We start from the raw sequence: 101,323 nt of genomic DNA on the forward strand, positions 1-101,323 counted from the left end.
GTCTGTTTCGAAGAACAGGCACCGGTCACGGGCATTGCACGCGCGGGCGACGGCTATGAGATCACGACGCCGCGCGGCACGGTCCGTGCGAAGCGTATCGTCATCGCGGCGGGCGGTTGGGCGTCGCAACTGGGCCGGATGCTGGGCGCGGACATCCCGGTCAAGGGCGCACCGTTGCAGATGGTGGTGACCGAACGCACGGCGCCGGTTCTGCCCTGCCTCGTGGCCCATGCCGACCGGCACCTGACCATGAAACAGACCCGCGCCGGCACCGTCCTGATCGGTGGCGCCTGGACGGCCGAAACCGGGCCGGGCGGCCAGTCGCGCGTTCTGCCCGAAAGCCTTGAGGGCAACCTTTGGGTGGCGGCGCGCACGGTTCCCGCGGTCGGCGGCCTGCGCGTTCTGCGCAGTTGGGCCGCGATGAACATCGACATTGACGGCGCGCCGCTGATCGGCCCTTTGCCGGGTCATCCCGGCGTCACGGTCGCCGCCACCGCCAACGGTTACACCCTTGGCCCGCTGATGGGCCGCGAAGTGGCGCAGGCCGCTCTCAACGGCACCATGCGGCAGGACATCGCCGCATTCACCTTCGAACGTTTCAATTGATGAAAGGCACAGAATGACCAAACTGAAGATCAAGGCCGGCCCCTATACCTTTGACGCCGTCCTGGAAGAGGAGGCCGCGCCGCAGACCTGCGCCGCCTTCCGCAAGCTGCTCCCCTATAAAAGCCAGGTGGTGCATGTCCGCTGGAGCGGCGAGGGCGTCTGGATTCCGCTGGGCGAGCATGACTTCGGCGTCGGCTATGAAAACCACACGTCGCACCCGGCACCGGGCCATATCATCCTGTACCCCGGCGGCATCTCTGAGACCGAGATCCTGCTGGCCTATGGCGGTGTCGATTTCTCTTCCAAGATGGGCCAGCTTGCGGGCAACCACTTCATCACCCTCACCAGCGGGCATGAGAACCTGATGAAACTTGGCAATCTGACCCTTTGGGAAGGGGCGCAGGACGTCACGTTCGAACTGGCGCCCGACGCCTGAAGCAGGACAGGCGGCCCGGTCGGGCCCGGGGTTTCGGAAATCCCGGGTCCGGCCGGGGACACCCGCGCGGGACGGTCTTAACCCGGTGGCAAGGGAGAGGCGCGGAGGCCGGTCAGTTTCCGTGCAGGCGCGCGGCATGCAGGGCTGTGCGGTCCAGCTTTGCCGGACCTGCGGTATCCGGTTAGAATACCGTCGATGTCCGGACGTGCGCCGCCTGGCCGAACCGGATTTACCGATGCCTGCCGCCGGGGCACCGCAAACAGAGACCCCGGGGCCCGTCACCGGCTTTCACGGGCGAACATAGTTGGAATAATGATGTCATGACGAAACAGCCGCCTTCCTCGGACCTCGCGGTGCCGCAGCGTCGGGGCACGTTGGCGGATCAGGCTTACGCCGCGATCTCGACGATGATCGAACAGCGCGACCTTTCCGCCGGAAGCGTGATCGTGGAGCAGCAGATTGCCGACCTGCTGGGTATCTCACGCACCCCCTTGCGCCACGCCCTGCAGCGACTGGAATCGCAGGGCGTGCTTGTGAAGTCGGCCAACCGGTCCTTCCAGGTGCGCAAGGTCGAGTTGCGGGAATACCTGCAAAGCCTGAAGGTCAGGGAGCTTCTGGAAGCCGAGGCCGCGGCGCTGTGCGTGAACCGGGTCGATCCGGCGGCCATCGCACGGGCGCGTCAGACGTTGCACACCGTGAAAGAGCAGCAGCCCTACGACATGCTGGCCCATTGGCGGTCGGATGACGAAGTGCACGGGCTGGTGATCGAGAACTGCGGCAACCGCGTCATGGCCGACATGCTCCATGCCCTGCGCGCCAGCACCAAGATGTTCGAGATCGACCGCCTTGCGGAACGACTGGAGCCCGACACCCGCCAGCACGAGGCCATCCTAGACGCGCTGGAAGCCCGCGATGCCCGGCTTGCGCACGAGGCGATGGCCGGCCACATCCGGTCCCTGCTTCAGTTTGCGATCGAGACGGTGTCATGATCTCCTTTGCCTAGGATCCGACCCTGAACAGCGCTGCAGGGGTCTCGCCGGTCATGCGCCGAAGCGCCTCGCGCGTCAGGCCGCAGCTTTCCAGCAGCAAGAGGAACTCTCGCAGCCCTTCGACCGGCGGCGGCAGGAGGAACACGCCGCAATCCCCCGAAAGCACCACCTTGTCCACCGGGGCGGACCGGATGAGGGCGACCATTTCGGGCGCGCTGACCGGGGGCACGGTGTTGCGGGCGGCGTCCACATGGGTCAGCCCGGTCTGGGTGGCGTGGCTGGCGAAGAAGAACGAAAATTCCACATGCGCGCCCATCCCGGCCAGTTCGGCCACGGTCGCGGCGTCATAGTGGCTGGCAGGCACGAGGAGACGGGTGACACCACGGGCGCGCGCCGCGTCGACCATGCGCAGCGCCTCTGCCGCGCTCAGGTGGCCGGTGTTCAGCACCACGTCGGCCTCGGCCACCAGGTCGAGGATCTCGGGCAGCGGGTCGGGCAGAGGGCCGCTCTCGGGGATGGCGAGGCAGCGCGCGATGTGGTCCTCGGACCGGTTTTCCAATCGCGCAATGTGGCGGGTGTGATGGGTGGGCAGCGAGATGAAGCGCGCCCCATCGCCCGGCGCGCCATAGCCCAGCTTCAGCGCGACGCGCACGGCCTCGGCACTGATGCCGCCGGCGGGGGGTTCCATGATCAGCCCGCCGAAGACCTCGACGCCCAGGTGCCCCAACTGGCGATTGGCCAGCGCGGCAAGGCCCGAGGTATTGGCGAAATTGTCCATCAGGCCAATGGCGCGCATGCCGGCGGCGGCGGCCATGCGGGTGGCCTCGAACACGTCAATCGAGCGGTGGTTGATATGCGGGCAGGCATGCACATGCCCGTCCACCGCGCCGACCAGCAGGTCAGCGCCGGGCAGCCGGGAAGGCAGATTTGCGGGCAGCCCCTCAGTGGCGCAGGATTTTTCCGACGAAGTCACGGGTTCTCTCCTTTTCGGGGGCATCGAAGATCTGCGCGGGCGAGCCGAGCTCGACCACCTTGCCGTCGGCCATGAAGGCGACGCGGGCGCTGATTTCGCGGATGAAGCCCATCTCGTGGCTGACGATCAGCATGGTCATGCCGTCTTCGGCCAGGCCCCGGATGGTATCGAGCACCTCGCTGACCAGCTCGGGGTCGAGCGCGGCGGTCACCTCGTCCAGCAGGAGGATTTCGGGCTTCAGGCACAGGCCGCGCGCGATGGCGACCCGCTGCTGCTGGCCGCCCGAAAGCTGGTCGGGGTAGCTGTTTATCTTGTCGGCCAGCCCGACCTTGGCCAGAAGATGCTCGGCTTCGGGGCGAACATCCCTGGGCTTGCGGCCGCGCACCTTGGTGGGCGCGATCATCACGTTTTCCAGCACGGTCAGGTTCTGAAACAGGTTGTATTGCTGGAACACGATGGCGGCGCGGTCGCGCAACCGCCGGATCTCGGCGGGCTTGTCGAAGTTGATCGGCTCGCCGCCCACGCGGACCTGGCCCGCCTCGGGTTTGAGCAGCCCGGTCAGCACCCGCAGGATCGTGCTCTTGCCCGATCCGGAGGGGCCGATCAGGCCGACGGTTTCACCTGAGCCGACCGAGATGTCGATCCCGTCGAGCACCCGCAGTTTTCCATAGGCGGCGCTGATGTTATCGAGTTCGAGATGAGCCAAGTTTTTTCTCCAGTTTCGCGCCGAGGCGGGACAGGGGGTAGGACAGCATGAAATAGGCGACGAGGATCACCCCAAAGGACACGCCCGCGGAAAAGCCGCGGTTGTTGAAGACCTTGCCGACATAGGTGAGCTCGATCACCCCGATCTGCGAGGCCAGCGCACTGTCCTTGATGAAGAGGATGAAGAAACCGAAGGCCGGCGGCAGGATCACCGTCCAGGCCTGCGGCAGCACCACGTAGCGGATGGTCTGCAGCAGCGTGAAGTTCATCGTCTCGGCGGCGTGCCACTGGTTGGGATGCACCGATTGCAGCCCGGCGCGCACGATCTCTGCCAAAAAGGCGGTGCCGATCAGCACGACGGTCACGCAGCCCACCGTGAAGGTCGAGACATCGAGCCCGCTGAACTGGAAGATGAAGAAACACAGCATCAGCGTGACAAGGAAGGGCACGCGGCGGAAGAATTCGGTGAAGACCAGCGCCAGCGCCCGCAGGGGCAGGGTGAGCGGCCCGGTCGTCAGCCGCGCCACGGCCAGCGCGGTGCCGAAGAGCCCGCCAAGGATGCAGCCCAGGGCCGACAGCGCGAAGGTGGTCGCCATGCCCTTGAGCAGGAAGATGACGTTGTAATAGGTGAGAAGATCGGCCAGTTCGCTCATCACACCACCCTCATTTTTGCGCGGAAGGCAAAGCGGCCGAACAGCGCCAGAAGCACCGAGGCGGCCAGCGTGACCACCACGTAGATCACCGCCACGATCGAAAAGACCTCGAGCGAGCGGAAGGTTTCGCTGTTGATGTTGAAGGCCCGGCCGGTCAGTTCCTCGACCCCGAAGATCGCGGCCATCGAGGTGCCAAGCGTCATCAGGATGTAGTGGTTCGACAGCGGCGGAAACAGCACCTTGGCCACGTGCGGCAGGATCACGTAGCGGATCTGCTGCCAGCGGGAAAAGCCCAGCACCTCGGCGGCTTCCATCTCGCTCTGGCGGCGGCTTTCGAAACCGGCGCGCTGGATCTCGGTCAGGTAGGCGCCCGCGTTCAGCGTCATTCCCAGCAGCACCGCCATGTAGGAGCTCAGGAAGATGCCCATGTCGGGCAGGGCGAAATAAAGGAAGTAGATCTGCACCAGCTGCGGCGTGTTGACGAAGAACACCACGTAGGCGTTGACCCCGTGCCGCATCCAGCCGCTGCCGAATGTCTTGACCGCGGCGCAGGCGGTGCCGATCAGCATGCCACCGCAAAAGGCGAGAAAGGCGATCTGCAGGCTGAGCCAGGCGCCTTTCAGAAGATAGGGGACGTATGGCCAGACCTGGCCGTACTGGAAAGTATAGTCCATCGATTACCCGTATGTGGCGGTCCGAAGGCAAGGCCCCCGCGGCACAGCCGGCGGGGACCCTGATGGCGCTGGGGGAGAGAGGGTCAGAACCAGGGCGACATGTCGACGTCGCGGATCATCGGGCGTTCGAACCACTTGACCCAGAGATCGTCGACCACGCCGTCGCGGTGCAGTTCGAAGATCGCCACGTTCAGCCAGTCTTTCAGGCCGGTGCTGTTCTTGGCGACGCCGAGCGCGCAATAGTAGATGTCGACCGGGGTCTCGACGACCTTCCAGGCGACGTCATGCTTGTTCATGTGTTCGCCGACGAAATCCACCACGTCGAGCATCGCGTCGCCGCGGCCCTGGGCCAGCGCGCGGATCACGTCCGGGTAGTTGTCGAGCAGCAGGACCTCGGCCTCGGGCAGGTTTTCCTCGATGAACTTCACCGGGGTGGAGCCGCGCACCTGCACCATCGTCACGTCGGAGGTGTTCAGCTCTTTCCAGTCGCTATAGCCCTTGTCCTCGGTCGTGAGCACGCCGAAGACCTCGGTATGCACCGGCAGGGTGAAGTCGATCACCTTGGCGCGTTCCGGGTTGCGGGTCATGGCGCCCATGACGATGTCGATCTTGCCGCTGGCGACGAAGGGGATGCGGTCGGGCGAGCCGACCTGCACGACTTCAAGCTCGACGCCCAGCATGTCGGCGAGTTTCTGCGAGAAATCGACGTCGAAGCCGGCGATCTGGTTGGTTTCGTCATAGATGCCCAGCGGCGGCAGGGTCGGGTTCACACCGACCTTGAGGGTGCCGGAGGACAGGATTTCATCCAGCGACCGGGCCTCTGCCGCACCGGGCAGCAGCATGGATGCGGAGAGCAGTGCGCCCACCCCGGCGACCATCGCGCGCTTGAAAAAAGTCATCATGTGTCTGTGTTCCCTGTTTTCGGTTGACGGCGCGGTAAACTCTATTGTTCACCCTGCACTCAATCTGTATACAAAACCCATACAAGTAAACAACCTTCTTGAGACAGCCAGGGGCGGGCGCTTCCAAAGATGATCGAAAATGAGGCAATCCAGTTGGTCGTGGATGGAAAACCAGTCGATTGCGTGCCCGGCCAGACGGTGGCGGGGGCGCTTCTGGCGCAGGGCATCTACGCTTTCCGCGCCTCTCCGGGCGCGGGCACACCGCGCGGGCCCTTTTGCATGATGGGCGCCTGCCAGGAATGCGCGATCGAGATCGACGGGGTGGTGCGCCGCGCCTGCCAGACGCCGGTGGCGCCGGGCATGGTGTTGCGCCTGCGCGGCGCGGGGGCGGCGGAATGAGCGGCTCGCATGACGTGATCGTCGTCGGCGCGGGTCCGGCGGGTGGCGAGGCGGCTCTGGCGGCTTCGGGCGCGGGGCTGCGGGTGGCCCTGATCGACGAGGGCCCGGCGCCGGGCGGCCAGGTCTGGCGCGCGCCGCGCACCGCACAGGCGCAGGCGGCCGCCGCGCGCGATCCCGATGGCCGGCAGGGCGGGGCGTTGCGAAAGCGGCTGCGGGACGCGTCGGTCACCCTTCTGGCCGGGGCCGAGGTCTGGGATGCCGAACCCGGCTTCGTGGTGCAGTGTCTTGCGGCGACGGGAAACCACGCGTTGCAGGCGCCGCGCCTGATCCTGGCCACCGGCGCGATGGAGCGCGTGCTGCCCTTTCCGGGCTGGACCACGCCCGGTGTCTTCGGCCTGGCCGCGGCGACCGCGATCATGAAGTCGGAAAAGACCCTGCCGGGCAAGGAGATCGTGATCGCCGGCCAGGGGCCGCTTCTGATCGCCGTTGCCGTCAAGGCGCTTGAGCTGGGTCTGCGTCCGCGCGCGATTGTCGACCGGGCGGGCCCGCGCGACTGGCTGCGCGCGGCGCCGGCCTTTGCCGCCATGCCCTCGATGCTGGCGCGTGGCGCGCGGTGGATGGCGCGGCTGAAGGCGGCAGGCGTTCCGATCCTGCGGCAGAGCGCGGTGGTGTCGGCGGGGGGCTGTTCGGCGCTCGACGGGGTCACGGTGCGGCATCTGCCCAGCGGCAGGGAAACCGAAATCGCCGCAGATACATTATACATCGGCAACGGGCTGACCCCGGCGGACGAACTGCACCGCCTTCTCGGCGCCGCGCAAACCCGTGACCGGCTGCGGGGTGGGTGCCGGACCGAGGTCGACGCCGATCAGCGGACGTCGGTGCCGGGGCTCTACGCGGCGGGCGACGGGGCGGGGGTGCATGGGGCATTGCCCTCGGTCTTCCAGGGGCAGATCGCCGGGCTTGCGGCCGCGCGCGATCACGGCGCCCTGGATGCCGATGCCTTCGCGGCCCGATCCCGCCCGGCGCGGCGCCGCCTGGCGCGCGCGCTGCGCTTTGCCGATGCCTCTTGCAGGCTGATGACCTTCCCCGAGGACGACCTGGCAGAGATGCCGCCGGACTGCGTCGTTTGCCGTTGCGAGGACGTGCGGCGGTCGGACATCGAGGCGGCGATGGCCAGTGGCGCGGCCGACATGAACCAGCTCAAGCATTTCACGCGTCTCGGCATGGGACCTTGCCAGGGCCGGATGTGCGGGCTGAACGCCGCCGGGCTCCTGGCGCCGGAGGGGGACTTGCGCTTTACCCCGCGCGCGCCCGTGCGTCCGGTCAGCATGGACCGGCTGATTGGCGAGTTCGACTATTCCGACATCCCCGTTCCGAAGCCCGCGCCGCTATGACCCGGACTGATTACGATCTTGCCGTCATCGGTGGTGGCATCCAGGGCGCGAGCGTGGCGCTTTTTGCGGCGCGCGAAGGCATGCGCGTGGTGCTGTTCGACAAAGGTGCGCTGGCGCGGCAGGCCTCGGGGACGAATGCCGGCACGCTGACGATGCAGATGACCCGCGCGGCGCTGATCCCCTATGCGCTGAAGGCGCACGAGATGTGGGTGAACGCGCCGCAGTGGCTGGGCCATGACGTGGGGGTGGTGGCCTGTGACGGGCTGTCGCTGGCCTTTACCGAGGCCGAGGAAGAGATCCTGTCGCAACGCGCCGAGGCACGCAGCGCGGCGGGTGCGCCGATCCGGCTGGTCTCGTCCCGGGAGGCCGCGCGGATAGAGCCGGGCGTGAACCCGGGCATCCGCATGGCCAGCCATTGCTCTGTCGACGGCTACGCCAATGCCTACCTGACCGGGCTGGCCTATCGCCGTGCGCTGGTCGAAGCGGGGGTCGAGCTGCGCGAATACACGCCCGTCTCCGGGCTTGGTTCGTCCGGGCGCGGCTATGACATCCGCACCGAGGGGGGCGGTGTCACGGCCCGCCAGGTGGTCCTGGCCGGCGGTGTCTGGATCGAGCCGATGCTGAAGTGGCTGGGGATCGACCTGCCGATCAAGACGCTGATCAACCAGCTGGCGGTGACCGAACGCGCGGCGCCGGTGATGCGCACGGTGCTGGGGATTGCCAGCGGGCTGTTGTCGCTCAAGCAATATCCGCATGGCACGGTGGTGATCGGCGGCGGCTGGCAGGGGGAAGGCGACCGCGACAGCGGCACCCATCGCGCCACTGCCGCCAGCGCCGTGGGCAATGCGCGTCTTGCGGTGCATGCCATCCCGTCGCTGCGGCGCAGTCGCATTGTCCGCATCTGGACCGGCTTCGAGGCCGAAACCGCCGATGCGCTGCCCGCCGTCGGCCCGGTGCCGGGCCATCCCGGCGCCTGGGTGATCGGCTCGGTCCACTCGGGCTATACCAGCGCGCCCTACATGGCCCGGTGCCTGACCCAGGCCATCCTGGGCCGCCCGCCCGAGATGCCCCTTTTCCCGATCGACCGGCTTCTGCCCGGCCATGGTTCCCATTAACGAAAGAGATCGCACGTGAAAGAATCCGCAGCACCGCTCGATGAACCCCGCCTGACAGGCATTCACGCGGCCACCCTTTGCCCGCTGACCCGCGACGGCGCCGTGTCGGAGGCCGAACTGGCCGCCCACGCGGGGCGCATCGCGCGCGCCGAGGGAATTTGCGGGCTGCTGATCAACGGCCATGCGGGCGAGGGCGGGATGATGGCGCTGGACGAGCGGCGGCGCGTGACCGAGGTGGTGCGCGAGGCGGTGCCCGACGCCAGTTTCCTGACCGTGGGCGTGACCTCGGAATCCACCGCCGCCGCCACGCGCGAGGCCGAGGATGCCGCCCGTGCCGGTGCCGATGCGGTGCTGGTGTTTCCGCCCAATCACTGGGCGATGGGCGCGGATCCGGGCATGATCGTCGACCATCACCGCGCCGTGGCACAGGCCTGCGGCCTGCCGGTCGTGCTGTACAAGGCGCCGTTGGGCTGGGGCCGCCTGTCCTATGACGTCGACCTGCTGGCGCGGCTGTGCCAGATCGAGGCCGTCGCCGGGATCAAGGAAGGCGCCTGGGAGGTCGCGGCCTACGAAGAGCTGCGGCGGCGGATCAAGGCCGAGCGCCCCGGCGTGTCGGTCATGGCCTCGGGCGATGAACACCTGTTCGCCTGCTACCAGATCGGCACCGACGGAAGCCAGGTGTCGCTCGCGGCCATCGCGCCAGAGCTTGTCACCGGGCTCTTCGCGGCCTGCAATGCCGGAGACTGGGCCAGGGCGCGGGAGCTGCACGAGGCGATCTATCCACTGTCGCGCGAAATCTACCGCCGCGCGCCGGCCTACCTGGCCAATGCCCGGCTGAAGGCCTGCCTGCACCTGCAGGGCCATATCGCAAGCGACCGGATGAAACGTCCGATGCGGGAACTGACCCCCGAGGAAACCGACCGCCTGCGTGCGGTTCTCAACATCGAATGTGAAAGAGCACAGGCATGAGACAGACTTTCGGCGAGACCCGCTCTGCATTTGCGGCCAAACATGCGCTCATCAGCCATGACAGCCATGAACAGGTGACATTGCCGCATTGGCCCGGCTGTGCGCTGGTTCACCTGATCACCCCGGCGCTCGGGGCCGAGTTCACCTTTTTCCTCGTGCGCGCGGCCGAGGACACCGAGATCGCCGCGCCGGCCGCCGGGGTCGAGCGGTTCGTGTTGCAGCGCGAGGGTCAGGTGACAGTGACGATCAGGGGCGAGGATGCCGCCCGCTTGTCGGAGGAGGGATATGCGTTCCTTCCCGCCGGCTGCGACCACGTGCTGGGCCTTGCCCATGGCGCGGCGGCGCTGGTGCTGGAACGGCACTACCGGCCGCTGGACGGCGCGGCGCTGCCCGTGCCCGTGGTCTCGGCGATCCCCGAGGTCGCGGTGCAGCCGCTGAAGGGCGACGAGCGGCTGATGCTGCAGAAACTGCTGCCTGACGCGCCGGGTTTCGACATGGAAATCAACGTGATGGACTTTGCCCCCGGGGCCGGCCTGCCTTACGTCGAGACCCATTTCATGGAGCACGGCCTGATGCTGCTGGACGGTGGCGGGGTCTACCGACTTGAAGATGCGTGGTATCCGGTGGCCGCCGGCGATGCCATCTGGATGGGCCCCTTCTGCCCGCAGTGGTTCGGCGCCATCGGCCGGGGCAATGCCCGTTACCTGATCTACAAGAACTGGAACCGCGATCCCCTGGGGTGACGCTCAGGTGAACTGCTCCAGCGAATAGGAGATCATGCTGGAGATATGGGCATCGACCGCGCGTCGGGCCCATTCCGGGTCTTCCGCGTCCAGCGCATCAAGGATTTCAAGGTGCTGGGCGTGGTCCGCCTCGACCCGCTGGCGGATATCGGTGACCTCGAACAGGCGGGTGGTGACGCGCAGCCGCTCGATCACGCCGAACATCACCTGGTTGCCCGAGTGATAGCCGAACAGCCGGTGCAGCTTGTCGTCGCAATTCCAGTGCGCGCGCGTGTGCTCGCCCAGGTCATTGTTGTCGTGCAGGGCCTCGATCTCCTGGCGTATCGCGGCAAGCTCGGCCTTGGGCACGCGCGTCGCGGCGAGCGCCCCGGCCTCGGGTTCGATGATGCGCCGCATCTTCAGGCTTTGCATGTACTCGGTGAAATCCACCTGGCGCACCATGAAGGAGCGCCCGGCGTTCTTTTGCAGCATGCCTTCGCCTTCCAGCCGCAGCAGCGCCTCGCGCAGCGGGGTGCGCGACACGCCCAGCGTTTCGGCCAGGCGTTCCTCGGTGATCACCTGCCCGCCGGTCAGGTCGCGGTTGCGGATCATCTCGTTCAGGCGCAGGCGCACCTGTTCGGACAGGGCGCTGTTGCGCTTGCGCAGCGGAAGCTGCGTCGCCTCGGCGATTTCCCGGCTCATGCCGTCTTCCCGCGCGCCGGCAGAGGGCGGGCGTGTTCAGCGAGAGAGATATTGACCGTCACCGAGCTCTCCTTCCAGTACGTCATCCCGGACCATGACCTTGCCGCGCAGCACAACGGTGGTGGGCCAGCCCGTCAGGGTCATGCCTTCATAAGGCGAATAATCGGCGCCGTCATGCAGGCCGTCGTGGGTCACGGTCCGGGTCAGGTCGGGATCCCAGATGGCAATGTCGGCATCCGAACCGACCGCGATGGTACCCTTCCGGGGAAAAAGACCATAGGTCTTGGCGTGGTTCGTCGCGGTCAGGGCCACGAATTGCTGCAGATTGATGCGGCCCTTGCCGACGCCCTCGGAAAACAGGATCGGCAGCCGCGTCTCGACCCCGGGGATGCCGTTGGGGATATAGCGGAAGTTCTTCGCCCCCTTCGGGTTCATCTTGCCGTCGGTGCCCTCGTACCGGAACGGGCAGTGGTCGGACGAGAACAGGTCGAACGTGCCGTCGGTCAGACCCTCCCAGCAGGCGGCCTGCTCTTCGGTATTGCGCGGCGGAGGCGAGCAGACGAACTTGGCGCCCTCCCAGTCCATGCCGTCGAGGTCATCCTCGGTCAGCACAAGGTACTGCGGACAGGTCTCGGCCGTCACCTTCATGCCCCTTGCGCGGGCGCGGCGGATCTCTTCGGTGGCGGCGGCATTGGACACGTGCACGATCACGATCGGCAGATCGACGATCTCGGCCAGCGAGAGGGCGCGATGCGTTGCCTCGCGTTCCACCGGGATCGGGCGGGTGGAGGCATGGGCGCGGGGGCGGATATCGCCATTGGCCTCGTGCCGCTCGACAAGGAAGCGGATTGCATCCTCGTTCTCGCAGTGGATCATCATCGTCGCGCCGTGTTCGCGGGCCACGTCGAAGGTGGCCAGCAGCTCGGCATCGTTGAGGCGCAGGTTCTCGTAGGTCATGAAGACCTTGATCGAGGTGTAGCCATCCTTGATCGCCGCCGGCAATTCCTGGCCCAGGACGCCGGGGCTGGGATTGGCGACGATCAGGTGAAAGGCGACATCGGTATAAAGCTGGTTCTCGGCCAGCCCGTGATACCAGTTGATCGCGCTGCGCAGGTCGCCGTCGCGCTCCTGAAGGCAGAAGGGCATGATCGTCGTGTTGCCGCCGAAGAGCGCCGAGCGGGTGCCGCTTTCGAAGTCGTCGGCCATGGCGATGCCATCACCCGAGGGTTGGGAGATATGCACGTGGCTGTCGATCCCGCCGGGCAGGACCAGGCGGCCCGAGACGTCGATCACCTCGGTGGCCTCGCCGTCAAGCGTGCTGTCGATGGCGACGATCTTGCCGTCCTTGATGCCAACATCGGCCTGTCGGCTTTCGGTTTCGGTCACGACGGTGCCGGATTTCAGGAGTAGGTCAAACTGCATGGATAGGGCCTCGGATCATGTGTCCCGCTATATATACCATCAATAGACAGCCCGTATACAATTGACGTGCTGTTTTTTGCGGGTCGCAGACAGAAATGGGCGAAACCTGCGCAAAGCGGGTCGCTGTTGAGTTCCGCCGGGACGTGACGTCGGGCCTGATCGCGCTTTGGGGATGGTCCTCGTCGCGGTGTCCACGTCATTCCGACAGCGTTTCGCAGGCCTCGGCAAGGCTCATGAACCGGTGTGCGTTCCGGCTCTCTGCCCGGAGCTGCTTCGATGAAGCTGTTGCCAGTCGGCTTGCCCGGCCGCGAGAAGTCCAGCCTGAAGTTGTTGGGGCAGCCCCATAGGTCCAGGTCGCGGGAGATGAATTCGCGGCCGTTGTCGACACGGTTCGACTGCTGCCACCGCTCTTTAGGGGGCTGTCCTCTGCCGGGTATGGGCCCCGGCGATAGAATGCGTATGCATTGTTGCAAGACTTCATGGCTCTCTGGCGGTGAACACCTCCCTGTGCGCCGCATCTGTCAAGGTAGCAAGATGCCAATATATATAATGTAAATATGGTTTCAGCCGTTCCAGGCGGCCCGGCGGACGAGATGTGCTTGACACGCTCGCGGGTGCTCCATGATATTGCATGCGTAGTCTTAGGCCAGGGAGCAATAACCATGAGTCGGATCCAGCTGGGCATCTTCATGCCGACAACATCGGGGAGCCTGATTATCTCCAAGGGGAGCCCGCCGCAGAGCGCGCCGACCTGGGAGCTGAACCGCAAGGTCGCGCAGATGGCGGATGACGGTGGCATGGATTTCCTGCTGGCGCAGGTCAAATGGCGTGGCTACGGCGGCGAGACCGGTCACTGGGACAGTGCTCTCGAAGCGTTCACGCTGATGTCCGCGGTCGGTGCCGTCACGAAAGATATCAAGGTCATTGCTTCGGTCGCGGTGCGGACGATGCCGCCTGCGGTTCTGGCCAAGATGGCGGCAACGGCCTACGACATCTGTGGCGATCGCTTCATCGTCAATGTGGTCGCAGGCTGGAACAAGTTCGAGTACGCCCAGATGGGGCTGTGGAGCGACGACGACTTCTTCCTCAATCGCTACGAATATGCCGACGAATACCTGACGATCCTGAAGCGTCTCTGGACCGAGGACCGGGTCGATTTTGACGGGAAATACTTCAAGCTGGAAGATTGCGTCTCGGATCCCAAGCCCTCCCAGCTCCCCGAGATCGTATGCGCGGGCCAGTCGCCCGGCGCGCTGGATTTCGTTTCGCGTCAGGCGGATTACTCGTTCATCGGCCGAATGAACGATACGGCCGAGCAGCTGGGCGAGGTTGCGGGAAAGATCTCGGCGCTTGCGGCCGAACACGACCGCAGCGTGAAATCGCTGACGCTTCTGACGGTGATCACGGCGCCGACGGACGAAGAGGCGATGGCCAAGAAGCAGGGCTTCCTGGACAATCGGGACGAGGACGCGATCAACGAATGGCTGCGCGTTTCGGGTTTCGACAAGAACCGCCAAGATTATCAGGAGCTGCCGCCCGAGGTCACGACCTTCATGTCGGTGCCCTATATCGTCGGGTCGTACCAGACCATTGCGGACCACCTGGACGCGTTGGCGGCCAACGGCGTTGCCGGTGTCTGCCTGTCCTTCCCGGATTTTGAGAGCGACACGCCCGAGTTCATTGAAAACGTGATGCCTCTCATCAAGAGCCGCCAATAACCGGGTGTCCCCTTGTGCGCACGGGCCTTGGCCCCTGCGCCAGGTCGTAGCTTCCGGTCCGTCCGGACCCGGACGTAAGGGCCTGGCCGGCGCAGGTCCGAGGGGGTGCGCAAAGGCGTGTCCATCTGCGGCAGCCGGTCCTTCCCATGGCCGCCGCAGCCGTCCAAAAACAGCTTGAATGCGCATGCATTAAGTGCCAGATTTCACCCCGACCGTAAATCGCCGACCCTTGGGTGCGGCTCAACTTCAGACGTCATGGCGGTTCGAAAATTCCCGTCGTGAAGCGAGACATCTGCAATGACAGACAAAACCGAGCCGCAGACGCTCTATGAGAAAGTTTGGGCGGACCATGTCGTTAAAACATACGACAACGGGACGGATCTTCTCTATGTGGACCGCCACCTTGTTCAGGAGGTGTCGAGCCCTCAGGCCTTCAAGGGTCTGAAGCAGGCGGGACGCCCTATGCACAGGCCGGATGCCCATATTTCAGTCGCCGATCACGCGGTGCCGACCCAGGGCCGGGGCCATCCGTTGCGCGAGGGGCTGGCGGCTTCGCAGGTTGCGCGGCTCTACGAGAATGCCCGGGAATACGGTGTCCCTTACATCCCGATGCAGGATCGCCGGCACGGGATCGTGCATGTCATCGGCCCCGAGCTCGCGTTCACCTTGCCCGGCGTCGTGCTGGTCTGCGGAGACAGCCACACCTGCACCCATGGCGCCTTCGGTGCCATCGCCTTCGGGATCGGGGCGAGTGAATGTGAATGCGTATTCGCCACCCAGGTTCTGCGCCAGCAGCGCCAGAAGACGATGCGGATCCGGCTTGAAGGCGTTCGCCCCGAAGGCGTCGAGGTCAAGGACATGATCCTCGCCGTGATCGCCGAAATCGGTATCGGCGGCGGCGTGGGCCACGCGATCGAATATGCGGGGTCGGCGGTGCGGGACCTGAGCATGGAACAGCGCATGACGCTCTGCAACATGTCGATCGAGGCGGGCAGCCGGATCGGAATGGTCGCGCCGGACGAAAAGACATTCGCCTATCTCGAAGGGCGCCCGCTCGCGCCCAAGGGGGCGGACTGGGAGGCGGCGCTTGACTACTGGCGCAGCCTGCCAAGCGATCCGGACGCGGTCTTTGACCGCGAGGTCGTGATCGATGTCTCGACGCTGTCGCCATTCGTGTCCTGGGGCACCACGCCCGAGGAATGCGCGCCGATTGCCGGAACCGTGCCGGACCCCTCCGACGTCGAGGACGAGGGTCGCCGGGCGCGCATGCAGCGCAGCGTCGAATACATGGGGCTGACGCCGGGCATGGCGCTGTCCGATCTGACAGTAGACCGGGTGTTCATCGGCTCCTGCACCAACGGCCGGATCGAGGATCTTCGCCAGGCCGCCGAGGTCGTGGCGGGGCGCAAGGTCAGCCCCGGCATCGACGCGATGGTCGTGCCGGGTTCGGCCGCCGTGCGTGCGCAGGCCGAGTCCGAGGGGCTGGACAAGATCTTTGTCGAAGCGGGCTTCAGCTGGCGGGCGTCGGGTTGTTCGATGTGTGTCGGCATGAACGACGACCGTCTGACGCCGGGCCAGCGCTGCGCCTCGACCTCGAACCGCAACTTCGAGGGGCGCCAGGGCATCGGCGGCCGGACCCACCTGATGAGCCCGCCAATGGCCGCTGCGGCCGCGATCGCCGGACATCTTGTCGATGTGCGGTCGCTGAAGAAGGGAGCCGTCGAATGAAGCCCTTTGATACCGTCACCAGCGTCGCGGCCTGGATCGACGAGGACGCGATCGACACCGACATCATCTTTCCCGCGCGGTTCCTGCTGCTTCTCGACAAGGAGGGGCTTGGCAAGCACGCCTTCCACGAGCGTCGCAACGACCCGCGGCAATCCACGCCCTTCATCCTGGACCGGCCCCCTTATGACAAGGCAGAGATCCTGGTCGCGGCCCAGGACTTCGGCACCGGATCGAGCCGCGAGCAGGCCGTGTGGGCGCTGGCGGACTTCGGGCTGCGCTGCGTCATCGCCGAGAGCTTTGGCGAGATCTTCTTTGCCAACTGCTTCAAGAACGGGGTGCTGCCGGTGCGGCTGTCGCCCGATGACATCGCAGTCGTCCGCGAGGCTGCTCAGCGCGAGGAGCTGGTCACGATCGACCTGCCCACGCAGGAGGTCCGGCTGGCCTCGGGGGTCGTCATCGGATTTGAGATCGAGCCGTACCGAAAGGATGCCCTGCTGAACGGGCTCGACGAGATCGGGTCGATCCAGCGCGACGACGGCGCGGATATCGCGGCCTTTGAAGAGAAACAGAAACGCCGTGCGCCCTGGCTGTACTACAGCGAAGAGCAACTGGCGCATTTCAACGACCTGGGTGAGGAGATTCTCGGTGAGCCAACCGGAAAATCTGGATGACAACTACAAGCGTGCCTATGACAACCGGATCGGTTTCGGTGAGCGCCCGGCGCTTCTGCTGATCGATTTCGTCCAGGCCTACTTCGAGCGCGACTGCCCGCTTTATGCAGGCGTGGAAGACGCGCTTGCCTCGGCGCTTCGGCTGCAGGCGGTTGCGCGCGAAACCGGTGTGCCGGTGATCTACACCAACGTGGTCTATCGCCCCGGCGGTATCGACGGAGGCCGCTTCTTCCAGAAGGTGAAGGTTCTGGAGAATTTCGTCGAGGGCAGCCCGATGGGCGCCTGGCCCGAGGGGCTGGAGGTCGGCGACGACGAGCTCGTGATCTCCAAGCAATATCCCAGCGCGTTCTTCGGCACGTCCCTGGGGTCGACCCTGACCGCAATGGGGATCGACACGCTGATACACACCGGGCTGTCGACAAGCGGCTGCGTGCGCGCCACCTGCGTCGACAGCTGTTCGCATGGCTTTATCCCGATCATCGTGCGTGACGCGGTCGGAGATCGCCATCCGGATCCGCACAACGCCAACCTCTTCGACATGGACGCCAAGTACGGCGATGTCGTGAGCGAGGCCGAGGTCATCGCATACATGAAGAACAGACAAGGGCAGAATTAATGACCAAACCATCCCTTCTGCAGGCGCTGCGCGCCGGAGAATTCGTTGTGGCGCCCGGCGTGCACGACATGATCGCCGCCTCCGTCTTCAACACGTCCAAGCTGAAGTTCGCCTATGCTTCGGGCTACTGGATGACGGCCTCGGCCTATGCGCTGCCCGATGCCGGCATCGTCACCTACACCCAGATGGTTGACCGTGTTCGCACGCTGTGCCGGCATATCGACGGTTCGGTCATCGCCGATGCCGATACCGGCTTCGGCGGGTTGCTGAACGTGCATCATACGGTCAAGGGCTACGAGGAGGCCGGCGTCACCGGCATCCAGATCGAGGACCAGGAATTCCCCAAGAAATGCGGCCACACGCCGTTCAAGAGGGTGGTCCCGGTCGAAGACATGGTCAACAAGATCAAGGTGGCCTGCGAGGCACGCACCAACCCCGATATGGCCGTGATCGCGCGGACCGATGCCCGGCAATCCGAAGGGTTCGAAGGCGCGATCAAGCGCATGCAGGCCTATTCCGAGGCCGGGGCCGATGTGCTTTTCGTCGAGGCACTGACCAGTGACGACGAGATGCGCGAGGCGTGCCGGGTCCTGGACAAGCCCACCATGGCGAACATGGCCGATGGCGGCCTGACACCGATCCGCACCGCGAGCGAGCTGCGGGAGCTGGGGTATTCCATGGCGATCTATCCCTCTGCAACCGGGCTTGCCGCCGCGCAGGCCGCGCGCAAAGTTTACACTGCGCTGGAGACGAACGGCTCTTCGGCCTCGCCTGATCTGGACCTGTTCTCGTTCAAGGAGTTCAACACCCTGATCGGCTTCGAAGAGGTCTGGGATTTCGAGCGTAAGTGGGCCTCGGCCGAGACGCCCGAGGGTTCGGGACCCGCAGAATGACCCGCATTGCCTGTGTCGGGGCCGGGTTGGTCGGATCGGCCTGGGCCTTCGTCTTCGCGCGCGGCGGCTGCGATGTCGCGATCTACGACGCGCGCGGCGAAGCCGCCCGGGATCAGACCCAGGCCCTGCTGGAACGTACGACGCGGATGACAGGCGCCGATCCGGCGCTGATCGACCGGGTCCGCTTTGTCGATACGCTCGCCGAGGCACTGGACGGCGCCGTCCATGTGCAGGAATCCATCAAGGAGGACGTCGCGGTCAAGCGCGGCGTCTTCCGCGAAATGGATGCGCTTGCCGGGCCCGAGACGGTTCTGGCGTCCTCGACATCGGCGATCATGGGGTCGAGTTTTCTCGACATTCCCGGCGCCGCGCGGGCTCTTGTGGCGCATCCGGTGAACCCGCCGTCGCTGATCCCCCTGGTCGAACTGTGCCCGACGCCGTCAACGGCACCGGAAACCGTGGCCCGGACCAGGGGCCTGATGGAAGGCCTGGGCATGAAGCCCGTGGAACTCACGCGCGAGATCGACGGGTTTCTGCTGAACCGGCTGCAATACACGCTGGTCGCCGAGGCGATGCACCTGGTGGGCGAGGGTTATTGCAGTGCGGCCGATATCGACCGTGTGCTGACCGACGGGCTGGCGCTGCGCTGGTCCACGCTTGGTCCCTTCGCGGTCGCGCATCTGAACGCGGCCGGAGGATTCGCCGATTTCGTCGCGCACCTGGGCGGCATGATGCGCCAGATGGGCCAGTCGGCGCGGACCGATTACGACTGGACACAGGAGATGGTCGACCGGATCCATGACGACATCTCTGCAGGTATTCCGGTTGAGAAGTTGTCGGCCTGGCAGGCCTGGCGCGACGAGAATATCCTGGAAACGCGGCGGGTTCAGGCAATGGCGGACGATCGCCGCCCCTAAGTTGGCCCGCCCCCAGCCATCCTTTGCGTTTTGAATCTATGCATTCCTATGCAGGAAAATCAAAGGCGTAGATTCAAACGCATACCCACCAAAATATAAGTAAAATGGCCTCTTGCGTCGAGAAGGACAACGAACTTATAGTCCTCTTGCATGCGCATTCACGCTCGAATTCCAACACAAGGCAAAGCACATGAGACTAGGAGTTGATGTCGGCGGGACGTTCACCGACCTCGTATTGCACGATGAATCAAACGGCCGGGTGGTGCAGGCCAAGACGCCGTCAACGCCCGAGGACCAGTCGATCGGTGTCGCGAACGGGGTCAAGCTGATCTGCGAAAAGGCCGGCGTGGATCCGAAAGACATCTCTCTCATCCTGCACGGCACCACGGTTGCGACCAACGCCGTGCTTGAAGGCAAGGGGGCCCGGGTCGGGCTGCTGGTGTCGGAAGGATTCGAATACACGCTTCACCTGGCCAAGTCCTGGACGCCCGGACCGTTGTTCGGATGGATCGTGATGGACAAGCCGGAACCGCTGGCCTCCCTCAAGGACACGCGCGGAATCCCGGAACGCATGAACGCTCGGGGTGAGATCGTCACGCCGCTGGACCGCGAGAAGGCCACCGCGCTGATCGACGATCTGTGCAGCTCGGGGATCGAGGCTCTGACCATCTCGCTGATGCATGCCTATGCCAATCCCGAACACGAGCGTGCCCTGGCCGAGATCGTCAAGGAGCGTTACCCGGACATCCCCGTGTCGCTGTCGTCGGACATCCTCCCCGAGTTCCGCGAATACGATCGCGCCATCACCACGGTGATGAACGATTACGTCCGCCCGATCATGAAACGCTACCTGTCGCGGATCGAAGAGCGGCTGGCGAGCGAGGGCCTGTCGTCGCGCCTGCATATCGTCCGTTCCGATGGCGGTCTGATGAGCGCCAACGCAGCGTCGGAACGCCCGGTGCACACGGTGCTTTCGGGCCCGGCCGGCGGCGTAACGTCGACAGTGATGATTGCCCGGCGGACCGGGATCCGGAACCTGCTGGCCTTCGACATGGGCGGCACATCGACCGACGTGTCGGTGATCCTCGACGGCGAGCCGACGATCTCGCGCTCGACCGAGGTCGGATCCTTCCCGGCGAAAGTGCCGACGCTCGACGTGCGTTCGGTCGGGGCCGGCGGCGGCTCGATCGCGGATGTGTCCGAACTGACGAACTCTCTCCGTGTCGGCCCGCGCAGTGCCGGCGCACGCCCGGGTCCGGTCTCCTACGGTCGCGGCGGTACAGAGCCGGCGGTGAGCGACGCCAACGTCGTGCTGGGCTATCTGCCGCCCGTCCTGCTGGGCGGCGACATGAAGCTGGACGTCGACGGTGCCCGCGAGGCGGTGGGCCGTGTCGGCGCACAGTTGGACCTTGGCCCCGAAGAGGCGGCGCAGGGCATTCTCGACATCGCCAACGAGGTGATGCTGGGGGCGCTGCGGGTCATCACCGTGCAGCGCGGCTATGACCCGCGCGACTTCGGCATCGTGGCCTTCGGTGGCGCGGGTCCGCTGCATGCCAACGCGATGGCCGAACTGCTGGGCTGCTACCCGGTGGTCGTGCCGACCAACCCGGGTGTCCTGTCGGCCCTGGGCTTTCTCGAGGCCGAGTTCAAGAACGAGTTCGTGCAGACCTTCATCCGCTCGACCAAGGGCATGGATGCCGACATGGTCTGGACGCGCTTCGCCGAGCTTCAGGACAAGGCGGTCGAGTGGCTCGACGCCGAAGAAGTCCCGACCGGTGATCGCACGATCCGCTATTCGCTGGACCTGCGTTACGAACAGCAGGGCTTCGAGGTCACGGTAGAGATCGACAAGGCCACGGTCGAGGCGCGCGGCGGGCTCGAAGGCGTGATCGAACGCTTCAACGAGCTGCACGAACAACTCTACGGTGTGCGCTTCCATGTTCCGGTCGAACTGGTCGCCCTGCGCGTCGTTGCCACCGGCGCGACCATGCCCGTCAAGGAATCCATAGCGGCGGTCGAAGGTTCGGATCTCGCCGATGCGCTGATCGAGACGCGGCCGTCGTTCTTCAAGGGCGAATGGGTCGATACACCCAACTACGATCGGGCCAAGATTCCGCCGGGCGTCAAGGTGCCCGGGCCCGCCATCATCCGGCAGTACGACACCACGACCGTCCTGCTCCCCGACCACTACGCCGAGCTGGAGCCCCACGGCAACCTGCTGATCTGGCCGAATTCGAAGGATGCCTGACATGAGCACTGTTGACCCGATCACGCTCGATATCATCGAGAACGCATTGAAGAACGCCCGGTTCGAGATGGACGGCGTCGTTGTCCGGATCTCGCTTTCGCCGGTGATCCGCGAACAGCACGACGAGTTCCCGATGATCTGCAATCATCGTGGCCAGATGATCGTGGGCCAGTTCGGCTCCTACATCCCGGCCATCGTCGAGCAGTTCGACGGCGATCTGAACGAAGGGGACATCTTCGTCTGGAACGACCCCTATGCCTGCAAGGGCTCGATCTCGCACAACAATGACTGGTGCGTGATGATGCCGATCTTCCACGAAGGCGTGCTGGTCGGCTTCTCGTCGATCTTCGGCCACATGGTCGACGTGGGCGGCAAGGTCCCGGGCTCCATGCCCTTTGACGCGCGGACGATCTGGGAAGAGGGGCTGCGCGTGCCGCCGGTGCGCATCTACGACAAGGGCGTGCTGAACGAGGGCGTCCTGGCGATCATGCTCAACAACAGCCGGACCCCGGACATGAACCGGGCCGACCTGATGGCGCTGATCGCGGGCTGCAAGACCGCGGCCAAGCGGGTGGGTGAGCTGTGTGACCGGTTCGGTCGCGAGACCTACATGGCGGCGACGGACATGCTGCTGGACCGCACGCGCGACGCCATGAAGGTGCTGATTTCCAAGTACATCTCGGAAGAGCCGGTGTCCTTCACCGACTATGTCGACGACGACGGCGTCGGCAACGGCCCCTTCAAGATGACCCTGTCGATCTACATGAAGGACGGCAAGGCGGTGTTCGACTGGACCGGCACCGACGACCAGGCGGAAGGGCCGATCAACTTCCATATCCACGAAGGGCTCTGCAAGCTGTTCTTCGGGGTCTACATGATCATGGCCTTCGATCCGGACATCCTGTTCAACGAAGGCTTCTACGATCTCTTCGAGATCATCCTGCCCGAAGGCAGCCTGTTGAACCCCAAGTTCCCGGCAGCGCTGTCGAACCGTCTGAACACGCACACCCGGTTCTTCGACTGCCAGGCCGGCGCGCTGGGTCAGCGGGCGCCGCACCTGTCGATGGCGGCAGGCTATGGCACCAGCCCGCACTTCATCTTCACCGGCCACGACAGTGAAGGGAAGTACTTCCAGCTGATGGAGCTGCTCTTCGGCGGCGTTCCCGGGCGTCCGCGCGGCGACGGGCTTGACGGTCATGCCTGGTGGCCTCTCTTCTCGGCGACACCGATCGAGTATATCGAGAACTACTACCCGGTTCAGGTCGACAGCTATCGTCCGGTCAAGGACAGCGGCGGTCCCGGTCTGCACCGCGGCGGCGCGGGGATCGAGAAGGTCTATCGCGTGCTCGAATCCGGGAAGATCTCGATCCATGACGACCGCGAGGTCGTGCCGCCCTGGGGCATCAACGGGGGTCTCTTCGGCGGGACCTCGGCGAAGTGGATCGTGCGGCAGACGACCGGCGAGAAAGAACGGATTCCGTCCAAGATCGACAATCTCGAGGTCGAGGCCGGCGACGTGATCATTTTCCGCACCGCCGGGTCCGGCGGCTGGGGCGATCCGTACGAACGCCCGGCCGAAGAGGTCGCACGCGATGTGCGCTATGATCTCGTCTCGCCGGAAAAGGCGCTCGAAGGGTATGGCGTTGTGCTGGGTGATGACCTGTCGCTCGATGTCGCCGCGACCGAAAAGCTGCGCGCCGAGCGCCGGGCGGAACGGGGCGAGCCTGAGCCGTTCAACTTCGGTTTCACGCCGCAAAGCGCCTGACGCGCGAACCGCAGTGTAGAAAAGCAAAGACCCGAAGCGTGCTTCGGGTCTTTTGTCGAGAACGTCAGTGTCGAGGTCCGGTTATTCGGATTTGGCAGGTGGTATCGTGTTCCGCCATACGAGGTGGCCCCCGATCGGCAGGTCACTGGCGATATCGACGCTGGAATCCGGATTCTCCAGATTCAGAAGGTCGAGGGTCGCGCGGACCATGCGATTGATCGGCTGGCGCACCGTTGTCAGGCGATAGGGCAGGCGGGCGCCTTCGGGGATGTCGTCGAACCCGGCCACCATGACGTCTTCCGGAACCCTCAGGCCGTATTCGATCCGGAGCACGTCCATCGCGCCCATCGCCATGATGTCGTTGATGCCGAAGATCGCGTCGGGGGGCGTGGCGTCGTTGGCCATCATCGCCTTGGCCGCCTCGACCCCGCCTTCATAACTTGATCCGCCTTCGTAGGAGTTGATCGCGCTTCGCGGAATACCGGCGTCGAGAAGCCTGTCGACGAAGCCGGTCGCGCGGTCGGCGCTGGTGGTCCCCTTCGGGTCGCCGGTGATCATCGCAAAGGTCCGGGCGCCGGCGGCCAGGAACGCCTCGGCAATCTGGCGACCGCCTGCGGGATTGTCGCAGCGAACGCCGAATGCTCCGGTGTTGGGGATGTAACGGTTGAACAGAACGACCGGAATCCCGCGGTCGTGGCACATGCCGACCATGCGGGTCGACAACTGGGCAGAGGTCAGGATCACGCCGTCGACCTGGTAGGGCAACAGCTGCATGATGGCATCGTCGGTGTGCATGTCTTCGGTCAGCGTGAACACCAGCATGTGCCGGTTGAGCGCTTGCAATTCGCGCCCGAAGGTCTGAAGCACGTGGGTATAGAACGGGTTGTTCAGATCCCCGAGGATAATCGCGACGATGTTGGACCGATGCGTCGTCAGGCTGCTCGCAATCGAATTGGGAACGTAGTTGAGCTTCCGTGCTGCATCCAGCACCTTTTCGCGTGTCTCGGCGGCAATGCTCGATCCTGGCTTGAATGCCCGCGAAACGGCAGATTGCGATACACCCGCCAACGCGGCAACATCAAAGGATGTGGTGCGTATGGAGCCCTCTCGTATCTTGTTCTTTCTGGGCAAACGCCAAGTTCCTTCTCGCTGCTAATTCGGTCTCGTATTCAGGCTCTTCATAGGCCAGTAGGTCTTCGCCGCAATTGCAAGAATTTTATTGGCCGGAGCTTGGCGAAGACTATGCAATGCACCATCCGCCATCGACTGGAAACACCACGCCGGTCGTGAACGTTGCGTCGCCGCTCATCAGGAACAGGGCGGCATTCGCCGACTCGCGCGCCGTGCCGAAGCGCCCCATGGCATGGCGCTGCTTTGCGGCCTCGACGGCAGTGCCGGGTTTGCCCCGGAACGACCGTGTCATCATCGGGGTATCGGTTGCGCCCGGGGCAATCGCGTTGACGCGAATGCCTTCGGCCGCGTGGTCCAGGGCGAGGCTGCGGCACAACGTGTTGATCGCGCCCTTCGATGCGGCATAGGCCGGGCAGTCGCGTGCGCCGGCAATCGAAAGCTGGGACGAGCACAGCACGATCGATCCGCCTTTCTGCCGGAGCGCGGGCAGGAACGCGGCGATGGTCCGCACGGTGCCGAGCACGTTGACGTCGAACACCCTTTGCCAGCCAACGATGTTGAGCGTGTCGATGCGACCACCCATCTCGATACCGGCAAAGGCGGCCAGGCCGTCGATCCCGTCGGGCACCCGCCGGGCCGCCTCGGCCAGGCGTTCCTCGCTGCAGACATCCACGCTGACACATTCGGCCCCGGCCGGCATGCCGTTCGCAAATGTCACGTCAAGCGCGAGAACCTGCGCGCCCTCTTCGCAAAGCTGGCAGGTCGTGGCGTAACCGATGCCACTTCCGGCACCGGTCACGACGAAGGTCTGCCCTTCGAACCTGTTCGAGCTCAAAACGGGTTCTCCTGCAGCCAGGCGACATATTCCGCAAGGCCGTCGCGGAACGCGATCTGCGGTTGCCAGCCCAGTTCGCGTCCTGCGCGCGAGACATCCATCGGCGCCTGTACATCCGTTCCGGGCATCAGCCCCGGGCCGACCTCGACACTGACCCCCGGGACCAGGTCCGAAACCATCTGGACGATGTCGCGCACCGTGAAGGTTTCCTGGCCGTTCACGTTGTAGACAGCCGAGGGCAGGGGGTCAGCCTCGAGTGTCGCGATGATTGCATCCACCACGTCACGCACATGGACGAACTGCAGTATGTGGTCGCCGCCCTCGGGGATGGCGTAGGGAATACCCTTTGCGGTGCGCACGGTCGGCTGCAGGATCGCATCCGTCACGCGGCCAGGCCCGTAGACCCAGCCGATCCGAAGCGCCGCGGCGCTCAATCGGTATTGCCCGGCGTAGGACTGAAGCAGCAGGTCGGTCGCCGCCTTGCTTGTGCCATAGGCGTTGCTGGCGCCGAGCGGCGTGGATTCGTCCGCCAGCGGGACGTCGACCGTCGGGCCATAGGCCGATACCGACGACAGCCCGACGAAGCGGCGCAGCCCGAAGGAATGTCCCAGCGACAGCAGGGCAGACGTGCCGGTGATGTTGATGTCGAGCACCTCGGCCGGGTTGTCCTCGAGCAGCATCGGCCCCGAGATCCCCCCGCAATGGATGATGCTGTTGCTGCGGGCCACAAGCGGCGCATGGCGCAGGGTATCCCGGATATCCGCCGCGTGGAATTCGTAACCCGGATCTTCGGACGGGGCCGCGACATCGGTGCCGATGACAGTGTAGCCACGCTGGATCAGGGCGGGGGTGAGGTGGCGGCCGATGAACCCGGCCGCCCCAGTCACGTAGACTGTTTCCTTAGTGTCGGTCATGGCCTTACCCAAGGTCGGTTTCTTCGCGCCCGCGGGCAAATTGCGACACGGTCACCGCCAGGATCAGCGCGCAGCCGTTGAAGGCGCTCGTCACCCACAGCGGGATCCCCAGCATGGTCAGCCCGGTGATGCCCGTGGCCAGGAAATAGACCGAGATGACCGCACCCCAGGGGTTGAACCGTCCAGGTATGATCGCCGTCGCGCCCAGGAAGGCAGCGGCGAAGGCCGGCAGCAGGAAGTTCAGCCCCGAGAACGGATCGGCCGCGCCCAGCAGGCCCGCATAGATCACCCCGCCAAACGAAGACAGGAAGGCCGAGGCGACGAGGCAGCCGATCCGAACCCGGCCGACATCGATCCCCGAGAGCCGCGCCACTTCGCGCCCGCGTCCCACGAACAGGATGCGGCGGCCCAGGGGCGTGTATTCAAACACGAGCCAGATCACGATGGCCACGAGGATCACGTAGTAGAAAGCGTAGGAGATCCCGAAAAGGCGCCCGCGACCGACCATGTCGATCAGGGTCGGAGAGATGCCCCCGATCGTCGACGAATTCGTCATCCACTGCACCAGGCCGGTGATGACCGAGGTGGTGCCAAGCGTCACCACCAGCGAGGGGATGCGCACGAAGACGATGAAGAAGGCGTTGACAAGCCCGACGACAACCCCGGCGGCGAGCGCGGCCAGGACTGCCAGGAAAAGCGGCACGTCGTTGACGGCGTTCAGCACCCCGATCGTGACCGCCGAGAGCGTGAGCGTGGCGCCGACCGAAAGATCGTAGTCGCCGGCGGTCAGCGGTATGACCAGGGCCAGCGCGAGGATCGCGCCCGGGGCTTGGGTGGCGAAGAGGATCGAGAAGTTCGTCCAGGTGAAGAAGATGCCGGGAAGCACCAGCGCGAAGATGCCGATGATCAGGATCCAGACGAACACCAGACCGAACCGCTCGATGAAGTTCAGAAAGTTGAACGGCTTTCGGCTTTTGGTTTCACGCGACATCGAGAGTGGTGTGTCCATAGCAGGCCTCGGCAATGTTGTCTTTTGAGATGTGGCTGCCCGTCAGTTCGTCGACGATGCGACCACGGGCAAAGATGAGAACGCGGGTGCAGAGATCCGCGAGTTGTTCGGCGTCCGAGCTGGCCACGATGACCGAAGCCCCGTTCTTTGCGGCATTGCGGATCACGCCATAGACCTGCTGACGGGTGCCCACGTCGACGCCCTGCGTCGGCTCGTCGAGCATCAGCAGTTCGGGATCGCGGATCATCCATTTGGCCAGCAGCACCTTCTGGGCATTGCCGCCGCTGAGCTGCCCCAGCCTGAGGGAGGGATCGTTCGGCCGGACCTCGTATTCGCTGGAAAGGTCGCTCGCCCGCCGGCGCATTGCGCCCCGGTTCAGGCCCAGCTTTCCGAGAAAACGCTCCATGTCGAGCAGAAGCATGTTTTCCGCGATCGTCAGGGTCGGCACGCCGCTGGCCTTGGGCCGGTCCGACGGCAGAAGCGCCATCTTGCGCGCGACCGCCTCCTTGGGCGTGATGGTGCTCAGGTCATATGACCTGCCATCCAGCTCCAGCTTGCCGGTCGATGAGGTGCGGGCGCCGAATACGAGGTAGGGCACCTTTTCATAGCCCGAGCCCAGCAGTCCGGTCATGCCGAGGATTTCGCCCTCGGCGACCTCGAATTCCGGCACCTCGAGCTCTGGTTCCCTTATTCCGGTCACCCGGGCCTTGACCTTGCGGCCGGCGGCGACCGGCGCTTCGGTGACGCTGCGCGCCACGCGGCGGCCGATGATGCCCTCGACGAAATCGTCATGGGTTGAGTCCTTCGTCACCAGCGTGCCGCTGACCTCGCCATCCCGCAGGATGGTCGCGCGGTCGGTGATCTCGCGCACCTCGTCGATGTCGTGCGAAATGAAGATGACGCTGTCGCCATGATCCACCACCTGGCGCACCAGCTGGAACAGCCGGTCGACACCTTCCTTGGGCAGGAACGGGGTCGGTTCATCGAGGATCAGCAGCCCGCGGCCGCCAGTCTCGGCGTCGGAGCGGCGCAGATCTTCGGACGCGCGCATGATGGCCAGCAGCGCCTGGTCGGTCTGGCTGAGTGTGCCGGTGCGCGCGGACAGGTCGAAATGCATGCCGAACCGGTCGAAGGTGGCCTGCGCCGCGCGCCGTTCGGCGCGCCAGTCGATGATCGCCTTGCGCTCGGTCACAGAGGCGACCCGCATGTTTTCCAGCACGGTCAGCGTGGGAACCAGGCCAAGGTGCTGGTGCACGAAGGCCATCTGGAACTCGCGAAAGGCGCCGGGGCGCATCGGAAGCGGGAGCTTTCGGCCAAAGACCGAGATTTCGCCGCCGGGATCGGGCGGGTGAAAGCCTGCCAGCACCTTCACGAAGGTGGATTTGCCGCAGCCGTTCTGGCCCAACAATCCGTGGACCTCGCCTGGCGCGACCTCGAAATCAATTCCTTTGAGGGCGCGAGCGCCCCCAAAGGTCTTTGCAATTCCAGAGACCTGCAGTGCGGGTACTGTCGTCGCATTGCTCATGGTTTCTTGCCTATTGTTTCCTGACCTCGGGGAGATTTCGGTCAATCCATCATCCAGGTCTTATGAAAGCCCTTCACGTATTCGTCGCCGTAGCCCTTGTTCGGTTCGGCGGGAACACCAGCGGTTTCGATGTTGGATTCGTCAAAGAGGTAGTAAGGCACACCGATGTCTTCCGGCATGGGCAGGCCGGCGAGATTGCGCATGTAGCCGTCGATGGTGGCGCGCGCGATCCAGTCGAGGCTTTCGCCGATGTCCATCTCGACCTTGCCTTCGCGGATGAAGTCCAGAACGAAGGGCGTGCCGTTCGAGGTGGCGACCTTCACCGTCTCGCTCTTGCCGGTCAGCTCGATTGCGGGAACGACGAACTGGCTCATGGAATCGTAGATCGGGATCACGTAGTTGGCGGTCGGCTTCGAGATCAGCGCAGACTGGACGGACGGCTGGATCTTGGTGCCCCATTCGGTGATGCCGACGTTGATCTCCTGAAGGATCTCGCACTTCGGGCAGTTCTCGCTCAGCGCGTCGCGGATGCCCTGCACCAGCGGCGCTGTCGGCGGGACCTCGTCCGATTTGACCACGATGGCGCGTGCATCACCGCCGGTCTTGTAGATCATCCAGTTGCCCAGGATGTAACCCTGACCGTAAAAGCTGACCGGAAGGTCACCGGCAAGGTGCTCGCTCGCGGGCTGCGACGGGTCGTAGAAATGCGACGTGAAGACCTTGACGCCGGCTTCCTTGGCGGCCTGCAGCTGAGGCTCGACCACAGCCGGGTTCACGCCCGAGATCAGGTCCACGATGTCGAAATCGTTGGCGATGGCATACTCGATGCCCTGCACCCACTGGTTCGGCTGGCCCTGGTTTTCCCATTCCCGGACTTCCAGCCCGATCTCCTTGCCGACTTCAATCTCGCGCCGGATGATCCCCTTGAGGAACTGGTTGGCGCTGGTGTTCGGGATCGAGAGCATCTTCTTGCCCTCGGCGACCTTGCGGATGTCGAAGGGTTCGCCGGCCGGCTCGTAGACCGGCAGGGCGCGGTGGCTCTCGATGATTTCGGTTGCGCGTGCCAGGCCGTCCGCAGCTTCGTCCGCAAAAGCGATGCCCGTGCTGGCTCCGACGAGAAGGGCTGCAGCAGAGGCTTGGCAGATTGTCCGGGTGAGTGTCATTGATTTCCCCTGTTGGTTGCTCGGGCGTCCCAGCCCGCTACTACGCGACGCATGCGTATGCATCAGACGATTCCCGGGATGGCGCTGCTTGTCAACACTTGTTGGGCCTTAACGATCGGGTGCTGATCCGCGTTCGTGGGCGAATGCACCGTTGTTCATCGGGTCATCGGTCTGTTCTCCTGGACGCATATTCAAATGATGCGCGTCGGCCGGGCAGGTCCGAGTTCTGAACGCTCTTGACCCCGTTTTCCTTAAGCAGAGATGCATTTTGCTGTCCTGAATCCGCCGTGCGGCACGGGCCGTGGCACCCAGGCGTCCGGGGCGAAACGGCAAGTATTGATGCAGCCTGAGAAAATTGAACCGGGTCGGCGCCGGATCTTGTCAGGATGGATTGACAGATTTTTAAAGGCTCCGCTATGCATACGCTTGCATGAACTTTTCCCGCATGTGAGCCGCCGCTTGCATGCGGGGCACCCGGTTCGCGGCGTTCTGATGCCGGGCCAGGGGCGTTATCTGGCAAGAGAAGGGTATCACCGTGAAAATCGACCGCACCAAACCGGAGTTCGATCTCGAAACTGCCGTCATCGTGGTAGGGGCAGGCGCCGCAGGGCTGACCGCCGCGCTCGCCGCACGGGATGCCGGCGCCGAGGTCCTTCTGCTGGAGCGCGACCCGGTGGCGCGCGGAAGCACCTGCATGAGCCAGGGCTTCGTTTGCGCGGCCGGCACCAGTTTGCAGGCCGAGCGCGATATCGAGGACGATGCGGACCGCTTCTACGAGGATATCATGGCGCGCACCCGCGGGCAGGCCGATCCGGTCCTGGCGCGTGCCGTGGCAGAGAATTCGGGCCGGGCCATCGACTGGCTGAAGGATCGGCACGGCATTCCGTTTGTCATGAACATTTCCTGGGCCGGGTTCTTCGGGCATTCGGTGAACCGGATGCACGGTGTCCCCTCGAAGCGCGGCGAGGAACTGCACGGCGCCCTGATGCGGGCCGCCGAGGAAGCCGGTGTCGATGTCATCACCGGTGCGCATGTCGATCTGCTGTATGCCGATGCCGACGACCGGGTCACCGGTGTCCGTGTTCAGCGGACCGACGGCTCGGTCGAGAAGGTGGGCTGCGACGCGCTGGTCCTGGCGACCTGCGGTTTCGGCGCCAACGAGGAGATGGTGAAGGAATTCATCCCGTCCTTCGGCACGGCCTCATACTACAAGTATTTCGGCCACGAAGGGAACGAGGGTGAAGGCATCCAGTGGGGCCGCGAACTGGGTGGCGCGCTTGGCAGCATGGATGCGTTCCAGGGCTATGGCGCGCTTGCCGGGGCTTACGGGATCATCGTCAACTACGATATCCTGATGCGCGGCGGGATTACCGTGAACACCGAGGGCAAGCGGTTTTCGAACGAAAACCTCGATATCTCGGCACAATCGCTGAACGTGTTGCGCCAGCCCGACGGCATCGCCTGGATCATCTTCGACGACGCGCGCCGCGAGCTGGTACAGGACCTGCCCGAGTTCCAGGACCTGACCAAGCTTGGCGCCTTCAAGACGGCCGCCACGGTCGAAGAGCTTGCCGAGGTGATCAAGGTCCCGGCCGGGGCGCTTCGCGAAACCCTGGACGAAAGCCGCCGGTTGGCCGCGGGCGAGGGCAGCTGTCCCTTCGGCCGGGATTTCACCCTGAACCCGCCCCTGTCCGAAGGGCCGTTCCACGCGATCCAGACCACCGGCGCATTGTTCCACACCCAGGGCGGCCTGAAGGTCGACGGCCGGGCGCAGGTCTTGCGGGAAGACGGGACCGTCCTGCCCAATCTTTTCGCCAGTGGCGGAACCGCCGAGAGCATCTCGGGCAATCACTGTGACGGCTACCTGCCGGCGGCCGGCCTTTGCATGGCGGTGACGCTCGGCATGCTGGCCGGGGACGCGGCCGCGAAGCTCAACGAGGACTGAACCATGGATCATACTGGCAAAAGCGTCCTCGTCACTGGCGGGGCAAGCGGCATCGGCCTGGGCATCGTGAACCGTTTCCTCGACGAGGGCGCGCGTGTCGCGGTGCTGGATCTTGACACCTGCCACATCGAGGGCGCCGAAGACCGGCTGCTTGGCCTCACCGGCGATGCGGCGGACGAGGCGACCGTCGACAAGGCGGTGGCGGACACGGTCGGTGCCTTCGGGCGGCTCGACGTGATGGTCTGCAATGCCGGGGTGATTTCCATCAACCCGGTGGTCGGCATGGAGTTCGGCGAGTGGAAGCGGGTGACCGAGATCAACCTGCACAGCGTCTTTCTCGGATCCCGTGCCGCGGCCCGGCAGATGATGGCACAGGGCACCGGCGGCGTGATCGTCAATGCGGCCTCGGGCGCGGCACGGCGCGGCGCGGCGAACCTGGCGCATTACTGCGCGTCCAAGGCGGCCATCGTGTCGCTCACGCAGACGCTGTCGATCGAACTCGCGCCCCACGGCATTCGGGTGAACAGCTACACGCCGGGCCATATCGAGACGCCGTTCTGGGACGACATCGCCGCGGGCTTTGCCCGGGTGTCCGGCCAGACGCCGGAGCAGGTGATCGACGGCTTCCGGGCCAGCGTTCCGGCCGGGCGCTTCGGCACCCCCGAGGATGTGGCCGCGGCCGTGTCGTGGCTGGCCTCGGACGATGCCTCCTATGTCAGTGGGCAGGCCATCGCAATGAACGGGGCCGAGCTGCCCTTCTGATGACGGAGTGCCCCTCATGCAGGAGTTCGATTTCATAATCATCGGCGCGGGATCGGCCGGCTGCGTGCTGGCCAACCGCCTGTCGGAAGACAGCCGCAACCGCGTCCTGTTGATCGAGGCAGGCGGGTCCGACCGCAACCCGGTCTTCACCATCCCCCTGATGGCCGGTGCCGCCTATTTCTGGAAGCCCAGCAACTGGCATTACGAGACAGCGCCGCAGCCCTACATGGACAACCGTTCGGTCAAATGGCCACGCGGCAAGGTGCTGGGCGGCTGTTCGACAATCAACGGCATGATGTACATGCGCGGCACGCGCGCCGATTACGACCATTGGCGCCAGCTTGGCCTGCCCGGCTGGAGCTATGACGACGTGCTGCCCTACTTCAAGCGCGCCGAGAGCAATCCCGAACGCGAGGGAGACCCTTTTCACGGTCAGGACGGGCCGCTCCACGTGGAGAAGGCCCGTGCCGACAACCCGCTATACAAGGCCTTTCTCTCCGCAGGTGCGGCCGAGGGGATGCCGGTGAACCAGGATTTCAACGGGGCCCGGCAAGAGGGGCTTGGGGTCTACGACTTCAACGTGAAAAACGGACGCCGGGTCAGCAGCGCGACCGCCTACCTGGATCCGGTGCGGACCAGGCCGAACCTGGAGATCCGGACCCATACCCACGTGACCGCGATCCGCATGGAAAATGGCCGCGCCGTGGGGCTGGACCTGGAGCGGGGCGGGGCGAAGCAGCAGGTGAATGCGCGGCGCGAGATCATCCTCAGCGCCGGGGCGATCAATTCGCCGAAGCTGCTGCAGCTTTCGGGGATTGGCGATTCCCAGCGGTTGAAGGCGCTTGGGATCGTGCCGCGCGTACATCTGCCCGAGGTTGGGCAGAACCTGCAGGATCACCTGGGCGTCTACCTGAAATACGCCGCCAGCCAGAAGATCACCCTTTTCGGGTTGTTCCGCCCCGACCGCTTCGTTTCGGCGATGGCGCGGGCCTGGCTCTTTGGTAAAGGCCCGGCGACGGCGGTGCCTCTCGAGGCCGGCGGGTTCCTGAAGACACGGCCCGAGCTGGACGAGCCCGACATCCACATGACCTTCGTGCCGGGGCTGAACCTGGAAACCACGCGGGCGGGCCAGGGCGGACATGGCTACCTGATCAGCTTCTACCAGCTTCGGCCCGACAGCCGCGGAGAGGTGCATGTGACCAGCGCCGATCCGATGGCCAAGCCGACGATGGATCCGGCCTATCTGAAGGAAGACAGCGATCGACGGGTGATGCGTGATGGGGCCCGACTTGCGCACCGCATCGGCGAGAACGCTGCGATGGCGCCCTATTGCTCGCACAGGATTTCGCCGACAGAGACCGACATGATGGATGACGCGACGATCGATGCCTGGGTCCGTCAGTCGGGCAACACCACCTTCCACCCCACGGGCACCTGCCGCATGGGCGGCGATGACGGCGCGGTGGTGGATGCCGAGCTTAAGCTGCGCGGGGTCGATGGCATCCGGGTGGTCGATGCCTCGGTCATGCCGATGATCGTCAGCGGCAACACGTCGGCGCCGACGATGATGATCGCGGAAAAGGCGTCCGACATGATACTGGGCCGGCCGGCGCTGGCCGGCTGAGGCCGGGGCCCGCCCACGACGGGGGCGGGCGCCAGCCTTCAGACGCGTGCCGCCGGAGCGATCCTGCGGCGGCCCCTCAACGGGCGGCCTCAAGGACCATTTCCGCCCCTTTCGAGCCGATGGCCATCGAAATCGCGTTGAGGTTCCCCGAAGGGATCTGCGGGATGATCGAGCTGTCGATGACCCTCAGCCCTTCGATTCCCCGGACACGCAGCTGCGGGTCGACCACCGCCATGTCGTCCACGCCCATCTTGCAGGTGCCGCAGGTGTGGTAGACGTGGTTCGAGGTCGCGCGGATGTAGCGTTCGAGCTCTTCGTCCGTGACCTGGTCGGAGCCGGGGGCGAATTCACCGATCACGTAGGGCGCGAAGGCGCGCGTGGCCAGGGCGCGCCGGGCGATGCGCAGGCCTTCGGCGAGGATCCTGACGTCCTCCGGATCTCCCAGCATGTTCATCTGGATCACCGGCGGCGCAAGCGGGTCGCCCGAACGCAGCTTCAGCCAGCCGCGGCTGCGGCTGCGGTTGACGTTGGGCTGCAGCGTGACCGCCGGACGGTCGAGCATCTGGATGCCGGCTGCGCTCACGTTGAAGGCGAAGGCGCCGAAGTGGAACTGGATGTCGGGCTCTTCCAGGTCGGGCCGCGAGCGGACGAAGGCGACGGCGGATTGCAGGTAGCTCGCCGGGCCTGACATCGTGGTTGCAAAGCGCAGCCCGTGCCGGATCCGTCCCCAAAGGTTGTCGTCCATGTTCGTGGTGCGCTGGTTGACCAGGGCCTTGAGGTGGACGGCCGCGTGATCCTGCAGGTTGCGCCCGACGCCGGGCAGATCATGGATCACGTCGATCCCGTGTTCGGTGATATCGTCGGCGGGCCCGATCCCCGACAGCATCAGCAGCTTCGGCGAGTTGATGGCGCTGGCCGCGACGATGACCTCGCCGGCCGCGCGGGCCTCGTGGACCTTGCCGTTCAGGGTATACCGGACACCGGTGGCGCGGCGGCCCTCCATCAGCAGGCGTTCGACGATGGCGCCGGTCTCGACCTTCAGGTTCGGGCGCTTCATCGCCGGGCGAAGGAAGCCGCGCGCCGCCGAGAACCGCCAGCCGAGGTGCTGGTTGGCATGGGCGATAGAGGCGCCTTCGGAAGGCTCGCCGTTGTAGCCCGGGTTTTTGGGGTATCCGATTTCGGCCATCGCCTCGACGAAGACATGCGACAGTTTCGGAGCGCCGCGCAACTGGCCGATCGTCACCGGACCGGAGGTGCCATAGACATCCGTGCTGCCGTCCCGGTTGGTTTCGATGCTGCGGAAATGGCCGAGCATCGTGTCATAGTCCCAGCCGGTGTTGCCCATCTGGGCCCAGCCGTCGTAATCGCCCCTGTTGCCGCGCACGTAGATGATGCCGTTGATCGAGCTTGACCCGCCCAGCACCTTCCCGCGCGAGACCATGTCGACCCGGTCCTCCCGCGACGGATCGGGTTCGGACAGGAACATCCAGTCCGATTTGGGATTTCCGATGCAGGCGGGGCAGAGCGAGGCCACCTTGTAGCGCAGGTGGCGGTCCGAGCCGCCTGCCTCGAGCAGCAGAACCTTGTGTTTGCCCGAGGTGGTCAGTCGCTCTGCGAGGACCGATCCTGACGAGCCCGAGCCGATGATGATGTAATCCCAGTTCATCCAGGTATTCCTTGATTGAATTTCGGGGCGCGCGCTGTTTGTTGCAATCCGACGCCCGGCCGAGCGGGACCTGTGCGCGCCCCAGGTCAGTGTGCTGCGGCCGGCGCCGACGTGGATCAGCCGCAGGGTCGGGGTGACCTGCTCATCGACCGGACAGCCGTCGGGCAGACCACGTCGCTGGCGCGGGCGTTCCTCTTGGTGTCGACGGTCCTGGGCATGGTTCGGGGTCTTCGGGCTTTGCCTGTCAAAGATCGGGGCCGGCCTGTACCCGCCAGCATCGGACCTGCCGGCCGTATTCGTCACGCGACAGCTGCTGCGGTTCGGCCTTGCAGCGATCAAGCCGGTAGGAGCAGCGGCCATAGAGAAAACAGCCCTTCGGAAGATCGATCGGGCTGGGGATCTCACCTGCGAGCCGGTCCTCGTTTTCCCGGTCGACCCGTCTGTTGTGCGGATCGGGTGCCAGATGCGAGGCGATCAGCGCGCGGGTATACGGGTGCCGCGGATTCTCGAAGAGCTCGGCCGTGGCGCCGACCTCGACGATCTGACCAAGATACATCACCGCAACCCGGTCGCAGACCTGGCTGACAGTGGTCAGATCGTGGGAGATGAAGAGGAAGGACAGGCCCAGCTCGGATTGCAGCCGCCGCAGCAGCGCGATCAGGCTGTCGCGTGACGAGGGCGCCAGCACGGATGTGGGCTCATCCAGGATCACGAATTCGGGGTTGGTCGCCAGCGACCGGGCGATGTTGACCCGCTGCAGCGCGCCCGCGCCCAGATCGCCGGGGCGCATCTTCAGCATCGACGGATCCAGCTCCACCAGCCCCATCAGTTCGCGCACACGTTCCGCGCGCGCCTTCCGGTCGAGATCGCCATGGACCTTCAGCGGCTCCATCAGGATGTTTTCGACCGTCCAGCGGGCGTCGACGCTGTCATAGGGATCCTGCAGCACGATCTGCATCCGGGACCGGGTCGCCTTCAGCGCCGCGCCGGTCTTCAGCTGCACGTCGTCACCCTTGAAAAAGATCCGCCCCTCGCTCGCCTCGAGCAGGCGGATGATCAGCCGGCCGACCGTCGACTTGCCCGAGCCGCTTTCGCCCACCAGGCCAATCGCTTCGCCCGGGCGGATCGAGAAATCGACACCGTTGACCGCATGGACGCTCTTGTCGGTGCCGGCGATCGGGAAATTCTTGGTAAGCCCGTGCACATCGAGCAGCGGCGCGTCGGCCTGATCGGTGTTTGCCGGGGCGTCCGAGCGGGCCGGGACGTGGTCAGCGCTCTTGCGTTTGCGCGCAAAATAGGCACGCGTGTCGTCCTGATCCACGATCCGTCCGTTTTCAAGCACCACCACTCGGTCGCAGTAATTGGCGATGATCCCGTCTTCCTGGGTGACCAGGAGGACAGAGGATCCGGTCGTGCGGACCGTCTTCCAGAGCTGGTCCAGGAACTGCGCTTGGATGGTGACGTCCAGCCCGCTGGTTGGCTCGTCCGCGACCAGCAGTCCGGGCATGGAGCTGAGCGCCATGGCAATCAGCACGCGCTGCGCCATGCCGCCCGAGAGCTCATGCGCGAAGGAGGCGAGGCGCCGCTCGGGGTCGTTGATGCCGACGAGCTCCAGCATCTCGATGGCCCGCGACCGGGCCGCATCGGCCGAGCCCGTGTTATGGGCGCGCCAGGCGTTTCCGATCTGCGATCCGACCGGAATCATCGGGTGCAGCGATGACCGCGGGTTCTGAACGATCAGCCCGATCTCTTTTCCGCGCATGTCGCGCAAGGCGGGTTGAGGCAGTTTCAGCAGGTCGCGACCGCCCAGAATGACCTCGCCCGAGGTGATCTGCCCCATGGGTTTTGTCAGCCCCAGCATGGCGTAGGCGGCCACGGATTTGCCACTGCCGCTTTCGCCAAGAAGGCCCACGATCTCGCCCTTGCGGACATCGAGGCTGATGCTGTCGATGGCCCGTTTCTGTCCGAATGACACGGTCAAATCACGGACTGAAAGAAGATCGGATTCGGTGGCGATTGAAGCGGCCAGAGCGGTCATGGGCATTACCTACTTATCCCCGGAAGCGAGATTCGCCCGGATTGATGACAACGTATTCATAAGAAGGGAAGTGATGATTCACATCAAGCTTGGAAACAGAAACCGACAAAAGATTGCCAGAAGACGCACGAAATGAATAGTTTTTCGGCGTTCATGATGCTGAAGCGCGAAATTATTTTTCTTGACAGGTGGGCGGACTCGGAAAAGCATTGCATGCGTATGCGTTGCATATCCACTTGGAGGTATAAACAATGAGGGCTTTCATGTTCCCCCCAAATCTGCGCCAGACACTCGCCCGAACCGGGAGCGCGATCGCGCTTACCGCGGGTGCGATCCTGTCGACCGTTTCCCCGACTGCAGCCGCCGAAGGCGACACGCTGCTTTTCCTTGCCGAAGACGTTCCGTCGGGCCTCGATATCGACGGCCCGTCCATTGCGATCCCGACCACTCAGCTGGGCATGGTCCAGCTGCTGGAGCCCCTGATCGCCTACGAGTATTTCGACGAGCCCAATGAGGATGGTGTCCTCATGCCGGACTTCACCAAGCCGGTCGGACGCCTTCTGGAAAGCTGGGACTACGATCCCGAGACCCTGGTGTGGACCCTGCATCTGCGTAAGGGCGTGCTTAGCTGCGCGGGCAACGAATTTACCGCCGACGACATGATGTACACCTATGCCCGCGCGCTCAACGTGGGCAGTGCGGTGCCAAACGCCTGGTTCCTGCTCAACATGTCAGGGGTGAAGGGGTTCACCCAGGAGGTCTTCAGCCCCGACGAGGACGTGGCCAAAGAGGCCCGCATCCTGGGTGACGGGATCCGCAAGATCGACGATTACACGATCGAGGTCGAGCAGGTGGAAGCCAACCCGCTGCTTCTGGTCAACATGGCGGTGACCATCTCGCAGGGGGTGCTCGATTCCAAGGTGATGGAAGAAAACGCCACCGAAGACGATCCCTGGGCCTACGACTACGCCAACAACGTGAACCTGCCGTCCTTCGGGCCCTATTGCCTCGAAAGCTGGACCAAGAACGACGAGATCCGCTTCAAGGCCAATCCGAACTATTATCGCGGCGTGGCGCCGATCGAGACGGCGATCATCAAGAAGGTTCCGCAGGGCGGCAACCGGATCTCGATCCTGCGCAGCGGCCAGGCCCAGCTGATCCAGGGCATGACCCCGAACCAGTACGACAGCCTGCGCAAGATGCCGGGCATCAAGGTTTCGGGTGTGACCGGCAACGAAGGGCTCTTCGGGGTCATGAACTTCGCGACCCCGCCGTTCGACAACATCAAGCTGCGTCAGGCCATCGCCTATGCCATGCCCTACGAGCGGATCATCAACGTCGGCTACAGCGGTCAGGCCAAGCAGTGGGAAAGCGTCATCCCCGAGACCTATCCGGGCTACACGCCCTACGAGCCGGGCTATTCCTATGACCCTGAAAAGGCCAAGGAACTTCTGGCCGAGGCTGGCTATCCGAACGGTGAGGGGCTCGAAGAGTTCGCCGAACAGTTCAAGCTGACCTACGTTGCCGAGAAGGAGACGACGCTGGGCCCCGTGGTCAACCAGATCCGGACCGCCCTGAACGAGATCGGCATTCCCGTGACGCTCGATCCGATCCCGCAGACCCAGTACGGCGACCGCCAGATCGTGAAGAAGGACCTCGCCTTCGGTCTCAATGACCAGGAGAAGCCGATCGGCGTGGACGCGGGTTATGCGATGCAACTGTTCTTCGTCTCGGCCGAGGCGGGCGGTCTGAACAACATGATGAACTACAAGAACCCCGAGCTGGACGAACAATGGTCCGTGGCCCGTGTCGAAGGCGACATGGACAAGCGCGAGGAAATCCTGAGCGACATGCAGACCACGCTGATGGAAGATGTCGCCTGGCTGCCCATCGTGACGTTCAAGACCCAATGGGCGCATTCGGACAAGCTGAGCGGGCTCAGCTGGAACCCGTCGAATTCGCTGCTGCTCTACGATCTGCACTACTGAAGATCCCCGGCGGAACCGCACTCCCGCGGTTCCGCCCCATTCGGGAGACCATCATGATCCGAAGGTTCGTATTGAAGCGCCTGCTGACCGGAGCGCTCCAGATGCTTGGCCTGACCCTGGCCGTTTTCTTCCTCGTGCGGATGCTGCCCGCCGACCCGGTGTCGCGCCTGGTCGGTCTGAACGCCTCGCCCGAAGCCTATAAACAGGCACAGCGCAGTCTCGGGCTCGACGAGCCGGTGATGACGCAGTTGCTGAATTACCTCGGGATCGGCTCGGACTCCGGTCTGCTGCAGGGCGATCTCGATGTCTCATGGGTGACCAACGCGCCCGTTCTTGCCGAGATCGGCGCCTCTTTGCCCATCACGCTCGAGCTTCTGACCTACAGTTTCGCGGTGACGCTGCTTTTTGCAGTGCCCGTGGGCGTGGCCAGTGCCGCAAATCCGGGCAAGGCGGTCGACAAGTTCGTGTTCTTCTACGGGCTCTTCGGCGGCTCGCAGCCCGAGTTCTGGTGGGGTTTGCTGTTCGTGCTGATCTTTTTCGCCAACCTCGGCATCGCACCCGCGCCCCTGGGCATGATCAGCCCGCTTCTGCAGGCACCGCCGAGAGTGACCGGTTTCTACACGCTCGACGCGCTGATTGCCGGCGATTTCAGGGCGTTCTTCGACATCCTGCATCACCTCATGCTGCCGGTGCTCACCATGGTCTTCGTGCTCTCGGGCCCTGTCATCAAGATGGTGCGCCAAAGCATGATCCGGGCCCAGGCGTCTGACTTCGTGCTCTATGCCAACGCGGCGGGCCTCAGGCGCAAGACCGTGACCCGCTACGCGATGCGGGCGGCCATCGCACCGACGATCACGCTGGTCGGCATCCTCTATGGCGTCATGCTGGGCGGAGCCGTGCTGGTCGAGAGCGTCTTCTCGCTGGGCGGGATCGGGCAATATGCCGTCCGTTCGGTGCTTGCCTTCGATTATCCGTCGATCCAGGGCATCGTGCTGGTGATCACGGCGATTTCGCTGCTGATCTACCTCCTGCTCGACATCCTCTATGCCATCATTGATCCGAGGGTCGTCTACACATGAGCCTTCTCGACACCTCCCCGGCTGGCGCCGCGCCGCTGCCCCGCAAGGAGCGCCGGACCGCGTCCGCGCTGCTGATCTTCGCCATCATCTTTGCAGGCGGGTCCCTGATCCTGGCCTGTTTCGGCGAGATGATCGTCCCCTTCGACCCGGTCGACAGCGCCTTCATTCCGAACATGCCGCCGCCGCCGCTGCGCGACTGGCCGGGCCTGCTCTGGGTCGCGATCACCAGCACCTCGCCCGAACCGATCCACTGGTTCGGGACCGACAGTTCGGGCTTCGATGTCTTCTCGCGGGTGCTCTGCGCGCCCCGGATCGACCTGACCATCGCGCTCGCGGCGAACTTCCTCGCGATGCTGATCGGCATTCCGTTCGGTCTTGTGGCGGGCTATTTCACCAACCCCGCGACAGAGTTCATGATGCGCGTCTCGGACGTCATCCAGTCCTTCCCGGTCTTCATCTCGGCAATGATCCTCGTGGCCCTTGGCGGGCAATCGGCGATCAATGTCATCATGGCGCTGTCGCTGCTCTACGCTCCGATCTACGTGCGCCTGACCCGGTCCGAGGCGATGGCCCAGAAGAGCCGCGGCATGGTCGAAGCCTCGCGCGCCATCGGTCAGAGCGAGCTGCGGATCGCGCTGCAACATGTGCTGCCCAATTCGATCGGACCGTCTCTGGTGCAAAGCTCGGTCACCATCGGTTTCGCCATCCTGCTGACCGCGGGCCTGTCCTTCGTCGGCGCGGGCGTGCGTCCGCCGGACCCGGAATGGGGTCTGATGATCTCGACCGGGGCCAATGACATCGTGCTCGGCCAATGGTGGACCTCGGTCTTCCCCGGAGTCGCGATCTCGCTGACCGTGTTCTCCTTCGCTGTCATTGGCGACGCGCTGCAGCGCCGCTATGATCGCTGATTTTCCTCAAGATTTCCCAAGACAGAAAGCCAAAGACAAATGCGTATCATCGTTCTGTTCAACCTCCGCCCCGAGGTGAGTGCCGCCGATTACGAGGCATGGGCCAGGACCACGGATATTCCCGTGGTCAATGACCTGCCCTCTATCGAGGCGTTCAGCGTTCACAAGGCGACGGGGGTTCTGGGGTCGGATGCGACCCCGCCCTACGAATATGTAGAGATCGTGGATGTGGCCGACATGGACGGGTTCGGCCGGGACGTTTCGACCGAGACCATGAAAAAGATCGCGGCCGAGTTCCAGGCGCTGGCGGACAATCCGATCTTCGTGACCACCACCAGCCTGTGATCGAATTCCGGCGCGGTCCCCGAGGGCCGCGCCGGCAGAAGGCTCAGTTGGCGAAGCCCGGAAGCCAGAGAAAGACCGACGGGAACAGCAGAACCAGCAGCGCCACGGTGAACTGGATCAGCACAAGCGGCATCACCTCACCGACAATCTCACCCACCTTCAGGCCCGAGATACCGGACGCGACGAAAAGCAGGGTGCCCACCGGTGGCGTCAGCATGCCCACGATCAGCGTCAGGATGAAGACCAGCGCGAAATGCAGCGAGTCGATCCCGTAGCTTGCCGCGATGGGCGAAAAGATCGGCACCAGCATGACATAGGCGGCCGTCGATTCCATGAACATCCCAACCCCGATCAGCGTCACGAAGATCATCAGAAGGAAGATCTGGGGATCATCGGTGAGGGACTGAAGCAGCGCGCTCAGTTGGCGCGGCAGCATGTCGATCGAGAAGACGAAGGTCACGGTGGCGGCGGCGGCGATGATGATCGTCACGATGCCGGTGGTCATCCCCGCGCTCAGCAGGGCCGCCGGGAAGTCCGACAGCTTCAGCTCGCGCGTGTAGAACAGCCCGATGAGGCTGGCCATGACCACGGCGATGGCGCCGCCCTCGGTCGCGGTGAAGACGCCGCCGATGATCCCGCCGATGACCACGATCGGCACCAGCAGCACGGGCAGGGCGCGCAGCCCCTCGCGGCAGATGTTGGCCAGACGGATCGGCTCTCCGGTCAGCGGATAGCCACGCCAGTAGCAGGCCAGCCCGACGTAGATGGCCATGCCGCCGGCGATCAGGAAGGCCGGAAGCACCCCGCCGAGGAAAAGCTCGGGGATCGACACGCCGGGGCCGGCGATCGAGGCATAGACGATCATCGCCGTGCTGGGCGGCAGGATCGGCCCGAGGTTGCCGCAGGCGGCAATCAGGGCGGCGCCGAAGGGGCGGCTGTAGCGTTCGCTGAGCGGCTTCATCAGGGCCGAGCCCAGGGCCGCCGCATCGGCGACGGCCGTGCCCGACACCGAAGCCAGGCCAAGGCCCGAGGCGATGGTCACATGCCCCAGCCCGCCATGCACCCGCCCGACCAGCGTATTGGCCGCGCGGATGGCCAGGTTGACCATCCCGGCCCGCACCATGAGCTCCCCCGCGAGCATGAAGAACGGGATCGCCAGCAGCGGGAAGGAGTTGATGGCGAACATCATCTTGGAGGCGAGGATCTCGACCGGCAACCCGGAGATGGTGAAGCCGACAAGCCCGGACAGGCCGAAGGCGAAGGCCAGCGGGACGCCGAGCAGGCAGGCCGCGAAGAACACGATGGCAATGATCAGGCTCATGAATGCCCCTCGTCAAAATCCACGACACGCTCGGTCCGCACGCCGCGCCGGAATTCGGCGGCCAGGTGCAGCAGAGCATGCGCGGCCCCAATCGCCACGGGCACGAAGAACCATGACATCGAAAGAGGCATGCTGAGCATGGCCTCGGAGGTGCGCTGCCGGATGCAGACGATCGCGCTGACCAGCAGGACCGCCATGAAGACGGCCACCACGATCAGCACCGCCCGGTACACAAGCATGCGCGGTCCGGGCGGCAGCTTCTGTTCCAGCCCGGTGATGGCAACGTGCATGCCCCGGCCAATGGCCAGGGGCATGACGAGGAAGGTCGTCCAGATGAACATCAGCCGGCTCAGCTCGTTCACCATCATGATCGAACGGTGAAAGCCGTAGCGTGCCACCACGTCTGCCGCGACGGACAGGACGATGATGGCAACGCAGACCGTGATCAGGACCTGGAGGACCCGGTCAATAGCGTTGATTGCAGGCGCCATGGATCATTGCGCTGCCTTGACGGCTTCAACGAAGGCGGTCACGCGGTCCGCTCCCAGCGTCTCGCCGATCAGCTCATAGACCGGCTGGGTCGCTGTCTGGAAGGCGGCGCGCTGCTCGGGCGTCAGCTCGGTGATTTCCATCCCGGCGGCACGCAGCGCTTCGAGGTTCTCGGCGTCCTCGGTGGCGGCAAGGCGGCGCTGTTCCAGCGTGGCCAGGCGCCCGGCCTCGCGGATCGCTTCCTGGTCCTCGGGCGAGAAGCTGTCCATCATCCGCTTGCTCACGGCAAAGACCAGGATGTCGAAGAAATGGCCGCTGTCGGTCAGGTATTTCTGGTTCGCGTCATAAAGCTGGAAGGTGTTGATCACCGAATAGGGGTTCTCCTGCCCGTCGATCACGCCCTGGCGCAGCGCCGCGAATGTTTCCGACCAGTCGATGGCGATGGGGCTCACGCCCAGCTCTTCGAAGGTGGCGATATGCACCGGATTCTTCTGCAGACGGATCTTGAGCCCGGCCAGGTCCTCGGGCGTCTCGATCGGTCGGACCGAGTTGGTCAGGTTGCGGAAACCCAGCTCCATGAAGCCGAGAACCTCGAGCCCCTTGTCGAGAAACTGTGCCTTCAGCTCATCGCCGAAGGGGCCGTCGAGCACGGCAAAGGCCTTTTCGCGGCTCTCGAAAACAAAGGGCAGGTTGGTCACGCCAAGATCAGGCACCTGCGCGTTGAAGAAGGCGGAGGAGACATAGACACCGAAGTTGATCCCGCTCTGCGCCTGGTTGATCATCTCGGTCGCCTGGCCAAGTTCGCTGTTCGCGAAAATCTCGACCGTGTGATCGGTGTTGGCCTCGACCTCGTCCTTGAAGACGCTTGCCAGCGCGCGCGAGCTTGAATGCGGGTCACCGAAGCCCGAGGCGAGCCGCAGCTCGTCCGCCTGGGCGGCCAGCGTGGTCGTGCCCAGCAGGGCAATCGTTGCCGCCAGTCTTCCAAATCGGGTCCATGTGGTCATGAGAGTTTCCTTTCAGGTGATTTGTGACTACGTACGCATGTCTACATGCGGGCCTGTCAATGTCTGCGCGTGTAAATCCACGCAAAGGGCGTATCTGGTGCCCAAACTAGATAAATTTAGTTGAACTATGCGGCGGTGAGGCCGGTTGGCGGCATGCACGCCTTGTCCGAAAACCTGCATGCATGCCTATTCACTTTGTTGGCGCCTAGCTTGCTACCAGCAGACGCGCGATCTCGGAGACATCGTCAAGATCGTGCAGTCGGTCGACCGTCTCGATCAGGGTTTCGCCCGCAGCCTCCGACATGCCGTCCGCGCGCGCCCAGCAGCGGCGGAATTTGGCGAGGTTCTCTTCGGCTGACAACGGATTGGTGTAGTGGCCATAGACCGACTCCACGACGACCTCGTGCACCGCGCCCGATTTCAGCGCGACCCGAATGGTCTGCGGCGCCATGGCGCTGTGGCTGGGGTTGTCGTTCTGGATGACCGTGACATTGCGCGCGATCTCATGGGTCAGCGGGTGGGTGAGCATCTCGGCCCCGAGAAACTGTTCGACGTCGACCTGCCCATGGACAAGATACGAGCCGGCGACGAAACCCAGGCAAAGTTTCGCGTAGTTCGGCGCCGGATCGGGAATGATCGGCCGGCCGACCAGCCGCTTGACCAGCTGTGGCACCCAGCAGGTGATTTCGGCCACGTCCTCGGCGGTGAACCCATGCTCGCCCTGAAGTCGCATCAGCCCGTCGACCACGCCGTGGGTCAGCCGGCCGGAGGGGAAGGGCTTGTGTGACATGCGCTCGATCTGGAACGCCTCGTCCAGCTCGTTCAGCCCGTGGCGGATATCCAGCCCGCCGCGTTCGAACAGGGTAAAGAACCCGTATTGCCCGGTGAAAATGTCGGATGGCCCGAGGATCCCGTGCCTTGCGAAATCGCACGACGCGATTGCAGCGCGGGCGTTGAAACCGACCTGCATGCCCAGCAGCGGCGAGCCCTCCACGTGCGGTTGCAGCGTACCGCAGGCCTGGCCGTATTGGTTGCCCATGGTGCGGATCAGCGTGTCGGTGTCGAAGCCTTCCAGCTTGGCCAGCGCCGCCGCAGCACCCATGCCCCCTGCGGTTGCCGGACGGAAGAAGCTGATCGGGCCGGTTGCCGACTTGCCCAGGAACAGCGAGATGTCGACCCCCAGGACGACCGCCGTGATGAAATCCTTCCCGGTGACGGGATTGCCCGCCGCGGCCCGCCGCTCGGCATAGGCCATCACCGCCGAGAGGATCGTCGCGAAGGGGTGCAGAACGGCCTCCTCGCTGACGCAGTCGTATTCCAGGCTGTGGATCTGGTAGCCGTTGACGAAGGCGGCGGCGAGGGCGGGCAGTTTCTGGCCGCTGACCCAGACCGTGGCATCGTCGCCGTGCCCCCAGCTTTGGGCGACCTTGATGATCTGGTCCAGCTTGTAGCCGTTGCACCCCGCGACCCCGACGCCGAACGTGTCGAGAAGGAAGGTCTTGGCCTTGGACACCGAAAGGTCCGGAAGATCATCGAAGCCAGTTTCGACGACCCGCTCGGCCAGCCAGGGGAGGGGGTTTTGTTCGCGTGTCACGTTCGTGCCGTCCTTATTCGTGCGTCCGACCGGGCGCGAGGCCGCGTGCAGCTGCGCGCGGTCGGATTCGGATATCTTGAATTCGTTGCATCCCTATGCATCGTGAAGTTCAGGCGATCTTGAACGCAAAGTCAACTTGCCTGACATCATATAATAATAGAAAACTTTGGGTGCTGAAACTTGCGACACGTACAGGTTTCGGATGTCATGTGAATTCGCATTCATTACGAATTCAGCTTGGAGGTGCTTGCTGTGGCCGCTTTCTTCTTGTCGACCCCGGGCGCTTTGGAATGCACGTGAGGGCAGATTTCCGACCCCGCCCGGCACGGATCGTTTCAGGTTTATTCGCGACAGAGCGACTGCATGCCTGAGGGAAAAATGGTCGTTTCCGGCAAATGGGCCTCTGCCGGTGTCCTGACCCGGCCTTGCGTGGCTTGCAAAATTTTCGGTGATACGTGAAATAAATTCGTGCAAAAACATGCCAACGACCCAGAGATGCGGGATCCTGGATGAAGAAAGTGACCGCCAAGGATGTTGCCGACGCCTGCGGGTTTTCCACCGCGGCCGTCTCGCGCGCCTTCCGGAAAGGCAGCCCGATCTCGGACGCGATGCGCGAGACGATTCTGCGCACGTCGCGCGAGATGGGCTATGTCTCTCCGTCGGCCCGTTCGGTCGCCGCGATGACAACCGGGACGATCACGCTTGTCACCGGCAGCCTGGAAAATCCCTTCTACCCGTTGGTCGCCTCTGCCTTGTCGCAAGAAATCCAGGCCAGGGGGCGCCGCATGATCCTGCATGCCGCACCGCCGGGCAGCGATGTGGACAGCCTTCTGGGACAGGTGCTGGACCTGAAGTCGGACGCCACCATCGTGACGTCCAGCCTGATGTCCTCGCGCATTGCCAAGGCCTGTCGGGACCACGCCATGCCCGTGGTGCTGTTCAACCGCGTGCAGCCTGACCTTGGGATGACGGCGGTCACCTGCGACAATTATGGCGGCGGGCGGTTGGTTGCGCAGCGGTTCGCCGCAACCGGGCGCACCCGGATCGCGATGATCGGAGGCCGCGCCGACACGTCGACCCAGCTTGAACGCGCGCGCGGCTTTCGCGATGCGCTTGAAGAAGCGGGGCTGGACCTGCGCCATCATGTGACCGGCAGTTACCGCTATGCCCCCGCATTCGAGGCGATGTCGGAGCTTCTTGCCGTTCCCGGAGATATTGATGCGGTCTTCTGCGTTAACGACATCATGGCGCTTGCGGCTGTTGATGCGGCGCGCGCAAGGGGGGTTCGCATTCCCGATGACGTGGCGGTGATCGGCTTTGACGATATCCCCATGGCGGCCTGGCCCTCCTATGATCTGACGACCGTGCGCCAGCCGCTGAACCGCATGGTCAACGAGACGCTCGACCTGATCGACACGCTGCTCCGCGACAAGGGCAGCAAGGGCGCCATCCGGATCATGCCGGTGCGCCTGATCGAACGCGGCTCAGCGTGAAGAAATTTCAGTCAGCCCGGCAGATCTTGCATCCGGACGCCGCGCCTCCTTACAGCTTGGCAAACCAGTCATCGGAGGAAATTTCATGACCGTTACCTACCTGAAGTCCGGCAAGCCCGCCGGCGAACGCTCCGAGGACGACGCGAAGGTCCGTGCCACTGTCGACGCGACGCTGCGGGATATCGAAACCCGTGGCGATGCCGCCGTCCGCGATCTGTCCGAACGGTTCGACAATTACTCGCCGCCCGCTTTCCGGCTCAGCGCCTCCGAGATCGAGGCGATCATGTCGCGTGTCAGCGAACGGGACATGCAAGACATCGTCTTCGCTCAGGAGCAGGTCCGCAATTTCGCGCAGGCGCAACGCGACTCGATGCTGGACATCGAGGTCGAAACCCTTCCCGGGGTCGTGCTGGGCCACAAGAACATTCCCGTCCAGTCGGTCGGGTGTTACGTGCCGGGCGGGAAATTCCCCATGGTCGCCTCGGCGCACATGTCGGTTGCCACCGCCTCGGTCGCCGGTGTGCCGCGCATCGTCGCCGCCACCCCGCCGTTCAAGGGCGAGCCGAACCCTGCCGTGATCGCAGCGATGCACCTGGGCGGCGCGCATGAGATTTACGTTCTGGGCGGCATCCAGGCCGTCGGCGCCATGGCCATCGGCACGGAAACCATCGATCCGGTGGACATGCTGGTCGGCCCGGGCAACGCCTTCGTGGCCGAGGCCAAGCGCCAGCTGTATGGCCGTGTCGGCATCGACCTGTTCGCCGGCCCGACCGAGACCATGGTCATCGCCGACGACACCGTCGATGCGGAACTCTGCGCGACCGACCTGCTCGGGCAGGCCGAGCATGGTTACAATTCTCCCGCGGTTCTGCTGACCAACAGCCGGAAGCTGGCCGAGGACACGCTGGCCGAGATCGACCGGCTGCTGGCCATCCTGCCGACTGCCGACACCGCAAGCGTAAGCTGGCGCGATTATGGCGAGGTGATCCTGTGCGATGACCACGACGAGATGCTGGCCGTGGCCAATGACATCGCCAGCGAACATGTGCAGGTCATGACCGACCGGGACGACTGGTACCTTGAGAACATGCACAGCTATGGCGCGCTGTTCCTGGGGCCCCGCACCAATGTCGCGAATGGCGACAAGGTGATCGGGACGAACCACACCCTGCCCACCAAGAAGGCCGGGCGTTACACCGGCGGGCTCTGGGTCGGAAAGTTCCTGAAAACGCACAGCTATCAGCGTGTGACCACCGACGAGGCCGCAGCACAGATCGGGGCCTATGGATCCCGCCTGTGCATGCTTGAAGGTTTCGTGGGCCATGCCGAACAATGCAACGTCCGGGTGCGCCGCTATGGCAAGCGCAACATCCCCTACGGCGCGGCGGCGGAATGATCGGCGCGCCCGACTTCCGGCTTGACGGCAAACGCGCCCTGGTCACGGGTGCGGGGCGCGGCATCGGCCGCGCCATCGCCGAAGCCTATGCGGCCTCCGGGGCAGAGGTGACCCTGCTGGCACGGACCGGCGCCGAGATCGAAGAGGTCGCGGCGGATCTTCGCGCCGCGGGGTTCAGCGCCAGCGCCATCGCTGCCGACATCACCGATGTCGCGGGGTTCGAGGCGCTGGTGTCGGACCAGCCGGCCTTCGATATCCTGGTCAACAATGCCGGCACCAACCGTCCCAAACCACTGAGCGACGTCACCGAAGACGATTACGACGCGGTCATGGGGCTGAACCTGCGCTCGACGGTCTTCGCGACCAGGGCCGTCACCGCGCGGATGATCTCGGAGGGTAAGGCCGGGTCGGTCATCAACATGTCCTCTCAGATGGGTCATGTCGGCGCGGCCAACCGCACGCTTTACTGCGCGTCCAAATGGGCGCTTGAAGGCTTTACCAAGGCCCTGTCGGTGGAGCTTGGCCCGCATCGCATTCGCGTCAACACGATCTGCCCGACCTTCGTCGAGACCCCGCTGACGAAACCGTTCTTCGAGGACGAGAGCTTTCGCGCCTCGGTCCTGAACAAGATCAAGCTGGGGCGGATCGGCCAGGTCGAGGATATCACCGGCGCGGCGGTCTACCTGGCCTCGGATGCCTCGTCGCTGATGACCGGCAGCGCCGTCATGCTGGATGGCGGCTGGACCGCCGACTGACACGGCAGGCTGGCCCGACAAGGACAAGGGTCCCGTCGGGCCGGCCGTGCCACCCGATGGCCGGGCATGGCAAGGTCAGGACACCATCTGCGTCAACCGCGCCAGTGTCTCGGGGCGCAGGTCGACCCCGGTGCCGCCCGGGGGGCGTGACCGGGCCATCGTTTCCGCGACGCTGACGGCGGTGGCGAAGGGATTGACCACCGCGCGCGTGCATTCCCGCGCGACATCCGCCGCGATCGGAGACATACAGGTACAGCCGAGGATAAGGTACTCCGCCCCGTCCTCGGCCTCGGCATGCCGGCACGAGGCAACGATGCGGGCAAAGGTGTCGGGATCTCCGGATTGCATCCGGGATATGAAGGCGTCTGGACGGGTGTCGGCCTGCAGGATGTCCTCTTCCATCACGTTTCGGATGCTGGCCAGGTTCGCGGCGACGCCGTGCAGGCGCACGTTGTTTTCATGGATGAAGTTGGTCGATCCCGGCCAGACCGTCACGATCGAGAACCGCGTGCCAAGCAGCCTGCCGAAGGTCAGCGCGGCTTCGCCCGCGCCGATGACGGGAATGTCGAGCGTCTCGCGCAGGACAGCCACCGCGTAATCGGCCGTGCTCACGCAGACGATCGCGTCGCAGCCGTCCCGCGCGGCGCGCAGCCCGGCTTCCAGGTAATTGACCTGCTGCATGGCCAGTTCCACCGGCGTATGCGCGAAGATCGCGGCGGTCACGGGGTACATCTCAAGCTGTGTATCCGGGTGAACCACCGCCGCCAGTTCGGGCGGGACATGACCGGGCCGGTCCGCGGCGGTGCCGAGCAGTCCGATTTTCATGAGGCCAGACCTTCGTCAGGGGCGCAGGCAAGGTCGAGCAGCCGCACGCCGCCGCGCCTGGACAGCCGATGGGCGACGAAGGCGGCATGCAGCCGCGCGATATCCATCCCGGCGACACGATCCTCCGCCCTGGCGGCGCAGAGCTCCTCCTGCCGGATCTCGTACCACAGCGCCATGAGATCGGCGCCGTCCCAGCGTTCCGGAAGGGGCGGATCCTCGGGCGTCCATCCATGCGCGGGCACAGGGACGGGCACCGGAGCAGGCTCTGCGGTCAGGCGCGGAAGCCGCGCGGCCAGCGCCCCGGTCAGCCGCGCCGCCTGACCAAGCCCGAGAAGGCCGGCCTCCGGCAGGCCCAGATGATCGAGCAGCGCGGCGATTGCGGCGGAGGTCGCGCCCAGCGGATCGCTGTCGCCTGACGCCTCGGTCAGGCCGCAGCCGGGCAGTTCGGGAACCAGCACGGGCCGGTGCACGGCCTGACGCCGCGCCACGTCCGCCGCGGTCAGGCCGGAGCCGGGGAGCGGGTGCAGCAGAACGAGCGGCTGACCCTTGGCGCCGCGATCGTGGAACCGGAAGAACTGGTTGCCGGGCGCGACCTGAAGCGCGCCGTCGCGCCGGATTTCGGCGGGCGGCGGGGCAGGGGTCCGCGCCGCGCCGGGCAGGCTCTGCATAAGGTCGGCCACGCGGTCGAGCCAGTCGGACTGTGCCGCGGGGCAGGAGGCGATGCTGTCGCCCGGCCGCGCCGGCGGCAGCCGGTCGAGGTGCCCGTGCAGCAGGTCCGAGGTCCGCGCGAAGACATGGCAGGGCACGGTCAGCGCCGCGTAGACCTCGGCGGCGCTAAACCGGAAAGACGCGGCATAGGCGGTGGCGTAATGCGGCCCGGCCCGCAGGAAATCGTCGAACACCGCGCGGTGCTTGTCCAGCGGCGTGGGGGCGGGCAGGGCTGCCGCCTGACCGCGCAGGTACCAGGGGAAGAACCCGTACTGATCGCGCACCCGGGACCAGAGCCGCGCCACGTGCGAGCCATCCCACGCAGGCTCGAACGGCACGAGATACGAGGTCTCGTAATCCTCGCGCTCGCGAGGGGTGAACACCGGATAGCCGTCAAGAACGAGCCCCGACACAAGGTCCGGCCGCCTTTGGCCAAGTGCCGCGGCGATGGTGGAGCCGGTATGGGTGCCGTAGACCCGCAGGCCGGTGAGCCCGAGCAGATCGAACGCCGCGGCAATGGCATCGGCGAAATCGTCGATCTCGGGGAAGCGCAGGGGCAGCGGGTCCGAAAGACCATAGCCGGGCGTGTCGATGGCGAAGACCGTGAAGCTTCGTGCCAGGTGCGATGCAAGCGGATCGAGCACATGGGTGCTGCGCGGGGATTCATGCAGCAGCACCACCGGTGGACCTTCACCGTAGCGTCTGTAATGGAGGCATTGGCCGCCCGGGCTGACGATATGGCTTTGGGAACTGGGGTGATGCATGCCGGTGCCTCCCGCTGTTGGCCCGACCATGAAAGGCGCCACCTTGCCATGGGTAAAGCGATGATTGCTGACCTGTGACTTAGGAAATCTAAGGTCGGGTCCCGGCAGCGGCCACATGGGGCACCGGGCAAGGTACCTCGCCTTAGAAAAGCTAACTCATTGCCAAGATTTCGTCTGTTGAGCGGTCGGGTCCTGCCCGCCACGCTTCATGGAAACGCAATCCGGAGGACGGAACTTGGTCCAGGCGATCGACATCATCTGCAATCTTTTCACCCCCACCGAAGTTGAGAACGACCAGACCGGGCTGGACGACACCTTCAAGGCCCAGGTCCGCATGGCCAGGGCCGACTGGGGCGGCGTCGAGATGGACGACTACATCCGGCGCATGGACGAGGCAGGAATCGAACGCTCTTTCCTGGCCGCTGTGCGCTGTGGCGACATGAACATCAAGGGCTCTTACGAGATCTCTTACGAAAGGGTGGCCGAGGTCTGTGCGAAATACCCCGACCGCTTCAGCGGTCTGGCGGGGCTTGACCCGACGCGGGGCATGCAGGGGCTGCGCGATCTGGACATGGCCGTGAAGGACTATGGCTTCATCGGGGCGCATTTCTATCCGCACTGGTTCGGCCTCGCCCCGGATCACGCCAAGTGGTACCCCTATTACGCCAAGTGCTGCGAGCTCGACATCCCGGTGATGCTGCAGGTCGGGCACAACCTGGTCTATTCGCGCGAGCGGCGCCTGCCGTCGGTCGGACGGCCCATCGCGCTGGACCAGGTCGCCATCGATTTCCCGGATCTCGCGATCATCGGCATCCATATCGGCGTGCCCTGGACCGACGAGATGATCTCGATGGCGTGGAAACATGCCAATATCTACATCGGCGTCGACGCCTATGCGCCCAAGCACTGGCCACCGCAGATCGTGCATTACCTCAACACCTATGGCCGCGGGAAGGTGCTGTTCGGCACCGACTGGCCGGTGATCGACCCGATCCGGGGCGTGTCCGAGATCGCGGCGATGGGCCTCCGGCCCGAGTCGCACGAGGCGCTGATGCGGGATACGGCCGTGTCGCTCTTCAAGCTGGATGCCGGCTGACCATGCCCTACGAAGACCCCTTCATGACATCGGACCAGGCCGAGATCCTGCGCTCGATCGACCGCTGCATGGCGCGTCACCTCCCGCCCGAGGCGGTGCGGAAGCACGACATGGAGCACAGCTTTCCCGAGGGGCTTCTCAAGGCCTTCGGCGAGCTCGGGATCCTCGGCCTGCCATTCCCGGAAGACCACGGCGGGCTGGCGCAGGACTGGACCACCGTGTCGCTGGTGCAGGAGCGGCTGGGCTATCACGCGGCGATCGCCGCGGCGCTGTATTCGATCACGGTGGATTTCGGCGGCATGACCCTGATGACCGCCGGGACCGGGGCGCAGAAAGAGAGGCTGCTGCCGGGGCTGGTGGCGGGCGATCTGCAATTCGCGCTGGCCCTGACCGAACCGCAGGCGGGAACCGATGCGGCGGCGCTGACGACGAAGGCCACGCGCACCGAAACCGGCTGGCGCGTCAGCGGGCGCAAGATCTGGATCAGCCTGGCCGACACCGCCGATTATCTTGTCACGCCCTGCCGGACCGAACCGGGCAGCACCGGCAAGCGCGGCATCACCATGCTGATGATCCCGCGCCAAAGCGACGGGATCGCGATGACCGTGATCCCGAAGCTGGGGACCCACGCGATGGTCTCCTACGAGGTGACCTTCGATGACGTCGAGGTGGGGCAAGAGGCTTTGATCGGCACCGAGGGCGATGGCTTTCGCGTGCTGATGTCAACCCTGCAGTACAGCCGGGCCGGCCAGGCGGCCAATGCTCTGGGTCAGGCGCAGGCCGCAATCGACCTGGGACGATCCCACGCGATCGAGCGGCGGCAGTTCGGCCAGAGGCTGGCCGATTTCCAGGTGCTGCGGCACCGGCTCGTCGACATGCAGATGCGGGTCGATCAGGCGCGGCTGACGCTCTATGACCTGGCGCGGCGGATCTCGGAAGGGCATCCCTGCCGCAAGGAATCCGCGACGACAAAGGTCCTCGCCTCCGAGGCGCTGCAATACGTGACGCATCACGGCATGCAGATCATGGCCAGCGCGGGCTATGCGGCGGAAAGCGACATGAACCGATACTGGCGGGACGGACGGCTGCTGAGCTTCGGCGAAGGCGCCAACGAAATGCTGCGCGACCTGATCGCGCGAGAGATGGACCTATGATTTCCCAGAACCTGGCAGACTACATCGAACAGAACGCCCGCCGGCGCGGAGATCGCGTCGCGTTGCGCGACCAGGACGGCGAGATGCGCTATGCCGCGCTCGGCCCGGCCATGATCAGCACCGCCGGCTGGCTGCAGCATCATGGTGTCGCGCGCGGACAGGTCGTGGGCATCGCGATGCGGGATGGTATCGACTACGTCGTGGCGATGCTCGCCATCATCCGGGCGGGCGCCATTCTTCTGCCGATGGATCCGCGCTGGACCTCGACCGAAAAGGAAAACGTCGCGCGCGCCTTCTCGGCCGCCTTCGTCGTGACCGACGCGCCCGAAACCTGCCAGATCACGGCCACGCATGTGCTGACCTTCGATCCCGCAGCGATGACGGCGGCGCATCCGTTCACGCCCCCGGCGAATTTCTCGGCCGACGAGCCGTTGCTGATGTCGCTCTCGTCCGGCACCACTGGCATGCCCAAGGGCCCGCGGATCACCCACCGGCAGATGATGCTGCGGCATTACTCGGAATGGGTGTCTCTCGGATTCCATCAGGACGACGTGAACCTTTGCGCGACGCCGCTCTATTTCGGCGGTGGGCGCGGGTTCACCCTGTCCTACCTCATGGGCGGTGCCACGGTCGTCTTCTGTCCGCCGCCCTACCGGCCCGAGATGGTCGCCGAGCTGATCCGCACCCAGGGCGTGACCTCGTCCTTCCTGGTGCCGACGCTGCTGCGCCGCATCCGGGAGGCGCCGGAGGAGATCCGCGAGGCGGTCCAGTCGTTGCGCCTGCTGATCTGCTCGGGCTCGGCGCTGCATCCGGACGAACGGGCCGACCTGCTGGAGAACGTCAACGGCACGATCGTGAACTTCTACGCCTCGACCGAAGGCGGTGGGGTGTCGATCCTCTATCCCGGCGAACTCGGCGAGGTGGCGCGGTCGGTGGGTCGGCCGATCCTCGGCTCTGAACTGTCGATCACCGACAACGACGGCCAGCCGCTCGGGGCCGGCGAAATCGGCCATATCCGTCAGCGGGCGCCCTGGCATCCGGACGGCTTCTACCGCAATCCCGAGGAAACGGCCCGCTATTTCCAGGACGGCTGGTACTTGCCCGGCGATCTCGGGTATCTCGATGAACAGGGGTACCTGTTCATCACCGGCCGGTCGAAGGACATGATCATCCGCGGCGGCGTGAACATCTATCCCAACGAGATCGAGGCGACGCTGATCGCCCATCCCCATGTGAGCGATGCGGCCGTCGTCGGTGTGCCCTCGGCGCAATTCGGCGAAGAGGTCGCGGCCTTTGTCGTACCGGCGGTGACCGGGCTGGACCTGGCCGCGCTGGCCGATCACTGCCGCGCGGGTCTGGCCGCCTACAAGGTGCCGACCCGCTTCGAGGTTCTGGACGAGTTGCCGCGCAATTCCGGCGGAAAGGTCATCAAACCGGACCTGGTCCGGCGCCTTCAGGAGGTCCCCGAACCGGGGGCCTGAGGGTCGCCGCGCGGAAAAGGTATGACAGCGCGCCCCCGGCAAGCCGGTTGCGCAGAAGAGCAAATAAACCAAGCAACAGGGATAAATGACATGAAACGTACATTCACCTGCCTGGCGGCGGCGCTCATCTCGACAGCGATTGGCGGCGCGGCTGCGGCCCAGGAATTCGCGCGGATCGGCGGCGGCCTGGCCGGCACCTACCCGCTGTTCTCGGCCAAGCTCTCGGAGCTGATCAACAACAACATCGACGGCGTGCGCGCCTCGGTCGTTCCCTCGGACAGCGAACAGGCCCAGGCCATGCTGCAGATGGGCGAGATGGAGTTCAACATCGCCTATACCTGGCTGGTCAAGAAGATCGCCGACGGCAATGGCGGCTATGGCGTCGATACGCCGGATGTGCGCCACATCATCACGCTTTACGGCTCGACCCTGCAGCCGATCGCCCGGCCCGACACGATCGAAAGCCTGGCCGAGCTGAAGGACACCCCGCTGCGGGTCTGGACCGGGCCCGAGGCGCAGTTCTTCTATCAGATCGTCGAGCCGGTGTTGCAGGCCCATGGCATGGAAGTCGCGGATATCCGCGAGGCCGGCGGCGTGACCGAGACGGTCGATTACGGCGGCGAGATGCAGGCCTTCCAGGACGGGCGGCTGGATGTCGGCTTTTTCTCGGGCGGCGTGCCCTATGGTCTGCTGCAGCAGATCGAACGCGCACCGGGCTTCGAGCTGGTCGGCATGACGCCCGAGGCGATGGACAAGCTGAGCGAGATCCTTCCGGGCATCACCGGCTACACGATCCCCGCCGGCACATACGAGGGGCAGGACGAGGACGAGATCGTGCCGTTCTACGTCAACCAGCTGGTGACCAACGTCAACGTGTCGGACGATCTGGTCTACGAGGTCACCAAGCTGATGTATGAGAACTATGCCGAGTTCCACGGCCTCTTCCCCGGCTCGGAAGAGATCGACGACAAGGATCCGCTGGCCAACAACGAGGTGCCGCTGCATCCCGGTGCCGAACGCTTCTACCGTGAAGTCGGCGTCATAGAATAAAGCCCGCAGGTCCCGCGGCGGCGTCCTGCCCGCCGCGGGCCGATACAAGACGAGCCGAAGGAAGCAGACCATGTCCTCCATGTCATCCACCGAGGTTCTGCTCGGACACCCATCCGCGCCCGCGGTGGACCGGGCCTTTCACTGGCTCGTCGCGGTCGTCTGCACCTTCTACGTCTTCATCCACCTCTACCTGGGCTTCTATGGCTCGCCCGACAGCCAGTTGCTGAACGCGCTGCATGTCAACTCGGCGCTGGCCATCGTGTTCATGACCCGGCCCGCCGTTGCGCGCGGGAATGCGATCTACGTGCCGCTGCGCTTCGTCGATGCGCTGGCGGTGCTGGGCTGTCTGTGGTGCGCGGCCTATTTCCTGATCGAGATCGACAGCTGGTCGATGCGGACGCTGGTGTTCCGGCCGATCGACTATTTCACCTCGATCCTCTTCGTCGTGCTGATCCTCGAGGCCTGCCGCAGGGCGGTGGGTCTCGTGCTGGTCGTGATCTGCGTGGTGCTGATGCTCTACGCGATGAATTCGGACCATTTCGGCGGCATGTTCTACGGCGCGCCGGTGACGCCGACGCGCCTGCTGCAGACGGTGTTCCTGGGCAGCGCCGGGATCTTCGGCGTCGCGGTGTCGGTGATGACGCAATACGTGGTGCTGTTCATTCTCTTCGGCGTACTGCTGAACGCGGTCGGCGGCGGGCGTTTTTTCACCCGCATGGCATTCGCGCTTTTCGGGCACCGGAGGGGCGGGCCGGCCAAGGCGGCGGTCGTGTCCTCGGCGATGCTCGGCACGATATCGGGAAGCGCGATCGGCAACGTGGTCACCACCGGCATCTTCACGATCCCGCTGATGATCCGCCTCGGCTATCGCCGGGCCTTCGCGGGGGGCGTTGAATCGGCGGCCTCGAACGCGGGCATGATCAGCCCGCCGATCATGGGCGCTGTTGCCTTCATCATGGCCGACATCATGGGCGTGTCGTACCTGTCCATCATCGCCGCCGCGGCCATTCCGGCGGCTCTCTACTACGCCGTGATGTTCGTCACCGTCGATCTCGAGGCGCGCAGACTCGGCCTCGCGCCGCTGCCGCGCACCAAGATTCCGCCCGCCTGGCCGATGCTGAAGCGCGAGGGCTACTTTCTGCTGCCGCTGGTCGTTATCTGCGTGGCGCTGACAATGGGCATGTCGGTGATCGTGGTGGCCGTGCTGACCATCGTGACAACGGTCGTGATCGGTGTCCTGCGCCGCAACGACAGGCTCGATCCGGTGCGCATGATGCAGGCGGTCGAGGAGACCGCGCGCTCGACCGCGGGGCTTTCGGCCACCGCGGCGGCGGCCGGGATCATGCTGGGCGCGATCTTTGCCGTGGGGCTGAGCTATCAGGTCGCGCAGGAAGCCGCGCGCATGGCCGACGGGCATCTCTGGGCGCTGGTGGTGCTTTGCGCGATCATGGCCATCATAATGGGCATGGGTATGAGCGCGGCGGCAGTCTACCTGACGCTTGCGGCGACGGTCATCCCGATCATGCAGCTGGCCGGCATACCCCAGATGGCCGCGCATTTCTACGCGTTCTATTTCGGCATCGCCTCGAACATCACGCCGCCCGTGGCGCTGACGGCCTATGCCGCAGCGCCAATCGCCAGGTCGAGCCCGGTTGAGACGGGACTATTCGCTGCCAAGCTGGGCATGGCCAACCTGCTGCTTCCCTTCATCTTCATCTATCATCCGGCGATCCTGCTGGAAGGCACACCGGTCGAGATCATCACCGTCTCCATCACCAGCCTGCTGGCGCTCTGCGGTTTCGCGGTGGCGACGACGGGCTATCTTTTCCGCAACCTCACCGTGGCCGAACGGCTTGCGACAGCGGCGGTCTCGGCCCTGATGTTCCTGCCCGAACCGCTCACGGACGTGGCCGGGATACTGCTGACGCTGGCCGGCGTGCTGTATCTGCGGCGAACGGCCGGGCGTGATCCGGTCATCGCGCGCAAGACGCCCGTGCGGAGCGAGACTGCCGGGCCCGAGGGCTGGCTGGCCCGCTGGGCGCGGAAACGGATGGAGAAGGAAGACGCGGCGGCGGTCGATGCGATCCCGGCGCGGGTGGACGAGGACAGCCTGCTGGAAGGGCTCTTTACCGATCCCGAGGAGGATACCCGTCTGCGCCCCGATACCCGGATCGCCGCGGCGGCCACCTGGATCGTGACCTTCGCCACGGCGGGCATATTCCAGTATGCCGGGTCAGTCTATCTGCATGCCCGCAATCCCGAGCTCTGGACCGCGCTGATGCTGGTGGCGTCGGTGGTCTTCGTCAGCGGGCTGATGATCGCCATGCGCACCCTTGGCGGCGCGCCGGCCGCGCAAGCGCAGCGTCAATCGTAGGCGGGAACCGGGGCATTGGCCGGAGCGGTGCCGTGTACCGGCATCTGCGACCAGCTGGCCTGGGTTTGCCGTGCCTCGAGTTGAAGCCATGCCTGAAGCGTTTCCAGCTGCTTCTGCTTCGGCGTCGAGTTCGGATAGACGAGAAAGTAGTCGTGGGTCACCGGATAGGTGAAATCGCAGATCCGCAGCAGATTGCCCAGCTGCAGGTCGCGCGCGGCCAGCGCGCTGCGGGCCAGGGCGATCCCGCGCCCGGCCAGCGCCGCGTCGAGCGCCATCGAAGAGGAATCGAAGCGGTGCCCGGGCAGGCTGTCCGGGGCATCCACGCCAGCCGCGCCGAGCCAGGTCTGCCAGTTCGGAAACGTCGGGATGACCTTGAGATTGTCGTCATGGATCAGTGGCAGCCGCAGCAGATCCTCCGGCCCCTTGACCGGACCGTGCCGGCGCAGGAACTCCGGGGAGCAGACCGCCGCGACCTCCTCGGTCAGGAAGGGCTCGACCTGCATGCCGGTAAAATCTCCCTTCCGCAGCCGGATCAGCGCGTCCATCTCCGAATAGCGGAATTCGAAGATCTCGCTCGAGACGGTGACTTCGAGATTGATGTTGGGATGCGCCTGATGCAGCAGGTTCAGCCGGGGCAGGAGCCATTTCGAGGCGATGCAGGCGGCCACGCGAACCCGCAGCGGACCGTCTCGGTGAACGTTCTTGATCCGCATCGTGGATTCCTCGATGGCCAGGAAGCTCTGGGTCAGCGGTTCGAGGAACTGCTTGCCGGCATCCGTCAGTTCGATCGCGCGATGTTTGCGGGTGAAGAGCGGGGTGCCGACAAAGTCCTCGAGCGCCTTGATGTGATGGCTGATCGCCGCGGGGGTCACGTGCAGTTCGGCGGCCGCAGCGGCAAAGCTGCACTTGCGCCCCGCCGCCTCGAAGGCGCGCAGGGCGTTCAGGGGGACGTTTTCGCGATGCAAGGCTTTCCTCCGACGGGCCGGCTCGATCTGGAGCGGTCGGTGCAAGCCTAGTCGGAGAGGGCCAGAGAACAATACAGTTTCGTGACAACCGGTCGTGAAGACAGGTCTGAAGGTCAAGATTCGGTCGCTGCCCGGTTCAGAGCCGCAGGCTGCGGGCCAGGACGAAGGCGTCGTCGGCAAGCATGCGGACATGTTCCTTCATCGCGCGCGCGGCTGCTTCGGCATCGCCGTCGAGCAGCGCCGCGGCGAGGGTCTCGTGCTCCTGTTCCGCCGCCTGCTTGCGTTCGGGGCGGAAGGTGATGAAGCGGCGGTAGGGGGCGAGACGCTTGTTCAGCAGCTCGATCTGGTCGCGCAGGGCGCGGTTCTCCGAGGCGGTGTGGATCGCGGCGTGGAAGGCGTCATTGCGCGCGATATAGGCATCGGCATCGCCGCTGCGCCCGGCTTCCCGGCAGGCGTCGTGGGTCTGCATGATCCTTTCCCGGTCGTGATCGGTCATCCGCTCGCAGGCCAGCCGCGCGGCGACGGCTTCCATCTCGCCCACCAGTTCGAACAGGTCGAAGACTTCGCTTACCGTTGGGCGCGCGACGACGGCGCCGATGCGCGGCTCGATGGTGACGAGGCCGCTGGCGGCGAGCAGGCGCAGGGCCTCGCGTACGGGCGTGCGCGACACCTCGAAGCGGCGCCCGAGGATCTGCTCGTCGAGCCGCCGGCCGGGCTCGAGCTCTCCCTGCACGATTTCGTCCTCCAGCGCCGCGGCAATCTCCTCGGCGCGGGTTGCCGGGCGGCCGGTTTCGCGCGGGGCGGTGTCCGCGCCTGCTGCATCTTCGGTCGCGCCGAGCGACTCTTTTTCATGGGTCTGGTCTGCCAAGGAACCTCCGGACCGAAACTTTGCCTGAATTTCAGGCGCCATGGCGTCAATATGGGTCACTAAATCAGCGGTATTCCAAAAGTTGGGCAGAATCCGTGATTTTGTGTATACATGCTGCGTGCGCCATGTCGACCTTAAATGAATAACCCAAGATCGCTGGCCCGTATAGCGTTTCGCCTGGCGGACAGCAGCAGACGAGGACATGGCATGGATCTGGAACTTCGCGACAAGCGCGTTCTCATCACCGGGGCGTCGCAGGGCATCGGCGAGGGCCTTGCAGAAGTGTTTGCCGAAGAGGGCGCGATCCTGCACCTGACAGCCCGCAGCGCCGACAAGCTCGAGGCGATAGCGGAGCGGCTGCGCAAGGCGCATGGGGTGGAGGTCACGGTCTACCCCTTGGACCTGACCGGCGGTGCGGCACCGCTCGAGCTGGCCGGGCAGACCGGCGATATCGACATCCTGATCAACAATGCCGGCGCGATCCCGGGCGGCAACCTGTGGTCGACCGACGATGCGGCCTGGCGCGAGAACTGGGATCTGAAGGTCTTCGGCTACATCAATATGTGCCGTGTCTATTACGAGAAGATGAAGGCCGCGGGTGGCGGCGTGATCATCAACGACATCGGCAACGCGGGCGAGAATTATGACCCGGATTACATCGCAGGGACCGCGGGCAACGCCAGCCTCATGGCCTTTACCCGGGCGCTCGGGGGCAAGTCGCTCGAGGACAATATCCGCGTCGTGGGGGTGAACCCCGGGCCAGTCGACACCAGCCGGATCTACAAGCTGCTCAAGCGCCGCGCCGTGGATTGGTACGGCGACGAAAGCCGCTGGGAAGAGCTGCTGAAAACCTATCCGCTGAAACGTCCGGCCAAGGTGCGCGAGATCGCGGACCTGATGGCCTTCCTGGCCTCGATCCGCTCGGGCTACACCAGCGGCGCGATCTTCACCGTCGACGGTGGCATCACCTCGCGGGCCTCGATCATCTGATGCACGCCCCGGCCGACAGCTTCGATCCCGTCCTGGACCCGGGCCCGTTCCAGTCCTTCCCGCTGCATTACGGCGGGCAATGGCAGGCCGGTCGGGGCGCCGTGCCGCGCAAGGTGCTGCGTCCGGCAACCGGATCCCCTGGCTGGAGCGTCGCGGAGGCCTCGGCAGAGGATGTCGAGGCCGCCTGTGCGGCGGCTGCAACGTCTGTCGCCGGCTGGACCGCGCTCGACACGGACGAGCGCGGTCGCCTCTTGCGAGGGCTGGCAGGGATCCTGCGGGAGAGGATGCCAGAGCTGGCAGAGTTCGAGGCGGCCGTGACCGGGCGCCCGATCCGCGAGATGCGCGCGCAGATGGGGCGCATTCCGGAATGGTTCGAGTATTTCGCGGGGATCGCGCTGGGTCTGGAAGGCGGGTCGAACCGCGTGAAGGGCGGCTTTCTCACTTACACGCGCTACCGGCCGCACGGGGTCTGCGCGCTGCTGACGCCGTGGAACCATCCGATCCTGATCCTGGTCAAGAAGATGGCCGCGGCGCTGGCGGCGGGCAATACCGTCGTCGTGAAACCCTCTGAACTGGCGCCGGTGACGTCGCTGCTGCTGGCGCAGTGGGCGGTGGAGGCGGGGATCCCGGCCGGGGTGATCAACGTGGTCACCGGCGGTCCCGAGACGGGGGCGGCGCTGGTCGCCAACACGCACGTCGCCCATATCGACCTGACCGGCGGCACGACGACCGGCAAGATCGTCGCCAGGGCCGCGGCCGAGCGGATGGTGCCCTGCACGCTGGAGCTTGGCGGCAAGACGCCCATCCTGGTTTTTGACAGCGCCGAGCTGGACGAGGCGGTGGCCGGGGCGCTCTTTGCGGGTTTCGTGGCGGCAGGTCAGACCTGTGTCTCGGGCAGCCGGTTTCTGGTGCAGCGGGGTGTCTACGAGGCCTTCGTTCAGAAGCTGGCCGGGCGGGTTGCAGCGCTGCGGCAGGGCGATCCGGCGCAGGCCGAGACCGATATCGGGCCCGTGATCTCGGCGGCCTCGCGCGACCGCTGCATGGGTTATTTCGAACGGGCGAGGGCATCTGGCGCCCGGCTCGTCGCCGGTGGCGTGTTGCCGGAGCTTCCTGCGCATCTGGTCGGGGGCTTCTTCGTCCCGCCAACGGTCTTTGCCGACGTCCCCCCCGATCACGAGATGTTCCGCGACGAGATCTTCGGTCCCGTCGTCTCGGTCACCGCTTTCGACACCGAGGACGAGGCCGTCCGCCTCGCCAATGCCGGCCCCTATGCGCTCGGCGCCTCGGTCTGGACCCGCGATATCCTGCTGGCGCACCGGGTGGTGGACCGGCTGAAGGCCGGGGTCGTCTGGATCAATGACCACCACAAGAACGACCCGCGCTCGATCTGGGGCGGGTCGGGGGAAAGCGGGTACGGCCATGAGAACGGCTGGGACGCGCTGAAGGGCTACCTGATCAAGGGGTCCGTCACCGTGCGCACGACCGACAGTTTCGGGGACTGGTTCGCCGGGGGCTCGCGCTATGGATGACATGCTCTCCGCCGAAATCCGTGACCTGTCGCCGGTCTACAAGGGCAGGGGGCGGGAACTGGTGCGCATCCAAGAGCCGACCGGCATTTCCGTCGTTCTGGCGCGACATTCGATCCGCGAGGGAGTGCCGCCGTCGGACCGCATCGTCGTCATGACACCCCGCCCGGGCCGGATCGGGCGGATCCTCGGCAACCCGCTGCCACTTCCGCGGAGAAAGACATGAGAGAGATCCGCATCCGCCTGTTGTGGCACAAGCAGGCCCAGTTCGCCGGCTATCTGCTGGCCGAACAGCTGGGGCTGGGCGAACGCGCCGGGGTGCGGATCATCTGCGAGGGGCTGGATTTCTCGTGCAAGCACGTGAACGCGGTGCTGACCGGCCTGACCGAGATGTGCGTGGCGAGCCCCGCGCATCTGGTCGAATCCTCCGACCCCGCCGCGCTGCGCTGGCTGCTGTCGATCCAGCAGGACAGCCCGCTGGTCTACCCTGCCCGCCGCTCGGACGGGATCGCGTCGATTGCCGATCTGGCGGGGCGCAGCGCCGGGGTCTGGCCGGGGCATGAAGACCTAGAACTGCGCTGGATCCTCGCGCGGGCGGGGCTGTCGGACGATGCGGTGACGCGGGTGGAGATGCCCGACACGGTGACGCCGTTCCTGCAGGGCGAGACGGCGACCGGCCAGATGACCTGCTATCACGAACTGCACATGGTCGAAAAGGCGATCCCGGCCGAGGATCTGGTGATCTTCGACGGCAAGGGCAGCGGCTGCGCCATCCTGAAGGACGGGCTGATCGCCTCGGCCGCCCTGGTGGATGAGGAACCGGAGGTGGTGCAGACGGTGGTCGACGCGGTGCTCGAAGGCTGGACCATCGCCTTCGACGATCCCGGGCGCGCGGTGGCAGCCTGCCTTGCGGCACGGCCCGACCGGACGGCGGAAGAAGAGCGGACGCAGCTGGACGCGATCCGGGCCCTGTCGATGACCGGCGCCACGCTGACCGAGGGGCTGGGGTATCCCGACCCGGGCCACATGGAAAACGCCGTTGCCGCCATGGCCGAGCTGGGCGAAACGCCGCCCGAGACGGAAGGCCTGCGCGATGCGCGGTTCTGGCAGGCGGCACCCGCGCGGGTCCGCCGCCCGGATTGGCAGGTGTGACGTGACGCTGCCCGAACGCGCAGAGGTCATCGTGGTGGGCGGCGGTATCGTCGGCCTTGCGGCGGCGCTTGCGCTGGCGGAGGCAGGCGCCGCCCCCCTGCTGCTCGAGGCGCGAAGCTTTGGCGGAGCGGTCACCGGCGGAAGCCTGGCCGCCATCGGCACGCATATGCACGGGCTCGAGGAATATGCGGTGATGGACGAGGCCTGCGCGCTCTGGCGCGATCTCGCCGCGCGGACCGGCAATCCGTTCGAGTACAATCCGCAGGGCCAGATCGGTTTCCTGCTCGATGCCGACGGGGTCGAGGCGGGCGAACGCTGGGTCGCGGACGAGCGTGCCCTGGGCGCGGATTGCCGCCTGGTGACGCCGGCGGAGCTGGCAGAAATCGAGCCCAACCTCACCGGTCCGATCCTTGGCGCGACCTTTGCGCCCGACACCGCGACCGTGAATCCGTTCCTTGCTGCCCGCACGGTTCTGTCGCTGGCCCGCGCGGCGGGTGCGAGCGCACGCGATCACGCGCCGGTCGCCGATCTGCTGGTCGAGGCCGGGCGCGTGGCCGGCGTGCGCATGGAGAACGGCACCGAGATTCGCGCCGAACATGTGGTGCTTGCATCGGGCCCCTGGACGCAGGATGTCAGCGCGCGTGTGGGCATCGACCTGCCGCTGGTGCCACGGCAGGCGCAGTGCCTTGCCACGCTGCGCCAGCGCCCCGGCACCATACGCCGCATCGTCAGCGCCGTGGAAAGCGGCGGCGGCGTGGACAGCGGCTATACCCAGATCCAGCAGGCCGGTTCGGGGCAGATCCTGTTCAACACCGTGGTCGGGCTGATCGAGACGCCGGAGGGCGCAAGGGACCGGATCAACGAGGTGCCCAGCGGCTTCGTGCTGACCTCGATCGATACGCTGAGCCTGCTGTTCCCTTCGCTTGCCGGGGTCCCGCTGCTGCGCTCCTGGGTGCGGTTCGAGGCGGTGTCGCCCGATGCCCGCTTCCTCGCCGGACGGCTGCCGCGCGACGGGCTGTGGATCTGTGCCGGCGACAATGGCTCGGGCTACTGCCGCGCGCTGATGCTGGGTCGGTTCCTCGCCGGAGAGATCACGGGCCAGCCGGCGCTGGCGCCCGCGCTTCGGGCCGAGGCCCGGGCACTCTATGACCCGGACCGGTTCGGACGCGCGGCATGACCATGATCGAGATCGAAATCGACGGCGCAAGCGTCGTCTGCCGCGAGGGCCTGCCGCTGACCGAAGTCCTGATGTCCGGCGCGCCCTCCTGGCGTCGCAGCCCGAAACTCGGCGCGCCGAGGGGCATGTTCTGCGGCATGGGCCTTTGCTTCGAATGCGCGGTCGAGGTCGATGGCACCTGGGCACGCGCCTGCCTCGAACGCACGCGTGCGGGCATGCGTGTCCGGACCGGGGAGGGGGACATTTGACCGCCGAACGCCTTTCCTGCGATGTGGCCGTCGTTGGCGCGGGCCCTGCCGGACTGGCCGCCGCAAGCGCCGCGGCCACCGCCGGGGCAAGCGTGATCTGCCTTGATGCCTTCGGTCAGCCCGGCGGGCAATATGCCATGCAGCCGACGCAGGCGGGCAGCGCCTTTGCCGAAACTTCGGCGGTGCTGTCGGGTCAGGACGCCGCGCAGCAGGCGGCGGCGGCCGGGGCCAAGATCCTCTGCGGCGCCGAGGTCTTCTGGGGCGCGCCGGTGCCGGGGGGGTTCTGCCTGTCGGTGAACAGGCAGGGCAGTGCGCTGGCGGTCGAGGCCCGTGCCGTTGTCGTGGCCGCCGGCGCCATGGAGCGCCCGCTGCCCTTTCCCGGCTGGACATTGCCCGGCGTGATCGGCGCCGGCGCTGCCCAGCGGATGCTCAAGACCGGCAGCGGCGCGCTGCCGATGACGGGCAGCACGGTGCTGGCCGGGAGCGGTCCGTTCCTTTTGGCCGTGGCACAAAGCTTTGCGCGTGCGGGCCAGCCGCTGGATCATTTCGTGGAGATGCAACGTCCCTCGCTCACGGGGCTGACCGGGCTTTTCATGCGGCACCCCGACAGGGTTTTCGAAGCGATGCGGCTTGGCCGTGATCTTCGGGGCACCGGGGCCACCCGGCATTTCGGCCATATCGTCACGCGCGCCATCGGTCGCGACCGGGTCGAGGCGGTGGAGATCGCACCGCTCGATGGCTCCGGTCGGCCCGACATGAGCCGCACGACCCGGATCGAGCGCGTCGGCACGCTGGCCGTCGGTTACGGGTTCCAGCCGGTGATCGACCTGACCACCGCGCTCGGCGCCGCGCATGATTTCGACGCCGCCCTGGGCGGCTGGCATTGCCGCGCCGATGACGATGGTGCGACCACGATCCCCAACCTCTGGGCCGCGGGCGAGACACTGGGGATCGGCGGCGCCGCTCCGGCGCAGCTATCGGGCCGCATCGCCGGAGGCGCGGCGGCTGCGGCCCTCGGCTTTCCGGCCGACGACACGGCCGAACCGCGCAAGAGGGTGCGCCGCGCGCGGGCCTTTGCGGCCGGTCTCGCGGCTCTGTTTCCGATGCCCCGGCATCTGCCGCTGGAGCTGCCTGACGACGAGCTGATATGCCGCTGCGAGGATATCCGCGCGGGGGATATTGCGACCGCCATCGCCGAAGGCGCGCACGAGAGTTTTGCCGTCAAGACATGGACCCGCGCGGGCATGGGCCCCTGCCAGGGCCGGATCTGCGGCGCGGGGGTCGCCGCCGCGCTGGCCCGGGCCGGTATCCCGTCCGAGACGGCCTCGTACAACCGTGCCCACCTGCCGCTGCGCCCGGTGCCACTGCCGCTGGTGCGCGATGCGATGGAGGCCCAGAACCAGATGGAGACCCGCGCATGACCGAAACCTCGACCCCCGCCACGCCGCTTTATTCCCGGGGGCGCCATGTCACGCTGCGGCTGAAGCCGGGCGAGGAAGTGCTGGGCACCCTGCAGGATTTCGTCGTGACCCATGGCATTGCCGCCTGCGCCATCGTCTCCTCGGTGGGGTCGCTTACCCATGCGGCAATCCGCTATGCCAACCAGCCCGATACCACGCGGCTGGAAGGCCATTTCGAGATCTGTTCGCTGATCGGCACGCTGGAATGCGCGGCCCCGGGCGAGGCGCTGAACGGCGCGGAGGCCTCCGCGCAGGGCGGCGCTCATGTGCACCTGTCGATTTCGGATGGCTCGGGGCGGATGATCGGCGGCCACATGATGCGCGGCTGTCATGTCTACACGACCCTCGAAATCGTGCTGCTGGTGCTGGACGAGCTGTCCTTCACCCGGGAGCACTGCGACGCCTCGGGCTATTCCGAGCTCGTCATTCGCGCGGCCCTGCGCGGCAAGACCCCAAAAGAAAACCAAGAAACAACGTGACAACAGGGACTGACAACCGATGAAACTCGAAACCAAATCTCTTGTGCTGATGGCCGTGGCCATCGTGATCAACGTGGTGGTCGGACAGATCGCCGTCTGGATCAAGCTGCCGCTTTATGTCGATGCCGTGGGCACCGTTCTGGTCGGCATCCTCGCCGGACCCTTCGCAGGCGCGCTGACCGGCGTGCTGACCAACCTGATATGGGGCCTGATCTCGGACCCGGTCGCGGCCGCCTTCTTCCCGGTGTCGCTGGTGATCGGTGCGCTGGCGGGGATCCTGGCGCGCATGGGTTGGTTCAAGTCCGTCGGCATGACCGTCGCGGCGGGCGCCGTGATCGGCGTGATCTCGACCATCGTGGCGGTGCCGATCATCGTCTACATGTTCGGCGGCGTGACCGGCGCGGGCACCGATTTCGCCACCGCCTACCTGCTGGCCGTGGGTCAGGAACTGGTGCAATCCGTGGCGATCGCCAACCTGGTGCAGAACCTCGCGGACAAGATCCTCACCTGCCTGATCGCCTGGCTGATCGTGAAGCGCCTGCCGATGCGGTTCACCTCGGGCTTCGCCTTCTACGGCTACACCAAGGCCTAAGACATGGCCGTCGCGCGACCTCAGGGGGCCGATCACGCCCTGCTCTATGTCCCTGGCCGGAGCTTCCTGCACCGGCTGAACCCCCTGACCAAGCTTACGCTGGTCCTGTGGTGCGCGGTCGCGGCCTTTGCGCTGCCGCCAGAGGGGACGATCCCGCTGGCGCTGCTGTCGATCCTGATCGGCAGTTTCGCCGGGGCGGGCAGGGTGTTCGCGCGGCGGCTGGCGCTGACGCTGCTGCCGCTCTCGGTGGCGTTGTTCGTCGTCCACGGGATGCTGGTGGACCATGCCGGGGCGCGCGCGTCGCTGCTCGGCCTCGATCTCAGCCGCGAAGGGCTGGCCTACATGGTGCGGATCCTCGGCCGGATTGCGGCACTGCTGTCGGGATCGCTGCTCTTCGTCTGCACGACGCATCCGTCCCGGCTGCTCAAGGCGCTGGATGCCCACCGTTTTTCCCCCGGGGCCGCCTATGTGATCGCGAGCCCGCTGCTGCTGCTGGAGCCCTTCACCCAGCGGGCGAAGGCGATCCGAGAGGCGCAGATGGCGCGGGGGCTCGATCTGGAAGGGAGTTTCATGACCCGGGTGAAGGCCTTCCCGGCGCTTCTGATGCCGCTGGTGACGCTGGCGCTGGCAGATATCGACCACCGCGCGCAGGTACTGGACGGGCGCGGCTTTCGCGCCATGCCGCACCGCACCGTTCTGGACGCACCCGCCGACAGCCGCCAGCAAAGGGCCGTGCGTTGGGCGGTGCTCGTCTCGATTCCCGTGCTCATCGCCGGAGGCGTCCTGTGGCACTTATAAACGTCTCCGGCCTGTCTTTCGCCTATGAAAGCACGCCGGTTCTGCAGAATGTGAACCTGTCCGTCGCGCCTGGCGAGAAGCTGGCGATCCTTGGCGGCAACGGTTCGGGCAAAAGCACGCTGGCGCAGTGGATCGCCGGCTGGCTGCCGCGCGGCAGCTACGCGGCGAACGCCGGCGAAGTGACCGTCGAGGGACAGCCCTGGGCCGAGCTCGACGCTGCCACGCGCGCCGGTGCCGTGCAGTTCGTGGGGCAGGTGCCGATGCAGCAGCTCTCGGGCTTTTCCTTCACCGTGCGCGACGAGATCGCCTTCGGGCCCGGCAACCTCGCCCTGCCCGAGGCCAAGATCCGTGCGCGGGTCGATGCGGCGGTGGAAATCTGCAATCTCGGTCACCTGCTCGACCGTGATCCGTTTTCCTTGTCGGGAGGGGAACAACAGCGGCTGTCGATCGCCGCCGCTCTGGCGATGCAGCCGCGCGCGCTGGTGCTGGACGAGCCCACCGGGAATTTCGATCCCGAATCCCGCGAGGCACTGCTGGCGCAGCTGGAAAAGCTGCCCGGGGCGCTGGCGATTGTCTGGTGCGATGTCACGCTCGGCGCGCCGCTTTCGGTGGCCGAACGGGTGCTGCTGTTGGATGGCGGGCGGATCGCCTATGACGGCGATGTGGCCGGGCTGCTGACGCATCCGCGCACCGCGGAGATCTTCGGCCTGCCTGCCGTGGCACAGACGGCGCTGATGCTTCGGGAACGGGGGCTCTGGCCCGCGGAGGCGCCGATCAGCATGGATGTCGGCCGGGTTGCCTCGGCGCTGCGGCCGATGCTGGAGAGCGCGCGATGACCGGGCTGCTGACGCTTGACGCCGTGCGTTTCGGCTATGATCCCGAGCGACCGGTGCTGGAGGATATCTCTTTTGCCGTGCAGCACGGCGAGGTGGTCGCCGTGGTGGGGCGCAATGGCGCCGGGAAATCGACGATGCTGCGTCTGCTGAACGGGCTGTTGCGGCCCGATGCGGGGCGGCTGACCATCGCGGGCCGGGACAGCGCGGATCTGAAGGTCAGCGAGATCGCCGCCCATATCGGCACGGTGTTCCAGGCGCCGGAACAGCAGATCTTCAACGCGACGGTACGCAGCGAGATCGGCTTTGGCCCCGCGCAGCAGGGCCTGGCGCCCAGGGAACAGGCCGCGCGGATCGACGAGGCCGTCGCGCGCACCGGGCTCGAAGGGGTGCTCGACACCCATCCGCTGGATCTTGACGCCGCCATGCGGCGCTTTGTGGCGGTGGCTTCGGTGATCGCCTGCCGTCCCGATCTGATGCTGCTTGACGAGGCTCAACGCGGGCTGGATGCGACGCGGCGTGCGACCCTCGGCGGGATCATCGCCGACTGGAAGGCTTCGGGCCGCGCCATCGTGCTGGTTTGCCACGACATGGATTTCGTTGCCGCACATGCCGACCGTGTGCTGGGACTGGCCGCCGGGCGACTGGCCGTCGATGCGCCTGTGCGCGACTTCTTCGCCGATGCCGCCGCCACGCGCGCGGTGTCGGTGGAACAACCGGGCATCGTGGCGCTGGCCCAGGCCTTGGGCCAGCCTGTCGCGCTCAGCGCGTCCGAACTGGTGACGGGGCTGGCGCCAAGACTGAAAGGAGGGGCCTGAATGCGGCTCATCATCGATACCGATACGGCGGGGGATGACGCCTTTTCCATCCTGCTGGCGCTGAAGGCGCCGCATGTCACGCTGGAAGGCATCACCATCTGCAACGGCAACGTGCCCTTCGACCAGCAGGCCGAGAACGCGCTTTACACGCTGGAGGTCGCGGGCGCCGGCGGCACGGTGCCCGTATACAAGGGCTGCCCCCTGCCGATGCTGCGCAAGCCGGTCGACGCCACCGAATTCTTCGGCGCCGACGGTATGAGTGACGCGAATTTCCCAATGGCCGCGCAGCGCCCGGAAGCGGGCCATGCCGTCGATTTCCTGATCGACACGATCATGTCCAACCCCGGCGAGATCGAGATCCTCGCCCAGGCGCCGCTGACCAATATCGCCACCGCCTGGGTCAAGGAGCCGCGCATCGCGGACAACCTCAAGCATCTCTGGGTCATGGGCGGGCTCGACAATTCCATCGGCAACACCACGCCCGCCTCCGAGTTCAATTTTTACGTCGATCCGGAGGCGGCGAAGATCGTGGTCAACGCCGGGTTCAGGCTCACGCTCTCGACCTGGACCCTGACCATGTCCTCGGGGCTTTTGCCCGACGAAAAGCTGCGGGTGATCGAGGCGATGGACACGCCCCTGTCGCGCTTCTTCATGACCATCAGCCAGGCGCCCTTCAAGCGCACCGAGATGCGGTACGGCCGCCCGCTGTCGACCCATCCCGACAGCCTGACATGCGCCTGCGCCATTGATCCGGAAATCATGCTGGAGGTCGCGGACTGCCTCGTCGATGTCGAAACCCAGGGCGAGCTGACCCGCGCCTATTCCTCGATCTGCACACCGCTGACCGCAGAAGAGGCCGAGATCGACTTTCTCTGGCCCTCGGCCCCGGCGAATGCCCGGGTGATCCGCAAGGCCGACACCAACCGCTTTGCCGACATGCTGATCGCGGCGCTGGCAGAATGACCGCGGCTTATGCCGGGTGCTTTCGGACAAGATATCCCAGTGGGTGGACTGTTTCGGAAGGGCGAGACCAGTCGGCGCAGGGATTGCCGCGAAGCTCGCGACGACCGCTTATCAGCCCCTTGCGCAATTGCGATTCGGGTGACAGTTAGGGGCCGGTCTCTGGGTGGGCGCGGCGCCGTTTCCGGTCTGATGCGAGAATGGGCAACGCGCCGGTCAACCTGGCATCTTCGGCGCCATGACGCCGATAAGCCAGTCGCGGATGCGGTGGGCTTCCTTGTCCGTTGTGATCTCGCGCCGGCCGATGAGTCCGAAGTGAGCGGACCTTTGCGAGATGCCACGACGCAGCCAGTCCGCAGCCTGCGGCGCAGAGACGGTGAGGGCGCTGATAATTGAAATTCCCTGGATACCCATTAGGGAAAGGATGCCAGGCTGCGCGAGATTAAAGTAACTTAAATCAAATATTTGAATGCCAAGGTAAGTGTGGCTTCCGTGGCCGTCGTCAGACACCGTGGTTGCAATCCGGCCGAGGAACTCGGTCAGCAGATCGCTGAGGTCGTGGCAATCACCGGTGATCTCAAGCGGGGCTTCCGGGCCTGGCCCAGCTTCCTTGTGCTGGAGCCGGCGACAAAATGCGCAAATCAGGTGTTCAGGTGGATGCTTTCTGGGCGGCTCCGCTACCCTGTGGCAAAAGTAGCTCAAGCCGGAGGCAACTGCTGGTTGTTGTGTTGCCTCTTGGGTACCTTAGCTGGGAAATCGTTACAGATCCTGGCTAAAGACGGATCGAGCAGAAATCGCGAGGCAGGTTTGAAATTCCGCTACTACGTCACGCTGGCGGCTGCGGGTGGGTTGAGCATGGCGTCCATCTGGGCGGCGGCGCAGACACTTGGCACGTATGGTACGCCGGGCATCATCGACATGCCGACGGCCGAGGTCTTGCCGAACGGCGAACTGACGTTCACGGCCAGCGCGTTCGGGCCGGCGTGGCGGAATACGATGGCGTTCCAGTTTCTGCCTATGGCGTACGGGACGTTTCGATATTCGATCTTGGATGATGCGTTCATTAGAAGTGATACCGGTGCGCCGGGAGACATCTATGACCGCAGTTTCGATATCCACTTCCAGATCCAGGAAGAAACGGCGCGCCGCCCGGGTATCGCGGTCGGTCTGCGCGACGTCGGCGGTACCGGCATCTACTCCAGTGAATACCTGGTGGCGACGAAAACATTCTGGGATCAGGTCTCGGTCACCGGGGGGCTTGGCTGGGGCAGGCTGGCGACCAACGGCGGGTTTCACAACCCGCTGTGTTTCGACAATAACCATTTCTGCAACCGTGATCTTGGCAACGACCAGGAAACGGGCCGGCTGGATGTGGGCAACTGGTTCACGGGCGATGCAGCGTTCTTCGGTGGCGTGAAATGGGCGGTTACAGATGAGCTGACGTTGCTTGCGGAATACTCCTCGGACGACTACCCGCAGGAGACGGGAACCGGGAGCCTGGACGTCAACATCCCGTTCAACTTCGGCCTCAACTATCGGTTCAAGAACGGCGTCAGCCTGGCAGGCTATTACATGTATGGCTCCGAGATCGGCGCCCAGATCACCTACCGTTTCAATCCGGCCAAGCCGGACAGGGGTCCGGGTCTCGAACGCGCGGCGGCGGCGCTGGTGCCGGTCGAGCGGGTCGACCGCTTCAACTGGGGCGAGTCTGTGGCCAGCCAGTCTCAGGTCGAACTGACCTTGTCCGAGAGGCTGCAGGCCGAGGGAATGGAGCTGGAAAGCTACCAGGTCTCCGGCAACTCGGTGACCGTCGGGATCGAGAACCTGCGTTTCGGCGCCAGTGCCCAGGCGGTCGGTCGGACCAACCGCATCCTGGCTAACACGCTGCCCTCGCAGATCCGCACCTTCAACGTGACCCTCCTGCGCAAGGGTGTGCCCATCACGACGGTGACCACCGAACGCGCTGACCTCTACGAGCTGGAGCATGATGTCGACGGCAGCTGGCGTGCCCTGGCGCGGGCCGAGATCGAAGATGCCTATCCGGACACCGACCAGCCGGTCGCCGGGTTCTATCCGCAGCTGGGCTATCGTTTCGGTCCCTACACGGCCTTCTCGTTCTTCGACCCCGACGCCCCGATCCGGTACGAGCTTGGCGCCCAGGCGAATGCCGACCTCGTGGTCTCGCCCGGCCTGACCTTTTCGACCATGCTGCGTTACCCGTTCATCAGCACGCTGGACGATTCGACCAGGGGGTCGGATTCCGTGCTCCCGCGTGTGCGGTCGGATTGGGCGCTTTATGCCAAGGAATCGAACCTTCAGCTGAATTACCTGACAGGGGAATACATCTGGCGCCCGGGTGAAGACCTCTTTGCGCGGGTAACCGCCGGTTATCTCGAGGATATGTACGGCGGTGTTTCGGTCGAAACGCTCTGGTATCCTGTCGACAGCCGGGTCGCTTACGGGATCGAGGCCAACTACGCCATTCAACGCGACTTCGACATGCTCTTCGGCTTCCAGGATTACGACGTCGTGACCGGACATGCCTCGGTCTACTATGACATGGGCAACGAATACCTCGCCCAGGTCGACGCCGGCCGCTACCTCGCCGGCGACTGGGGCGCGACCTTTACGCTGAGCCGCGAATTCAACAACGGCTTCAAGGTCGGCGCCTTCTTTACCCTGACCGATGTGCCCTTCGATGAATTCGGCGAAGGCGCGTTCGACAAGGGCATCACGCTGGATATCCCGCTCTCCTGGTTCACCGGGCAGCCTTCGCGCCGGACTGTGGGGCAGACGATCCGCCCGGTGCTGCGGGACGGCGGCGCGCGGCTCAACGTGAACAACAGGCTCTATGGATATACGCGGGACGACCGGGCCCAGCGGATGGTCCAGCGTTGGGGGCGGTACTACCGATGAAACGGGCCGCAGTCTTCCTTGCCCCTGTCTGTGTCGCGGCTCTGTTTGCCTGCACGAACACGACAGACGATTTCGCCGTTGCGACCACCGCCTTGTTCGGTCCCGGCGAGGTCGACCCCCGTGTTGCCGCGCTGCAGCAGAACGATCCGACGTATCTCAAAATGGCCCTGCTGGATTTCGACACCGGGTCGCTGATCGTGCTCGAAGCTCGCAACGGAGAATATGAGACCTGGCTCACGTCTGAGGGCAGCAGCATCACGACGCGTTCAGGCTTTCTCCAGTCTACGCGGGGGCTGGGGCAGGGCCTGATGGCGGCGGACGTGTCGGAACCCATGGCCATGGTCCGGTCGGGTGCCGAAGGCCAGTCCGTCCGTTTCCACTCCTACCTCGACGGCAACGACGAGATCGAGATCCGAACCTACGTCTGCGACATTGAAAACCGCGGGCAGGATGTCGTGCAGCTAGAAACTGCAACAATCAACACACGAATGATGGCGGAGACTTGCAACTCTATGGATCAGGAATTCGAAAATCTGTACTGGTTGAACCCAGCAACGAACGAGATCGTGCAGTCGAGCCAATGGGCTGGCGACTTCCTTGGTAGGGTGGCAATGCAAGTGGTTCCGAAATGATGACAGGTGACAAAACCGCGGCAAGAGCGGCCTCGCAGAAGGGGTTTCGGCTTGTAACCCTGGCGCTTTTGACTGTTGGACTGGCAAGCTGCTCGACGATTTACCGCAGTTCGCGCGTGGTGCCGGGCGCCGATGACGGAACCGTCGTGCGGGTGGTGCCCATGACCGGTGAAACGGTGATCCAGGCGAACAAGTCACCATACAATCCGCAGACTCTGCCCGCCATCTACTCGATGACCGCCGGGGATGGGGCCGGGTCGTCACCCCGCGGCCTGGGGCTTCTGCCTGAGGCACCTTCAACACAGGATGCGCAGCGCGGTCAGCTTGAGCTTAGGCCGCCCCCAGCGGTAAATCCGGGACCCTATACGATCGGCGTCGGAGACGTTGTCTTGCTGGCGACACCGACGACCCAAAGTTCTGTTGCTGAACTGTCAGGTCTGCTGGCTGCGCAGAACAGCCGCGAGGGGTATACTGTTCAGGACGATGGGTCGATCAATATTCCCGACGTTGGTCGTGTCCGGATTGCGGGGCTGACGATCGACGAGGCCGAGGCCGACCTGTTCCAACGGTTGGTGGGTGCAAATATCGAACCGACATTCAGCCTGGAAATCGCGGAGTTCAACTCGCGACGGGTGTCGATTGGTGGCGCAGTCGGGAATCCGACGGTTTTGCCGATCACTCTGACTCCGCTTTATCTGGATGAGGCGCTTGCAGCAGCTGGTTCTGTCTCTGTTGGGGACCTCGACATGAGCTCCGTCCGGATCTATCGGGATGGGACGCTCTACCAGATCCCGTTGGGAGACCTCTACGAAAACGCGCGCCTACAGCGAACGCGGCTTGTTGATGGTGATTCGATCTTTGTCGATACCGAGTTCCAGCTTGACCGTGCTGAAAGCTACTTTGCCCAGCAGATCCAGTTGACGCAGGCGCGCCTGAGCGGTCGCTCGCAGGCTCTGGACGAGTTGGAAACCGAGATCGACCTCAGACGAGCCAACCTGGATGAGGCGCGTTCGAATTTCGAGACCCGACTGGAACTGGATGCCGTTAATCAAGATTATGTTTACTTGTCCGGCGAGGTGGAGCGGCAGGGACGCTATTCGCTGCCGTTCGAACGCAAAGCGTCCCTGGCAGATGCCATTTTCAGCGAGAGCCAGGGCATCACCAGGGCGACCGGTGACGTTTCACAGGTTTACGTTCTGCGTGCGTCGCAGAATCCAAGGGAGTTCGGTGCAGTTACCGCCTGGCATCTGGATGCCAGGAACGCGTCGAACCTGACACTTGCCGCCAAGTTCGAGCTGCGTCCCGACGATATTGTCTTCGTAGCGCCGAACCCGGTCACGAGATGGGGCCGCACCGTCAACCAGATTGTACCATCTTTGATCCTGACGCCGCTGAACGCAGCTTTGAACTAACAGCAAGGCAGGTCAGAATGACATTCTTGCCGTCCTCCCTGGTGAAAGGATCGGTGGGCCGGCGCCTTGTGAGTGGCGCCGGCGCAAACTTCTTGGGAAAGGTGTGGGTCCTTCTGGTCCAGCTCCTGTTCGTCCCGGTCATGACGGCAAAATGGGGCGTAGAAGGTTTCGGCGTGTGGTTGATGATCACGACGATCCCAACCTACCTCGCCCTATCCGATTTCGGTTTTGCCATGGCCGGAGGCGTTGAGTTAACGAGTTCCGTGGCCAAGGGCGATCAAGACTCGGCTTTGAAAGCCCTGCAGACAACCTGGGTTTTCATTACATCCATCAGTGCCATTTTCGTGGCCGTCGTGTTCCTGGCCGCAGTTTTGTGGCTTAATCTGTCTGGCTCGACTTTTGCCGAGCCCTTCACCAAGTCAGAAGTGTTTTGGGCAATTTGTCTCGTGACAGGTGCCGCCGCACTTTCACTTCAAATGACAGTTCAGAAGATCGTTTTCCAGGCAACCCACAAGTATGCCCTCGGAACCATCTTGATGGACCTGTCGAATTTCATTGTCTCCATGTGCGTCCTGTTCTCGGTAATTTTGGGTCACGGGATTGTAGTTGCTGCCGCCGTTCAGTTTGTCGGGCGGTTGGTCTGCGCGCTTGCCTACATGAAAACACGGCACTTTTACGAACCATGGGCAACTGTCGGCACGAAACATTTTGACAAGGCCACCCTTAAAAGGTTGTTTCGTCCGTCCTTGGGCGCATTGACCTTGACGCTTGCAAATTCCTTTGCACTACAGGGCGTGGTGCTGACGATAGGCTGGGCATTGGGCCCGGGATATGCCGCCATATTTGCGACCTGCCGTATGCTGACGCGAATTCCGCTGCAATTCTCCGGTTTGCTGGTCCGTGCGAGCTTGCCGGAGCTCACGCGCTCTCAATCCCAGAACGACCCGAAATTAACCAAGCAACTCACCTACTGGAACCTTAGATTCGGGCTGGGTGTTTTGATCCCATCTTTCGTCTTGCTGGGAATTCTGGGACCCACGCTGATAGACTACATGTCACATGGAGAAATGAACGCCGGTCACCTTGATTTCCTCATGCTTGGCCTTGCGGCGGCGCTTTCCGGCAGCTGGACTATAGTCGGAACTCGGTTGATTGCTCTGAACCGGCAAGGAGAATTCGCGCACATTGCCCTGATGCTGTATTTGATCGTGGCATTGGTTCCCTTTGTTTCTTCGGAAGACTTGTTGCTCGTGTATCTGGCAATGATCTTGTCCGACGCAATTCTTCTATACGTCGTCAATCTCAAGGACCGGCAATAGCCGGGGCGTGACCTAATTTCTCGGTCAGAATTTAATGGAACGCCTTGGAACATTTCATTTGGTGACATATTCCTGAAGATCGTAGCATCTGGCACTCCACTTGAACCCGGTCTTAGCGTTCCGCGCTTTCCTGCGTGACAAGGTTGGCCTTGTGACCTCGCATGATCTCCTCAACTAGTTTTCTAGTCCGTTGATATCAGGCGCTTGAGGGTACTTGAGCCAGAATGTCGTTCCATCGCATCACATGCGAAATAGCGGGCTGCTCTTACGCTGACCCAAGGCAGCCATGACAGCCTATTGTCCGGGTACACCTGAAAAGGGTTAAGCGTGTGTGTGGCACACCGCAGCGTCCGCGATCCAGGTTCAGGTCACGCGCTGGTCCCTTGCGTGCAAGAGAATCGAGCATGCCGGTTGCACGTTCTGAATGCGCTGGGATTATAGGCATTCATCCGTTAAATTTGGCGATCAATTGGGGACAGCACTGAAGATATGAGTGTCGTAGGCCTGTTGTCACCCGTTTTCCGCGCAAATTCAACCAATGGTGTTTCGCCGCAACGAACAGGGTGCTATTAAAACCCGTGAAAGTGTTTTTTGGAGTAGGTACCATGACGAGCAAGTTCCGTATCGCGTCGGCTGCAGCGGCGATTTTGGCATTGGCATCTGTTCAGGCAGGGGCGCAGACGATCGGCACCTCGCTGTCAAATGTAGACAGTGTTTCCCCTATTATTCCGTCGATGGTCGGTCCGTCTCTGACGGGTGCCGCAGCGGCCGCAACCGGTGGCGCCGGAAGTACGACGACGACCAGCACCGTCGGAACGACGAACGGCTGAGTTGCGCCGCCTGGCTTCATTCCGGGCATCGCGCCTGAGAAAAGCCAACGGCGAACCCCCAGCACGACGCGCGACGAAGTAAGCTTTGCTGCGAGTGAAACACGAAAGTCGGGCGTCCGGGCCTTGTGCCCGGACGTCTTCCTTCGTTTAAGATATTCTATCGACCGAACGGAACCTGCTCAGGTTAAGCCGCTAAACTGAATGATTCTGAAGGCGTCCCCCTGGCAAGCGCCTGATTGGCCCGGCGGTTTTTGCAAAATGCGTCCCAATCGCCGATGACGAGCATCGCGTGTTGGAAGCTCTCGAAGCGGTGGCGATGCACGCACTGCTCCTTTTCAGCTTCAGCCTAGTGTAGCGCTGCAGGTCGCGTAAACGCGCTTGAGCGACGGGATCAGTCGTCTGGCCCTTATTGTTTTTCGGGTTCAGGACAAGCACGCACAGGCGTGACATTCGCAGCTTCGAGAAGAATGGCCTCCAGGTCAGCTGCCGCCTGCGGTACAGAAAAGTGGTTTTCGTAACAGGTTCGAGCGGCGCGGCTCATGGCAGCAATCTCGTCCTCGCCGCGTGACAGGAAATCGCTTAGCATTCTGGTGGTATCAGCCGTGGTATCAGGCACCGCCAGGCCAGCGCCGGCAGCGACAACCTCGCGCCAGATATTGACTTCGGTTGATATAAGCACCGGCTTGCCGACCGAAAGTGCCTCGGCCACGACCAGGCCGAAGTTCTCCTGATGGCTCGGCAGCACAAAAGCGCGCGCCCCGGAATACGCGGCTTCCCTTGCCGCGCCTTTCACCATACCCGGCCAATGCACCCGGTCGGCGACCCCAAGCTGTTCGGCCAGGGCCTTGAGTTCGGGGACCCAACCCAACTGATCCGGCCCGGCCATCACCAGATCGAGACCCGGATCCATCTGGGCAACGGCAGCGAATGCCTCGATCAGCTGGTCGCAGGCCTTCTTGGGATGGATCCGGCTTAGATAGAGAAAGTAGTCGCGCCCTGAGAGCGCCGGAAGCTGTCGCAGAAAGTCATCCTGGCCCGCATCAGCCCCCGTCCCCATCTGCGAAGCGCAGAAGGCAACCACACGGGCATTATAGTCCTGATGTCCAGCAAAGGCGTTCTGTGCAAGCAGGCGCTCTTCCTCGCACGTAAAGAGAACGGCGTGTGCGCGTGACAGCGCCCGGCCCTGGAACAGGGTCCAAAACCCCTGCTTTACCAAATGCTTGGCAGGTTTGATCTTACGAAAGTACGGATCCAGCATACCATGGCTGAATATGACCCAAGGCAGGCCAGCGGCCTCCATCGCGCGGGTGCCACCGACGGTGGCGTGGTTCCAAAGCCCGTGCACCACGGCGGCGTCGAAATCCGGCGCCAATCTTGCAACCTCGCCATTGAAGCGCGGCGTATAACCACCCTTGCCACGCGGTCCCGCGCCGTGCACCTGAAAACCGAAATCCGAGATGAAGGCCGCATCTGGCGGGTCTAACGTGACAAAGGCACTTTCGTGCCCGGCCTTTTGATGTTCTTCGGCCATGACCCGGGCGTATTCAACCGGCCCGCCGCTCTCAGGTCGGACCGATGCGAGAAGGTGAAGAATCTTCATATTGCCTCGTTCTTGGTTAGGCTGCTCATGTGTCCCAGTTCGCAGACGGCGTTATCCAATTTCCCCGCAGGGGCCTTTTTAAAGCGGCCGTCATCCACCAGTGACCCGGCTCGCAACACGCAGATATGCCCAAATCCTCTAGCGCCCCCACGGATCGCCAAAGTGACAGCGAGAGACGATAGTAAGGATGCACCTCTCGCCGGAGTTTTCGATCTTTTGGCTGATATCAGCATCATTTGCCACTTACCTTGCTCAAGACCCAGCGCTCGCCTGGCCCTGATTGGCCCGGCCCCTTATCTGGCGACAATCTCTTCAAATCCGCTTGCGCCCCGTTTCACCCGATCAGGACAATGGGTTAATTTCACTGCGCTACGTGCGAAACGCTCAACGTGTCGGCAAATGCAGACGCACTTCCCGCGATGGCTGGCAGCGGCGGCAAGTCTGCCTGTGTTCCGGTCAGCTTCTGTATGGCCCTGCAAAGTTCTGTAACGTCGCCGCCAGCTGCCGAAGCCGATGCAGCCGTCGCCATACGCTTCCACAGATCCTCATCCCTGGAAAGCAACGCCATGTGGAAAGCGAGGCCCTCCGGATTGTCAGGCTCGACAATGAAACCGTTCACTGCAGTGCGCACCAATAGGTCACGCGCTCCGCAATTGTCCGACAGGAGAACGGGAAGTCCGGCCGCCTGCGCCTCCGGGACGACGTTTCCGAACTGCTCTTCGATGCTTGGCAACAACAGAGCCAGAGAACGACCCAGGTATTTCGAAATTTCCTCGGTCTGAACGAAACCAGTAAAAGTCACCCGATCGGCTATTCCGAGATCCAGAGCCTGCTGTTTCAAAGTCTCCTCGAGCGGGCCGGAACCACACAGCACGAGGCGTCGCGGCCTGTCGCCAACCTGAGAAACCAGTTCACAATAACGCCTGTAGGCAGCCAGTAGCATCGCGTGGTTCTTCTTGGGCACAAGGCGAGCCACGCATATGAAATCTCGGGCTTCGAACGGAGTGCCTCCGGGCGCGCTCTCCAACCCTGATAAATGCCTGATCCGTTCGATCGAAACGGTGTTGTACTCGCCAGCGATTTTCTCGGCAGGTATGCCCAGAAAACGAAAATAATCGATCGATCGTGAACCCGAAGCTATCCCCCCATTGTATGGAAGGAACATCAGGCTCTTCATGGCCTCCTTCAGGGCCAAGCGCGGCTTGTCGTCGAACTTGGAGCAGCCCATGGTGTAGACTTTCGAGCCAGTCATGCGCAGCCACAACGAAAAGAGGAAGACCGCCTTGACGTTCCAGTGACAAAGAAAATAGTCGCCGCGACCCAATTTCCTAGCCGCACCAACAAGCTCGCGGAACAACTCGACCGTGCCTAAGCTTCGAAGATCCCGTCCTGGAAACAAAGTCAGCTTGTCAAAACCGGAATCGTCGAAACCTTCCCAATCGTAGGAGTCGCTCTTTGAGCACAGTTCAAGCCCAGTGACTTGCCGTTCATCGGAAAAAGCTGAAGTCACAGCACGCGTTCGGTCTTGATGGAGTGGACCAAAGTTATCCCACATTAGTACCAGAGCCCGGTTCATTTTCGTCTCCGCCATGCTCTAAACAAATCGGACGCCACGGTGTTCAGGACAATTCTCAACATTCAAGCATCCACGGTTCTATTCCAGCCTTCACCTGAAAGCAGATTGACGACATCTGGAATTGTAGAGATCTCGAGCAACGATCAAATGCTAGGGCAAATTCCCCCGCCCTAAAGCAAACTTCGTTCGAGATCACATCAGAGAACCAGTACATCGGTTGAAGCAAAAGGGGCCTTCATTTCAATTCACATAGTACTTTGAACCGTACCCTGCGTACGCACCATATTTGCCTCCGTACCCATAAGCTTTCATCCGTTTGGGATTGATCTGTGAGAGGATTAGTCCCGTTATTCTTTGTTTTGAATTGTGGAAGATACGCAGAGACTCTTCCACTTGCTGCTGCGAAGTACTGTCCCACCTTACCGTGAAGAGTACAGCATCGGCTTGCTGCGCGATAATACGAGCGTCAGGCACCACAAGCACTGGCGGAGTATCGATCAAGACCACATCGTACTCTTGGCGAACGGTTTTGAGGAACTGCTTGAATCTCTCCGAAGCAAACAGATCAGCCGCATTCGTGCTGGTCTTTTCACCGAGAAGTACATCAGCTCCGAAAGCGTCGTCGTGATGCAAAACCTCATTCAGTGTTTTGTGCCCGGCAATAACCGACACAAGACCGCCGCTAGGCGAACTGTCGAAATACTGGTTGAAGGTTCGTCGACGAATATCCCCCTCGATCAAAAGAACTTTTTTGCCCAAACCAGAAAGATTGTTGGCGAGAGCGAGGATATTTGTGGTCTTTCCTTCACCCGGAACTGCGGATGTGGAAATAATGATTTTTGGAGGGTTATCAACATTTGAGAGCAGCACCGAAGTCCGAAGGTTTCGGATCGCTTCAGCAGCCTCGGAGGAAGGCTTCTCATTGAGATAAGTCAAAGTATGCCTGCGACCCCTGACAGGGATTTGGGGAATTTGCCCCAAGACCGAATACCCGGTGAACGCCTCCAAGTCACGGGCCGTCCGGAAACCCTTTTTTAAAGCCTCATTCAAAAGGACCAAGGACGACCCCACCAGGAAACCAAGGGAGATTGCCACTGCCAGTATCAAAGATTTCCGCGGAGTCGCGGGCGCACCAGGCACCACCGATTGCGACAGTATTCGGCTATCGGCCTCTTGGATTCCGTGTTGCGCCGCGGTCTCCTTGAGGCGCGTCAGAAAGTATTCGTAAAGCGCCCTGGTCGCCTCGGTTTCACGAGTTAATTGCTGGAGTCTGATCAAATCTTGACTCTGCGATGCAAGTTGATCGCTCATGTCCGCCTGCGAACCAATCAACGCCTCAAGCTGCTGACGACTTCTGAGGATATCCGTCTGTGTTCTGGACAGGACGAATTCGACCCTTTCTTCGAATGCCGCAGCGGCTTCCTCATCACTCTCGACCTGAGGTAGCAAGCGACGAAGTTGAGGATCCCCAGACAACGTGACAATCTCTTCAGGGCTGGTCGCTGTGCTCAGGTTCTCGTACCTTTGCTCCAAGGAGCGGATGTTCTCTTCAGAATTGACTATCCGATCACGGATATCCTTAAGCTGAACCTCCTGGAACTCCAGTGCGTCAGCCGAAACAAGATCAGTGGAAGAGCTGAATTCCGCCAATTCGCTTTCGCGCTGCTCCAACTCGGCCTGCAAATCCGAAACCCGCTCTGTCAGCCAGTTTGTCGCCTGCTCGGTGGCTTCGAATTTCACCTCCAGCTGGTCCAGAACATAAAGCTCAGCGATTATGTCAGCAATCTCGGCGGACTTCTTCGCGTTTTCTGTTTCGACCTCGATCCGCAGAACCAGCGTGTTGGGAACATTGCGAATTGAAACGGCCGAAATCAGCCGGGTTATAACCCTGTCGCGGGTCTGTCGGTCCGATTCACTGTCCGAAATTTCGCTAGGCCGACCCACCATTCCCAGTTGCTGTTTGACGTAATCTTTGATTTTGCGGATCTGGGAAGGGTCGCGCAGTGCCGCGTTGAATTCGGGATCATCGATCAGGTTCATCCTGTCGACAACTTTGCCCATGAGACTCCTGGACTTCAGAACCTCCACTTCGGAATTGACCGCAACCGCGTCCCCCGAAAGTCCACCGACGACGCTTTGAAGGTCGACGACCCTCTCGCCTTCCGTTTCCAGGATGACGACGGAAGCAGAGGTGTATGTCGGCGTCGCAAGAACATACGAATAATAGCCAGCAGCAAGCGTAAATAGCCCCATGACCAAAGCGATCAGGAACTTTCCCCGCCATAAAATGGCGGCAAGCGCGCTAAGATCGACGACATCGTCCGACTTGTCCGCAGCAACGGTGGAATTGGACGAATCAGAAAAATGTCGGTTGTTCGGGAGGTTTGTCATGGTGATCGTAGTTCCGAAGGGGTTTCGGGGGCTGAACTTGCAAGTTCAGTTCGAATTCAACTCACACGTAACACAGTAACTGGTTGAGCACAGTAGCGTACTTCAAGGCGCGCGGAGCACCACCTACGGCACCCGTCCAGCGCTCAAAAATTAAGCGAATATCAAGACTTAGTAGACTTATGTTACCTTGCTCGGGTTCGCGGCAGCAAGCGTTCTACCCCGTTCTCCAGTTGACCAATTGGGATGAGGACCTGACGCTTGCCATCTCCCAGCCAGGCGAGTGAACTGCATTTCGCAGGCTCCGAACATCTGAGCCTTGGCCGTTCGCCTCTCTTGCATTTGCCTGCTGCGCCACACGTGTCGCGATCCCCAAAATCATAGTGATAAATTTCGCGCCGAACGGCTTAGCTTCTCCTGAACAACTATTAGGCCAATCAAGAACAAGAACGTAAAGAATGCGCTCGGGATAACGGCTCCGACCGTGCCCCTAAATAGAATTGGCAGGGCTGCAATTGCAAAGTAACCGAAAACCGGCACTCCAGAAATGGTTGCGCTTCGCGCAAGCAGCTGCCGCACAATGATTGCCAGAGCTACGGATCCAAGTAACACGCCAGGAATACCGAAGTCGTAGTAGAAATCTCCAAATATTGGGCCGGAAAGATTTGCGGTTCCGACGAACCCATAACCGTAAAGTTCATTGCCAACCTCCAGCCCCAATACAAGCGGTTTATCCGGCCAAATTGCTCTTGGAACGAAAAATAGAAGAACCGATAATGTGCTGCTGCCCCATTCTAGTCCATTGCGCTCCACCATATCTATTAGATGTAAAAGAACCTTGTGCTGGTCCAAATACCCCAAGAAAAACTCCGGTGAAATTTCTACACTTGCGAGGTCTGCGTCGGTACCGGCTCTGGTCGTGGCACTCAGAATAGGCATGACAACCATGGATCCCGCAATCACAGAAATGCAAAAGAACCGGAACGACAGGATTCTGGTAAAGGTGATCAGCAGGGGAGGAAGGAGAGCTTGAAGCAGCACAAAGCGTGCCGAATTGAAGGGATTGTACAATACGAGGAGAAGTGAGAACAACACTATATATCCAACCCACCTTAGCCAAGATCGCTCTTCCGTTAATTTTGCAGCGAGGAACATTGAACACGCTAGCGTGAAAGACCGAGAGAATATTAGAAAGATGCCGCCGGCGGCGTCCACCTTTTCTCTTCGGGCCGCAAGTGTATTCGCGATCCCTCCGCGCATGGCGATCTCGACAAGCACGGCCACTATAAAGATGACAATGAGCGAAAGCGTTGTATACCTTATTGAAAAATCTCTGGTTGATTTTGGAGTGGCGTGCTTTGGTAGGACAACCGCATTTATTACGGTTACCATAAATATTAGAAAATAGAGTTCAAAAATCTGATCTTGACGGTAAGTCAGACTATGCCCAAAATTTAGCGGTACTATTGCGCCGGTTGAGAAAATCTGAGAGCCTTCAGGCTCATATATTGTCACCAATGGAGCAACCACGAAAGACAGAGTGTTTAGGAGCCAAAACATATCAACAACATCAAAGTCTTCTTTATTGCTTCTCGATGATGCCAACAATGTTATCAACCACACGGGCAGTACCAGGACCAAGGTGGACTCAGTGCGCATGTAAACCATTCCAAAGACCAGGAGGGAAATTTGGAGGACCGCTCTCTGCATAATTAATGCGCCTTGTCGTTGGGGCACTCTATCACGGAGTGATAGGACATATGATTCTGGGTGCAATCCAGTACACAAAACTTCCACGGAATTGCGCAATTAGTGAGCATTGGGGCATGTGCTTTCGGCGCGCCAAGTCGCAAATGGCTTCGGTTTTTTTCAGCTTCAGCCACCTAAAGGCATTACGGCGATGACATTATTGGCCAGAAGTCGCTTGCTTTGCTTACCATCGGTCTTGCGCTTAAACTTCCGAGTCACCACCATTTTGGCTCTAAATCGCATCCGTGATGTAGTTCTGATTCTCTTTAGCCGGACGGCATATTTGCCATTATCCAGCAATGCCTTTTGGTATTTTTGCTTCAAAAACCCCACGGCGTGTAAGGTATTCGTATGAGCCGACGCCTTCCAAGGCCGCTGCCTGCTCCATCTCGTAGAGCGAAGCATCCACCAAGGTTCGATACCAGTAGGCCTGGAGGAAGTGAAAGAAGAAGCCAGCTTTTCCGTCCAGAAACCCTCTACCCAGGATATAGCGGTAGAAGAAGTACATCCCGCCACGCATGGAAGCTGGAAGACGGCCGTAGACCTGTTCCTTTAGGAATCGCTTGCGTTTTGCCTGGCCCGAGAGGTTGGACGTGTCTTCCTGGCGGGCGCGTTCTCTGGTGGCGATGATCTCATATGCCTCGCGCCTTGCATATCCGACGTGCTTGGCCGTCCACCAGGCCAGGTCATTCAGGTTATCGTCGACCAAATCACCGCCTTCCAGCGTGGTGGTCCGGGCGTTCTCCACAACGATGTGCTCGTCCATCCAGCGCTGCTCCATGCGCCCCTGGCCCGTACGCCAGAGGCGCAGGATCAGCCCGGGATAAAAGAAGCCATGGGTAATGGGCTGGCTCAGGAAGGTTATTTTTCGGCGCAAGTAGACTGCATTGATGTCGCCAGGGTCGGTCGTGAAATTGCGAATGGCCTGTTGCAAGCCCGGTTCGATTATTTCGTCCGCGTCGATACGAAGGGTCCACGGAGAGCTGATATCGACCTGGTCCAGGGCCCATTGGAATTGGATTGCGTGATTGACGAAGGTGTTCTGGAGAACTTCGGCACCAAGAGATTGCGCAATCTCGACCGTTTGATCGCTGGAGAAGCTGTCGATTACCAGAATGCGCTCAGCCACCGGCCGCACGCTCTCTATACAACGCCCTATATGCTGTTCCTCGTTGTAGGTGAGGATGACGGCTGTGATCATGCTGCACCGCTGCTTGGCACAATTGAAGGCTGATGTGCCGAAGCCGGTTCTTCAACGTCAAAGCCAGGGCGCTTCTTGATCGCGATTGCCGGGTTGCCCTGATAGACGGTGAACGGTGCGGCGTCGCTGAACAGTACGCTGCGTGCTCCGACGACCGCTCCCTCGCCAACTGTCACGCCCGGGCCGACAAAAGCTTCGGCACAGACCCACGAATGGGGCTCAATGCAGATCGGTCTGGAAAACAGCGGCCTCTCCAAGGTTCTGATGGAGTGGCTGGCCGTGCACAAAAAAGCACGCTGGCTCACAGTGGAATAGTCCCCCATGACAATTTCGGCCTGGGTGTAGCAATCTACCCCGTCAGCGAGGCAAGCATAGACACCCATCTTCAGGTTCCACGGCGCCCAGACGAAACAGCTGGGTGCGATGCGGCTACCCTTGCCAATCTCAGCTCCGAAGGTACGCAGGAGGAATTGCCGCCAACGCTCCATAGCGAAGCGTGGGGTCGGGCGGAACAGCAGCGAGTAGACAATCTGCCATACCAGGCGCCGAAACTTTAGCGACCTCGACATCTCATCAACGTAGAGACGTTCAGCCATGCATTCAAAACCCTTCTACGATTTCATTCTCGAGCGGGATGCTGTCACCGACCATCGCTTCCATTTGATTTATGAAGCGGATCATTTCGTCCGTTCCCTGGCCTCGGTTCACAAGGCAGTTCAAAGTCTTGTCTGAAAATGGTTGTCTTTCATATTCGAAGTCAAAGCGCTCAAGGAGCAGGTCGTTCAACCACTTTCGGTTCAGTGGGCTTTCACGGTGAAAGACCTTGTATTCGTAACGAAACAACAGAAACAGGGCGGATAGTATCTTGAATTTCAAATCCTTGCGCGCCAATACCCGGTAAGGGGAGCCAGAGTAAATGCTGCCCAAATTTGGGTACATGAAGTCCTGGTATTTATGGCGCTTGGCGTGAAATACCTCCATCTTGTGGAAGATCTCTTGTGGGTCACCCGGCTCGGCGCGGAAGGTGCATTTGGCAACGATCCCGTCAAATTCTCCACGTCGAAGTGCGGAAGCGCGGTGCGTCAAACCCAACTCGGTCCCATCGATTTCCTGGACACGACCATCGGAGCGAATGACTATCGCACTTTCCAGTTTATCCTTCAGCTCTGTCCCGTAAGCGCCGGCATTCATGAAAATCCCGCCACCAATTGTGCCAGGGATGCCCTCGAGTCCTTCAAAACCTTCGATATTGTTCCAAAGTGCGACACGCGACAGATCAGGCATCATCACGCCGCACTCTGCTACGATGTTACCGTTGGCTGCATCATACTCGATGCAATCCAACCGCATGGTTGAGACCAGAACAGCATAGCTGGCCTCGTCGCGAAACAGCAGGTTACTTGTGTTTCCAATGAGTTTGTAGGCTTGGCCAGAAGAATGCAGACGCGCGATACACAGCGCAAGTTCGTCTACGGTGGTGGGGTGTAGGATCAACTGCGCTGTCCCGCCGGTGCGGAGGTACGTGCGCGAAGCCAGGGCGACGTTATGTTCGACCACGATCCCCTCGCTCTCAAGAGCCGCAGAAAAACCGTCCAGATCAACCGGAACCTGACTCACTATGTTCTCAACGGGCCCTTCAAGCATGGGACACAACCTCCATGGCATGACGTTCTGAGAAAAAACGCAACTGCTCCAACTGCCCGCGCAAATAGCTTCGCCCATCTTCTTGCAACGCGGCGAGCTTCAGACCCGCCGCCTCCCAGTCGATTGGCGCTTCCATGCGCGCGCGGATTCCGGCCTCGTCGAGGTCCTCGGGTATGAAGCGGTCCATCAGCCCCAAGGTGCTCAGCAGGTTCTTCGAGCGCTCGTTCAGCCCCGCTCTTTTGCCGGGCAGGCCGACGGTCAGAAAGGGTTTGCGGAAGAGGATCGCGAAAACGGTGCCGTGAAACGAGTTCGTAACGATGAAGGCCGCCTTCTGCGCGTAGGCCACCCATTCGGCCGGCGTTGGGGTGATCGTTTCGCCAATTTCGGGCCAACGGCGGTGGACATTGTAGGGCGACAGCACGGCCCCGCCGGTCTGTTCACCGGCAAGCATCGCAACGTCCCGGATACGTTGACCGGTTCTGAGCGCGTAACAGAAGACATGTCCATCGGCTGGAGTCGTCTTTGCCTGCGACACCAGCCCCGAGAAATCGCCGAGCAGGATCGTCGGGTCGGGAACGCATGCCGCATCACGTCCGGTAATCTCGCGAACAATATCGACACCGCTCTGCTCTCGGACAGAGACCCCGTCCAGCCTTTCCAGATCGCTCTTCACTTCGGCGGCATAGGTCTTGTCCAGCTTGGCGCGCCCGAAACTCGGCGCATACGAGATGCGCCGCGCGCCCTGTGCCCCGCCGGGAAAGCGAAGGTAGTATACAGGGTCGACCCCAAACTGATCCGACGGCGCCCATATCTGGTCGCTGCCACACACCAGCATATCGAACCGCCCTTCCGGACCGGCAAGCCAGGCATCGACGGCAGGTCCATCCGGCAAGGCCGGTCCATGGACGCCCAGAACGTCACGCTGGAAATCCAGGAAGACTTCGGTGTGGTCCGCCTCTCCTTTTATCCGTCTCTTCACGGCTGCAAACCTGAGGAACGCCACCTTGGCCGCCCCCTTGGCCTTCCCGCGCACGAGGTTGCCCCAGAAGCTGCCACCTTCCTCCACGTGCGACGGATGATAGTTTATGAATTCGGCATCGCAGCCCTGCTCGCGCAGCCAGGTCTGAAGACCATACGCTTGCATCAGGGCTCCGAAGTTCTCGCTGAAATGGTAGGTGAGAATCCCCACGCGTGGGCGCCGGAGGGTTGTCATCGGGCTTTTCTCCGGATCTGCGTGGCAGTCTGTTGGAAGCATGGGCAGATGTCCTTGATGCTCTTCGCGAGCAGATCGATGATATCCCCGGACACTCGGGACAGGTGGTGCCCGTCAGCCCCGATAATATGTGCCGGGCGCGCTTTGCAAGTGTCGCCCAAGTCGGTGATCGATACGCGTTTCATATCTAGGCTTCCGAACTGTGCGTCAGGATTTAGACAGGTTGTTTTGGTTCCGGTCTTCGGAGTTCGAAGTCGTGCGGCCATTGGTGTAGGCTTCTTTTGCGACAGGCAGATCAACGTCGGCCCCGGCAGAAGATCCGCCCGCCACCAGTCTTTCGAAAGAGGCAAGCAGGGTGTCCAGGATCGCGGTCTTGTTCCAGTTGGTCAGCGCTCTCTCTCGGGCGATCCGCCCCAGGGACAGGCGAAGGTCGCGGTCGGACAGCAACGCGTCCAGTGCTTTCGCCATGGCGGCGGCATCCCCGGGGGCGACGTTGATGCCGGCGCCCTCTACTTCCTCTGCCAAGGCGGTGCCGGCGTCGGCCGTGGCCACGACGGGGCGGCCGGAGGCCAGCATGTTGGTCAGCTTCGACGGCAGAACCAGGTCCGCCGCGCCCGCAATCTGCGGCAGAAGATGCACGTCAGCCATTGCCAGAAGATCGTTGAGCCGATCAATCGGTTGAAGCGGCAGAAAGCGGATGTTCGCAAGGTCTTGAGCGGCGCCCACCAACTGCTCGCGCATCGGGCCGTCGCCGCAGATGACAAAGGTCAGATCCTCGCGATGCTGAAGAAGCCGCGCCGCTTCCGGCAGGATCTCAAGCCCCTGCTTGTTGGACAGGTTCCCGGAGTAGAGCGCGACATAAGGCGTCTCGATACCCAGCTCTTCCCTCATGCCCGAGGGGCCATCCATCGGCTCGATCCGCGAGAGATCCGCCCAGTTCCGGAACTCCCGGATCCGTTGGGCGGCGACACCCTTCTCTCTCAGCTTGTCGAGCATCGGGCGCGAGATAGAGCTGATCACGTCGAAACGCTGCAGGATCCAGTGTTCGAAGGCCCTCGCGTAACGTCCGGTCCGGCCCTCCTCCGTGAGCAAACCTGTGGCCAGCGCGGCCTCAACCTCGAAATCCTGAATGTGCATCCAGGACTTGGCACCCGCCAGCTTCGCGGCAAGAACGCCGACAGGGGCCGCTACCATGGCCGGGGCAACCACGAAAACGATGTCGGGACGGAAGAACAACGCCTTCCAGATCGCCACGGGCAGAGCGGTCAGCGCAAAAGCCGCGTGGTGCAGGATCCGCTTCTTGCCTGTGGGCGTTTTCGGCACCCACAGCGGGCAGTGAATGATGCGCTCGCCGTTCTCGCCGGTGCGCCGTCGCCAGAACGGCCCACGCCATCCTTCGAAGACCTGCCAGTCCGGGTAATACGGAAGCGCCGTGATCACCTCTGTCTCGACGCCACGGCCGGCCATCTCTTCCGCCAGGCCCGACGAATAGACCGCAATTCCAATCTTCTCCGGCGCGTAGTTGATGCCCAGCAACAATAACTTCACGACTCACCCATGCTTACTTTCGACGCCGCATCCCTGCCGTAGCGCCAGCTTGTTTCATCCCAGGTCTCAAGAAGCGCGCTGCGATCAGCCGGACATGCCCAGCGACCCGTCCGGCTGGCCAGGCCCAATCGAAAAATGACCTGTTACGACGCGGCCTGCAGGTGGGCGCGCGCTGGGTGACTCAGATGATCCAAGCACTGATCTCATGTTCGCTCCACAGCGCATTGCAGTTCTGGTGACCGTTCGTAAGGCCGCCCGGTGTCTCGACCGATGCCTGATGCGGTTGGGCCCATGACTCAACCATGCGAGTAGATTAATCAACCGCCGATCATTAAAAAATGTGACCTGGGGCATGATTGATCCGGGCCAGCACATTCATTGCCCAAACCCGCTGCAGAATAGGCGGAAAGCTTCTCATCCGACGCACCGCGTTCGGAGCGCGACGCCTGATTATGGTCACAAAGCGCTGTAAATCCGCTGTTTTGCAGGTGAGAACCCCGGCGAGTGCCAGCCGGACCGCACCCATGAGGCCGCTGGGCCGAACTTTGTGCATGCGAGGCATGCGGTGGCGATTGCGCAGCGATTGCACCTTGCCTCAGGGGTGCAGCGCGGCCCGGCCCCGCTGCACCGCAGCTATACGTATGGTTGCGATATATCTGCGAGAGTTGGATCTTGTCCGCCTCGAAAAGGTCGCCGCCGCAAGGCCGCGCAGAAGGCCTGGGCCTCAGCCCCTGGCCCTTTCCAACATCCCGAAAAGGTCGCGCGGATCGTCCGGATCGGCGAGCATGTCGAGCGGTTCGGCATAGGGCGTGCCGCGAACCCGCGCGTGGACATACCGCAGCGCCGAGAAATCCTCGATCGCGAATCCCACGCTGTCGAACAATGTCACCTGCCGCGTATCGACCCGCCCCTGCGCCTCGCCGCGCAGGACGCGCCACAGTTCGGTTACCGGGTGATCCGGGTCCAGCTGCTGGATCTCGCCTTCGATCCGGGTCTGTTCCGGGTATTCCACGAAGATGTCGGAGCGCAGGAGGATGTCGCGGTGCAGCTCGGTCTTGCCCGGGCAGTCGCCTCCGATCGCGTTGATGTGCACGCCCGAGCCGACCATGTTGTCGGTCAGGATCGTCGCGTATTGCTTGTCGGCGGTGCAGGTGGTGATGATCTGCGCGCCCTCCACGGCCTCTTCTCCGCTGGCACAGGTCACGACCTCGAACCCCTGCCCTTCCAGGTTTCGCCGCGCCTTGCCGGTTGCCTCCGGATCCAGATCGTAGAGCCGCAGCGTATTGATCCCCAGCAGCGCGCGAAAGGCCAACGCCTGAAATTCGCATTGCGCCCCGTTGCCGATCATCGCCATCACCCGTGACCCCTCCGGCGCCAGATATGTCGCCATCAGCGCCGAGGTCGCCGCCGTGCGCAGGGCGGTCAGCACGGTCATCTCGCTCAGCAGGATCGGGTAGCCATTCGCCACCGAGGAGAGCACGCCGAAGGCCGTCACCGTCTGGTACCCCTCGCGCATGTTCTTCGGGTGGCCGTTGACGTATTTGAACCCGTAGTTCTCCGCATCCGCCGTCGGCATCAGCTCGATCACACCGTCGCGCGAGTGGCTGGCCACCCGAGGGGTCTTGTCGAATTCCGACCAGCGGCGGAAATCTTCCTCGATATAGCCGGCCAGCTCTTGGATGAAGGCTTCGATCCCGATGGAATGGACTAGGCGCATCATGTTCTGCACCGACACGAAGGGGACATAGGCCAGGGGCGACGGGCTGGGGACGGTCATCTCGGAGTTCTCCTGTATCTGTGGCTCAGGCAAAGCGGCGGGTCGGCCGGTCGAGCACGCGGCGGCCCATCAGCGAGGCGGTCAGATCGCAGAGCAGCGTTGCCGTGCGGCCGCGTTCGTCGAGGAAGGGGTTCAGTTCCACCAGGTCGAGCGAACGCACCAGCCCGCTGTCGCAGAGCGTTTCCATGATCAGGTGCGCCTCTCGGAAGGTGGCGCCGCCCGGGACGGTGGTGCCCACGGCCGGCGCGATGGCCGGATCCAGGAAATCCACGTCGAAGCTGACATGCAGCAGACCGTCGGCGGCCCGGACCCGAGCGAGGAAAGCCTCGAGCGGCGGCAGCACGCCGGTCTCGTCAATGGCGCGCATATCGTGCACCTCGATCCCCAGCCGTGCGATGGCATCGCGCTCGGCAATATCGACCGACCGGATACCCATCATGCACACATGGGCGGGATCGACCGCCGACACCAGCGGCGGATAGGCCTCGAACCCGGGCTGGCCGGTGAAATAGGCCACGGGCGTGCCATGCAGATTGCCGCTTTCGGTGCTGAAAAGGTTGTGCAGGTCGGGATGCGCATCCAGCCACAGGACGAACAGCGGCCTGCCCTGCCCCGCCGCGAACCGCGCCATGCCGGGAACGGTTCCGGCAGAGATCGAATGATCGCCCCCCATGAAAATCGGCAGATCATGCGCCTGCGCGGCGGCCTGGGCCAGCGGCACCAGCGTTTCGATCCAGGCGGCGGTTTCGGCCAGGTGATGGATCGCGCCATTCTCGTGCGGGACGTGCGTTTGCCCGTCGATCCTGGTATCGCCAAGGTCGGTGACGGTCCAGTCCAGCGTGCCGATCGCCTGCGCCAGACCGGCGGTGCGCAGGCTCGCCGGTCCCATCAGGCAGCCGCGCTGCGAGGCGCCGGTTTCGATGGCCGCGCCGAGAAGTGAACATCTGCGTGTCATGAATGCTCCTTTCGGAGCAGAGATGCACCTTCCGAACGCCGGATTTGACTGCTATATTGATCAGAGCGTCAGAAGTTTTGGCCAATTCGGCGGCAATACCGGACGAATCGCGCAATGAAGGATCTTACCGACACCGACCGCGCCATCATCTCCGCCCTGCGCGGCAACGCGCGCATGTCGATGACCGAGCTGGCCCATGCCGCCGGCGTCTCGCGCACCACGGCGCGCACCCGGCTGGAATGGCTGGTGGCCGAAGGGCGCATCCGCCGCTTTACCATCGAAACGGATGTGGATGTCGAAGGAGAGATCAAGGCGATCACCCTGGTCGAGCTTCAGGGCAGCATGTCGCGCGCGGTCATCCGCACGCTGACACGCCTGCCCGAGGTCTCGACGATCTATTCCACCAACGGCGCCTGGGACCTGGTGGTGGAGATCAAATCGGACAGCCTGCTGAACTTCGACCGGGTCCTGCGCGACATCCGCGAGATCCCGGGCGTTCTCAACAGCCAGACCTCGCTGTTGCTGTCCCACGTCACCTGAGATCAGGACGCGTCGGCATACACCTCGCCGGAACCGGAGGTCCATTTCCCGGCCTCGGACCGGTCCAGCACGATCACGCGCGAGCCGTTTTCGACCTGGGTCGCCAGGTACATGGCATCCTGGTTGAACATCCGGATGCAGCCCGAAGAGGCGTCCGAGCCCACCGTCCACGGATAGGGCGTGCCGTGGATCCGGTAGAGCGTGTCGCGCCCGCCGCGATAAAGATAGAGAGCCCGCGCGCCCAGCGGGTTCTCCGGCCCGCCTTCCATACCGCCGCGCCATTGTTCATAGGTTTCGGGTTCACGCCGGATCATGTTCGCCGTCGGCGTCCAGCCGGGCCAGTCCCTCTGGTACTGGACCCGGGCCTCGCCGGTGAAATCATAGCCCGCCTTGCCGACGCCCACGGTATAGCGCACCGCCCGGTCGTCCCCCTGCAGGTGATAAAGCCGCTTGTCGCCCGGATCGACGACGATCGTGCCCGCCGCGTAGGGCGCATAATAGGCGACCTCCTGGCGCTTGCGGTCTTCCGACATGTACTTCTGCGGGATCGCCTCGACCGTCCAGCCGCCATCCTCGACCGGGCCGTACATGTCCAGCGTCGCCTTGCTGGCACGGCCAACGTCGTCCTGGATGGGCCCCTCTCCTTCGAGCGGCGGCGCGGTGCAGGCCGCCAGCGCCAAAAGGGCTGTGGCATAGAGGAAGGTCTTCATTCGGCATCCTTGGTCATCGTCTCGGTCTGTCCCGACCGGCGTCGGGCTGGCTGCGCCCAACATGGACCGGCGGCCGCCGACATGGAAGACCATGCGGCTTCATTGCCACCTCCGGGCGACCTTTGGCCGACAGGATGAGGCCAGAGCCGGCAGTCCTGCCTCCTGCCCATTCGGCATGCACCCCGGTCCTCACCCGCCGAATCCGAGCCCGGCAGCGCTACGCAGAGTGGAAATCACGCGCATGACATGCCACCCTTGCTTCACATGTGAATACCCGGATTCAAATATTCCATCGCTCAGCGATCACCATCACGCTGCCTGTGCCGCGATCCGCAATGTTCGATCCAAGTACCCAGTTCTGACCTGAACGCGCCAACATTCAGGAGGTTTTCCATGGCAGATACCCGCACCCTTCCCCAGGCCATGGTTGTCGGCGCCCCCAAATCGGGCACCACGACCCTGTGCAACGCCCTGATGCGCCACCCGGATATCTACATGTATCCGAAGAAGGAGACGCATTACTTCAACAACCTCTTCACCAAGCGGGACATGGATTGGTACGAGGACCTCTTTGCCGATGCCCCCGACGATGCGCTGGTGATGGAGGGCACGCCGGATTACGCCATGTCGGATTGCGTCGAGCGCACCGCCCGGCGGCTGGCCGAGCATATCCCCGATGCCAAGCTGATCCTGATGGTGCGCAACCCGATCGACCGGATCGAAAGCCACTACGTCCAGATGCTGTCGAACGCCCGCGAGGAGATCCCGATCGAGGAGGCGCTCGAGAAGTGGCCGGAAATCGTCGAGACCAGCGACTACGGGGCGACCGTCGAGACGCTGGAGAAATATTTCGCGCGCGACCAGATTCTTGTGATCTTCCTCGACGAGTACAAGGCCGACAAGGATGCGGTCCATGCCGAGGTGCTCGATTTCCTCGAGGTCGACGCCTCGGACGAGGCGATCGCCGAGGTCGGCGCGCAGGAGGCGCTGCACAGGCGCGAGGATCAGGGCATGGACGGCGCCCTTCTGGCGCAGCTGCGGCGGTGGAAACATTACGAGCGGCTCAACATGCTCATGCCGCGCCGCGTGATCGCCATGGGCAAGCGGCTGCTGCGACGATCCATCGACGTTCCATCCAGCCTGCCACCCGAGACACGCGAACAGCTCGAAGCCGAATTCGCCGGGAAGTGGAAACGCTTCCAAAAGGAGTTCAGGACGGGCAGCACGGCTTCATCCCCGTCCGCCAGGAAGGGTAACAAGCAGAAGGCTCCGCTCCGCCAGCAACTCGGCTGAGCAGGTTCGCCACGGGCGTCATGCGCCCATGGCGGGCCTCGTCCCGCTGCGCGCAGGGCGGGGCCTTTCAGCGAGCGACCGAGGCGGGTTGTCCGCCCTCGCACTCAGTTTCTGGTGGTACCCGTCGTGCTTGTCGTGGTGGTGGTCGACCCGCCTGCGTTCAAGGCCGCCGCAGCGCCCAGGACCGCGCCGGTCGCACCGACACCAATACCGATGGTGCCCATGGTGCCGATGCCGGCCAATGCGCCTCCAACCTCTGCTGCGGCGGTGGCCGTTCCGGCTGCGCCAGCGCCTCCGGCGCCTCCGGACACCCCGCCGCCCACACCTTCTTGCTGCGCGGCAAGCTGCCCCGCCGCAGATGCAACGATGAAGGTAATACCAATGATTCCATATAGTTGTGACATGTCGTGCCTCCTTTTTGTAAGGAGTCTGCTGCCATCAAACGTGTTCCGCTCAAAATCAAATGACTCAATATTAGGCGGGTACTTGCCACCATGAATACATTTCGGCATATCCTTGCCGCCGTACGAACACCGTACTTTTCAATGGGTTGCCACTATTTAACAAATATGTTGTCCGAAAATTCCGGCGCTGCTTTGTTGGATTCGCCTGAAATTTCATCAGCACGGGCATAGACACACAACCTAAGCGGGCCGTTCGTCGCACCGGACTCTGCTCAGAAGTTCGAAATCAATCGAAGTCGCGGCTAATCCCGGCCGGCCCAATGCTGAATATTACCGCAGTATCGGGCCGGTATCCGGATGAAGCCAGCCGTCACCGAACCGCCCGCAGATGCAGGAACGCGGCCGGCTCGCACAGCTGCGGGCAGAGGCAGAAGACAAAGACCGACAGGGAACAGACCGCTACCCCGACCGGCGCCGGGGCGATGGCCCTGATCTCAGACAGCGCCATGCGGATCACCGCGACGCCTCGGGAAACGGATCTGAATCACGTGGCCGGGGGCGACGGGTTGCGCGCCGCCTTGGACGCTGGCCGCGGCACGGAATTGGTCGCCAGGGACGACGGCATCAGCCCATCGCGAGACCGGGGCTGTGCACAGCCGGCACCAGGCTGGCCGGATCGACCGCCGCGCCGCCGGACAGAGCCGATGCATCGGCCGCGATGCCGGTCAGGATCGCCCACATGCCGGCCCGGTGGTCGGACGCCCGGCCGTGGGCATCATCGTGGCCGTCGCCGAAAAGATCCTCCAGCATCAGCGGATCGGCCCCGCCATGATCGCCCGATCCTTCCGGGATCCGCACCGCGCGCATAGGTTCGCCGGCAAGGTGGAGCGTGGTCGTCATCGCCTCCTCCTCGCCCGGGGGACGGGTGCCGCCGAAAATGCCGTGCACCTCCACGTGGCGATGGGTCAGCTCTCCCTTTGTGCCGATGAAGGTCACCTCAAGCCCCTCCCAGGGCGCATAGGCATAGAGCGTGTAATTCGCAGTCGCGCCGTTGTCGAAGCGGATTTGGGCCTGGAACGTGTCCTCGATCCCGATCTCATCGTCGAAGACGCAAAGATCCCGGTTATAGCCGTCCTCGGCCTCGGCCTCGCGATACAGGCGGCGCAGGTTGGGGTCGTCGTCCATCACCAGCGCGAAATCGCAATCCTCCACCAGCCGGCAATCGGCACAGCGCGTCCCATGCCCGGCCAGCCCCAGCCCCACGGCTGTCTCGGGCGTATAGAAGGCGCGGCTGGACGCGGCGGTGACCTGCGATGGGCGCGCATCCAGCCACCAGTTCAACAGGTCGAAATGGTGGCTTGCCTTGTGCACCAGTAGCCCGCCCGAATTTTCCTTCTGCCGGTGCCAGCGGCGGAAGTAATCGGCCCCGTGCACCCGGTCCAGATGCCAGCGGAAATCGACGGCGGTGACCCGACCGATGGTGCCCGCCGCGATGATCTCGCGCAGCTGGGTGCGGGCCGGGGAATAGCGGTAATTGAAGGTCACCGTGACCTGCCGCCCGGTCCGGGCCTGCGCGGCCAGGATCCGCCGAAGCTCGTCGGCATTCGTCGCCAGCGGCTTTTCGCAGATCACGTCGCAGCCCGCTTCCAGCGCCGCGGCAACGTATTCGGCATGGGTGTGATCGGGCGTGGCGACGATCACCGTGTCGGGCCGGGTGTCGGCTATCATCTGCGCAAAGCCCGACGCGGGCCAGGTGGCGACGGGCCGCCCGGCCTCTGCGGCCGAAAGCGCCAGCCGACTGGGGTTGCTGTCGCAAAGCGCCACCAGCTCGTGACGGTCGGCATATGTCCCGCAAAGCGCGTCGCGGAACATGCGGTGACGGGATCCGCAGCCGATGATGGCATAGCGCATGTCAGGCGGCCTGGCTGAACTGCGGCTCGACCCGATCGCCTTCGCCGTCGAAGAAATGCATGTCCGCGATGTCGATCCCCACCGTCACGCTGTCGCCGGTGCGGTGCATGTCGGGGCCCGCGGCGTGAAACAGCAGGGTTTGACCCGACGGCAGATCGATATGCACCAGCGTCTCGGCGCCCAGATATTCCACCAGCCGGATCCGTCCCTCGGTCGTGATGTCGCCGCCCTCCAGCCGGATCTTTTCCGGACGGACACAGATCGTCATGTCACTGCCCGACAGGCCCAGCTCGGGCAGCGCGAAGGCCGGGAAATCGGCCATCTTCGCCATGCGCGTACTGTGATCCACCGTGACCCTGGCCGGGATCGTGTTGATCTTGGGCGAGCCGATGAAGCCGGCCACGAACAGGTTCGCCGGGCGGGTGTACAGCTCGGCCGGGGTGCCGACCTGCTCGATCTTGCCGCCCCGCAGCACCACGATCCGCGAGGCCAGGGTCATCGCCTCGACCTGATCGTGGGTGACATAGATCATCGTGGTCTTCAGCCGCTCGTAAAGCGCGGCCAGCTCCACCCGCATCTGCACGCGCAGCTCGGCGTCAAGGTTCGACAGCGGCTCGTCGAAAAGGAACAGCTGCGGTTCGCGCACGATGGACCGGCCGATGGCGACCCGCTGCTTCTGCCCGCCCGACAGCTGCCGCGGCTTGCGATCCAGCAGCGGCTCGATCTGCAGGATGCGGGCGGCATCGGCCACGCGGCGGGCGATCTCCTGCTTGCCCATCTTCAGGTTCTGCAGCCCGAAGGCCAGGTTCTTGCGTACAGACATATGCGGGTAAAGCGCGTAGCTCTGGAACACCATCGACAGCTCGCGTTTCGAGGCGGGAAGGTCGTTGACCACGACGTCGCCGATGGAGACGGTGCCGTCGGTGATCTCTTCCAGCCCTGCGATCATGCGCAACAGGGTGGACTTGCCGCAGCCCGAGGGCCCGACGAGCACCAGGAATTCCCCGTCGTGGATGTCGAGGTTCAGCCCCTCGATCACCTGGACCGCACCGTAGGATTTGCCGACATTGCGAAGTGTGAGACCGGTCATTTCACAGGTTCCTTATTTCATGCCGGAGGTGGCGATGCCGCGGATGATCAGCTTCTGGAACGCCATGAAGGCGATCAGCACGGGCACCAGGGACAG

General features: G+C 63.6%; 90 protein-coding genes (1 of these 90 cut by a window edge). 51 read left to right on the plus strand and 39 right to left on the minus strand.

Features of this window, described 5'->3' with window-relative positions; all coding sequences use genetic code 11:
* From ATO3_RS18575 to ATO3_RS18585, 3 genes are all read left to right on the plus strand, one after another.
* On the plus strand, nucleotides 1–606 hold the end of the coding sequence (locus ATO3_RS18575) for an FAD-dependent oxidoreductase (protein ID WP_088651398.1). The gene continues 2,217 nt to the left of window position 1, outside the view; only the last 606 of its 2,823 coding nucleotides appear in the window; its start codon lies off the left edge, out of view; the stop codon is at nucleotides 604–606.
* 13 nt (nucleotides 607–619) lie between these two features.
* Complete coding sequence (locus tag ATO3_RS18580; protein ID WP_088651399.1) at nucleotides 620–1,042, plus strand: DUF3830 family protein; 423 nt, start codon at nucleotides 620–622, stop codon at nucleotides 1,040–1,042.
* Between the two features lie 320 nt (nucleotides 1,043–1,362).
* Nucleotides 1,363–2,031: a GntR family transcriptional regulator gene (locus ATO3_RS18585; RefSeq protein ID WP_088651400.1), complete on the plus strand. Its 669-nt coding sequence runs from the start codon at nucleotides 1,363–1,365 to the stop codon at nucleotides 2,029–2,031.
* Between the two features lie 10 nt (nucleotides 2,032–2,041).
* Here the strand turns inward: ATO3_RS18585 and ATO3_RS18590 are convergent, their stop codons facing one another.
* The 5 genes from ATO3_RS18590 to ATO3_RS18610 all read right to left on the minus strand — a co-directional run bounded on the left by ATO3_RS18590 (nucleotide 2,042) and on the right by ATO3_RS18610 (nucleotide 5,938).
* Entirely contained in the window at nucleotides 2,042–3,004 is a 963-nt protein-coding gene (locus ATO3_RS18590; protein WP_088651401.1) for a DUF6282 family protein, read from the minus strand.
* Nucleotides 2,973–3,710, minus strand: coding sequence for an amino acid ABC transporter ATP-binding protein (locus ATO3_RS18595; RefSeq protein ID WP_088651402.1), 738 nt, complete (start codon nucleotides 3,708–3,710; stop codon nucleotides 2,973–2,975). The genes ATO3_RS18590 and ATO3_RS18595 overlap by 32 nt, the downstream gene beginning before the upstream one ends.
* Nucleotides 3,688–4,362: an amino acid ABC transporter permease gene (locus tag ATO3_RS18600; protein WP_088651403.1), complete on the minus strand. Its 675-nt coding sequence runs from the start codon at nucleotides 4,360–4,362 to the stop codon at nucleotides 3,688–3,690. Before ATO3_RS18600 ends, ATO3_RS18595 begins: the two co-directional genes overlap by 23 nt.
* Nucleotides 4,362–5,036 (minus strand): amino acid ABC transporter permease, encoded by a 675-nt coding sequence (locus ATO3_RS18605; protein WP_088651404.1) that lies wholly within the window; start codon nucleotides 5,034–5,036, stop codon nucleotides 4,362–4,364. Before ATO3_RS18605 ends, ATO3_RS18600 begins: the two co-directional genes overlap by 1 nt.
* 83 nt (nucleotides 5,037–5,119) lie before the next feature.
* On the minus strand, nucleotides 5,120–5,938 hold the full coding sequence (locus ATO3_RS18610) for a transporter substrate-binding domain-containing protein (protein ID WP_088651405.1): 819 nt from the start codon (nucleotides 5,936–5,938) through the stop codon (nucleotides 5,120–5,122).
* A 129-nt stretch (nucleotides 5,939–6,067) separates the two neighbouring features.
* Between ATO3_RS18610 and ATO3_RS18615 the strand changes: the two genes are divergently transcribed.
* The 5 genes from ATO3_RS18615 to allE are packed head-to-tail and all read left to right on the plus strand — an operon-like array spanning nucleotide 6,068 to nucleotide 10,558.
* Entirely contained in the window at nucleotides 6,068–6,337 is a 270-nt protein-coding gene (locus ATO3_RS18615; RefSeq protein WP_088651406.1) for a (2Fe-2S)-binding protein, read from the plus strand.
* Complete coding sequence (locus ATO3_RS18620; protein ID WP_158218002.1) at nucleotides 6,334–7,731, plus strand: NAD(P)/FAD-dependent oxidoreductase; 1,398 nt, start codon at nucleotides 6,334–6,336, stop codon at nucleotides 7,729–7,731. Before ATO3_RS18615 ends, ATO3_RS18620 begins: the two co-directional genes overlap by 4 nt.
* A complete protein-coding gene (locus tag ATO3_RS18625) occupies nucleotides 7,728–8,846 on the plus strand; it encodes an NAD(P)/FAD-dependent oxidoreductase (protein ID WP_088651408.1) in 1,119 nt (372 codons plus the stop codon). Before ATO3_RS18620 ends, ATO3_RS18625 begins: the two co-directional genes overlap by 4 nt.
* Nucleotides 8,847–8,861: 15 nt before the next feature.
* Nucleotides 8,862–9,815, plus strand: coding sequence for a dihydrodipicolinate synthase family protein (locus tag ATO3_RS18630; RefSeq protein WP_088651409.1), 954 nt, complete (start codon nucleotides 8,862–8,864; stop codon nucleotides 9,813–9,815).
* Entirely contained in the window at nucleotides 9,812–10,558 is a 747-nt protein-coding gene (gene allE / locus ATO3_RS18635; RefSeq protein WP_088651410.1) for a (S)-ureidoglycine aminohydrolase, read from the plus strand. Before ATO3_RS18630 ends, allE begins: the two co-directional genes overlap by 4 nt.
* 3 nt (nucleotides 10,559–10,561) lie before the next feature.
* Here allE and ATO3_RS18640 read toward each other — a convergent pair whose 3' ends face one another.
* Nucleotides 10,562–11,239, minus strand: coding sequence for a GntR family transcriptional regulator (locus tag ATO3_RS18640; RefSeq protein ID WP_088651411.1), 678 nt, complete (start codon nucleotides 11,237–11,239; stop codon nucleotides 10,562–10,564).
* A 36-nt stretch (nucleotides 11,240–11,275) separates the two neighbouring features.
* Entirely contained in the window at nucleotides 11,276–12,661 is a 1,386-nt protein-coding gene (hydA, locus tag ATO3_RS18645; protein WP_088651412.1) for a dihydropyrimidinase, read from the minus strand.
* A gap of 599 nt (nucleotides 12,662–13,260) precedes the next feature.
* On the opposite strand from hydA, the gene ATO3_RS18650 reads away from it, so the two are divergent.
* The 8 genes from ATO3_RS18650 (at nucleotide 13,261) to ATO3_RS18685 (ending at nucleotide 23,217) form a co-directional block, all read left to right on the plus strand.
* Nucleotides 13,261–14,379 carry an LLM class flavin-dependent oxidoreductase gene (locus ATO3_RS18650; protein WP_158218003.1) on the plus strand — a complete coding sequence of 373 codons (1,119 nt, stop codon included), beginning with the start codon at nucleotides 13,261–13,263 and terminating at the stop codon, nucleotides 14,377–14,379.
* A gap of 297 nt (nucleotides 14,380–14,676) precedes the next feature.
* On the plus strand, nucleotides 14,677–16,107 hold the full coding sequence (leuC, locus tag ATO3_RS18655) for a 3-isopropylmalate dehydratase large subunit (protein ID WP_088651414.1): 1,431 nt from the start codon (nucleotides 14,677–14,679) through the stop codon (nucleotides 16,105–16,107).
* On the plus strand, nucleotides 16,104–16,778 hold the full coding sequence (gene leuD / locus ATO3_RS18660) for a 3-isopropylmalate dehydratase small subunit (protein ID WP_088651415.1): 675 nt from the start codon (nucleotides 16,104–16,106) through the stop codon (nucleotides 16,776–16,778). Before leuC ends, leuD begins: the two co-directional genes overlap by 4 nt.
* Nucleotides 16,753–17,394 carry an isochorismatase family protein gene (locus ATO3_RS18665; protein ID WP_088651416.1) on the plus strand — a complete coding sequence of 214 codons (642 nt, stop codon included), beginning with the start codon at nucleotides 16,753–16,755 and terminating at the stop codon, nucleotides 17,392–17,394. The genes leuD and ATO3_RS18665 overlap by 26 nt, the downstream gene beginning before the upstream one ends.
* Complete coding sequence (locus ATO3_RS18670; RefSeq protein WP_088651417.1) at nucleotides 17,394–18,287, plus strand: isocitrate lyase/PEP mutase family protein; 894 nt, start codon at nucleotides 17,394–17,396, stop codon at nucleotides 18,285–18,287. Before ATO3_RS18665 ends, ATO3_RS18670 begins: the two co-directional genes overlap by 1 nt.
* Nucleotides 18,284–19,204 (plus strand): 3-hydroxyacyl-CoA dehydrogenase NAD-binding domain-containing protein, encoded by a 921-nt coding sequence (locus tag ATO3_RS18675; protein WP_088651418.1) that lies wholly within the window; start codon nucleotides 18,284–18,286, stop codon nucleotides 19,202–19,204. The genes ATO3_RS18670 and ATO3_RS18675 overlap by 4 nt, the downstream gene beginning before the upstream one ends.
* A gap of 190 nt (nucleotides 19,205–19,394) precedes the next feature.
* Nucleotides 19,395–21,452, plus strand: coding sequence for a hydantoinase/oxoprolinase family protein (locus ATO3_RS18680; RefSeq protein WP_088651419.1), 2,058 nt, complete (start codon nucleotides 19,395–19,397; stop codon nucleotides 21,450–21,452).
* 1 nt (nucleotide 21,453) lies between these two features.
* Entirely contained in the window at nucleotides 21,454–23,217 is a 1,764-nt protein-coding gene (locus tag ATO3_RS18685) for a hydantoinase B/oxoprolinase family protein (RefSeq protein WP_088651420.1), read from the plus strand.
* An 81-nt stretch (nucleotides 23,218–23,298) separates the two neighbouring features.
* On the opposite strand, the gene ATO3_RS18690 is transcribed toward ATO3_RS18685, so the two are convergent.
* From ATO3_RS18690 to ATO3_RS18715, 6 genes are all read right to left on the minus strand, one after another.
* Complete coding sequence (locus ATO3_RS18690) at nucleotides 23,299–24,348, minus strand: LacI family DNA-binding transcriptional regulator (RefSeq protein ID WP_088651421.1); 1,050 nt, start codon at nucleotides 24,346–24,348, stop codon at nucleotides 23,299–23,301.
* A gap of 109 nt (nucleotides 24,349–24,457) precedes the next feature.
* Nucleotides 24,458–25,183 carry an SDR family NAD(P)-dependent oxidoreductase gene (locus ATO3_RS18695; protein ID WP_158218004.1) on the minus strand — a complete coding sequence of 242 codons (726 nt, stop codon included), beginning with the start codon at nucleotides 25,181–25,183 and terminating at the stop codon, nucleotides 24,458–24,460.
* A complete protein-coding gene (locus tag ATO3_RS18700) occupies nucleotides 25,180–26,097 on the minus strand; it encodes an NAD-dependent epimerase/dehydratase family protein (protein WP_088651423.1) in 918 nt (305 codons plus the stop codon). Before ATO3_RS18700 ends, ATO3_RS18695 begins: the two co-directional genes overlap by 4 nt.
* Nucleotides 26,098–26,101: 4 nt before the next feature.
* Complete coding sequence (locus ATO3_RS18705) at nucleotides 26,102–27,106, minus strand: ABC transporter permease (protein ID WP_233152218.1); 1,005 nt, start codon at nucleotides 27,104–27,106, stop codon at nucleotides 26,102–26,104.
* A complete protein-coding gene (locus ATO3_RS18710; RefSeq protein ID WP_088651424.1) occupies nucleotides 27,078–28,631 on the minus strand; it encodes a sugar ABC transporter ATP-binding protein in 1,554 nt (517 codons plus the stop codon). The genes ATO3_RS18705 and ATO3_RS18710 overlap by 29 nt, the downstream gene beginning before the upstream one ends.
* Nucleotides 28,632–28,672: 41 nt before the next feature.
* Entirely contained in the window at nucleotides 28,673–29,794 is a 1,122-nt protein-coding gene (locus ATO3_RS18715; RefSeq protein WP_088651425.1) for a sugar ABC transporter substrate-binding protein, read from the minus strand.
* Between the two features lie 535 nt (nucleotides 29,795–30,329).
* Here ATO3_RS18715 and ATO3_RS18720 point away from each other — a divergent pair.
* Genes ATO3_RS18720 through ATO3_RS18730 form a run of 3 tightly spaced genes read left to right on the plus strand, consistent with a single transcriptional unit; the run spans nucleotide 30,330 to nucleotide 34,125 of the window.
* Nucleotides 30,330–31,739, plus strand: coding sequence for an FAD-dependent oxidoreductase (locus ATO3_RS18720; protein WP_158218005.1), 1,410 nt, complete (start codon nucleotides 30,330–30,332; stop codon nucleotides 31,737–31,739).
* 3 nt (nucleotides 31,740–31,742) lie between these two features.
* Nucleotides 31,743–32,501 (plus strand): SDR family NAD(P)-dependent oxidoreductase, encoded by a 759-nt coding sequence (locus tag ATO3_RS18725; protein WP_088651427.1) that lies wholly within the window; start codon nucleotides 31,743–31,745, stop codon nucleotides 32,499–32,501.
* A gap of 16 nt (nucleotides 32,502–32,517) precedes the next feature.
* Nucleotides 32,518–34,125, plus strand: coding sequence for a GMC family oxidoreductase (locus ATO3_RS18730; RefSeq protein ID WP_088651428.1), 1,608 nt, complete (start codon nucleotides 32,518–32,520; stop codon nucleotides 34,123–34,125).
* A 76-nt stretch (nucleotides 34,126–34,201) separates the two neighbouring features.
* Here ATO3_RS18730 and ATO3_RS18735 read toward each other — a convergent pair whose 3' ends face one another.
* A complete protein-coding gene (locus ATO3_RS18735; RefSeq protein WP_088651429.1) occupies nucleotides 34,202–35,791 on the minus strand; it encodes a GMC family oxidoreductase in 1,590 nt (529 codons plus the stop codon).
* A 244-nt stretch (nucleotides 35,792–36,035) separates the two neighbouring features.
* On the minus strand, nucleotides 36,036–37,766 hold the full coding sequence (locus tag ATO3_RS18740; RefSeq protein ID WP_158218006.1) for an oligopeptide/dipeptide ABC transporter ATP-binding protein: 1,731 nt from the start codon (nucleotides 37,764–37,766) through the stop codon (nucleotides 36,036–36,038).
* Between the two features lie 326 nt (nucleotides 37,767–38,092).
* Between ATO3_RS18740 and ATO3_RS18745 the strand changes: the two genes are divergently transcribed.
* From ATO3_RS18745 to ATO3_RS18760, 4 genes are read left to right on the plus strand one after another with little or no spacing between them, the layout of a single operon-like run.
* Nucleotides 38,093–39,817 carry an ABC transporter substrate-binding protein gene (locus ATO3_RS18745; RefSeq protein ID WP_158218007.1) on the plus strand — a complete coding sequence of 575 codons (1,725 nt, stop codon included), beginning with the start codon at nucleotides 38,093–38,095 and terminating at the stop codon, nucleotides 39,815–39,817.
* 53 nt (nucleotides 39,818–39,870) lie between these two features.
* Nucleotides 39,871–40,896 (plus strand): ABC transporter permease, encoded by a 1,026-nt coding sequence (locus tag ATO3_RS18750; RefSeq protein WP_158218008.1) that lies wholly within the window; start codon nucleotides 39,871–39,873, stop codon nucleotides 40,894–40,896.
* Nucleotides 40,893–41,804, plus strand: coding sequence for an ABC transporter permease (locus tag ATO3_RS18755; RefSeq protein ID WP_088651433.1), 912 nt, complete (start codon nucleotides 40,893–40,895; stop codon nucleotides 41,802–41,804). Before ATO3_RS18750 ends, ATO3_RS18755 begins: the two co-directional genes overlap by 4 nt.
* Before the next feature lie 39 nt (nucleotides 41,805–41,843).
* Nucleotides 41,844–42,149: an REDY-like protein HapK gene (locus ATO3_RS18760; RefSeq protein ID WP_088651434.1), complete on the plus strand. Its 306-nt coding sequence runs from the start codon at nucleotides 41,844–41,846 to the stop codon at nucleotides 42,147–42,149.
* A 43-nt stretch (nucleotides 42,150–42,192) separates the two neighbouring features.
* On the opposite strand, the gene ATO3_RS18765 is transcribed toward ATO3_RS18760, so the two are convergent.
* The 4 genes from ATO3_RS18765 to ATO3_RS18780 form a co-directional block, all read right to left on the minus strand.
* Nucleotides 42,193–43,470 carry a TRAP transporter large permease gene (locus tag ATO3_RS18765; protein ID WP_088651435.1) on the minus strand — a complete coding sequence of 426 codons (1,278 nt, stop codon included), beginning with the start codon at nucleotides 43,468–43,470 and terminating at the stop codon, nucleotides 42,193–42,195.
* On the minus strand, nucleotides 43,467–43,961 hold the full coding sequence (locus ATO3_RS18770) for a TRAP transporter small permease (protein WP_088651436.1): 495 nt from the start codon (nucleotides 43,959–43,961) through the stop codon (nucleotides 43,467–43,469). The genes ATO3_RS18765 and ATO3_RS18770 overlap by 4 nt, the downstream gene beginning before the upstream one ends.
* Nucleotides 43,962–43,964: 3 nt before the next feature.
* Nucleotides 43,965–44,963: a TRAP transporter substrate-binding protein gene (locus ATO3_RS18775; RefSeq protein ID WP_088651437.1), complete on the minus strand. Its 999-nt coding sequence runs from the start codon at nucleotides 44,961–44,963 to the stop codon at nucleotides 43,965–43,967.
* Between the two features lie 205 nt (nucleotides 44,964–45,168).
* A complete protein-coding gene (locus tag ATO3_RS18780) occupies nucleotides 45,169–46,557 on the minus strand; it encodes an MmgE/PrpD family protein (RefSeq protein WP_158218009.1) in 1,389 nt (462 codons plus the stop codon).
* 509 nt (nucleotides 46,558–47,066) lie between these two features.
* Here ATO3_RS18780 and ATO3_RS18785 point away from each other — a divergent pair.
* From ATO3_RS18785 to ATO3_RS18795, 3 genes are all read left to right on the plus strand, one after another.
* On the plus strand, nucleotides 47,067–48,050 hold the full coding sequence (locus ATO3_RS18785) for a LacI family DNA-binding transcriptional regulator (protein ID WP_088651439.1): 984 nt from the start codon (nucleotides 47,067–47,069) through the stop codon (nucleotides 48,048–48,050).
* Between the two features lie 85 nt (nucleotides 48,051–48,135).
* Nucleotides 48,136–49,446: a histidinol dehydrogenase gene (gene hisD, locus ATO3_RS18790; RefSeq protein ID WP_088651440.1), complete on the plus strand. Its 1,311-nt coding sequence runs from the start codon at nucleotides 48,136–48,138 to the stop codon at nucleotides 49,444–49,446.
* Nucleotides 49,443–50,201 carry an SDR family NAD(P)-dependent oxidoreductase gene (locus ATO3_RS18795; protein WP_088651441.1) on the plus strand — a complete coding sequence of 253 codons (759 nt, stop codon included), beginning with the start codon at nucleotides 49,443–49,445 and terminating at the stop codon, nucleotides 50,199–50,201. The genes hisD and ATO3_RS18795 overlap by 4 nt, the downstream gene beginning before the upstream one ends.
* A gap of 75 nt (nucleotides 50,202–50,276) precedes the next feature.
* Here the strand turns inward: ATO3_RS18795 and ATO3_RS18800 are convergent, their stop codons facing one another.
* Nucleotides 50,277–51,026 (minus strand): aspartate/glutamate racemase family protein, encoded by a 750-nt coding sequence (locus ATO3_RS18800; protein ID WP_088651442.1) that lies wholly within the window; start codon nucleotides 51,024–51,026, stop codon nucleotides 50,277–50,279.
* Entirely contained in the window at nucleotides 51,023–52,498 is a 1,476-nt protein-coding gene (locus ATO3_RS18805; protein WP_158218010.1) for an alpha/beta fold hydrolase, read from the minus strand. The genes ATO3_RS18800 and ATO3_RS18805 overlap by 4 nt, the downstream gene beginning before the upstream one ends.
* A gap of 235 nt (nucleotides 52,499–52,733) precedes the next feature.
* Between ATO3_RS18805 and ATO3_RS18810 the strand changes: the two genes are divergently transcribed.
* The 5 genes from ATO3_RS18810 to ATO3_RS18830 all read left to right on the plus strand — a co-directional run bounded on the left by ATO3_RS18810 (nucleotide 52,734) and on the right by ATO3_RS18830 (nucleotide 59,653).
* Nucleotides 52,734–53,594: an amidohydrolase family protein gene (locus ATO3_RS18810; protein ID WP_158218011.1), complete on the plus strand. Its 861-nt coding sequence runs from the start codon at nucleotides 52,734–52,736 to the stop codon at nucleotides 53,592–53,594.
* Nucleotides 53,595–53,596: 2 nt separating this feature from the next.
* Nucleotides 53,597–54,748, plus strand: a complete 1,152-nt coding sequence (locus tag ATO3_RS18815; RefSeq protein WP_088651445.1) for an acyl-CoA dehydrogenase family protein — start codon at nucleotides 53,597–53,599, stop codon at nucleotides 54,746–54,748.
* On the plus strand, nucleotides 54,745–56,229 hold the full coding sequence (locus tag ATO3_RS18820) for a class I adenylate-forming enzyme family protein (RefSeq protein WP_088651446.1): 1,485 nt from the start codon (nucleotides 54,745–54,747) through the stop codon (nucleotides 56,227–56,229). Before ATO3_RS18815 ends, ATO3_RS18820 begins: the two co-directional genes overlap by 4 nt.
* Nucleotides 56,230–56,319: 90 nt before the next feature.
* The gene (locus tag ATO3_RS18825; protein ID WP_158218012.1) at nucleotides 56,320–57,279 is read left to right on the plus strand and encodes a TAXI family TRAP transporter solute-binding subunit; all 960 of its coding nucleotides are present in this window, start codon (nucleotides 56,320–56,322) and stop codon (nucleotides 57,277–57,279) included.
* A 70-nt stretch (nucleotides 57,280–57,349) separates the two neighbouring features.
* On the plus strand, nucleotides 57,350–59,653 hold the full coding sequence (locus ATO3_RS18830) for a TRAP transporter permease (RefSeq protein WP_088651448.1): 2,304 nt from the start codon (nucleotides 57,350–57,352) through the stop codon (nucleotides 59,651–59,653).
* Here ATO3_RS18830 and ATO3_RS18835 read toward each other — a convergent pair.
* Together ATO3_RS18835 and ATO3_RS18840 are read right to left on the minus strand one after the other, a co-directional pair.
* Nucleotides 59,644–60,618: a LysR substrate-binding domain-containing protein gene (locus ATO3_RS18835; protein WP_158218013.1), complete on the minus strand. Its 975-nt coding sequence runs from the start codon at nucleotides 60,616–60,618 to the stop codon at nucleotides 59,644–59,646. The genes ATO3_RS18830 and ATO3_RS18835 overlap by 10 nt on opposite strands.
* Before the next feature lie 136 nt (nucleotides 60,619–60,754).
* The gene (locus ATO3_RS18840) at nucleotides 60,755–61,486 is read right to left on the minus strand and encodes a GntR family transcriptional regulator (protein ID WP_158218014.1); all 732 of its coding nucleotides are present in this window, start codon (nucleotides 61,484–61,486) and stop codon (nucleotides 60,755–60,757) included.
* Nucleotides 61,487–61,693: 207 nt separating this feature from the next.
* On the opposite strand from ATO3_RS18840, the gene ATO3_RS18845 reads away from it, so the two are divergent.
* From ATO3_RS18845 to ATO3_RS18905, 13 genes are read left to right on the plus strand one after another with little or no spacing between them, the layout of a single operon-like run.
* Nucleotides 61,694–62,476 (plus strand): SDR family oxidoreductase, encoded by a 783-nt coding sequence (locus tag ATO3_RS18845; RefSeq protein ID WP_088651451.1) that lies wholly within the window; start codon nucleotides 61,694–61,696, stop codon nucleotides 62,474–62,476.
* The gene (locus ATO3_RS18850) at nucleotides 62,476–64,005 is read left to right on the plus strand and encodes an aldehyde dehydrogenase family protein (protein WP_088651452.1); all 1,530 of its coding nucleotides are present in this window, start codon (nucleotides 62,476–62,478) and stop codon (nucleotides 64,003–64,005) included. Before ATO3_RS18845 ends, ATO3_RS18850 begins: the two co-directional genes overlap by 1 nt.
* Nucleotides 63,998–64,228, plus strand: a complete 231-nt coding sequence (locus ATO3_RS18855; protein WP_198963306.1) for a hypothetical protein — start codon at nucleotides 63,998–64,000, stop codon at nucleotides 64,226–64,228. The genes ATO3_RS18850 and ATO3_RS18855 overlap by 8 nt, the downstream gene beginning before the upstream one ends.
* Complete coding sequence (locus tag ATO3_RS18860; protein ID WP_088651453.1) at nucleotides 64,225–65,154, plus strand: ABC transporter substrate-binding protein; 930 nt, start codon at nucleotides 64,225–64,227, stop codon at nucleotides 65,152–65,154. Before ATO3_RS18855 ends, ATO3_RS18860 begins: the two co-directional genes overlap by 4 nt.
* Nucleotide 65,155: 1 nt before the next feature.
* Nucleotides 65,156–66,331, plus strand: coding sequence for an NAD(P)/FAD-dependent oxidoreductase (locus ATO3_RS18865; RefSeq protein WP_158218015.1), 1,176 nt, complete (start codon nucleotides 65,156–65,158; stop codon nucleotides 66,329–66,331).
* Entirely contained in the window at nucleotides 66,328–66,579 is a 252-nt protein-coding gene (locus tag ATO3_RS18870; RefSeq protein WP_088651455.1) for a (2Fe-2S)-binding protein, read from the plus strand. Before ATO3_RS18865 ends, ATO3_RS18870 begins: the two co-directional genes overlap by 4 nt.
* Nucleotides 66,576–68,000: a (2Fe-2S)-binding protein gene (locus ATO3_RS18875; RefSeq protein ID WP_158218016.1), complete on the plus strand. Its 1,425-nt coding sequence runs from the start codon at nucleotides 66,576–66,578 to the stop codon at nucleotides 67,998–68,000. The genes ATO3_RS18870 and ATO3_RS18875 overlap by 4 nt, the downstream gene beginning before the upstream one ends.
* Nucleotides 67,997–68,518: a PPC domain-containing DNA-binding protein gene (locus tag ATO3_RS18880; RefSeq protein ID WP_088651457.1), complete on the plus strand. Its 522-nt coding sequence runs from the start codon at nucleotides 67,997–67,999 to the stop codon at nucleotides 68,516–68,518. The genes ATO3_RS18875 and ATO3_RS18880 overlap by 4 nt, the downstream gene beginning before the upstream one ends.
* A 19-nt stretch (nucleotides 68,519–68,537) precedes the next feature.
* Complete coding sequence (locus ATO3_RS18885) at nucleotides 68,538–69,110, plus strand: ECF transporter S component (protein WP_088651458.1); 573 nt, start codon at nucleotides 68,538–68,540, stop codon at nucleotides 69,108–69,110.
* A 3-nt stretch (nucleotides 69,111–69,113) separates the two neighbouring features.
* Nucleotides 69,114–69,908 (plus strand): energy-coupling factor transporter transmembrane component T family protein, encoded by a 795-nt coding sequence (locus ATO3_RS18890; protein ID WP_088651459.1) that lies wholly within the window; start codon nucleotides 69,114–69,116, stop codon nucleotides 69,906–69,908.
* Nucleotides 69,896–70,744, plus strand: coding sequence for an energy-coupling factor ABC transporter ATP-binding protein (locus tag ATO3_RS18895; protein WP_158218017.1), 849 nt, complete (start codon nucleotides 69,896–69,898; stop codon nucleotides 70,742–70,744). Before ATO3_RS18890 ends, ATO3_RS18895 begins: the two co-directional genes overlap by 13 nt.
* Complete coding sequence (locus tag ATO3_RS18900) at nucleotides 70,741–71,559, plus strand: energy-coupling factor ABC transporter ATP-binding protein (protein ID WP_088651461.1); 819 nt, start codon at nucleotides 70,741–70,743, stop codon at nucleotides 71,557–71,559. The genes ATO3_RS18895 and ATO3_RS18900 overlap by 4 nt, the downstream gene beginning before the upstream one ends.
* Nucleotides 71,560–72,522, plus strand: coding sequence for a nucleoside hydrolase (locus tag ATO3_RS18905; protein ID WP_088651462.1), 963 nt, complete (start codon nucleotides 71,560–71,562; stop codon nucleotides 72,520–72,522).
* Nucleotides 72,523–72,735: 213 nt separating this feature from the next.
* On the opposite strand, the gene ATO3_RS18910 is transcribed toward ATO3_RS18905, so the two are convergent.
* Nucleotides 72,736–73,221 carry a hypothetical protein gene (locus ATO3_RS18910; protein WP_088651463.1) on the minus strand — a complete coding sequence of 162 codons (486 nt, stop codon included), beginning with the start codon at nucleotides 73,219–73,221 and terminating at the stop codon, nucleotides 72,736–72,738.
* Nucleotides 73,222–73,437: 216 nt separating this feature from the next.
* On the opposite strand from ATO3_RS18910, the gene ATO3_RS18915 reads away from it, so the two are divergent.
* From ATO3_RS18915 to ATO3_RS28560, 5 genes are all read left to right on the plus strand, one after another.
* Nucleotides 73,438–75,435 (plus strand): YjbH domain-containing protein, encoded by a 1,998-nt coding sequence (locus tag ATO3_RS18915; protein WP_233152223.1) that lies wholly within the window; start codon nucleotides 73,438–73,440, stop codon nucleotides 75,433–75,435.
* Nucleotides 75,432–76,067 (plus strand): YjbF family lipoprotein, encoded by a 636-nt coding sequence (locus ATO3_RS18920; protein ID WP_088651464.1) that lies wholly within the window; start codon nucleotides 75,432–75,434, stop codon nucleotides 76,065–76,067. The genes ATO3_RS18915 and ATO3_RS18920 overlap by 4 nt, the downstream gene beginning before the upstream one ends.
* Nucleotides 76,064–77,479: a polysaccharide biosynthesis/export family protein gene (locus ATO3_RS18925; protein ID WP_408630823.1), complete on the plus strand. Its 1,416-nt coding sequence runs from the start codon at nucleotides 76,064–76,066 to the stop codon at nucleotides 77,477–77,479. The genes ATO3_RS18920 and ATO3_RS18925 overlap by 4 nt, the downstream gene beginning before the upstream one ends.
* A 17-nt stretch (nucleotides 77,480–77,496) precedes the next feature.
* On the plus strand, nucleotides 77,497–78,798 hold the full coding sequence (locus ATO3_RS18930) for a lipopolysaccharide biosynthesis protein (RefSeq protein WP_088651465.1): 1,302 nt from the start codon (nucleotides 77,497–77,499) through the stop codon (nucleotides 78,796–78,798).
* Between the two features lie 605 nt (nucleotides 78,799–79,403).
* Entirely contained in the window at nucleotides 79,404–79,628 is a 225-nt protein-coding gene (locus ATO3_RS28560) for a hypothetical protein (protein WP_143747306.1), read from the plus strand.
* 406 nt (nucleotides 79,629–80,034) lie between these two features.
* On the opposite strand, the gene ATO3_RS18935 is transcribed toward ATO3_RS28560, so the two are convergent.
* The 11 genes from ATO3_RS18935 to rocF all read right to left on the minus strand — a co-directional run bounded on the left by ATO3_RS18935 (nucleotide 80,035) and on the right by rocF (nucleotide 95,279).
* On the minus strand, nucleotides 80,035–81,228 hold the full coding sequence (locus ATO3_RS18935; protein ID WP_088651466.1) for a glycosyltransferase: 1,194 nt from the start codon (nucleotides 81,226–81,228) through the stop codon (nucleotides 80,035–80,037).
* Nucleotides 81,229–81,589: 361 nt separating this feature from the next.
* Complete coding sequence (locus tag ATO3_RS18940; RefSeq protein ID WP_158218018.1) at nucleotides 81,590–82,804, minus strand: glycosyltransferase; 1,215 nt, start codon at nucleotides 82,802–82,804, stop codon at nucleotides 81,590–81,592.
* Nucleotides 82,805–83,044: 240 nt separating this feature from the next.
* Nucleotides 83,045–85,195, minus strand: a complete 2,151-nt coding sequence (locus ATO3_RS18945; protein ID WP_088651468.1) for a polysaccharide biosynthesis tyrosine autokinase — start codon at nucleotides 85,193–85,195, stop codon at nucleotides 83,045–83,047.
* Nucleotides 85,196–85,570: 375 nt separating this feature from the next.
* Nucleotides 85,571–86,851, minus strand: a complete 1,281-nt coding sequence (locus ATO3_RS18950) for an oligosaccharide repeat unit polymerase (protein ID WP_158218019.1) — start codon at nucleotides 86,849–86,851, stop codon at nucleotides 85,571–85,573.
* A 379-nt stretch (nucleotides 86,852–87,230) separates the two neighbouring features.
* Entirely contained in the window at nucleotides 87,231–88,142 is a 912-nt protein-coding gene (locus ATO3_RS18955) for a glycosyltransferase family 2 protein (RefSeq protein WP_088651470.1), read from the minus strand.
* Nucleotides 88,139–88,738 carry an LbetaH domain-containing protein gene (locus tag ATO3_RS18960; RefSeq protein WP_143747307.1) on the minus strand — a complete coding sequence of 200 codons (600 nt, stop codon included), beginning with the start codon at nucleotides 88,736–88,738 and terminating at the stop codon, nucleotides 88,139–88,141. The genes ATO3_RS18955 and ATO3_RS18960 overlap by 4 nt, the downstream gene beginning before the upstream one ends.
* A gap of 4 nt (nucleotides 88,739–88,742) precedes the next feature.
* Complete coding sequence (locus ATO3_RS18965; protein WP_158218020.1) at nucleotides 88,743–89,786, minus strand: FAD-binding protein; 1,044 nt, start codon at nucleotides 89,784–89,786, stop codon at nucleotides 88,743–88,745.
* Nucleotides 89,779–90,975 (minus strand): polysaccharide pyruvyl transferase family protein, encoded by a 1,197-nt coding sequence (locus ATO3_RS18970; RefSeq protein ID WP_158218021.1) that lies wholly within the window; start codon nucleotides 90,973–90,975, stop codon nucleotides 89,779–89,781. Before ATO3_RS18970 ends, ATO3_RS18965 begins: the two co-directional genes overlap by 8 nt.
* Nucleotides 90,976–91,206: 231 nt before the next feature.
* A complete protein-coding gene (locus ATO3_RS18975; protein WP_233152220.1) occupies nucleotides 91,207–92,535 on the minus strand; it encodes a WcaI family glycosyltransferase in 1,329 nt (442 codons plus the stop codon).
* A gap of 736 nt (nucleotides 92,536–93,271) precedes the next feature.
* Complete coding sequence (locus ATO3_RS18980) at nucleotides 93,272–94,324, minus strand: ornithine cyclodeaminase (RefSeq protein WP_088651474.1); 1,053 nt, start codon at nucleotides 94,322–94,324, stop codon at nucleotides 93,272–93,274.
* Nucleotides 94,325–94,349: 25 nt separating this feature from the next.
* Nucleotides 94,350–95,279, minus strand: coding sequence for an arginase (rocF, locus tag ATO3_RS18985; RefSeq protein WP_088651475.1), 930 nt, complete (start codon nucleotides 95,277–95,279; stop codon nucleotides 94,350–94,352).
* Nucleotides 95,280–95,393: 114 nt separating this feature from the next.
* On the opposite strand from rocF, the gene ATO3_RS18990 reads away from it, so the two are divergent.
* Complete coding sequence (locus ATO3_RS18990) at nucleotides 95,394–95,819, plus strand: Lrp/AsnC family transcriptional regulator (RefSeq protein WP_088651476.1); 426 nt, start codon at nucleotides 95,394–95,396, stop codon at nucleotides 95,817–95,819.
* A 2-nt stretch (nucleotides 95,820–95,821) separates the two neighbouring features.
* Here the strand turns inward: ATO3_RS18990 and ATO3_RS18995 are convergent, their stop codons facing one another.
* Nucleotides 95,822–96,529: a L,D-transpeptidase gene (locus ATO3_RS18995; protein WP_088651477.1), complete on the minus strand. Its 708-nt coding sequence runs from the start codon at nucleotides 96,527–96,529 to the stop codon at nucleotides 95,822–95,824.
* Between the two features lie 393 nt (nucleotides 96,530–96,922).
* Here ATO3_RS18995 and ATO3_RS19000 point away from each other — a divergent pair, with 393 nt between their 5' ends.
* Nucleotides 96,923–97,822 (plus strand): sulfotransferase family protein, encoded by a 900-nt coding sequence (locus ATO3_RS19000; protein WP_088651478.1) that lies wholly within the window; start codon nucleotides 96,923–96,925, stop codon nucleotides 97,820–97,822.
* A 104-nt stretch (nucleotides 97,823–97,926) separates the two neighbouring features.
* On the opposite strand, the gene ATO3_RS19005 is transcribed toward ATO3_RS19000, so the two are convergent.
* The 3 genes from ATO3_RS19005 to ATO3_RS19015 form a co-directional block, all read right to left on the minus strand.
* Nucleotides 97,927–98,226, minus strand: coding sequence for a hypothetical protein (locus tag ATO3_RS19005; RefSeq protein WP_088651479.1), 300 nt, complete (start codon nucleotides 98,224–98,226; stop codon nucleotides 97,927–97,929).
* A 624-nt stretch (nucleotides 98,227–98,850) separates the two neighbouring features.
* Nucleotides 98,851–100,137: a Gfo/Idh/MocA family protein gene (locus tag ATO3_RS19010; protein ID WP_088651480.1), complete on the minus strand. Its 1,287-nt coding sequence runs from the start codon at nucleotides 100,135–100,137 to the stop codon at nucleotides 98,851–98,853.
* A gap of 1 nt (nucleotide 100,138) precedes the next feature.
* Nucleotides 100,139–101,227 (minus strand): ABC transporter ATP-binding protein, encoded by a 1,089-nt coding sequence (locus tag ATO3_RS19015; RefSeq protein WP_088651481.1) that lies wholly within the window; start codon nucleotides 101,225–101,227, stop codon nucleotides 100,139–100,141.
* Nucleotides 101,228–101,323: the final 96 nt, after the last annotated feature.

The sequence above is a fragment of the Marinibacterium profundimaris genome, assembly GCF_002210095.1.
GTDB classification, from domain to species: domain Bacteria; phylum Pseudomonadota; class Alphaproteobacteria; order Rhodobacterales; family Rhodobacteraceae; genus Marinibacterium; species Marinibacterium profundimaris.

Excerpts from the sequence above, each read along its gene's own strand:
- ATO3_RS18580 (WP_088651399.1), top strand. The coding sequence starts at position 620 with ATGACCAAACTGAAGATCAAGGCCGGCCCCTATACCTTTGACGCCGTC.
- ATO3_RS18585 (WP_088651400.1), top strand. The coding sequence starts at position 1,363 with ATGACGAAACAGCCGCCTTCCTCGGACCTCGCGGTGCCGCAGCGTCGG.
- ATO3_RS18600 (WP_088651403.1), bottom strand. The coding sequence starts at position 4,362 with ATGAGCGAACTGGCCGATCTTCTCACCTATTACAACGTCATCTTCCTG.
- ATO3_RS18605 (WP_088651404.1), bottom strand. The coding sequence starts at position 5,036 with ATGGACTATACTTTCCAGTACGGCCAGGTCTGGCCATACGTCCCCTAT.
- ATO3_RS18610 (WP_088651405.1), bottom strand. The coding sequence starts at position 5,938 with ATGATGACTTTTTTCAAGCGCGCGATGGTCGCCGGGGTGGGCGCACTG.
- ATO3_RS18615 (WP_088651406.1), top strand. The coding sequence starts at position 6,068 with ATGATCGAAAATGAGGCAATCCAGTTGGTCGTGGATGGAAAACCAGTC.
- ATO3_RS18620 (WP_158218002.1), top strand. The coding sequence starts at position 6,334 with ATGAGCGGCTCGCATGACGTGATCGTCGTCGGCGCGGGTCCGGCGGGT.
- ATO3_RS18625 (WP_088651408.1), top strand. The coding sequence starts at position 7,728 with ATGACCCGGACTGATTACGATCTTGCCGTCATCGGTGGTGGCATCCAG.
- allE (WP_088651410.1), top strand. The coding sequence starts at position 9,812 with ATGAGACAGACTTTCGGCGAGACCCGCTCTGCATTTGCGGCCAAACAT.
- ATO3_RS18640 (WP_088651411.1), bottom strand. The coding sequence starts at position 11,239 with ATGAGCCGGGAAATCGCCGAGGCGACGCAGCTTCCGCTGCGCAAGCGC.
- hydA (WP_088651412.1), bottom strand. The coding sequence starts at position 12,661 with ATGCAGTTTGACCTACTCCTGAAATCCGGCACCGTCGTGACCGAAACC.
- leuC (WP_088651414.1), top strand. The coding sequence starts at position 14,677 with ATGACAGACAAAACCGAGCCGCAGACGCTCTATGAGAAAGTTTGGGCG.
- leuD (WP_088651415.1), top strand. The coding sequence starts at position 16,104 with ATGAAGCCCTTTGATACCGTCACCAGCGTCGCGGCCTGGATCGACGAG.
- ATO3_RS18670 (WP_088651417.1), top strand. The coding sequence starts at position 17,394 with ATGACCAAACCATCCCTTCTGCAGGCGCTGCGCGCCGGAGAATTCGTT.
- ATO3_RS18675 (WP_088651418.1), top strand. The coding sequence starts at position 18,284 with ATGACCCGCATTGCCTGTGTCGGGGCCGGGTTGGTCGGATCGGCCTGG.
- ATO3_RS18680 (WP_088651419.1), top strand. The coding sequence starts at position 19,395 with ATGAGACTAGGAGTTGATGTCGGCGGGACGTTCACCGACCTCGTATTG.
- ATO3_RS18685 (WP_088651420.1), top strand. The coding sequence starts at position 21,454 with ATGAGCACTGTTGACCCGATCACGCTCGATATCATCGAGAACGCATTG.
- ATO3_RS18700 (WP_088651423.1), bottom strand. The coding sequence starts at position 26,097 with ATGACCGACACTAAGGAAACAGTCTACGTGACTGGGGCGGCCGGGTTC.
- ATO3_RS18705 (WP_233152218.1), bottom strand. The coding sequence starts at position 27,106 with ATGGACACACCACTCTCGATGTCGCGTGAAACCAAAAGCCGAAAGCCG.
- ATO3_RS18710 (WP_088651424.1), bottom strand. The coding sequence starts at position 28,631 with ATGAGCAATGCGACGACAGTACCCGCACTGCAGGTCTCTGGAATTGCA.
- ATO3_RS18715 (WP_088651425.1), bottom strand. The coding sequence starts at position 29,794 with ATGACACTCACCCGGACAATCTGCCAAGCCTCTGCTGCAGCCCTTCTC.
- ATO3_RS18725 (WP_088651427.1), top strand. The coding sequence starts at position 31,743 with ATGGATCATACTGGCAAAAGCGTCCTCGTCACTGGCGGGGCAAGCGGC.
- ATO3_RS18730 (WP_088651428.1), top strand. The coding sequence starts at position 32,518 with ATGCAGGAGTTCGATTTCATAATCATCGGCGCGGGATCGGCCGGCTGC.
- ATO3_RS18735 (WP_088651429.1), bottom strand. The coding sequence starts at position 35,791 with ATGAACTGGGATTACATCATCATCGGCTCGGGCTCGTCAGGATCGGTC.
- ATO3_RS18745 (WP_158218007.1), top strand. The coding sequence starts at position 38,093 with ATGTTCCCCCCAAATCTGCGCCAGACACTCGCCCGAACCGGGAGCGCG.
- ATO3_RS18750 (WP_158218008.1), top strand. The coding sequence starts at position 39,871 with ATGATCCGAAGGTTCGTATTGAAGCGCCTGCTGACCGGAGCGCTCCAG.
- ATO3_RS18755 (WP_088651433.1), top strand. The coding sequence starts at position 40,893 with ATGAGCCTTCTCGACACCTCCCCGGCTGGCGCCGCGCCGCTGCCCCGC.
- ATO3_RS18760 (WP_088651434.1), top strand. The coding sequence starts at position 41,844 with ATGCGTATCATCGTTCTGTTCAACCTCCGCCCCGAGGTGAGTGCCGCC.
- ATO3_RS18765 (WP_088651435.1), bottom strand. The coding sequence starts at position 43,470 with ATGAGCCTGATCATTGCCATCGTGTTCTTCGCGGCCTGCCTGCTCGGC.
- ATO3_RS18770 (WP_088651436.1), bottom strand. The coding sequence starts at position 43,961 with ATGGCGCCTGCAATCAACGCTATTGACCGGGTCCTCCAGGTCCTGATC.
- ATO3_RS18775 (WP_088651437.1), bottom strand. The coding sequence starts at position 44,963 with ATGACCACATGGACCCGATTTGGAAGACTGGCGGCAACGATTGCCCTG.
- ATO3_RS18785 (WP_088651439.1), top strand. The coding sequence starts at position 47,067 with ATGAAGAAAGTGACCGCCAAGGATGTTGCCGACGCCTGCGGGTTTTCC.
- hisD (WP_088651440.1), top strand. The coding sequence starts at position 48,136 with ATGACCGTTACCTACCTGAAGTCCGGCAAGCCCGCCGGCGAACGCTCC.
- ATO3_RS18795 (WP_088651441.1), top strand. The coding sequence starts at position 49,443 with ATGATCGGCGCGCCCGACTTCCGGCTTGACGGCAAACGCGCCCTGGTC.
- ATO3_RS18800 (WP_088651442.1), bottom strand. The coding sequence starts at position 51,026 with ATGAAAATCGGACTGCTCGGCACCGCCGCGGACCGGCCCGGTCATGTC.
- ATO3_RS18805 (WP_158218010.1), bottom strand. The coding sequence starts at position 52,498 with ATGCATCACCCCAGTTCCCAAAGCCATATCGTCAGCCCGGGCGGCCAA.
- ATO3_RS18815 (WP_088651445.1), top strand. The coding sequence starts at position 53,597 with ATGCCCTACGAAGACCCCTTCATGACATCGGACCAGGCCGAGATCCTG.
- ATO3_RS18820 (WP_088651446.1), top strand. The coding sequence starts at position 54,745 with ATGATTTCCCAGAACCTGGCAGACTACATCGAACAGAACGCCCGCCGG.
- ATO3_RS18825 (WP_158218012.1), top strand. The coding sequence starts at position 56,320 with ATGAAACGTACATTCACCTGCCTGGCGGCGGCGCTCATCTCGACAGCG.
- ATO3_RS18830 (WP_088651448.1), top strand. The coding sequence starts at position 57,350 with ATGTCCTCCATGTCATCCACCGAGGTTCTGCTCGGACACCCATCCGCG.
- ATO3_RS18845 (WP_088651451.1), top strand. The coding sequence starts at position 61,694 with ATGGATCTGGAACTTCGCGACAAGCGCGTTCTCATCACCGGGGCGTCG.
- ATO3_RS18850 (WP_088651452.1), top strand. The coding sequence starts at position 62,476 with ATGCACGCCCCGGCCGACAGCTTCGATCCCGTCCTGGACCCGGGCCCG.
- ATO3_RS18855 (WP_198963306.1), top strand. The coding sequence starts at position 63,998 with ATGGATGACATGCTCTCCGCCGAAATCCGTGACCTGTCGCCGGTCTAC.
- ATO3_RS18860 (WP_088651453.1), top strand. The coding sequence starts at position 64,225 with ATGAGAGAGATCCGCATCCGCCTGTTGTGGCACAAGCAGGCCCAGTTC.
- ATO3_RS18870 (WP_088651455.1), top strand. The coding sequence starts at position 66,328 with ATGACCATGATCGAGATCGAAATCGACGGCGCAAGCGTCGTCTGCCGC.
- ATO3_RS18880 (WP_088651457.1), top strand. The coding sequence starts at position 67,997 with ATGACCGAAACCTCGACCCCCGCCACGCCGCTTTATTCCCGGGGGCGC.
- ATO3_RS18885 (WP_088651458.1), top strand. The coding sequence starts at position 68,538 with ATGAAACTCGAAACCAAATCTCTTGTGCTGATGGCCGTGGCCATCGTG.
- ATO3_RS18890 (WP_088651459.1), top strand. The coding sequence starts at position 69,114 with ATGGCCGTCGCGCGACCTCAGGGGGCCGATCACGCCCTGCTCTATGTC.
- ATO3_RS18900 (WP_088651461.1), top strand. The coding sequence starts at position 70,741 with ATGACCGGGCTGCTGACGCTTGACGCCGTGCGTTTCGGCTATGATCCC.
- ATO3_RS18905 (WP_088651462.1), top strand. The coding sequence starts at position 71,560 with ATGCGGCTCATCATCGATACCGATACGGCGGGGGATGACGCCTTTTCC.
- ATO3_RS18915 (WP_233152223.1), top strand. The coding sequence starts at position 73,438 with ATGCCGACGGCCGAGGTCTTGCCGAACGGCGAACTGACGTTCACGGCC.
- ATO3_RS18920 (WP_088651464.1), top strand. The coding sequence starts at position 75,432 with ATGAAACGGGCCGCAGTCTTCCTTGCCCCTGTCTGTGTCGCGGCTCTG.
- ATO3_RS18925 (WP_408630823.1), top strand. The coding sequence starts at position 76,064 with ATGATGACAGGTGACAAAACCGCGGCAAGAGCGGCCTCGCAGAAGGGG.
- ATO3_RS18930 (WP_088651465.1), top strand. The coding sequence starts at position 77,497 with ATGACATTCTTGCCGTCCTCCCTGGTGAAAGGATCGGTGGGCCGGCGC.
- ATO3_RS28560 (WP_143747306.1), top strand. The coding sequence starts at position 79,404 with ATGACGAGCAAGTTCCGTATCGCGTCGGCTGCAGCGGCGATTTTGGCA.
- ATO3_RS18935 (WP_088651466.1), bottom strand. The coding sequence starts at position 81,228 with ATGAAGATTCTTCACCTTCTCGCATCGGTCCGACCTGAGAGCGGCGGG.
- ATO3_RS18940 (WP_158218018.1), bottom strand. The coding sequence starts at position 82,804 with ATGAACCGGGCTCTGGTACTAATGTGGGATAACTTTGGTCCACTCCAT.
- ATO3_RS18945 (WP_088651468.1), bottom strand. The coding sequence starts at position 85,195 with ATGACAAACCTCCCGAACAACCGACATTTTTCTGATTCGTCCAATTCC.
- ATO3_RS18950 (WP_158218019.1), bottom strand. The coding sequence starts at position 86,851 with ATGCGCACTGAGTCCACCTTGGTCCTGGTACTGCCCGTGTGGTTGATA.
- ATO3_RS18955 (WP_088651470.1), bottom strand. The coding sequence starts at position 88,142 with ATGATCACAGCCGTCATCCTCACCTACAACGAGGAACAGCATATAGGG.
- ATO3_RS18960 (WP_143747307.1), bottom strand. The coding sequence starts at position 88,738 with ATGGCTGAACGTCTCTACGTTGATGAGATGTCGAGGTCGCTAAAGTTT.
- ATO3_RS18965 (WP_158218020.1), bottom strand. The coding sequence starts at position 89,786 with ATGCTTGAAGGGCCCGTTGAGAACATAGTGAGTCAGGTTCCGGTTGAT.
- ATO3_RS18980 (WP_088651474.1), bottom strand. The coding sequence starts at position 94,324 with ATGACCGTCCCCAGCCCGTCGCCCCTGGCCTATGTCCCCTTCGTGTCG.
- rocF (WP_088651475.1), bottom strand. The coding sequence starts at position 95,279 with ATGACACGCAGATGTTCACTTCTCGGCGCGGCCATCGAAACCGGCGCC.
- ATO3_RS18990 (WP_088651476.1), top strand. The coding sequence starts at position 95,394 with ATGAAGGATCTTACCGACACCGACCGCGCCATCATCTCCGCCCTGCGC.
- ATO3_RS18995 (WP_088651477.1), bottom strand. The coding sequence starts at position 96,529 with ATGAAGACCTTCCTCTATGCCACAGCCCTTTTGGCGCTGGCGGCCTGC.
- ATO3_RS19000 (WP_088651478.1), top strand. The coding sequence starts at position 96,923 with ATGGCAGATACCCGCACCCTTCCCCAGGCCATGGTTGTCGGCGCCCCC.
- ATO3_RS19005 (WP_088651479.1), bottom strand. The coding sequence starts at position 98,226 with ATGTCACAACTATATGGAATCATTGGTATTACCTTCATCGTTGCATCT.
- ATO3_RS19010 (WP_088651480.1), bottom strand. The coding sequence starts at position 100,137 with ATGCGCTATGCCATCATCGGCTGCGGATCCCGTCACCGCATGTTCCGC.
- ATO3_RS19015 (WP_088651481.1), bottom strand. The coding sequence starts at position 101,227 with ATGACCGGTCTCACACTTCGCAATGTCGGCAAATCCTACGGTGCGGTC.